We start from the raw sequence: 112,332 nt of genomic DNA on the forward strand, positions 1-112,332 counted from the left end.
CAATGAAAACGCATGTCGTGCGACTGATGCACCCTGCGTCCGCGTAAGGCAGCAATTCGCCTGACGGCACCTTGAAGCCCATGCTTGTTTCGCGAACGGCACCGTCTGCCATCGGCTCGCAATGCTCGTCATGGCAGCACTGTTTTTCGTACCAGCCATCATGTGCCGATGCCGAGGGCACTCCGTAATCGCAGGCTGCGGCGACGATAACGCCCAATCCGATTGCGCTTCGCCCTTTCAATGTCCAGACCTTATCATTTGCGGTGATCCCTTATTAGCGCTTCACCTTCGGCGTGACCTCCTCGACCCGCACCTTGTCGCCGATCTCTCTCGCCCAGGCCAGAGCCTTGGCCTTGTCCTTGGTGGTCAGCACCGTGCGCCAAAACGGCTTCTCGAAGACGCTCACGATGTAGGTCGTCTCAGGCTTTTCAGTCATTGCTAAAATATAGCCGCCTTACCAGAGACGTCTAGCTGCTGCGGTGGCCGGGCTCTACGTCCAGAGACGCGTATCAAGTCCGAGCCGCGCCTGTTCGCCTTGGGCGAAGGTTTTGGCATCTGTCTGGGAACTGAAGCCCTTGACCCTTACCGTGCCGTCCTCGATGACCCGCACGTAATCCCTGTTTCTTTAGATCTCGGTGTCTGGTGACGCGCGGGGTGCTTCTTTTGCACTTGCGGGCGAGGTTGTTCCGCTCATCCATGGCGACCGACCCGGGAACGAAGCCTTCCGTGGCGGGTTAACACTTCATCATGTACACGTTGGAACCCCACGGTCGCGGGATAGCGGCCGACCTTCTGAACTTGGAAATGGCTAGGGCCAGGCAGCGCGTCAACCGAGCCAAACTCGCCCTCGAAAGCGCCGAAGAAATGCTGGACGATGACTGTGGCGTGGCCGTCAATCTCACGCTGTGCGGCAGGATACGGGCCGAGCAACGGCGCGTGATCGAGGCCAGGGAGCGACTGACAAAGATCGATCCCCGGCACTGACGGCGTTCCTGAATTAGCAAATCTAAATGCGAGCGCGGCGCCACCTGTGGTAGAAACGAACTGCTGGAGTAGGTCGCTCGGGAGGGGTCCTTGGGTATAAAATCGAAGCTCGCCCAAATGTCGGCGGCGCTGCTCGCCAAGCGTGTGGTCGCCGCTCAATCCACTGGTGCCGTCAAGCCGATCCGAACGTCGCTCGCCGACGTTCCTCTTAGGCGCCAGCCTCTTCCGTTCAAGCCGAAACCGCCGGTCCGTCCGTGTAGCAATATGTAGGATCAGCCAGACAGCGAAGGTCGGACAACGGAACGAAAGTCGGATTCGCGAATTCTACTGCCAGCTAATTGGAATCGTCGCCCATGAGGCTTGCGACCCTCCACCTTGAAACTGCGAGATACGGGGACGTATATCGCGCCGAAATGCTCGCGAAGCTGAGGCGGCAAGTTGTGCGGCACATCAAGCGCACAGACGCGTCGGCTCAAAAAGTCGAAGAAGCGCTGGCCAGGTTGACCGAAGCAAACGCGCCCACGGACCGGCTGGCTCAGTATGGCCGCCGTCCCCGGGCTGCTTCTTTCTGTAGAAATTTCTGGAAGTAAAACTTTCTGAGCGAATCTCATTCGGCCGCCTCGGCTGTTGCCCTTGTTGCGTATGTTGCGCTCTCTTGGGGAGGCGGAGAGAGGTAGCGTTTCCAGGCATCTATGAAATCTGTCCGATGGTAGCCGCGTTGTGTAGCTGTACCGATCCTGACCACCTTCGGCTTAATACCGTAGGGACGTAGCTTCTGTGCCAAGTGCCTGTCATCAATAGGTTTGCCTCTGATGTCAGACCATGGAGATTCATCAAGGTTACAGAGTCGGAGCAAGATGGATTCGGTAGCCAGTGCATCTACCTGCCACTATTTCACGGGAATAGGGACGTACACGACGCCAAGCTATGCCGTGACCGGCTGCCCGCGATTTATCAGCGTTGATCGGTAAGGGCGGTTAGAGCGGCGCAAACGACGCCACCACCAAGTAGAGGCTGATCGCGCTGCCGCCGCCTGGCTTAGCCGCTGTGATGGATAGCCCCATCTGTGCACTGGCGAAGACCTTAGCTGCAGTGCTGAGACCTTTCTGGTTTGAGTCCCAAATGAGGTCAGTGCCGACTTTGTCAACGTTCGTCCAATCGATGCCGGTATGCCGCTATCCAGGTACCACCCCGCAACAACTGTCTTTGACGACATTTGCCGCTCCGGGCATCTGAAGCCCCGGGTGATTTCTCAAACGGAGGTCGCCAGGCACATTAGCAATCACTTGTATTTCTCTAAAATCAGGATCATGCTGAGCCAAGCGGTGTGGGGCCACTGGATCGAGGTTAGTGGGTTTGAAGGGGTAAGCGCCATGGAATTCGCAAGTTGCTTTGATCAAAGCGGAACCGTTCTCGCGTCGACGATCTTCCTTAGCATCACAGCGGTTTTCATAATCTTGGCCGCATTTGCCGCTGCGCGTTTGATTACAACGTCTGGCGCAGGTTCCATCGAACGGCTTCGGACCGCGTAAAGCCAGCGAGGGACCTCGCCCGCGCGCGTTGCGGCTCACGGGTGGTTGTCGGCCTCGACATATGGCCGCGGGCTAACCCGCAATCTGCTTTGCCTGTGATCGATTAGGTCGCCCAGTCGGGAACACTCGGCAGCCCCAAGCTTGTCGCCACACAGGTCGATGGCTAAACTCAGCCTTCCCAAGGGAGGCTCGAGCATGGCACTTCACCTTTCGGCGGAAACTGTCGCTCCCAGAGCGGCGACACCTCAAAAGTATCTCTTCGGCCCGGTTGCCGACTTCCTCATGCTTGGTGGCAGCGCATTTCTAATCCTGCCATTTCTGTTCTTGGTGCCGCTTGAATACGAAGGCGCTGTAGCCGCAACGATGGTCTTCGTGGCCTATCTGATAAACTATCCCCACTTCGCCCACTCTTACCAACTTTTCTACCGCAACTTTGGGCGCAAGGTGAGCGGGAACGGATACGACAGGGGCCTTCAGCTTCGCTACATTTTCGCCGGCATCATCGTTCCCGTTATCATGGGCGCGTTCTTTGCGTATGGCGCGGCGGCGGCGAACGCCCGTCTCTTGGGATATGCAACCAATGCGATGTTCTTTTTCGTCGGCTGGCACTACGTCAAGCAAGGCTATGGCATGCTGATGGTGGATGCCGTCCTGAAGCGCAAATTCTTCGACGATCGAGACAAGAAGGTGCTGCTGGTCAACAGCTATGCCGTGTGGATCCTGGCATGGCTGCAGACGAACACAGCAGTCACCCAGGGCAAATATTATGGCTTGGAGTATTACACATTTGCGGCGCCGTCGTGGATCACCGGCCTTGCCCTGCTGACAGCCATTGCTTCCACGGCGGTCACAGTTCTGATGCTGATCAATCGCTGGCGAACAAACGGCGGCAAGCTGCCATATAACGGCGTCGTGGCCTACGTCGCATCGCTTTACCTTTGGATTCTGATTGCGCGAATAAACCCGCTCTGGCTGCTTGTGGTGCCTGCGCTCCACTCGCTCCAGTACCTCGCGGTGGTCTGGCGTTATCAGACCAATGTCGAGCGCGACGATCCGGAAGCCGTAAGAGATCCGCCACTGAAGATCCTGTCCTTCCTCGGCCCTCTATACAGGCTGCGGGTCCTGGGATTCATCGTTGGCGGTGCCGCCCTAGGATATCTCGGTTTCTGGCTCATCCCGTTCGCGCTGACGGCTTTGATCCCGTACGACAGGGAGGTGCTTGGGTCATCGCTCTTCTTCTTCATCGTGCTGATATTCATCAATGTGCATCATTACTTCCTGGACAACGTGATGTGGCGCCGCGGCAACCCGGAGGTGTCGAAGTATCTGTTCCGTTAGGCAGTTCAGCGACAGCCACGATGAATCTGCTGCCGTCGTGCCAACGGAAAATTCAAGAACGTCCGAAAACCGGCGAAACATTCTCGCCGGAGTGGCACGTCGCCCCGGAGCAACTGCCTTTTAGTCAATAGGTCATCGCGCTCACCATTCCATCTGCCAACGAGTCTGCTAGATTCCGGCCGCGGTGAGACTGATTCCAGTTTCGCCGCACCCGTAGCGTTTGCGCCATAATACCGGCCGGGCCGACATTCGGCGTGTGGATCAGGCGAAGCCAGCTCAGCCGCTGCCGGTCGCTGAGACGCGGCCCGACGGCAGGCTTGCTCACCCCTTGGCTCCGATCTTGCCCTCGGTGCCGGCAAGCAGCCGCGAAATGTTGGCGCGGTGTTTTATGATGGCGATCAGGCTCATCATCACGAACAGCCCGGCAATCTGAGGCGTGCTCAGGAAATAGAGCGCGATCGGCACAACCACGGCCGCCACCAGTGCCGCCAGCGAGGAGTAGCGGAACAGGAAGGCGACGGCGAGCCACACGACGGCGAAGATCAGTGCCACTTGCCAGGCCAGCCCGATCAGCACGCCGAGATAGGTGGCGATGCCCTTGCCGCCCTTGAAGCCGAGCCAGGCCGGGAAGAGATGGCCGAGAAAGGCGCCAAAGCCGGCCCAGAGCCCGAAGTCCGACCCGAAGCGGGTGGCGATTAGCACCGCTGCCGTGCCCTTCAGCGCGTCGAGCAACAGCGTCGCGGCGGCGAGCCCCTTGTTGCCCGTACGCAGCACATTGGTGGCGCCGATATTGCCGGAGCCGATCTTGCGCACGTCGCCGAGGCCGGCGGCACGGGTGATCAAAAGACCGAAGGGAATCGAGCCGAGCAGGTAGCCGAACACCAATGCCAGGATCGGGCCGTAACTCATTGTTTCCCCCAACGTTTCCTTGGTTGCCGAAATGACGCGTCGCACCCCGGCAGGCCTAAGTCGAAAACACTGTGCGGCCCGCCACCATCGTTTGCAAGACCTTGCCTGCAGCTGCGCGCCCGGCTTCGACATGCCGTCGGAAATGCTGAACAGCCTGGCGGGCGCGGTGGGCTGTATCTGATCAGCCTGGGCAGCGGAACGTAGACATTGTGATAATCGCAGCACCCCGCCAAGTTGGACCCGTGGGTGCACACCCGATCCCCGGGTCTTGAACGGTCCTCTCGATCAAGCCGCAGCGCAGACGAACGAATCGCCGATCAGCGGCCCATCGCCGGGTGCTCTCCGGACGACCCGCCAGCCCGATCCCTCGACCAGACGAGCAAGGAACTCGGGGCTATAGAAGCACCGGCCGCCGTTCCGCTCCGGGCTCCGGTCCTCGAACGCGGCAATCCCCTCGTCCAGGAAGCAAGTGAAGAAGAGACGGCCCTGGTCTGTCGTGTGGTGGCGCAGGACGGTCAGAATGGATGCCGCGTCCTCAGGGTTCTGGTGGGTGATCACAGAAAACGGTGATCACCGAAAACATCGAGACGATGTCAAAGGCATGCGCGCAAAGTGGAACTCTGTCTCGCAGGAGAGCGGGCGCCCGGACGGATTGTAGGCCGGGTGGCGCGCGTCCAGGATAACACAGGAGAAGCGGGGATCCCGCACGGCGGAGCGCAGGAAGTCGATCATCTCTGCGAAACAGTCGATGCCGGTATAGGAGCCGATCGGAATCCTGCGATTGAGGATCGCCTGGCTGAACCGGACAACGCAGCCGAAGTCCAGGAGCCGGCTGGCCGCGAGCGTCTCCAGCCCGATCTGCCGCTGCATCCTCTCCAGCAGCCAGGCACCGCTGTCCTCGGCCGGCATCAGGGAGGTGACGGTGTGGGAGTTTCGATTGAACTTCTGCGGCACGATCAGTTCCGGCGCGGGACGCAGGCGGTGCCAGATCGTCCGCAACCAGGCGGGGACGATGCAATCCCATGGCAAGCGCTCCCTTGGCAGCGAAGATGCGTAAGGCGGTCCGCAACGCCCCTGATGCTCGGTTCGAAATGCTCAGGCAGAAAACACTGTGCGGCCCGCTACCATCGTTTGCAAGACCTTGCCTTGCAGCCGCGCACCTTCGAAACAGGTGTTCTTCGAACGCGAGCGGATGCCGCTTTCGCTGACGATCCAGGGTTCGTCGAGGTCGACGACCGCAAGGTCGGCGACCGCGCCCGGCTTCAGCGTGCCGCCGGGCAGGCCGAACAGCCTTGCTGGCGCGGTGGACAGCGTCTCGATCAGCCGAAGCAGCGGCACGTCGCCATTGTGGTAGAGCCTGAGTGCGGCGCCCAGCAGCGTCTCCAGGCCAATGGCGCCGGCAGCCGCATCGGCAAAGGGCAAGCGCTTGGTGTCGACGTCCTGCGGATCGTGCGAAGAGACGATGATGTCGATCGTGCCGTCCTTGACCGCCTCGATCATCGCCAGCCGGTCCTCCTCGGCGCGCAGCGGCGGTGTCAGCCGGAAGAAAGTTCGGTATTCGCCGACGTCGTTCTCGTTGAGCGACAGGTTGTGGATCGACACGCCCGCCGTGACATTGGCGCCATCGGCCTTCGCTCGTGTCACCGCTTCCGCCGCCATCGCCGTCGAGATCTTGGCCGCGTGGTAGGCGCCGCGCGTCAGCCGCGCCAGCGCCAGGTCGCGCTCCAGCGGGATCGATTCGGCCTCACGCGGAATGCCGGCCAAGCCGAGCCAACTGGCATAGAGGCCTTCATTCATGACGCCTGCCGAGGCGAGGTCTGCATCCTGGGTCTCATGCGCAATGACGCCGCCGAAATCGCGCGCATAGGTCAGCGCCCGGCGCATCACCAGCGCACTGGATATGGTGTGGCGCCCGTCGGTGAAGGCGACCGCGCCGGCTTCGCGCAGCAGGCCGAATTCGGTCATCTCGCGGCCGGCAAGACCCTTGGTGATCGCCGCCGCCGGGAAGATGTTGATCACGGCCGTGTCCTTGGCGGTGCGCAGCACAAACTCGACCAAGGCGACATTGTCGATCACCGGATCGGTATCGGGCATCATCACGATGGAGGTGACGCCGCCTGCCGCCGCAGCGACACTCGCCGAGGCAATCGTCTCGCGATGCTCGCCGCCGGGTTCGCCGATGAAGACGCGTGCGTCGATCAGCCCGGGGATGAGCGCCTTGCCGGCGCAGTCGACGACGATGGCGCCTTCCGGCACGCCCTGGTTCAGGGCAGCTTTGTCAGCTGCGACGATCTTGCGGCCCTCGACGATGACGGTGCCGATCTCGTCAATACCACGCAACGGGTCGACAATGTGCGCCTTGCTGAACACCGTTGTCGTCATGCGCCGCGCCCCTCATCGTTGCGGCGCGGGTCGAGCAAAGCTTCCATCACCGCCATGCGCACGGCGACACCCATTTCGACCTGCTCCTGGATGACGCTTTGCGGGCCGTCGGCGATTTCCGAGGCGATCTCGACGCCGCGGTTCATCGGGCCTGGATGCATGACCAGAGCGTCGTCCTTGGCCGCCTTCAGCTTTTCGGCATCGAGGCCGAAATAGCGGAAATACTCGCGGATCGACGGCACGAAGGCGCCTTCCATCCGCTCGCGCTGCAGGCGCAGCATCATCACCACGTCGGCGCCTTTCAGCCCTTCGGCCATCGAACGCGCGACGATCACGCCCATTCTCTCGATGCCTGACGGCAGCAGCGTTGAAGGGGCGACGACGCGCACCTGCGCGCCGAGCGCGTTCAAGAGCATGATGTTGGAGCGCGCCACACGCGAATGCAGGATGTCGCCGCAGATCGCCACGATCAGCTTCGACAGCGGCCCCTTGGCGCGGCGGATGGTCAGCGCATCGAGCAGCGCTTGCGTCGGGTGTTCATGCGCGCCATCGCCGGCATTGACCACCGAGCAGCCGACCTTCTGCGCTAGCAATGCGGCTGCGCCCGCCGACTGGTGGCGGATGATCAATATGTCGGGGCGCATGGCGTTCAGCGTCATCGCCGTATCGATCAGCGTCTCGCCCTTCTTCACCGAAGAGCTTGCCACCGACATGTTCATGACATCGGCGCCGAGCCGCTTACCGGCCAACTCGAACGACGATTGCGTACGGGTCGAGGCTTCGTAGAAGAGGTTGATCTGGGTACGGCCGCGCAACGTCGAGGTCTTCTTCTCCGGTTGCCGCGAGATGGCGACAGCCCGGTCCGCCCGGTCGAGTAAAAGCTCGATATCGGCGGGGGAAAGATCGCGGATGCCCAGAAGATGGCGGTGCGGGTAGAGCGGCAGGGACGAAGCGTCGGTCATCTCAAGGCGCTGCTATAGGGTGCAGAATTCCCTGCTGCAAGCACCGGCTTTGGATTGCGGCCTTTCTCCCCGGTATTTTCGTCGCGCGCCTTGCGTGGCTTGGGCTATAACCCGCCGATGGCTTCGGATTCGACCGACCTCCGACGACAAGGACAGAGCGTGACCGACGACGTGACCAACCAGCCGCCGCCGCTGACGGGCGGCAACGCCTGGCGGGGCGATCCGTTGCTGATCCAGCTTGCCGAGCGCTTTTCCGATCCGGTGCGCAAGGATCTCGATGGACTTGGCCGTTTCGTGCTGACGCAGGAAGCGCAGGAATTGGCCCGCCTGGCCAATGTCGAGACGCCGAAGCTCAGGACGCACGATCGCCAGGGCCGGCGCATCGACCTGGTCGAGTTCCATCCCGCCTATCACGCGCTGATGCGCCGCTCCGTCGCCAACGGGCTGCATTCCTCGGTCTGGGAGAATGGCGACGCCGAGATCGGTCGCCGCCATCAGGTGCGCGCCGCCCGCTTCTACGTCACCGCAGAACTCGAGACCGGGCATCTCTGCCCGATCACCATGACCAGCGCTTCGCTGGCGGCGCTGATGGCAAGCCCAAAGCTGTTTCGTGAATGGGCGCCACGGGTGACAACGCGCAAATACGACCAGAGCCAGAAGCCGCCGGTCGAAAAGACTGGGCTGACACTCGGCATGGGCATGACCGAGAAGCAGGGCGGCACCGATGTGCGCGCCAACATCACCAGGGCCGAGCGCGTCGGCAGCGGATTCTACCGCCTGACCGGCCACAAATGGTTCATGTCGGCGCCGATGTCGGATGCCTTCCTGGTGCTGGGACAGGCGCCGGAAGGGCTTTCCTGCTTTCTCGTCCCGCGCATCCTTGGCGACGGATCGGGCAACGGCTTTCGCTTCCAGCGGCTGAAGGACAAGCTCGGCAACCGCTCAAACGCCTCGTCGGAAGTGGAGTTCGTCAATGCGATCGGCGAGATGGTCGGCGAACCCGGGGCAGGGGTCAAGACGATCATGGACATGGTGACGCTGACCCGGCTCGACTGCGCCGTCGCCTCCTCGGCGATCATGCGGGCGGGCCTCGCGGAGGCCGTCCATCACACACGCCACCGCCAGGTGTTCGGCGCCACGCTGATCGACCAGCCGTTGATGCAGCGCGTGCTGGCAGACATGGCGCTCGACGTGGCTGCCGCCACCGCGCTGTCGTTCCGGCTGGCGCGCTCTTTCGACGAGGCGGCCAGCGACCGTGGCGAGGCGGCCTTCGCCCGCGCAATGACGCCTGTGGTCAAATACTGGGTCTGCAAGATCGCGCCACCATTGCTCTATGAGGCGATGGAATCCCTCGGCGGCAACGGCTATGTCGAGGAGGCGCCGGTCGCCCGCTACTACCGCGAAGCCCCGGTCAACGCGATCTGGGAAGGCTCCGGCAACGTCATGGCGCTCGACGTGCTGCGCGTGCTCGGCCGCGCGCCAGGCCTGTTCGAGGAGGTGCTGGCCGGCATCGACCGCGATCTCGGCGCCGGCGGTCGCGGCACCATAGGCGTGCTCAAGGCGGCCATGCAGGTGGCGGCGACCGACGAGGGCTCTGCACGACTGCTCACCGAGCAGTTGGCCTTGTCGGCTGCCGCGGCCGAGCTACGCCGGCTGGGGGCAGGGCGGATCGCCGATGCGTTCGTCGAGACCCGGCTCGCCGGCCAATGGCGCAACACGTACGGCATGCTCGATTCCCGCCACGATGCGCGCATGATCATCGACACGCTCTATCCGCCGGTGAACTGACCTCACAACCAGGCTTTTTTCGCCCTTCGCCGTGTCCTGTGGATAGCCGTTAACCTTAACAAATGGTTTCCGTTGCGATGGCGGGCCGCAGAGCCCACAGTCGTGGTGGAGCAAGGATTGGTTAACCATAGGCCGCCTGTGCTCGCGAAGCAGGAACGCCATGCGGCACGTACTGACCTCTTTTCTGGCCTTGCACTGGGCGATCGTTTTCGCCTTGCTGGCCTTCATCTGCATCGACGGCAACCGCGGTGTCGCAGGCGCTCTCGGCGTGCTGGGCGTGGCTGTCGAGAGCACTCACTTGGCCGGTCTAAATGACGCCGTCGTCGTCGCGCCTTTGGCCATCGCACTGCTGGTCGTGGCGGTGCTGTTCTGCTGGGCCTTCGTCGAGACCCTGATCAACATCGCGGCAAATCCCGATGCCACCGACATCGTCGTGCGCATCGCCTTCGTTTCCGCGTCCGGCGTCCTGTCGTTGATCCTGGTCGGCGGCGCCGCGCAAGGCATCGACGGACTGTTCATGGTCATTGCCGTGCAACTGACGGCGCTGCTGGCATCCTATGTTGCCGTGCTGGCGGAGCGGCGGTCGGCGTTAGGCATCACGGTTGCCGTCGAAAGCGAGATCCGTGCCAGAGCCAACGTCATGGCAAGAGGGGCGGCGCACAGTTCCTTGCTCAACCGTATTTCCGGCCGCTCGGACACGAAGCATGGGGATGGCCGCTGATGCGCATTCTGTTCGCACTGTGGGCGGCTCCCATGGCCTTGTTCTGGGGCTGGTTCTATTTGTCGCTCAACGACATCAATTTCGGCTATGTGATGCTGAGCCGTCGGCTGCATGACCTGGTGTTCGAGCTCTACGGTCAAATGCTGGGCATCGATCCGGCGATCATTCCGGGTATGGTGGCCAAGACCTGCGTCTTCGACGGCTTCCTGCTGATGGCGCTGTGGGCGTTTCGCCGCCGCCGCAACATTGCCGCCTGGGTCAGGAACCGCTGGATGAATCCGGTTCCGCCGGAGCGGATGAGCCGAGCGACTGAAGCCGGTCAAGGACTCCCTGCAGAATAAAGGCGGCCGCTGCCGAATCGATCTTGCCGGCGCGCTTCTTGCGCGAGAAATCCATCTCGATCAGCGTCCGCTCGGCAGCCACGGTCGATAGCCTCTCGTCCCAGAGCACGAAAGGCAAGTCGGACAGGGCAGCCATGTTGCGCACGAAGGCACGCGATTTCTGGGCGCGTGGACCTTCCGACCCGTCCATGTTGACCGGCAGGCCGAGCGCGATCGCGCCGACATTTTCCTTCTGCAACTGGGTGAGCAGCAAGGCTGCATCGAGCGAGAACTTTCGTCGCAGGATAACAGGGCGCGGATGGGCGAAGGATAGCCCGCGGTCGGAAACCGCCACGCCTATCGTCTTGTCGCCGAGGTCGAGCCCGGCCAGCGTCCTGCCGCCGGCAAGTCGTGCCGGCAAGTCCTCGATCGGTATGATTCCCAACGGTTCTCCTTCGATAGAGCGTGACACGCTCTTTTGACCGGCAACGATACTATGGCACTTTCATTCTGCAGGAGGCGTTCTATCTTCCGGCGCAGCAAAAATCGAGGAAGGCATCTATGAAACTGACCTGGTACGGACATTCGGCATTCCGCATCGAAACGGCGGGGGCCAATATCCTCATCGACCCCTATCTGGTCGGCAATCCGTCATGGACGGGCGGCTGGGAAGGGCCGGCGGAAGGGGTCACCCATGTGCTGCTAACCCACGGCCACAACGATCACGTCAGCGGTGCGCTGGAAGTGCTCAAGAAAAGCGGCGCCATGTTGGTCGCGAACTACGAGATCTGCATGTACCTCGTCGGCAAGGGCGCCAGCGGCGACAAGATCAACCCCGGCAACATCGGCGGCACCCTCGATTGCGGCGCCTTCACCACCACCTTCGTCCAGGCCCTGCACTCGTCATCGTTTGGCGGCGAGGGCGGTCAAAACACCTATCTCGGCAATCCGGGCGGGCTCGTCCTGCATTTCCCCGAGGAAAAAACGCTCTACCATATGGGCGACACCGACATCTTCTCCGACATGGCGCTGATCAACGAATTGCACGAGCCGAAGATCGGCATCGTGCCGGTCGGCGACCGCTTCACCATGGGTGGCGCGGTGGCCGCACTTGCCTGCCGGCGCTTTTTTCGCTTCGATACGGTCGTTCCCTGCCATTTCGGCACGTTTCCGATCATCGACCAGACGGCGGAAAAGTTCGTTGCGGGAATGGAGGGATCCGGCGTGAACGTGGCGTTGCCGGGAATCGGCCAGACCATCACTCTCTAGAAAAGCCATCCCGCTCTAGAAAAATGGAATGAAACCATGGTGTTGAAACAAACTCTTTGCGTTTCGATGTTGGTCGCCGCATCTCCGGCGCCTGCCGCCGAGGATTTCATTGAGGGTGTCTATCTTCAGTCGGAGGAGCTTTGCGCCAAGGCCAAGAAAGAGACGCTGCAGAGCGTGATCGACGCCGGCAACATCGTGCTGTCGGCCCACGGCCTGCAAAGCGTCGAATACAATTGCGAATTCCTTCAGGTTACCAAGGCGACGCTCTCGCCAAGCTGGGCGGTCACCGCCATCTGCCAGGAGCCGGGCTTTGTCTTTCCGGATGTCCTTTCGGTCACACAAATGAGCCCGACTCAGATCGACCTGGTTTCAGTCCGCCCGGTCGTCGACGAAAGCGAGCAGGCCGGCAACGGTGGCAGTTACGTGCTGTGCGGCGGCGTGGTTTTGCCTTAGAGCAATTCCAGGAAAGGTTCGCAGCGGTTTTCCGTCCGGAATTGCGCAAAACAAATAGTTTGCGTGAATGCCCCTCGAAAATTTGGCGCAATGATGCGTGGAGCCCCGCGTGAGCCCATGACATTCCTGGAACGGTTGGGCCTGAAACGGTTGGCGTCGGTACCGGGCCAGGAGCGACCGGTCTTCCGCAAACTCGAGCTGCATGTAGCCCATGGCTGCAACCTGTCATGCGAGAGCTGTTCGCATTATTCCAACCATGCCCATGCCGGCATCGTGTCGCTGGAAGATGCCGACCGCTGGATGGGCCTGTGGAGCGGTCGGCGTATCGGTCACGCGATTCTCGCTGCTTGGCGGCGAACCCACCATCCATCCGGAGCTGCCGCGTCTCGTTGGCGTGGTGCGAAACACTGGCCGCGCACCAAAATCGAGATCGTCAGCAACGGCTTCTTCCATCCTTGCCGCCGACCCGATGCGCGCCTGGTCATCTCCGTCCATCACATGGCGGAGGAATATCAACCGGTCTTTGCCCTGTTGCGGGAATGGCGGCGCGACCACGGCGTTGTCGCCGCCTGCGCACAAGAACTGGACCCGGCGCTACGACGGCTTCGGCGACACGATGCTGCCATTTGACGACGGCGACCCGCGCGCCAGCTGGGAGGCCTGTCCGGCCCGCCATTGCAAGCAGGTTCTCGACGGATGTATCTGGAAATGTGCGCCGCTGGCCTATCTGCCGATGCAGAAGGCGAAATACCGCCTCTCCGAGAAATGGGATCCCTATCTCGGCTACCAACCGCCCGAACCTGATTGCTCCCCGGCCGAGCTACAGGCGTTCGCCGCACTCGAGGACGAGGCGGAGTGCGGCATGTGCCCGGCGAAGGAGCGTCTTTTCGAGCTACCTATTCCGCTGCGCCCGCCCAAGCCCCTGGCCATCCCGGCCGTTTAGCAGTTCCAGGCCCGCAGATCCCGCCACGATGCATGTTGCGCGTCACGCGCCGCGCCGCTATAGCGCTGGTTTTCCCGAGGCAACAGAAATGTCCGTTGATCTTCAGACAGTGAAGCGCGTCGCGCACCTTGCCCGCATTGCGGTGAGCGAGGAGGACGCCGAGCGCATGACCGGCGAGTTGAACGCCATCCTTGGCTTCGTCGAACAGTTGAACGAGGTCGACGTCTCCGGCGTCGAGCCGATGACGTCGGTCACGCCGATGGAGATGAAGAAGCGGCGGGACGTCGTCACCGACGGCAGCAAGGCCACCGATATCGTCGCCAATGCGCCGGCGGCCGATGAGAATTTCTTCCTCGTTCCCAAGGTGGTGGAGTAGGTGGCGGTGGCAGTCGAGATCGCCATCGAGACGCCGCTGCAGGACGACGTGCGCGGGCTGGTCGAAGAGCTCAACGCCACGCTGCTCGAGCTGACGCCGCCGGAGCATTGCTACCACCTGACTGTCGAGCAGATGGCCGGAGAGGACACGAGCGTCTTCATCGCCCGCGACAACGGCCTGGCCATCGGCTGCGGCGCGCTGAAGCGCCATGATGGTTCGGTCGGCGAGGTCAAGCGCATGTACACGCGGCCCTCGCATCGCGGTCAGAAGATCGGCGCCAAGATCGTCGAGCGGGTCGAAGCGCTGGCACGCAGCGAAGGGCTGAAGCGTCTGGTGCTGGAAACCGGCGATCGCCATGCCGCCGCCTGGACCGTCTACGAACGCGCCGGCTTCTCACGCTGCGGCCCGGTGCTGGATTATCCCGACTCAGAATGGTCGGTGTTTTACGAAAAGAGCCTTGCCTGATGAGCGACCTGACCCACCTGACGATTTCGCAGGCCCGTGCCAAGCTGCGCGGCAAGGAGATTACCGCGGCCGAGATCACCGAGGCTTACCTCGACGCGATCGAGCGCGCCAATCCGCTGCTCAACGCCTATGTCACCGTCACCGGCAACAAGGCGCGCGATATGGCCAAGGCCTCGGACGCGAAACTGGCCAAGGGCGAGGGCGGCGCGCTGGAAGGCATTCCGCTCGGCATCAAGGACCTGTTCGGCACCGAAGGCGTCCACACCCAGGCCTGCAGCCACGTGCTGGACGGCTTCAAGCCACGTTACGAATCGACCGTCACCGCCAATCTGTGGGCCGATGGCGCCGTCATGCTGGGCAAGCTCAACATGGACGAGTTCGCCATGGGCTCGTCCAACGAGACCTCCTATTACGGCCCGGTGATCAACCCGTGGCGGCGCTCGCGCCTCGACACGGTGGTGATGCCGACGACGCATCAGGGCGATGGCGGCTTTGTCTCGTCCGGCGGCACCAAGACTGCGCGAACGCTCGACAATGCCCAGCTTGTGCCGGGCGGCTCGTCGGGCGGCTCGGCCTCGGCCGTGTCGGCCTTCCTCTGCGCCGGCGCCACCGCGACCGATACTGGCGGCTCGATCCGCCAGCCCGCCGCCTTCACCGGCACTGTCGGCATCAAGCCGACCTACGGCCGCTGCTCGCGCTGGGGCATCGTCGCCTTTGCTTCCTCGCTCGACCAGGCCGGACCGATCGCCCGCGACGTGCGCGACGCCGCCATCCTGTTGAAGTCGATGGCCTCGGTCGACCCGAAGGACACCACTTCGGTCGACCGTCCCGTGCCGGACTACGAGGCGGCGATCGGCAAGCCGATCAAGGGCATGAAGGTCGGCATTCCCAAGGAGTACCGCGTCGACGGCATGCCGGAGGATATCGAGGCGCTCTGGCAGAAGGGCATTGCCTGGCTGAAAGATGCCGGCGCCGAGATCGTCGACATCTCGCTGCCGCACACCAAATACGCCTTGCCGGCCTATTACATCGTCGCGCCCGCCGAAGCCTCGTCCAATCTCGCCCGCTATGACGGCGTCCGCTACGGGCTGCGCGTGCCAGGCAAGGACATCATCGACATGTATGAGAAGACCCGCGCCGCCGGTTTCGGCCGCGAGGTCAAGCGCCGCATCATGATCGGCACCTATGTGCTGTCGGCCGGCTACTACGATGCCTATTATCTGCAGGCGCAGAAGGTGCGCACCCTGATCAAGCGCGACTTCGAGAACGTCTTCGCGGCAGGCGTGGATGTGATCCTGACCCCGGCGACGCCGTCGGCCGCCTTCGGTGTCGCCGACGAGGACATGGCCTCCGATCCGGTCAATATGTATCTCAACGACATCTTCACGGTGACCGTCAACATGGCCGGCCTGCCGGGCATCGCTGTGCCCGCCGGCCTCGACGCCAAGGGCCTGCCGCTCGGACTGCAGCTCATCGGCCAGCCCTTCGACGAGGAAACGCTGTTCCAGACAGCTCATGTCATCGAGCAGGCGGCCGGCACATTTCAGCCGGATAAGTGGTGGTAGGGTCGTTTCTCATCTAGCGCATGACCCCGAAGAATGGAATCGATTTTCGAAAGGATCATGCGCAAAATCAAAGTGTTACAGTGTCCTTTGCGCGTCCAGGGACGCGCGGCGCTGTAATGGGGTGAGGGATGTTCTTCTACCTTTCCAAAATCTTCTGGTTCTTCATCCAGCCGCTCAACCTGGCAATCTTCCTGCTGCTGGCCAGCCTGCTCGCTGCCTTGCTCGGGCGCAGAAAACTGTTCGCCACCGGCAGCGTCCTGGCCTTCCTGATCCTGGCGCTGGCAGCCTGGACCTCGCTTGGCGCCGTGCTGCTCAATCCGCTTGAAGAGCGCTTTCCCAAGCCGCTGCTGCCGCAAAATGTCGACGGCATCGTCGTGCTCGGCGGCGGCTTCGAGGGCGCCATCAATCTGGTGCGCGGCGGCTACGAGCTGAATTCCGGCGGCGACCGCATGGTCGAGACGGCAATCCTTGCCCGGCACTTTCCCGATGCGAAAGTTGTCGTTTCGGGCGGCACGGGCGAACTCTTTCTTGACGGCGAGGGCGATGCCGAGACTGCACCCCGCCTGCTTGGCGCGCTCGGCGTCGTGTCCGATCGCCTGATCCTCGAGAACAAATCCCGCAACACCTACGAGAACGCCGTCTTCACTAGAGAATTGGTGACGCCGAAGCCTGGCGAGACCTGGCTGCTGGTGACCTCCGCCTTCCACATGCCGCGCGCCAAGGCGCTGTTCGACAAGGCCGGCTTCGCGACCATTCCCTGGCCGGTCGACTACCGCACCTCGGGCAAGGAGGGCGTCGGCATGTTCCGCGACAACTCGGCGGATTCGATACAGACGACCACCATTGCAATGCGCGAATGGATCGGCCTGTTCGCCTACTGGCTATCGGGTCGGATCGATCAGCCGTTTCCGGCGCCCGGCGGCTGACCGATCACCGCGTGTCTGGCGGCCGAGAAGAACTGGCGGCGCACCAGCACCGCAAGCAAGAGCAGCGTCGACAGCACGAACACGATCGGGTCTACGAACCAGCCGAGATAGGCGATCGAGAAGAAGACCCCGCGCAGGCCGGAATTGAAATGCTTGCCGGCCAGCATGTTCATGCGCGCCGCACGCCAGACCGCTGTTTGCGTAACCGGATTTCGCGCAGCTTCACCATGCGGAATCGGCACGCAGCCGATCAGGATCGAGCAATAGTTGAACAGGCGGTACGCCCAGCCGAACTTGAAGAAGGAAAAAGCCAGGATCAGCACCAGGCAGAGCACCTTCATCTGGAAGGCCGCGCGCGACGAGGTCGTGCCGAAGGGCAGGTCGCTCAGCACCGACAGAACCTGATCCGAGGCGCCAAGCAGCGCAAAGCAGCCGCCGAGCGCTATCAGCGAGCTGGAGGCGAAGAAGGCGGTGCCCTGCTGCAGGCCGCTCATGATGGCGGTATCGACGATGCGGATCTCGCGCTCGGCCATGGTCCGCATCCAGGTCTCGCGCTGAGCGTTCATTGCAGTCGTCAGCGACACGCGGCTGACCAGCCTGCCGTCGGAGGCAAGCGTATGCAGCACCCAGACGACCAGGAAGAAGGCCAGCGCCGAGAGATCGGCCGTCGACAGGTGGAAGGAATCGCCCATGCGCCCTTTTACCACAAGCAAAGCCGCCTCTTCGATGGGCGAGCACGACGATGTCGCTGCAGGAGCATACAAGGTCGGCACGCGCTGCGCCGCGATTGTCAAAACAGCGGAAACATCATGAGAATTCCTATATGTAGGTTTCAAAGGGTCCAGGTTTCAGAGGGCCAGGAGACAGCGCCGCGTGTTCCTTTCGGTTTTCGACCTGTTCAAGATCGGCATCGGCCCGTCGAGCTCGCACACGATGGGGCCGATGACGGCCGCGCGTCGTTTTCTCGACGAGGTCGCCGGAGACGACTGGCCGCGCCCGGCCGGCGCCAGGGTCGACCGCATCGCCGCCAGCCTGCACGGTTCGCTCGCCTATACCGGCATCGGCCACGGTTCGGACCGCGCCGTGGTGCTGGGGCTGGCTGGCGAAACGCCGCAGACAGTGGACCCCGATCAGGCTGACGGCATTGTCGCCCGTATCGCTGCCGAAAAGCGAGTCTCGCCGCCCGGACACCCGTCCTATCGCTTTGACCCGGCGACAGATCTGGTGCTCGACAAGAAGACGCCGTTGACCGGTCACGCCAACGGCATGGCCTTCTACGCTTATGACGCCAGCGATCGCCTGCTGCTCAAGCGCATCTATTATTCGATCGGCGGCGGCTTCGTCGTTTCCGACGAAGAGTTGCAGCGGATGAAGGCCAAGGGCTCGGTGACGACCGAAGGCAAGAAGGTGCCTTACCCCTTCAAGAATGCCGTCGAAATGCTTGCGATGGCCGGCAGGAGCGGGCTTTCCATCGCCGAGATGAAGCGCGTCAACGAGGAGACGCAGATGTCGCGCGAGGAGCTCGACAGCGGCCTCGACGCCATCTGGAGCGCCATGAAGGGCTGCATCGATCGCGGCCTGTCGCAGGACGGCATCATGCCCGGCGGGCTGAAGGTGCGCCGCCGCGCGCGGCAACTCCACGACAAGTTGCAGGAACAATGGCAGCAGAATCGGCCCAACCCGCTGCTCGCCAATGACTGGCTGTCGATCTATGCCATGGCGGTCAACGAGGAGAACGCCGCCGGCGGCCGGGTCGTCACCGCGCCGACCAATGGCGCGGCCGGCACATTGCCGGCGGTGCTGCGCTACTGGCTGCATTTCCATCCCGAGGCCGACCAGGCGAGCATCCGCGACTTCCTGCTGACGGCGGCGGCCGTAGGCGGCATCATCAAGACCAACGCTTCGATTTCGGGCGCCGAGGTTGGCTGCCAGGGCGAGGTGGGTTCGGCCTCGGCGATGGCGGCAGCCGGCTTGTGCGCCGTCATGGGCGGCACGCCGGAGCAGGTCGAGAATGCCGCCGAGATCGCGCTCGAACACCATCTCGGCATGACCTGCGACCCGGTCGGCGGACTGGTGCAGGTACCCTGCATCGAGCGCAACGCGCTAGGTGCGGTCAAAGCGGTGACCGCCGCCTCGCTGGCCATCAAGGGCGACGGCGTTCATTTCGTGCCGCTCGACGCGGCGATCGAGACCATGCGGCAGACCGGTCTCGACATGAACGAGAGGTACAAGGAGACCAGCCTTGGCGGTCTCGCCGTCAACGTGGTGGAGTGCTGAGAGCCCTCTGCCACAGTAGGTATCTGTGGATTGCCACTGTGGAGAAGTCGGGCAGGGCCGTTGACGCATTCGCCTGTGACACTAACCTTAGGCGATGGCTCTCAATCTCCTAAAACTTTGCGTCGGCTGCGACAGCGTCGAAGATCTGGAAGAGTGGATCGCCTTTCGTCTCGATGAGCGCCGCCGCGCCGGGGAGCCGGCGGATCACTGGCATACTACCCGCATGGTGCCGACGCGCGGCGACGAGGTCACCGACGGCGGCTCGCTCTACTGGGTGATAAAGGGCAATGTTCAGTGCCGGCAGCTGATCACCGAGATCCGGCCGTTCACCGACGACGAAGGCATCGGCCGCTGCCATCTCATGCTCGACCTGCAAGTCGTGCGCACCGACTGGCAGCCGCGCCGCGCTTTCCAGGGCTGGCGCTACCTGAAGCCGTCCGATGCGCCCGCCGATCTCGGCAAGGGCAAGGCCGCGATTGCCGAGATGCCGCCGAAACTGCGGCTCGAACTGGCCGAACTCGGCCTGCTTTAGTCAGCCATCCTGGAACTGCTTCTCCTACCCGGCCGTGCTGGCCCTTCATGTCGCCTGTGATGGGACTTGCAAGCGCTGCCATCGCGCCACATCTTGATCTCATGAGCGACAACAAGCAGCCCGTGCCCGCAAAGGCCGATACTGCGCCGGTCAAACCTCAATCAAGCGCCGGCGAGATCGATGCCTTCATCCGTCAGGCGAAGACCCTTGCCGAGTCCGCGACTGGTGCAGGCCGGCTGATCCTCTCCCTCGACGCGACGATGAGCCGGCAGCCGACCTGGGATCTGGCGAATGCGCTGCAGGGCGAGATGTTCGATGCGGTCGGAAAGGTCGGCAGCCTCAGCGTCCAACTGGTCTATTTCCGCGGGCTTGGAGAATGCCGCTCGTCCGCTTTCGTCACCGACACCAATGCCTTAAAGCAGCTGATGATCGGCATCGAATGCCGTAGCGGCAACACCCAGATCGGCAAGGTGCTCGCCCATGCGCTGAAGGAGACCGCGAAGGCCAAGGTCAATGCCCTTGTCTATATCGGCGATGCGATGGAAGAAAACCCCGACGATCTGGCCGACAAGGCCGCCAGCCTCGGTCTGCATGGCGTTCCGGTCTTCGTCTTCCAGGAAGGTCATGATTCCGGCGCAGAAAAGGCGTTCAAGGAAATTGCGCGGCTGTCCAAAGGGGCTTGGTTCCGATTTGATCGGCGGGCCGCCGCGACCCTGGCAGGACTGCTTTCGGCGGTCGCGATGTTCGCGACAGGTGGGCTGAAGGCGCTGGAAGCCAGAGGCAGTCCGGGAGACCGGCTGTTGATCGAGCATTTGCGGGGCAGCGGGAGCTGATGGGCGCAATCATCGCACTTGTTGCACTGGTTCTGGTGCTTTTTGGCGTCGCGTCGATTTTCGTGCGCGCCGATCCAGCAAAGGTTGCGGATGGTTTGAAGACGCTGGGGCCGGTTCTTCTGGCACTGGCCGGCGCGGCCGTCCTTGTCGCGGGCCGCGGCGGCATCGGCGGCATGATGCTGGTTGGGGCGGCCGCCTGGTATGGTTCGATGCGGATGGGGCGGCGGACATCGAAACCGGCGGCGGCAAAGCGTTCGACGGTGCGCACCGCGGCGCTGGAGATGGAGCTCGATCACCACACCGGCGGGCTGGAAGGCCTCGTGCTGGCCGGGCGCCACGAAGGCAAGATGCTTGGCGCGATGGGGCTGGCAGAATTGCAGCAGCTCTACCGCGAACTCCCGGGCGATCCCGAGAGCCGCCAGTTGCTAGAGACGTATCTTGACAGCAGGTTTCCCGTCTGGCGCAAAAACGCTGAGCCGGACGGTGGCGAAGGGCTGGGTGTTGCGCCAGGTGCGGGCGCCATGACTAAGGAGGAGGCCTACAAGATCCTTGGTCTTGAAGCGGGGGCCGCCGCGGCGGATGTCCGCAAGGCGCACCGCCGCCTGATGCAGCGCCTGCACCCCGATATCGGTGGCACGTCGTTCCTTGCGGCGCGCATCAATGAAGCCAAGGACGTCTTGCTCTCCAACCACAATTAGTCTCCTTCGACGCAAAAATTTCCCGGGAGAATCCAGCACCGTCCTACTGTTGGACGGCGTAGCACGCGATTTTCTTCTTCTTCAAAGCACTGCAGGCGTTCCAGGCGGCATTCTTTGAACCGAAGCCGCCGAACCTGGCGCGGTAGTAGGTCACCCCGTCCTTGTCGAAGGCGACAGTGAAGCCGGCCGCATCGGCCAGGACCTTGGGCGCCTGCTTGCTCGTCTTGTCGAGGAAGGCCTGGGCTTCGGACTGCTTTGGCGAGGAGGCGACCTGGATCGCCCAGCCCGACGGCACCGAGGCAGTGTTGACCGGGTCGACCGCTGGCGCGGGCGCCGGCTCGGCATAGGCGGCGACTTGCGGCGCGGGAACCTCGGTCGCGGCTGCGACGGCGACAGTCTTGACCTTCTTGATCTGGACGACAGGCGCGGTCTCTTCAACGACCGGCGCGGTCTCGTCCGCCGAGGCAACCGTAGCATCCTCTTCGACCGCCGGCTTTTCATCCGGAGTCGGCGCATCGTGCTTCGGCAGGAACACCTTGGTCAGCGCGCGGATCGGACTGTCGCCGCCGGCCTTGGCGACCAGGGCGCCGCCGCCACGGGTCGACGCCCTTGGCATATAGGCGTTGATCAGCCCGGCCATCTGGTTATCACGGCTGCGGCCCGAGCTCCCCCCCATGACGACGGCGACGAGGCGGCGGTTGCCATCGGAAACCGACGAGACGAGGTTGAAACCGGAGGCGCGGGTGTAACCGGTCTTGATGCCGTCGACGCCCTTGATGCGGCCGAGCAGTCGATTGTGACCGTTGATACGCTGGCGGCCATAGAGGAAGGAGCGCTGCGAGAAATAGCCGTAATACTGGGGGAAGTGCTCCCTGAGCGCTATGCCAAGCATCGCCATGTCGTGGGCGGTGGTGAACTGGCCGGGATCCGGCAGGCCGTTGGCGTTGCGGAAGACAGTGCCGTTCATGCCGAGCGCGCGCGCCTTGGCCGTCATCATGCGGGCGAAATCGGACTCGCTTCCGCCAAGCAGTTCGCCGAGCGCGGTCGCCGAATCATTGGCCGACTTGGTCACCATCGACAGGATTGCCGTCTCCACCGAAACCGCGCGGCCGGCTTTCACACCCAGCTTGGTCGGCGGCTCGGCCGCGGCACGGGCCGAAAACGGCACAGGCGTGTTCTTGCTGATCCGACCTTTGGCCAGTGCCTCGAAGGTCAGATAGAGCGTCATCATCTTGGTCAGCGAGGCGGGGTAGCGCCGGCCGTTCGCGTCGGACGAATAGAGCACCTTGCCGGTCTTGGCATCGACGACGATGGCTGCCGACTTGGCCGCCATCGACGAGGCGGCGTCACCGACGACGACCGCCATCGCCAAAGCGACGATCATGATCGCCTTGAGAGAGATTGAGGATTTGGAGACGAAGCCCGACCACGCCTGACGCACTGATACTTCCCTTGAATTTCATTGCCTTGGAGGCGGCAAAGGGACCTGCCTCGCTTCCGGCCAAACTACCGCGGTCGGCGTTACCAATCCGTTTATGGTAACCGCCGCGTTCACCATTTTCTTGGCGTTTGAGCCTCCCTTTATTCGAATCTTAGCCATTGCCGGCGCAGCGGCGCCTGCAAAACAGGCAAAAACTTGACTTTTGTGCAGCGCACAATATATTCATCGTGCATTGCACAAGGGCGCCCGGGGCTAAAGGGCGTTTCAACCAAAGGGAAACGTGAAATGACCCAGACCTATGAGGACTTCAGCAAATACGGCAAAGAGTTTGCCGACACCGGATTGAAGAGCTTCGCTTCCCTCTCGAAGGGTGCGCAGGCGATCGCCACCGAGGCTGGCGAGTACACCAAGAAGAGCTTCGAAGCCGGCAGCGCCGCGTTCGAGAAGCTGTTTTCGGCCAAGTCGCTGGACAAGGCGATCGAGATCCAGTCCGACTACGCCAAGCAGAGCTACGAGAGCTTCGTCGCCGAAGCCACCAAGATCGGCGACCTCTATGCGGAGCTCGCCAAGGAAGCCTACAAGCCGTTCGAATCGATCGTCGCCAAGGCGAAGTAATTTCGCCCGACGGCACTGAAAAACGGCCTGCGGCCCTGCAGGACAGACCCGGTCGCGGATGCGCGGCCGGGTTTTTTCATGCCCGGTTCAATTCCGGGGCCTCACGATTTTCAAAATCGCTCAAGTTTGCCCACCTAGCCATATTGTCAGCTAACCAGAAGGGCTTAAAATCGTCCATCGAACACCTACATGTCGAACTCGCATGGGGATTCGAAAGAGGCAGGACTACGTGACGATCGGTTTGACTGCCACGGCAGGCGTGGTGCGGATGCAAAGTGACGGTGACGGCAACGAGGCCGGTCGCGGCACTGCCGTCATCACGCGCACTAAAACCAAGACCAAGAAGCCCAGCCTTTACCGGGTCCTCATCCTCAACGACGACTACACGCCCATGGAGTTTGTGGTTCACGTCCTGGAGCGTTTTTTCCAGAAGGACCGCGAAGCCGCCACACGCATCATGCTTCATGTTCACAATCATGGAGTGGGCGAGTGCGGGGTCTATACATTCGAGGTGGCCGAGACCAAAGTGTCCCAGGTCATGGATTTTGCACGACAGAATCAGCATCCGCTGCAATGCGTGATGGAGAAGAAGTGAGGTAACATGCCGGCTTTCTCCCAAGGCCTGGAAAAGGCGCTTCACCAGGCGCTGACGCTCGCCAATGAGCGGCACCATGAATATGCAACGCTCGAACACCTGCTGCTCGCGCTGATCGACGACACCGAGGCGGCCGCCGTCATGCGCGCCTGCAACGTCGATCTCGACGAGCTGAAGCACACCGTTCTCACCTACATCGACACCGAGCTCGACAACCTCGTCACTGGCTACGACGAAGACTCCAAGCCGACCGCCGGTTTCCAGCGCGTCATCCAGCGCGCCGTCATCCACGTGCAGTCGTCCGGCCGCGAGGAAGTATCCGGCGCCAACGTGCTCGTCGCCATCTTCGCCGAGCGCGAGAGCCACGCAGCCTATTTCCTGCAGGAACAGCAGATGACCCGCTACGACGCGGTCAACTACATCTCGCACGGCATCGCCAAGCGCCCGGGCGCCTCGGAGAGCCGCACCCCACGCGGCGCCGATGACGAGCAGGGCGGCCCGAACGGCGCCGAGCCGCAGGAGGAGAACGGCAAGAAGAAGCAGCAGCAGGACGCACTGACGGCCTATTGCGTCAACCTCAACAACAAGGCCAAGGCCGGCAAGATCGACCCGCTTATCGGCCGCGAGAGCGAGATCAACCGCACCATCCAGGTGCTGTGCCGCCGTTCCAAGAACAATCCGCTCTATGTCGGTGATCCTGGCGTCGGCAAGACGGCGATCGCCGAAGGGCTGGCCAAGCGCATCGTCGAAGGCGATGTGCCGGAAGTGCTGCACAACGCCACCATCTTCGCGCTCGACATGGGCACGCTGCTCGCCGGCACCCGCTATCGCGGCGACTTTGAGGAGCGGCTGAAGCAGGTCGTCAAGGAGCTCGAGGATTATCCTGGCGCCGTGCTGTTCATCGACGAGATCCACACCGTGATCGGGGCAGGGGCGACGTCGGGCGGCGCCATGGATGCATCGAACCTTCTGAAGCCAGCGCTGTCGACCGGCGCCATCCGCTGCATCGGCTCGACCACCTACAAGGAGTTCCGCCAGTTCTTCGAGAAGGACCGCGCGCTGGTGCGGCGCTTCCAAAAGATCGACGTCAACGAGCCGACCATCGAGGACGCCATCGAGATCATGAAGGGCCTCAAACCCTATTTCGAGGAGTTCCACAAGGTCCGCTACACGAGCGAGGCGATCAAGGCCTCGGTCGAGCTGTCGGCGCGCTACATCAACGACCGCAAGCTGCCGGACAAGGCGATCGACGTGATCGACGAAACCGGCGCCTCGCAGATGCTGGTGCCGGAGGCCAAGCGCAAGAAGACCATCGGCATCAAGGAGATCGAAGCGACGATCGCCACCATGGCGCGCATCCCGCCGAAGACGGTTTCGGCCGACGACGAGAAGGTGCTGCAAGGCCTCGACATCGAGCTGAAGCGCGTCGTCTACGGCCAGGACACAGCGATCACCGCACTGACCTCGGCGATTAAGCTGGCGCGTGCCGGCCTGCGTGAACCGGAAAAGCCGATCGGCTCTTACCTGTTCTCAGGCCCGACCGGCGTCGGCAAGACCGAAGTCGCCAAGCAGCTTGCCGCCTCGCTCGGCGTCGAGCTGATCCGCTTCGACATGTCGGAATATATGGAGCGCCACACTGTCTCGCGGCTGATCGGCGCGCCTCCCGGCTATGTCGGCTTCGACCAGGGCGGCCTGCTGACCGACGGCGTCGACCAGCATCCGCACTGCGTGCTGCTGCTCGACGAGGTCGAGAAGGCGCATCCGGACCTGTTCAACATCCTGTTGCAGGTCATGGACCACGGCAAGCTGACAGACCATAACGGCAAGCAGATCGACTTCCGCAATGTCATCCTGATCATGACCACCAATGCGGGCGCATCCGATGCGCAGCGCGCGGCGATCGGTTTCGGTTCGACCAAGCGCGAAGGCGACGATGTCGAGGCAATCAACCGGCTGTTCACGCCGGAGTTCCGCAACCGTCTCGATGCGATCATCCCGTTCGGCTCGCTGCCGATACCGGTCATCCATCAGGTGGTGCAGAAGTTCGTCATGCAGCTGGAAGCCCAGCTGTCCGAGCGTGGCGTCACCTTCGACCTGTCGCCGGACGCGATCGCCTGGCTGGCCGACAAGGGCTATGACGAGCGCATGGGCGCACGTCCGCTCGGCCGCGTCATCCAGGAGCACATCAAGAAGCCGCTGGCCGACGAGGTGCTGTTTGGCAAGCTGAAGAAGGGCGGCACGGTGCGCGTCACCGTCGAGAAGAAGGAAACCGGCGAGACCGGCCTGAAGCTCGAATCGCTGGCCGACGAAGCGCCGGTGAAGCCCAAGAAGGAGGAGCCGGACGAGGCGCCGAAGGTACGCAAGACCGTGGCGAAGAAGCCGGCCGCGAAAAAGGTGGTGGCGCAGAAGCCGGAGCCGAAGGGCAAGGACGGCGGCAAGCGCAGCCTGGTGCCGCAACTGCCGCGCAAGGGCTGACAAGCCTCCGAGTCTAATGGTCAAAAAGCCCCGGAAACGGGGCTTTTTTCGTTGGTAGGAGGATACCACGTGGAACTCGGGCAAATCATCGTTCTGAACGGCGCGCCGCGATCGGGAAAATCGAGCATTGTCCAGGTGATCCAGGAGACGTTCGACGGCGCCTGGATGAATCTGGGCGTCGACGTTTACGCACGGATCACGTCGCCAAGCTATCGTCCCGGCATCGGCCTGCGTCCCGGCGGAGAGCGTCCCGATCTCGAAAAGTGCCTACCCCAATTCTACGCCGCGCTCTACGAATCGATTGCCGCCCACAGTCGGTCGGGGCTAAATGTCGTCGCCGATGTCGGTCATCACGACGCCTATTCGAAGCCACTCAACATCCTTGCCGATTGCGCCCGGCGGCTCGCCGGCCTGCCGGCGCTTTTCGTCGGTGTTCGCTGCCCGATCGAGGTGATCCTCGAAAGGCGCGCGCGGACGTCCGCGGAGGGCTATGTGGCGGCATCGCGTGACGATCCGGCACCGCTGCCGGTCCGGCTCTGGCAGGAGGCGGTCCACAAGCCAGGCCTCTACGATCTGGAGGTCGATACGTCGCAGCTCAGCCCGGCGCAGTGCGCACAGGCAATCCTGCAACAGCTGGGCACGCAGCTGACTGCCTTTCAGAGACTGGCGCAATCGCCAGCTGGCTGAACTTCGGTCGCGGCCGGCTCAGATTCCCAGCGCCGCCCGGATCTTGCCGGCGTTCTCCACCAGCACCTCCGGCTTCTCCATCTGTCCGGAGTGCGGCTTCAACGGGATGCCTTCGAAGCGCGGAATGACATGGACATGCAGGTGGTAGACGCTCTGTCCCGATGCCGGTTCGTTGAACTGCAGGATTGTGACGCCATCGGCGGCGAAGGCTTTTTTGACCGCCAGCGCAACCTTCTGCACAACCGCAAGGAGCGGACCGAATGTAGCCGCATCGGCGTCGAGCAGATTGCGCGACGGCGCCTTGGGCACCACCAGCGTATGACCCGTCCCTTGCGGCATCACATCCATGAAGGCGACGACGGCGGCATCTTCATAGACGCGGTGCGAAGGAATTTCGCCGCGCAGGATCTTGGCGAAGATGTTGTTGGGATCGTAGGTGGCTTCAGCCATGGCGAGCGCTCCAGATCATGCTGTACCGCCTCGTGTACCGAAGCCTGTTTGACAGGGCAAGGCAGTCGGACGAGGTCGATCATGCCGCCTCATCTAGCAAGCATTGCTATTCCTGGAGGTCCTTGCGGAACGGCGTGTGGTCTTCGAGATATTCGCCCATGCGCTCGACTTCGCGGCGTTCCCGCCTGAGATAGTCGGCCACCGCGTTGCGCAGGCCCGGGTGCGCGATGTAGTGCGCCGAATGCATGGTCACCGGGCGGTAGCCGCGCGCCAGCTTGTGCTCGCCTTGCGCGCCGGCCTCGACCACCTTCAGCTTGCGCGCGATGGCGAAGTCGATCGCCTGGTGGTAGCAGACCTCGAAATGCAGGAACGGGTGGTCCTCGATGCAGCCCCAGTTGCGCCCGTAGAGCGCATCGGAGCCGATGAAGTTGATGGCGCCGGCAATGTAGCGTCCATTGCGTTTGGCCATGACCAGCAGGATGTCGTCGGCCATCCGCTCGCCGATCATCGAGAAGAATGCGCGGTTGAGGTACGGCCGGCCCCATTTCCTGCTGCCGGTATCCATGTAGAAGGCAAAGAAGTCGTCCCAGGCCTTTTCGGTCAGGTCCTTGCCGGTCAGCCAGTCGATCGAGATGCCGTCGGCAAGCGCCTCGCGCCTTTCCTTCTTCATCGCCTTGCGCTTGCGCGAGGCAAGCGTGGCGAGAAAGTCGTCATAGGTCGAAAAGCCTTCATTGAAGAAATGGAACTGCTGGTCGGTGCGATGCAGGAAGCCTGCGGCCTCCAGCGTCACGACGTCGCTCTCCGTGGCGAAAGTGACATGGGCGGAGGACACGCCGAGCTTGTCGGTCACCATCTTGAGACCCGCGGCAAGACCGGCCTTCACCGTGTCTTCGTCTTCACCCTTGCCGACCAGCAGACGAGGGCCGGTCACCGGCGTGAACGGCACAGCACTTTGCAGCTTGGGGTAGTAGCGACCGCCGGCGCGCTCGAAAGCATCCGACCAGCCATGGTCGAAGACATACTCGCCCTGGCTGTGCGACTTCAGATAGCAGGGCACGGCGCCAAGCAGCCTGCCTTGCGCGGTCTCCAGTCTGAGATGATGGCCTTGCCAACCGGTGCGCCGCGCGGCGCAGCCGGACTCCTCAAGTGCGCTCAGAAAAGCGTATGAAACGAGCGGGTTGTAGCCATTGCCTGCATCGCCGCGCGTGGTGCCCGCAAAGCCATCCCACTCATCGCAGGTGAAGGCGCCGATGCCGGCGGCGACACGGATCGAAAACTCCGCATTCGCCGTTTGCCCATCGCCTTCGTCACCCTGATCCATGAGGCTTATTTAAGCTCCCTATGGGGCCGCGCAAGCCTGGATCACGCCACCTTTACGAGATCGGGTTCAAAACCCTCGAATGTCATCTGGTCGGCGTATCTGAAGGTAAGGTCCACCGCCGGCTGGTCATGCACGGTCCAGGTGATGACAGGCATTTTCAGCCGCTCGCGCACGAAACTGACGAACGGGTTCGGCAGGTCGCCTGCGGCATAAGAGGTGAAGGCGATGTCATGCGCCAGCATCGAGAAATGCGCTTCGATCAGCTGGTTGTCCTTGCCATAGGCTGTCAGTCCGCCGGGGATGCCGGCCGCGTGTTTCGGAAAGTCGCGGATCAGCCAGTGGTCGAACGACATGATCGCGGCTTTGCCCCTGTAGCGCCTGAGCATCTTGCCGACGCTCTCCACCAGGCCTTGGTCGTGACCGGGAACGCCCTTCAGTTCGACGACCAGCGGCACGCGGCCGTCGACCAGATCGAGCGCCTGCTGCAGCGTCGGCACGTGGTCCGATGTGCCGCCGACCTTGAGCGTCGTCAGCTCGGCGGCCGTGCGCTGCCAGACGATACCGTCCTGGCCGGTCAGCCGCTTGAGGTCGCCGTCATGGATGACGACGGGGGTACGGTCCGACGACAGGTGGACGTCGCATTCGATCGCATAGCCGCGCTCGGCGGCGGCGGCGAAGGCCGACAGCGTGTTTTCCCAACGCGCCTTGTTCATGTCATGGAAGCCGCGGTGCGCGACAGGGCGGGCCGTCAGCCAGGAAAGATCGGTCATGTTGCGCCTGCTCTATTCGACTTCGAAGATCGCTTCGATTTCCACTGCGGCATTAAGCGGCAGCGAGGCCGTGCCGACGGCCGAGCGCGCATGCTTGCCGCGCTCGCCGAGCACCGCGACCAAAAAGTCGGAAGCGCCGTTGGCGACCAGATGCTGCTCGACGAAATCCGGCGCCGATGCGACGAAGACGGTGATCTTCACCACGCGGCGGATTTTCTCGAGATCGCCGAGTGCCGCCTTGGCCTGCGCCAAAATGTTGATCGCGCAGTATTTTGCACCCTCCTTGCCGGCCGCCGTATCGACGTCGCGGCCAAGCAGGCCGCTCGCCTGCAGCTTGCCGTCCTTGAGCGGCAATTGCCCGGCGGTGAACAGCATGTTGCCGGTTCGGCAATAGGGTACGTAGTTGGCGGCGGGCGCTGCAGCGACGGGAATCGTCACGCCGAGATCGCTTAGCCGCTTTTCGATTGTTTCACTCATCGTATTTCCCTATTGCTTGACGACGCCGCGCGGGCCGGGCCGAAATTGCTATTTTTGCCTCGCTTCCGCCATGACTTTTTTTAAGCTGGACCATCTTTCCCTGCGGCACTGCCATCAGCCGCGACGATTGGAGCACCATATGCGCGCAACGCGCCTTGCCTTCCACGCCGTCCTGCTGCCAACGCTCTTCTCGATGGCTCCAGCCTTTGCCGTGCCGGCCCTGCAGGCGCATCGCGCCGTCTACGATCTCACCTTGAGCAAAGCCTCCGATCGCTCGGGAATCACCGGCATATCGGGCCGCATGGTCTATGAGTTCAACGGTTCGCCCTGTGAGGGCTATACGGTCAAGTTCCGCTTCGTCACCCAGATCGTCACCAACGACAACACCAGGCTGACTGACCAGCAGACGACCACCTTCGAGGATGCCGAGGGCAAGACCTTCTCCTTCGTCACCAAATCCTTTGTCGACCAGAATCTCGACAAGGAGGTCAAGGGCACCGCGACGAAGGAGGCCAAGGGCCTAAAGGTCGATATCGACAAGCCCGAAAAGAACAGCCTGGAGCTCGCCGCCACGCAGTTCCCAACCCAGCATCTGGTCGAACTGATCGGCAAGGCCGAAAAGGGTGAAAATTTCTACGAAACCAATCTTTTCGACGGCTCGGAAGACGCCAACAAGGTGATGACCACCACCGTCATCGTCGGCAAGAAGGCCGACGGCGACAAGGCCGACCCGGAAGCGCCGGCGCTGGCCAAGCTTGCCGGCGACAAATACTGGCCGGTCGACATCGCCTATTTCGACGACACCGACAAGACCGGCGAAGAGGTGCCGGAATACCGGATCAGCTTCAAGCTGCACGAGAACGGCATCACCCGCGACCTCACCATGGACTATGGCGAGTTCTCGATGACCGGCAAACTGGTCAACCTCTCCCTGTTCGACCAGTCGAAGCCCTGTCCGGTGAAATAGCCCCACCCCGCTTGAGTTAACCACGACCTGGCGATCGACTTGAACGCGCCGCAATCGGGCCCCAGCTTTCCCTTCAAGCATATTCGGGGGGAGTGCAGCTTGAGTAGGATAGACGTGTTCGTGGCGCCGAGGCCCAATCCGGCGCTGATCAGGGTCATGACGGTCTTCAACCGGATCGTCATGCTGCGCGGCGTGCCGGGGTTTCGCGATCTCTTGCCCTTCAACCGGCTGGCCGGACTGCGCGGTGTCGCCAATGTTCGCCATATCGATTTTCCAGACGTTGACCGGGATCGGCTGAAAGCCTGCTGCGGCGCCGGCAAGGCAACGTTCATCACGCCCAACCATCCCGAGTTCTTCACAGACTGGATGATCGACAAAGAGATCGTCTCGCAGGTCAGCCCGCTCGCCGCGTCCTGGGCCACGCACGGTGTCGTCAACGGGCTCGGCCGGCTGATGCAGAAATTCTGGTTGGCTAACAATCTAATCGCCCAGATCCCCGGCAACAGCCAGGCTGCCAAGGAACACTCGGTCGCGTGGGCGCTGCAAGGACACGGCGTGCTCCTGCATCCGGAAGGCAGCGTCGGCTGGCACGGCAATATCGTCGCGCCGCTGCTTCCGGGCGCCATCGAGATGGGGCTCGAGGCGCTGAAGCGCGGCCGCGCCACGGCTGCCGATTTCAAGGTCTGGGTCGCGCCGGTGGTCTGGAAGCTCGCTTTCACCGGGAATGTCGAGCCTGCGCTGGCAAAGGAATGCACCTATGTCGAGCGCAGGCTGGGGATCGACCGCCGCTCTGCCGATACGCTGCCGGAGCGTGTCCACCATATCTATTCGACACTGTTGACTCGCGATGTGGCCGCCTCGGGGATGGTGTCCGACCGGCGGCTCCCGTACGACGTGCTGCAAAAGGCATTGCTGGTCGATCTGCGCCACCGGCTCGGCGCGGTCATTTCGGCCGACACCACCATCAGCGACATCGCCGAGCTGCTGCGCCTGTCACGCCGTTGGCTGCGCGAAAACGCCAGCGACGCCGAGAGATCGAAAAAGGTCCGCGCGCTTACCGAGACGATCCAGCGCTTGCAGCGGGTCGGGCCTTGGGCGGCAATCAGTCCGACAAGTCACGCAGGAGGAGATCGCCGAGCATCTGAAGCGCATCCGCAACGACTATTGCAAGGGCAGGCTGCGCGATACGCTCAACCGCTTCATTCCGCAGCCGGCCGGACCGCGCTGTGCCCACATCCGCGTGCCGGAACCACTGGGCTTGCACGCCTATGAAAGCTCGGCCGACGAGGCGCTCGACGAATTGCGCTCGCGTATGCAAGAAGCCATCAGCGGCGTCGTGGCCGGTATCCAGGCAAGCGGCGGCTTCATTTCCTATCCGAATCCCTTCTATCATCGCTGAGGCTGGAAGTCGGGTTGATGCCATGGCTGCCTTAGCGAAATCGGGAGTGCGGCGAGTCTTGGCGGTCTATGTCGATGCGGCAATCTGGAAATGGGCCGGCCACCGCTGGTGCCACCTGATGGCCGACGACACCGATGAATTGCATCGCTTTGCGGCCTCGCTCGGCGTCAAGCGTTCATCCTATCAAGGACCACCCAGGACATCGGCGCCGCACTATGACATAACGGGCTTCGAGCGCGACCGCGCGGTGCGGCTCGGCGCCATCGAATGCAGCCGCGAGGAGATCGTCGCGATCTTCCGGCGGGTACGAGTGCCGAACGGGAAGAGACGGCCATGACATTAACGGCATTTCTGGCTTACTGCGCCGCCATCACGCTTGCGGCTGCCACGCCCGGTCCGGCGATGTTTGCGGTCATTACCAGCGGTGTCTCGCGCGGCTTCGTTCGCGCCTTCATGGCCGGTGTCGGCATCGCCGCCGGCGACGCGGTGCTGGTGATCCTGGCGCTGCTCGGCCTTGTGGCGCTAGCGCAGACCTTCGAATGGGTGTTTCTCGCCTTGAAATATGCAGGTGCCGCCTATCTGGTGTTTCTTGGCATCAGGATGTGGCGGTCGGCAGCAGTGCAAACCGATGGGCCGACTGCGGCGCAGCCAAGGCTGTCCCGATCGTTTTTCCTCGGCGCGTCCATCGCCCTGGGTAATCCGAAAGCAATCCTGTTCCACGCCTCCATCATGCCGCTGATCCTCGACCTCGACACGATGACTTTCGCCGACGGAGTGCTGGTGATTGCCGTCGTGATCAGCGTCAACATCGTCACCATGGGTGTCTATGCAGCATTGGCCGGCAGGGCATCCGGCTGGTTCAGGACGCCGAACCGCATGCGCCTTATGAACAGGTTTGCCGGCAGCGCCATGATCGGCACCGGTGCGCTGATCGCCGCACGCTGAGCCACAAGACGGTGTAGCGCTTGCGTTTGTCGCGCATCCCCTCTATATGCGCGCTCATTCCACACACGGACTTTGGTGTCTGCCCGGGAGAAATCCGGCTGAAACCTCCGGTGGCGTTCAAGGACATAAGTCCAAAAATGCCTGTGTCCGTGGAGGCTAACCGGAAAGGAACTAAGAATGGCTCTGCCTGATTTCAGCATGCGCCAGCTTTTGGAAGCTGGCATTCACTTCGGCCACCAGACCCACCGCTGGAACCCGAAGATGGCGCCTTACATCTACGGCGCCCGCAACAACATCCACATCATCGACCTGTCGCAGACGGTGCCTTTGCTGCACCAGGCGCTGAAGCAGGTGTCCGACACCGTCGCCAAGGGCGGCCGTGTGCTGTTCGTCGGCACCAAGCGCCAGGCGTCCGACATCGTTGCCGATGCCGCGCAGCGTTCGGCGCAGTACTACGTCAATTCTCGTTGGCTCGGCGGCATGCTGACCAACTGGAAGACGATCTCGAATTCGATCCAGCGCCTGCGTAAGCTCGACGAACTGCTGGCCGGCGAGGCCCAGGGCCTCACCAAGAAGGAGCGCCTCAACCTCGACCGCGAGCGCGAGAAGCTCGACAAGGCGCTGGGCGGCATCAAGGACATGGGCTCGACCCCGGACCTGATGTTCGTCATCGACACCAACAAGGAAGCGATCGCTATCCTCGAGGCCAAGCGCCTCGGCATTCCGGTCGTCGCCATCATCGATTCGAACTGCGATCCGGACAAGATCGACTTCCCGATCCCCGGCAACGACGACGCGGCCCGCGCCATCCAGCTCTATTGCGACCTGATCGCCAAGGCTGCGATCGACGGCATCGCTCGCCAGCAGGGCGCGCTCGGTGTCGACATCGGCGCCTCGGTCGAGGCTCCGGTCGAGCCGGTGCTTGACCCGACCCCGGCCGCCGAGAGCCCGGAAGCCTAATAGCGAAGGCCGGTTCCGGCCTTCATCTTTCCAATATGTTGGCGCGCTAAGCGCTGGTGTCGGGCGCATCATCGGGAATCGATGGTGCGTCGGCGCATTTGAAACAAAGAGGCGACAATGAGCATTTCGGCTGCACAGGTCAAAGAACTCCGCGACTTGACCGGCGCGGGCATGATGGACTGCAAGGCGGCGTTGACCGAGACCAACGGCAACATGGAAGAGGCCGTTGACTGGCTGCGCAAGAAAGGCATTTCCAAGGCTGACAAGAAGGCCGGCCGCACCGCAGCCGAGGGCCTGATTGGTGTCGATTCCGGCGTCCGCGAGGCCGCGATCGTCGAGGTTAATTCCGAGACCGACTTTGTTGCCCGCAACGAGCAGTTCCAGGAACTCGTCCGCAACATCGCCAAGGTTGCGCTTGCTTACGGCACGACAGAGGCTGTCGCCGCCGCAAAGTATCCGGGTTCGGACAAGTCGGTTACCGACACCATCAAGGACGCGGTCGGCACCATCGGTGAGAACATCAGCTTCCGCCGCTCGGCCAAGCTTGCTGTCGAGCATGGTGCTGTCGCGACCTACGTCCACAACGCGGTCGCCGAAAATCTCGGCAAGCTCGGCGTGCTGGTTGCCATCGAAACCACGGGCAATGAGCATGCCGCCAATGCGTTCGCTCGCCAGGTCGCCATGCATGTCGCCGCCACCAACCCGATGGCTCTGACCGCCGAGCAGATCGATCCGGCCGCGGTCGAGCGCGAAAAGGCGATCTTCTCCGACCAGGCGCGCCAGTCCGGCAAGCCGGAAGCGATCATCGAGAAGATGGTCGAGGGCCGCTTGCGCAAGTTCTACGAGGAGGTCGTTCTCTTGAAGCAGGCCTTCGTGCTCAATCCCGACATCACCGTCGAGAAAGCACTGAAGGATGCCGAGAAGGAGATCGGCGCGCCGGCCAAGATCACGGCCTATCTGCGCTTCGCGCTCGGCGAAGGCATCGAGAAGGAAGAGACCGATTTCGCGGCGGAAGTCGCCGCGGCGGTCAAGAAATAACCCGAAGACGGGTTTCTCTGCTCAGGCAGCACGGCCGGGCGTCCGCGAGGATGCCCGGCCGATTTCTTGCGCGGTGTCGATGAACGCCCTGAGCTTCGGCGCCATCGACGCCCGGCGCGGGAAATAGAGGAACAGGCCGGGCTCCTCTATCGCCGATTGCGGCAGGATTTGTACGAGGCGGCCGGCGGCGATGTGGTCTCGCACCAGCGGCTCGAAGACATAGGCGATCCCCACTCCGGCAAGCGCGAGATCGATCGCGGCAAGCGAATCCGTAACGATTGCGGTGCCGCGCGTTTCCACGGACACGTCCTTGCCGTCCTCCGCCAGATCCCAGCGATAGAGCGCACCGCTGCGGACAAGCCGGTAGCCGATGCAATTGTGGTTCGCCAGATCGGCCACATCGCGCGCACGACCATGCCGCCCGATATAGGCGGGAGTGACAACCATGACGGCGCTGAACGGCTGCGTAAGCCGGACTGTGACCATGTCCTGCGCGATCATCTCGCCGAGCCTGATGCCGGCGTCGAAACCTTCTCCGACGATATCGACGAGCCCCTGGTCGGCGATTATTTCGACCGTCACGTCCGGATAGCGTTCCGCCATCACTGTCACCACAGGCGTCACCGCCAGGGGGATCGCGATGTTGGAGGCGTTGATCCTGAGTTGGCCTGCCGGGCGCCCCTTGATGCCGCGGATACGATCCATCCTCTCGGCGATGTCCTGTAACGCAGGGGCGGCCGTCTCGACCAGCGCCTTGCCGGCCTCGGTCAGCGAGACACTGCGCGTCGTGCGCGCAAACAGCGGTTGACCGATCCGCTCCTCGACGAGCCGCACGGCATGGCTGACCGCCGACGGGCTCATGCCGAGTTCGGCCGCGGCAAGCGCGAAGCCGCCGCGCCGGGCGACGGCGACGACGACAGGCAGGTGGCTGAGCAAATCCCGATCCATTCATGAACAATATCGCATAGTCCTTGCGAACAATGCAATCTTCTCGATGCCAACGCACCGACCCATATTGTCCACACATCGGCGGCGGGCTGATGCACAAGGGAGAAATGGCATGAACGCGTTGAAGCACGTCACCTTCGCAGCAGGCATTGCGCTGGCGCCAATCGATGCCGGCGGGGCCGAGACATCGGAATGGCGGGCACTCGCCGACGAGCGCGCCGTTGTTCGAATCGCTGACGCCATCGACCGCGCCGTCGATGCGCAGGACTGGCGGGTCGCCCGCAGCTATTTCGCGGAGCGCGTCACGGTCGACTTCAGCAGCTTGAGCGGACAGCCTCCGGCCACCATTGCCTCCGACGACCTGATCGGGACCTGGGCGGCGAACCTGAAGGGCAGCAAGACAAGCCTGCACCTGCGCACCAACCACCAGGTCGCCATCGACGGCAACGGCGCCACGGTGTCGTCAAACGGCTACGCCTGGAACCGGATGGAAGGCAATGGCGACCCGCTCTGGGAAGTCTGGGGCACTTACGAACACCACCTGACCCGTTCGGATGACGGCTGGAAAGTGGATGGCTTCACATTCCGGATGACGCATGAGCGTGGCAACCCGTGGGTCAAAGCCACCCCTGGCCACTGAACGGCGTCATCAACCTTGATCTGGATCGGAACGACATCATGACGATGACTTACTACAACCTCGGCAACAGCGGTCTGCGGGTGAGCCGGCTGGCTTTGGGCACCATGACCTTCGGAACCGAATGGGGATGGGGGGCGGACAGGGAGACCGCCCGTGCCATGTTCGACGCCTATGTCGATGCCGGCGGCAATTTCTTCGATACCGCCGACCTTTACACCGGCGGCACCAGCGAGACCTGGCTCGGCGAATTCGTGGCCGAGCGCGCACTGCGCGACAAGGCAGTGATCGCCACCAAGTTCACGATGAACACGGAGCCCGGCAATCCGAACGCCGGCGGCAACGGGCGCAAGAACATCATGCGCGCGGTAGAAGCGTCGCTCAAACGGCTAGGCACCGACTATATCGACCTCTATCTTCTGCATGTCTGGGACAGGCTGACGCCGGCCGAAGAGGTCATGCGCACGCTGGACGATCTCGTGCGCGCCGGCAAGGTGCGCCATGTCGGTTTGTCCGACGTGCCGGCATGGTATGCGGGCCGGGCGCAAGCGATCGCCGAATTGCGCAGCTACGAGCCGGTTTCGGCCCTGCAGCTCGAATATTCGCTCGCCGAGCGCACGATCGAGCACGAATTCGTACCCTTTGGCACGCGTCACGGCGCCGGCATCATGGTCTGGAGCCCGTTGGCCAGCGGCCTGCTCAGCGGTAAATACGGTCTCGCGCAGGCCGGACATGCCGGCCGGCTCGATGGTTTCCGCAACACTACCCATCCGGGGTTCCAGAAATTCACGGAGCGCAACTGGAAGATCGTCACCGAGCTCGAAAAGGTGGCCGCGGAAATCAGCCGCAGCATGCCTCAGGTCGCGCTCAACTGGGTGGCCACGCAGCCGGGCATCGCCTCCGTCATTCTCGGGGCTACGAAGCTCGGCCAGCTGCAGGACAATCTCGGGGCGTTGGACTTCTCGATCCCCGCCGACCTTCGCCAGAGGCTGGATTCGGTCAGCAGTTCTCCGACGCCATTTCCCCACTCGTATTTCGGTTCCGAGATACAGGCCCGGGTTACCGGTGGCGCGGTCACCGGTGACAAGCCTGCCGGCTATGCCCCGCCAGTGCTCGTCGAAGGCGAGGCTGTCGGCATCACAAGCAGCTGATCGGCTGCGGCGAGACGGCCGGTGAATTGCCAAAGGGCGCCGCGTGACATCGCGGCGCCCTTCGTGTATCGGAACTCGGCATCGCGCCGGTGTTAGGAGCGCGGCGCTTGCGCGGCCAGCCCCCAGGCGCATCACACGCAAAATGACGAGGACCAGATGACGGTGAAGCCCCTCTACCGACGTGTCTTGCTGAAAGCGTCGGGCGAAGCGTTGATGGGCGAACAGCATTTCGGCATCGACGTCTCGGTTGTCGACCGCATCGCGGCAGACATCGCAGAGGCCCGTGCGTTGGGCATCGAAGTGGGCGTGGTCATCGGCGGCGGCAACATCTTTCGCGGCGTCGCGGTCGCCTCCAAGGGCGGCGACCGCGTTACCGGCGACCACATGGGCATGCTCGCCACCGTCATCAACTCGCTGGCGCTGCGCACCTCGCTGAACAAGATCGGCGTCGACGCGGTGGTGCTGTCGGCCATCGCCATGCCCGAGCTCTGCGAGAGCTTCTCGCAACGCCAGGCGACCGCCTACATGAACCAGGGCAAGGTCGTGATCTTTGCCGGCGGCACCGGCAACCCGTTCTTCACCACCGATTCGGCCGCTGCCCTTCGTGCCGCCGAAATCGGCGCCGATGCGCTGTTCAAGGGCACCCAGGTCGACGGCGTCTACTCGGCCGATCCCAAGAAAGACCCGAACGCGACGCGCTTCGAGCGCATCAGCCATGCCGAAGTCATCAACAAGGGCCTTTCCATCATGGATACGGCCGCGATTGCACTTGCGCGCGAAAACAACATTCCGATAATCGTCTATTCGATCCACGAAAAAGGTGGTTTTGGCGATATTCTGAGGGGCAGCGGCCGTTGTACGGTCGTTGCGGACGATTGATCCAGAGCTGATTTCGGAACCAGGACACCTAGTCTTTTTCGAAACAAGGCTCGAACACAAGCAGTGAACCCGGCTAACGGGTCGAGGAGATAAAGATGAGTGGTGAGTTCGACGACCTCAAACGGCGCATGGATGGGGCGATTGCCGCATTCCGGCATGATCTCGCTTCGTTGCGCACCGGCCGCGCCTCCAGCAACCTGCTCGACGCCATCCAGGTCCAGGCCTATGGCACCAGCATGCCGATCAACCAGGTGGCGAACGTTTCGGTGCCGGAGCCGCGCATGATTTCGGTTTCTGTCTGGGACAAGGCAATGGTCGGCGCGGTCGATCGCGCCATCCGCGAATCCAATCTCGGCTTCAACCCGATCGTCGACGGAACCAATCTGAGGATACCGCTGCCTGAGCTCAACGAGCAGCGCCGCAAGGAACTGGTCAAGATCTCGCATGGCTATGCCGAGAACGCCCGTGTCGCTGTGCGTCATGTCCGCCGCGACGGCATGGATTTCTTGAAGAAGGCCGAAAAGGATGGCGACATCAGCGAGGACGATCATCGCAAGCGCTCCGATCAAGTCCAGAAGCTGACCGACGAGATGATCAGCACCATCGACCACCTGCTTTCCGATAAGGAAGCTGAAATCATGCAGGTTTAGGGTCGGTCCTCCACCGGCTCGAAAGCGAGACAATGGCAACCCCCGCGCATGTCGCGATCATCATGGACGGAAACGGACGCTGGGCCAAGGCGCGCGGCATGCCACGGCTTGCCGGCCATCGCGCCGGTGTCGAGGCGCTGCGCAAGACGGTACGCGCCGCTCCCGGCCTCGGCATCTCCTTCCTGACCGTCTACGCCTTCTCGTCGGAAAACTGGTCGCGGCCGAAATCTGAGGTCAGCGACCTGATGGGTCTTTTGAAGCTGTTCATCCGTCGCGACCTCGCCGAACTGCACCAGAATGGCGTGCGGGTGCGAATCGTCGGCGACAGGGCAGGGCTGCAGCCCGATATCAGGGGGTTGCTCCAGGAAGCCGAATCGCTAACCGCTGGCAATGAAGCGCTGACGCTGATCATCGCCTTCAACTACGGCGGACGCGACGAGATCGTGCGCGCGGCGCGCAAGCTCGCCGCCGCCGCCGCGCGAGGCGAAATCGACAGCGAGGCGATCACCGCCGACATGTTTGCCGGTTCTCTCGATACCGAAGGCATCCCTGATCCGGAACTGGTCATCCGTACCAGCGGCGAACTCAGGCTGTCGAACTTCCTTCTATGGCAGGCTGCCTATAGCGAACTGGTCTTCCTGCCTTGCTACTGGCCAGATTTCAGCCGCGAGCATCTGGCCGACGCGCTGCGCGATTTCGCCAGCCGCGAACGCCGTTTTGGCGGCCTTGCCGCCCAAGACGTGGCTTCGTGACGGGCGGGCAAATGAGCAACCTCCAGCTGCGGGTCGTCTCGGCCTTGGTGCTGGCAGTCATCACCCTTGGCCTGACCTGGTTCGGCGGATTGCCGTTTCGCCTGCTCTGCGCCGCCATCGCAGCCGCCATCTTTTATGAATGGTCACGCATGTCGCGGCCGTCCGCCGGCGCGGGCCTCGGCTTTCTGCCCGAAGCGCTGCTTCTGGTTTTCGTCGGCGCCCTGATTGCCGGCTTGCCGGCGTCCTGGCTGCTTGCCCTTGTCGCCGCACTGGTGGTGGTCACGGCGCTCAGCGCACAAGTGCGCGGAGCCACGCAATGGGATGCGGCCGGCATTGCCTATGCGGCGCTGTCCGGCCTGTCGCTGGCACTGCTGCGCGATGGCGACCGTTCCGGCCTGGTCGCGATCCTGTTCTTGTTTGCGGTGGTCTGGGCAACTGACATCTTTGCCTACTTCGTTGGCCGCGCCGTCGGTGGGCCGAAACTGGCGCCGTCGATTTCGCCGGGCAAGACGCAGAGCGGAGCGTTGGGCGGTGCCGTCGGCGGCGTGATCGCGGGCCTGCTTCTGGCGGCCACTGCAGGCGCCGGCAATCTCGGTGTGCTGGCCGGTGTTGCACTGGCCCTGTCGGTCATCTCCCAGGCCGGCGATCTTTTCGAATCCTGGGTCAAGCGCCGCCACGGCGCCAAGGATTCCGGTACGTTGATCCCAGGCCATGGCGGTGTCATGGACAGGGTGGACGGGCTTGTCGCGGCGGCTTTCGCCCTGTACGTCATCGGCTGGATTTCGGCGAGCGCCGACCATCCGGCACAGGGGCTGTTTCCGGCTTGAATGACACGACTGCATGGCGAAGAACGGGCTGCGCCACGGATTCGCCTGGATTGATGTCACAGTCACGGCGCGATCTGCGCCGCGGGCGAATTTGAGGGCATGACTTGAACGAGATATTTCACGCGGTCTTCAGCACGGAAGGCTTTGTCCTCGGCACGCTGGTGCCTTTTCTGTTCGTGCTGACCGTGGTCGTCTTCGTCCATGAAATGGGCCATTACCTGATCGGTCGCTGGTGCGGCATCGGCGTGAAGGCCTTTTCGATCGGCTTCGGGCCCGAACTCTTCGGCTTCAACGACAGCCATGGCACGCGCTGGAAACTCAGCGCCATACCGCTGGGCGGCTATGTCAAATTCGTCGGCGACATGAATGCCACATCGAGCCAACCCAGCGCCGAGGACATGGAAACACTGAGTGATGCCGAACGCGAGGTCGCTTTCCACACCCAGCCGATCTGGAAGCGCGCGGCGACGGTAGTGGCCGGGCCGCTGTTCAATTTCCTGCTGACGATTGCCGTCTTTGCAGTGCTGTTTTCGGTCTATGGCCGGCCCGTGCTCGAGCCGACAGTGGCCGAAGTCAGGGCCGACAGTCCGGCGGCCAGGGCCGGCATCAAGCCCGGCGACCGATTCGTCAGCGTCGACGGCAGCAAGATCGAGACCTTCGCCGACGTCCAGCGCCTAGTCTCCGGGCGTTCCGGCGACGCCATCACCTTCACCATGCTGCGCGACGGAAAGGAGGTGACCGTCACCGCGACACCGGAGCTGATGGAGCAGGAGGATGCGCTGGGCAACAAGGTCAAGGTGGCCGTGATCGGCGTCGCCAACAACACCGAACTCGGCCAGCCACGGCTGATCACATACAGCCCCGTCGGCGCGGTAGGAGCGGCTGTCGAGGAGACCGGCCACGTCATTCAGCGCACCGGCCAGTTCCTGCAACGCTTCGTTGCCGGCCGCGAGGACAAATGCCAGTTGGGCGGCCCGATCAAGATCGCCAAAATGTCCGGCCAAGCGGCAAAACTTGGCTTCGAGTGGCTGGTGCAGCTTGTGGCATTCCTGTCAGTCGGGATAGGAATTCTGAACCTTCTGCCGATTCCCCCTCTCGACGGCGGCCATCTCTTGTTCTACGGCGTGGAGGCTGTCATCCGGCGGCCGGTCTCGGAACGGATGATGGAGATGGCCTACCGGGTCGGGCTGATTCTGGTCCTGGGCTTTATGGGTTTCGTGTTCTGGAATGATCTGTTTGGGTGCTGAAATCATGAAGGAATTTGACTTCGGCACCGCCAATGTTGAGACGCCGTTTACCATGCACGGGGATATGCGTGACGCGAAAGCCACGCATCAGGGTTAAGTAAATACAAATTAACCAGAAGCCTTGCGTGTAGGGAAAATCCGGTTATTACGGTATGGGAAATTTACCGCACGTCCGGTTTTCTCGCCGTGGGGACTTCGAGAAAAGGTACAAAAGCCCGATGAAGGCAGCATCCAAGTTTCTGAGCGCCGCGTCCGCGGTGGCCTTGTCCGCCGCTCTGGTTGTGCCAGGCGCGCTCGCAGTGCAGTTCGTTGCCACATCGGCTGCCGAGGCGGCCGTTGTCTCGAGAATCGAGGTTTCGGGCAATCAGCGCGTCGACGCCGACACCATCCGCAATTATATCCAGATCAAGCCCGGCAAGGCCTTTTCCAGCTCCGATATCGACGATGCGGTCAAGGCGCTGTTCGGCACCGGACTGTTCTCGGACGTCCAGATCAATCAGGTCGGCTCCTCCCTGGTCGTCAAGGTTTCCGAATATCAGGTCGTGAACCAGGTTCTGTTCCAGGGCAACAAGAAGCTCAAGGACAACGCCCTTGCGATCGCGGTCCAGTTGAAGCCGCGCGGAACGTTCTCGCAGGCCACGCTTGATTCCGATGTCGAGGCGGTGAAGGCTGCTTATCGCCGGATCGGCCGCGATGATGCCGCTGTGACGACGCAGATCATGAATCTCGGCGACAACCGCGTGAACGTGGTCTTCAACATCAATGAAGGCGGCCGCACGCAGATCGCGTCGATCAATTTCGTCGGCAACAGCGCCTATTCGAGCCGCCGGCTTTCGGATGTCATCGCCACGAAGCGTTCGTCCTGGCTCTCGTTCGTGTTGCGTGACGACGTCTATGACGAAGACAAGCTGCGCGCCGATCAGGAGCTGCTGCGCCGCTTCTACTACAATCACGGCTATGCCGACTTCCAGGTCGTCTCCGCGGTCGGCGAGCTCGACAACACCACCAACAAGTACACGGTCACCATCACCGTGCAGGAAGGCGATCGCTACACATTCGGCGATGTCAGCGTCGAGAGCACGATCCCCGAGGTCGACAGCAAGTCGCTGGAATCAGTGGTCCAGACCCACAAGGGCGACGTCTACAACGCCAAGGACGTGGAAGACACGATCATCGCGCTGACCGAGAAGGTCGCCGGTTCCGGCTATGCCTTCGCCCAGGTGACGCCGCGTGGCGACCGTAATTTCGAGAACCACACCATTTCGGTCGTCTACACGATCGATCAAGGCACCAAGGCCTATATCGAGCGCATCGAGATCCGCGGCAACGACCGCACGCGCGACTATGTCATTCGTCGCGAATTCGACGTCAGTGAAGGTGACGCCTTCAACCAGGTGCTGATCCAGCGCGCGAAGAAGCGCCTGGAAGCGTTGGATTATTTTGAGAAAGTCGACATCTCGACCGTACCCGGCTCGCAGCCTGACCAGGTTGTGCTGGTGGTCGACGTGGTCGAGAAGTCGACCGGCGAATTCTCGGTCGGCGCCGGCTATTCGACCGGCGGCGAAACGGCGGGCCCGTCCGTCGAGGGCTCGATCACCGAGCGCAACTTCCTCGGCCGCGGCCAGTTCATCAAGGTTTCGGCAGGTGGCGGCAAGAATTCGCGCGACTACAGCCTCTCCTTCACCGAACCCTATTTCCTCGGACGCCGCATCGCCGCCGGCTTCGATATCTACCAGCAGACGCGAAACTACGACAATTATGACAGCGAGACGCTGGGGGCGACCGTTCGTTTCGGCCTGCCGATCACCGACGACATCTCGACGCAACTGGCGTACAACATCGCGCAGGAAAAATATAAGTTTGACGACGACTGCGATGACAATGACGACGGCGTGCTGGGCGATTGCGACGTCTCGCAAGCCATCAAGAACGGCATTGCGGAAAGCCCCTGGATCAAGTCGTCGGTCAGTGTCGGTCTGGTCTACAACACCATCGATGACATGAAGAACCCGCATGAGGGCATCTACGCCAACGTCACCACGGAACTGGCTGGCCTCGGCGGTGACGCCAAATTCGTCAAGGTGACGGGCCGTGGCAGTGTCTATCAGACCCTGTCGGAGCAGCTTGATCTAGTCGGGCTTGTTTCCGCGGGCGCTGGCCACGTTGAGAGCTACGGCTCTGACGGACTGCGCATTTTCGACCATTTCCAGAGCAGCGACCGCATGGTCCGCGGCTTTGCCTATGGCGGCATCGGCCCGGTTGCCTCTGACAACAATGATGACCATCTCGGCGGCACGACCTATTTCAACGCCTCGGCGGAAGCCCAGTTCCCGCTGCCGGTCATCCCGGAAAGCTTCGGCCTGCGCGGCGCGGTCTTTGCCGATGCGGCGACGCTTTACGGCAACAAGATTGCTGACCAATCTCTGGTAGATCAGTCAACCACCGGCATGCAGTTGCGCGCTTCGGTCGGTGTTGGCCTGATGTGGGCATCGCCCTTCGGTCCGATCCGCATCGACTATGCGGTCCCGGTCAAGAAGGAAGCGACCGACGACGTGCAGGAATTCAACTTCGGCATAGCGACCCGTTTCTGATCCGCGGGTGACGTTGCTTCCGGGCTGGTTGCGGTCCGGAAGAGAGTGATCCGACCTAGCTGGATATTGCTTCTGGAATGACCGATCCGGTGTTCTTCGCGCCCTCACGCCGGTATACGGCCGGCGAAGTCGCGAATCTGACCGGCGCGCAGCTTGTCGATTCCGGCCAATCCCTTATTTCGATCGAGGCATTGGCGCCGGCCAATGAAGGCGGTCAGGACGCGCTTGTCTTTGTCGACGGCAAGCGCAATTTTGCCCTGATGCAGTCATTGAAGGCCGCGGCTGTTCTTTGTCCGGCTGAATTCGCCGGCAAGGCTCCGGCAGGCATCGCGGTTCTCGTTCATCCACGCCCACAGCAGGCTTTTGCGCTGGTCGGGCGTCTTCTGTTTCCGCAGGCTGCGACCCCGGGACCGATGACCGGCGAAACCGGCATATCGCCACATGCCCACATCGATCCATCGGCGCATGTCGAGTCCGGCGCCATCATTGAGGCCGGCGCGGTCATTGGCCCCCGCGTGTCGGTCGGCGGTGGCACGGTCATTGCCCCGCATGCGGTCATCGGCCACTCCTGCCAGATCGGCCGCGACGGCTATATCGGCCCGGGCACCAGCGTTCAGTATGCGCTGATCGGCAACCGTGTCATCATCCATGGCGGCGCCAGGATCGGTCAGGATGGCTTCGGTTTCGTGGGCGGCGCCAAGGGTCCGGAGCGCGTGCCGCAGATCGGCCGCGTCATCATCCAGGACGATGTCGAGATCGGCTCGAACACCACGGTCGATCGCGGCGCCATGTCCGACACCATCATCGGCCAGGGCACCAAGATCGACAATCTGGTTCAGATCGCCCATAACGTCCGCATCGGCCGCAATTGCATTATTGCCGGTCTTTCGGGTATTTCCGGTTCCGTCGTGGTGGGCGACAACGTCACCATGGGCGGCGGCGTTGGGCTTGCCGATCATTTGACCATAGGGACAGGGGCCAAGCTTGCGGCGAGAAGTGGATTCATGAGCAACGTCCCGGCAGGCGAGATCTGGGGAGGCTACCCGGCGCAGCCGATGGCGGAGGCCATGCGCGAGATCGCCATGCTGCGCAAGCTCGCCAGGACACGCAAACAGGGCGACGGGAATGGCTGACATGGTGGCGACGCTCGAGGCGGTCGACATATTGGGGCTGATGAAGCTCCTGCCGCATCGCTATCCGTTCCTGATGATCGACCGCATCGTCGATATCGACGGCGACGAGTCCGCCGTCGGCATCAAGAACGTGACCATAAACGAGCCGCATTTCCAGGGTCATTTCCCGGACCAACCGGTGATGCCGGGGGTGCTGATCGTCGAGGCGATGGCGCAGACCGCCGGCGCCATCTGCATACGCAGCCTCGCCACCGAGAAACCGTCGCTGGTCTATTTCCTGACCATAGACAACGCCAAATTCCGCAAGCCGGTCGTCCCGGGCGACCAGTTGCGGATCCACGTCAAGAAAATCAAGAAACGCGGCAACCTGCTCAAATTCGCCTGTGAAGCTCTGGTGGACGGCGCAAAGGCCGCTGAAGCCGAGATCTCGGCGATGATGGTAACCAGCGTCTGACAATCGAATGCTCATGAAAATCCAGATTTCAATCCATCCGTCCTCGGTCGTCGAAGAGGGCGCTCACATCGGCGAAGGCGTCCGTATAGGGCCTTTCTGCCATATCGGCGCCGATGCGGTGATCGGCGACCGCGTCGAGCTTGTCAGCCATGTCTCGGTGATGGGCGCGACCACCATCGGTGCCGCGACCAAGGTCTACCCGATGGCGATACTGGGCGCGCCGCCGCAGAACACCAAGCACAAGGGTGGCCGCACCACGCTGGTCATCGGCGAGAATTGCACCATCCGCGAAGGTGTCACCATGCATGTCGGCACCGATTCCAGCCGCGGCGAGACGACGGTCGGCGACAATGGCAATTTCCTTGCCTATGCCCACATCGCCCATGACTGCGTCGTCGGCAAGAATGCCACCTTCGCCAACGGGGCGACGCTGGGCGGCCATTGCGAGATCGGCGACAACGTCTATATCGGCGGCCTCAGCGCCGTTCATCAATTCGTGCGCGTCGGCGACAATGCCTTCCTCGGCGGATGCTCGGCTTTTGTTGGTGATGTCATCCCCTATGCCCTTGCCGTCGGCAATCGCGCCAGCCTGCGTGGCCTGAACATCATCGGCCTTAAGCGCTCAGGCGTGCCGCGCGCCGAAATCTACCTGCTTCGCAAGGCCTACAGGATGATTTTCGACCGCTCCCGCACCGTCGCCGAGAACGTGGAACTCGCTAAGGCCGAATTCGCGTCGTCGCCGACGGCCATGAAGATCATCGATTTCATCGCCAGTCGCGGCAAGCGGCACTATGCCGTTCCGTCGCTCAAAGGCGGCGACGGCGATGACGTCGATGACGAAGGCTGAGACCGCCGGAACCCAGCTTGATCTTCCGCCGGGCGCCAGGGTCGGCATCATTGCCGGCGGCGGCAGCCTGCCGGTCGAAGTTGCCGCCGGCCTGGCCGAGCGAGGCTATCCGCCATTCATCATACTGATGGAAGGCGAAGTCGACCGTAGGCCAGATCTCGCCGGCTACGAGCAAGAGACACTTGCCCTGGAAGATATCGGTTCGCTTGTACCGCTGCTGAAACGGCGCCGGATTACCCATCTGGTGCTTGCAGGTGAGATCAGGCGCCGGCCAAGGCTGACCGGTCTGCGTCCAAGCCTCAGCTTGATCGCCGTGCTTCCCGTGGTCGTCATGGCTCTGGCCCGCGGCGACGACGGCCTGTTGAAGGTCGTGGCACGCGCTCTGGAAGCCCGGGGGATCAAAATCGTAGGCGCCCATGAGATCGTGCCTGAATTGGCGGCAGCCGAAGGATCGCTGACCAGGGCGGAGCCGCGAAAATCCGACTGGCGCGACATCGATGCTGCCCATGCAGCGGCAAAGGCCATCGGTGCGCTCGACATTGGCCAGGCCGCAGTCGCGATCGGCGGCCGGGTGATTGCGCTGGAAGGCATCGAGGGCACCAACGGGCTGCTCGAGCGCACAAGGCAGCTGCGCGACCATGGCCGGCTTGCCGGCAAGACGCGCGGCGTGCTGGTCAAATGCGCCAAGCCCGGTCAGGAGTTGCGCGCCGATCTGCCTTCCATCGGACCACTGACGGTCGAGGCGGCGCATGAGGCGGGACTTGCCGGCATCGCCGTCGAAGCCGGCCGTTCGCTCATTCTGGAAGGCCCAGCCACCATCGCGCGCGCCAACGCTCTTGGTCTGTTTGTCGTCGGCCTGGCAGCGGCGGAGCCGGCTAATGGTCACTGAGAAGCCGCTCAAGATCGCCATCGTCGCCGGCGAAGAATCCGGCGATCTGCTTGGCGCAGACATCATTGCCGCACTCAAGCGGACGACCGGCCGCGAGATCAGGCTTGTCGGCATTGGCGGCCGCCATTTGCAGGCGCTTGGGCTGAAATCGCTGTTCGACGGCAGCGAGATCGCGCTGATGGGGTTCAGTGCCATCCTGCGCGACCTGCCGCGCCTGATCAGGCGCATCGGCCAGACGGCAAGCGCCATCGCCGCTGAGAAACCCGACTGCCTCATCACCATCGACAGCCCGGATTTTTCGCTGCGCGTAGCCAGGAAGGTGCGCGCCGCCGACCCGTCGATCCCGATCGTCCACTATGTCTGTCCGAGCGTCTGGGCGTGGCGGCCGGGCAGGGCTGTGGCGATGAAGCCCTATGTCGACCACATCCTGTGCATCCTGCCGTTCGAGGTGAAGGCGCTGGCTCGTCTCGGCGGCCCGCCCGGCACCTATGTCGGCCACCGCCTGACGCAGGATCCGGGCGTGCTTGCTGCCGCCAGGGCGCAAGGCCAGGCGCGCGACCTCTCGCAAGATCGCGTGAAGACCTTGCTCGTGCTGCCCGGCTCCCGCCGTGGCGAGGTTCGGCGCCTGATCGACGCGTTCGGCAAGACAGTGTCAGTACTGCACCAGCGCGGTCATCGCTTGCGCCTTCTGTTGCCTACCGTGCCGCATGTTGCCGATCTGGTCAGGACTTCGGTTGCAAGCTGGGACGAGAAGCCGGAAATTATCCTCGAGCCTGATCGCAAATGGCAGGCCTTCGGCAAGGCCGACGCGGCGCTGATCGCCTCGGGAACAGTGTCGCTCGAACTTGCGCTGTCAGGTGTACCGATGGTGTCCTGCTACAAGCTAGATCCCGTGGCGCGCCTCGTCATGCCGCATCTGATTTCCGTCTGGTCGGCGTTGCTGCCCAATCTGATTTCCGACCGGGCGCTCGTGCCGGAGTTCTACGACCAGTATGTCCTGCCGGAGAACCTCGCCCGGCAACTGCAGGCACTGTTTGCCGATACCGGCATGCGCGCCTGGCAGAAAGACGGTTTCGCCGAGATCGCGAGGCGTATGGCGACGAACCGGCCCTCCGGCGATATCGCGGCAGAGGTCGTTCTCCGGCACATCAAATAAAAAGCGCCCTTGCGGGCGCTTTTTTCACGAGTCAGTTTCTGGCGCGATCAGCGCTTCGCAATCGGCACGTAGTCGCGTTCCGGCGCGCCAGTGTAGAGCTGGCGCGGACGGCCGATCTTCTGGTGCGGATCCTCGATCATCTCTTTCCACTGCGCGATCCAGCCGACGGTGCGGGCGACCGCGAACAGCACGGTGAACATGGTAGTGGGGAAGCCAAGCGCCTTCAGCGTGATGCCGGAATAGAAGTCGACGTTCGGATAAAGCTTCTTCTCGATGAAATAGGCGTCCGTCAGCGCGATCTTTTCCAGCTCCATGGCGATGTCGAGCAGCGGATCGTCCTTGATGCCGAGTTCGCCAAGCACCTCATGCGCAGTCTTCTGCATGATCTTGGCGCGCGGATCGTAGTTCTTGTAGACGCGGTGGCCAAAACCCATCAGCCGGAACGGATCGTTCTTGTCCTTGGCGCGGGCGATGAATTCCGGGATGTGGTCGACATGGCCGATCTCGCCCAGCATGTTGAGTGCGGCCTCGTTGGCGCCGCCATGCGCCGGACCCCACAGGCAGGCGATGCCGGCGGCGATGCAGGCAAACGGGTTGGCGCCCGACGAGCCGGCAAGCCGCACGGTCGAGGTCGAGGCGTTCTGCTCATGATCGGCATGCAGAATGAAGATGCGCTCCATGGCGCGCGCCAGCACCGGGTTGATCTTGTATTCCTCGCACGGCACCGCAAAGCACATATGCAGGAAGTTCGCGGCGAAGTTCAGCTCGTTCTTCGGGTAAATGAAGGGCTGGCCGATATGGTATTTGTAGGCCATCGCCGCGATCGTCGGCATCTTGGCGATCAACCGCATCGAAGCGACCATGCGCTGATACGGATCCGAGATGTCGGTGGAGTCGTGGTAGAAGGCAGACAGCGCGCCGACCACGCCACACATCACCGCCATCGGGTGCGCGTCGCGGCGGAAGCCGGTGAAGAAGCGCGACATCTGCTCATGCACCATCGTGTGGCGTGTCACCCGGTAGTCGAAGTCGTCCTTCTGCGCCTTGGTCGGCAGTTCGCCGTAGAGCAGGAGATAGCAGACCTCCAAGAAGTCGCCATGCTCGGCCAGCTGGTCGATAGGATAGCCGCGATGCAGGAGGATGCCAGCGTCACCGTCGATGAACGTGATCCCCGACTCGCAGCTAGCCGTCGAGGTGAAGCCGGGATCGTAGGTGAAAGCCCCGGTCGTGTTGTAGAGCGAACCGATATCGATGACATCCGGCCCGACTGAACCGCCTCGCACCTTGAATTCGTGCGTCTTGCCGGCGAGCTCGAGCTTTGCGGTCGACTCGTGCGGTTTGCCGCCAAATTCCAGTTTTGTCGCAGCTTCGGTCATTGCAAACTCCTTTTCGTTCCTCATGCCGGCAAGGGCAAATCCTGCAAATCACCGGAATGCGCGTACTCGCCACCGCATTTTAGGAGGTGCGTGCCAGATTGGGCCAAGGCCTAATGTTGCACTGCGAAACGCGGCTTTCAATGCCAATCTTCTTGGGCCAATTTTCCTAATCGATTTGATCCGCGATGCGTGCCAGGCTTTCGTCCCGGCCGAGCACTGCAAGCACGTCGAACACGCCTGGCGAGGTGCTTTTGCCGGTGAGCGCGGCCCTGACCGGTTGGGCCACGGCGCCGAGTTTGTGGCCTTCCGCCAGCGCGAACTCGCGGATCGCCGCCTCCGCCGCAGCGGCAGTCCACTCGCCGGAAACCGCCTTCAAAACAGTGTGAGCACCGGTCAGGACCGCGCGTGCGTCACCGCCGAGCAATGAAGCCGCCTTGTCGTCGAGCGGCAGCGGGCGCTCGGCGAACAGGAAACCTGCCCCATCGACGAGCTCGACCAAAGTCTTCGCCCGCTCCTTCAAGCCGGGCAGGGCGGCGAGCAGCTGCGCCTTCTTGTTGTCATCGAGGCGCGCCGCGATTGCTGGGCCGCCTTCGAGATAGGGCAGCGTGGCGACGAAGATGTCGAACAGCTCGGCATCGTCCATGCGCCGCATATGCACGCCGTTCAGCGCCTCGAGCTTGGCGAAGTCGAAGCGGGCGGCACCCTTGTTGACGTCGCCGATGTCAAACCAGGCGATCATGTCCTTGATCGACATTACCTCATCGTCGCCATGGCTCCAGCCGAGCCGTGCCAGATAGTTGAGCAACGCCTCGGGCAGATAGCCCATGGCGCGATAGGCTTCGACGCCGAGCGCACCGTGCCGCTTCGACAGCTTGGCGCCGTCGGCGCCATGGATCAGCGGAATGTGCGACATCGACGGCACATCCCAGCCCATGGCGTTGTAGATCACTGTCTGGCGCGCGGCATTGGTCAAATGGTCGTCGCCGCGGATGATATGGGTGACGCCCATGTCGTGATCGTCGACGACGACCGCATGCATGTAGGTTGGATTGCCATCCGAACGCAGGATGATGAAATCATCGAGATCCTTGTTGGGGAAGCGCACCTCACCCTGCACCCGGTCGTGAACCACGGTCTCGCCCTCGGTCGGCGCTTTGATGCGGATCGCGCCCTTGGCGCCTGCAGGCGCCTCCGACGGGTCACGGTCACGCCAGCGGCCGTCATAGCGGGGCGGCAGGCCCCTGGCTCTGGCTGCCTCGCGCATCGCCTCCAGCTCCGCCGGCGTGGCATAGCAGTAATAGGCCTTGCCCATGCGCACCAGCTCGTCAGCCACCTCGCGGTGGCGCGGCGCGCGCTCGAACTGCGATACCGGCTCACCGTCCCAGCTGAGGCCAAGCCAGGACAGCCCATCGAGGATGGCCGCGGTGGCGGCGTCGGTGGAGCGTTCGCGGTCCGTATCCTCGATGCGCAGCAGCATCGTGCCGGCGGTGTGCTTTGCATAGAGCCAGTTGAACAGCGCCGTGCGCGCGCCGCCAATGTGCAGGTAGCCTGTCGGCGAGGGGGCGAAGCGGGTGACGACCTTGTCGGACATGGAACTCTCGGAAAGCGCAGAAAGCGGGTGTGGTTGCGCAGACTTTCGCGCGTTGCGCGTTCATGTAGCATAGGAGGTCTGGGGCGCAAGGGGCAGACCCGACGGCTGGACGAGGCCGGGGTGCGGAGGAAGGCGAGGGCGCGACGAGCAGCGTCAGCGAGCGGGCCCTGTTTGCCGATGTTCCTTACGCCGAGCCGGCGCCGGTTCTGTCGCCAGTGCCGCAATCCGGCATTGAGCTTTTGGAGCCCGGCAATCGCGTACCGGCGCCTATCCCCCACGAAAGCAGCGGTCAGGCGGATCCACGCATCACTCCGCCGCCTTTCTGGTCTCACAATCCGCCGAAGCATCGCAACGGCTGCTGGCACGGAGCTTGACCGCGGCATCGGCTTCCTGCTGGTGCCGGTGTTTCTGGCATGCGGGGTGATCTTCTATTTCTCGCTGGCGACGGAGCCGGATTTCTACAGACCCGTCGCCGTGGTCGCCTTGACGGCGGTCTGCGCGGTGGCCTCGCGGTCATGGCAAAAGACGCATTTGTGCTTCATGGCAGCACTGCTCTGCGCGCTTGGTGTGCTCGCCGCCAAGGTCGAGAGCTGGCGCACCGGAACCCAGATGCTCGGCTCCGAGATCCAGACGCGGCTGACCGGGCGGCTCGCCAGCCTGGAGGAGATGAAAAACGGCCGCGTCAAGCTGACCATCGACGTCATCTCGACCGCTCATCCGAAGCTGCGCTACGCGCCGGAGCGCGTCACGCTTTCGGCGCGGAAAGTTCCTCCGGATATGACCGCCTTGATTGGCCCTCCCTCTATCTGATGGGCAAAGGGCTGGCTGCGATGATCGCGATCTCGGAATGGATTTCCGAACGCTCACCGGTCGATGCCGTCGGGCTGATCTCCATCCAGTCGGTGCTGCTGGTGACGATCGCGCTGGTCATCGCCACCATGGCGACGACATGGCTCAGGCTGGCAGCCGTTCCGTTCGCACTCGCCGGCCTGCTGACGGTCTCCGACACTCGCACGCCTGACGTGCTCATCTCGGAGGATGCGCATCTGGTGGCAATGCCGATCGGTGCCGGCGAACTCGCCATCAACCGGGTACGATCGAACGAGCTACCACCGACAACTGGAAGCGCGCTGTGAAGTCCGAAACCATTGTCGAACCCGAGAGCTTCGAGAAGGGTGACGCACGGTTCGACATGGATCCGGCCGATCTGCCGCCGGGCTCGCCCTTCTACGCGCCGGTCTGTGCCTCGCACGGCATCCGTCTGGCGCGATCATCGCGTATGCGGAAGACCGCAAGGACGCGTGGCGAGCGTGTGCTTTCGCTACCCTGATCATCGTCAACGACGCCACCGCCTACGACCTTGCCGCAATCCGCTTGTTCTTGTCGTCAGGAAACGGCAGCTTGCCCGCGCCGGCAGTGCAGCCGTCTTCTTCGATCAACAATCGGCAGTCGCGCCGGCAGAGATAAACTTCGCGGTCGAGCAGCCGTATCGGCCCTGGCGCGAGCAGCGGAGATTTTCACGCGAGGCAAGGGGCCTGCCGCCTCACAAGAGGTCCGAAAGGCAGGCCAGCAAACCCCCGCCAAAACAATCGCCGGCGCCTCAGTAGCGCCGGATCAGCCCGACGAGCTTGCCCTGCACCTTGACCCGGTCGGGCCCGAAGATGCGGGTTTCATAGGCCGGATTGGCAGCCTCCAGCGCGATCGAGGCGCCCTTGCGGCGGAAGCGCTTGAGCGTCGCCTCCTCCTCGTCGACCAGCGCCACGACGATCTCTCCCGGGCTCGCTGTATTGGCGTTGCGGATGATAACCGTATCGCCGTCGAAGATGCCGGCCTCGATCATCGAATCGCCCTTGACCTCCAGCGCGTAGTGCTCGCCGCCAATGATCATGTCCGGCGGCACCGAGATCGAGTGCGTCTGATGCTGGATGGCGTCGATCGGCACACCGGCCGCGATACGCCCCATCACCGGGATGGACACCGCCGCCACCACATCGTCGTCATTGCCCGCCTGGGGCGTACGCGACGATGCCATCGGCTTGATCTGCCGTCCGAGGCCGCCCTGCCCAAGACTGCCCTGAATGACGCTCGGCGAGAACTTCTTCGCCGCGTTGAGGCCAGGAGCAATCGAGTCGGGCAGGCGCAGCACTTCAAGCGCGCGCGCGCGGTTGGGCAACCGGCGAATGAAACCGCGCTCCTCCAGCGCCGTGATCAGCCGGTGGATGCCCGACTTCGAGGCAAGGTCGAGCGCCTCCTTCATCTCGTCGAAGGAAGGCGGAATGCCGCTTTCCTTCAGTCGCTCATGAATGAACATCAGCAGTTCATGTTGTTTGCGTGTCAGCATCGCGGCCCCCAACGGAATCAGAAAAACAAACCCAGAACAAACACTATCTGTTCCATTTGTGTTCCGCAACTGTTTAAAGTTTAATGAATGGGTTAAGGCTCCCGAAACGATGTTCCGATCGACAGGGAGTACCCGGTTCCTTTAGACGCCGGCTTCATCGCATTGATTTTGTTGTCAGTTATTGCCTGTCGCCGTTTTCAAGAGGGCTCGGCGTCGGCAATCATTCGGCAAAGACAATGCCGGGTCGGGCCGTGTTTGACCATCCAGCTCGCTCCATGCACCGTGAACGAAACGAACTCAAAATGCCAACTTTGAGCAGGGTCGAGGGATGTCGTTGGGCCGATAAGTCATCGCTGCAGGTTCTTGCAGCGCGATGGCTAGTGATGAGAGAAAGTACCGATCGTCGGCCTGTGTCATCGTTGCGTGCCGGCGTCGTGCGGATCTGGGGAGCAGACATATCATGACGGGAATTCCTGATTTTGCGGCCGTCGAAGCGATGGACGCCGCGGATCCGCTGCGCTCCTTGCGCGACCGCTTCATCCTGCCCGAAGGGGTGATCTATCTCGACGGCAATTCGCTGGGCGCTGCCTCGCATGCCGCCTTCGACGAACTGCGCAAGGCGGCGACCGAAGAATGGGCACACGACCTATTCCGCGCCTGGAACACTGCCAGCTGGTTCGACATGCCGCTCGAACTCGGCGACCAGCTGGGGCGCCTGACCGGCGCCGCTCCCGGCCAGACGGTGGTCTGCGACACGACGTCGATCAACATCTACAAGCTGCTGCACGCGGCAATGGCCATGCGGCCGGATCGGCCCGTCATCGTCGCCGAGGGCGACAGTTTCCCGACCGACCTTTACATGGCCGAAGGCGTCGCCTCGACCCGAAAGAACACTGTGCTGCGCCTCGCTGGCGTCGACGCGCCGACGATCGAAGAACTGATCGACGAGTGTGTAGCGGTGGTGCTGGTCAACCACGTCAATTACAAATCAGGCGAACTGCGTGACATGACGGCGCTGACGCGCATCGCCCATGACGCTGGCGCGCTGATCGTCTGGGATCTCTGCCACACCGCAGGTGCCATGCCGGTCGAACTGGACAAGGCGAACGCCGATTTCGCGGTCGGCTGCACCTACAAATATCTGAACGGCGGCCCCGGTTCTCCCGCCTTCATCTATGCCGCCGAGCGCCATCATGCCGATGTGCAGCAGCCGCTCAGCGGATGGTGGAGCCACGCGCGGCCCTTCGCCTTCGAGCAGGCCTACGCAGCCGGCACCGGCATCCGCCGGTTTCTGTGCGGCACGCAGCCGGTCCTGTCAATGCGCACGCTGAAGGGCGCGCTCGACATCTGGAACGATGTCGACCTGGCGGCCGTGAGGAAGAAGAGCGTCACCCTGGCCAACCTGTTCATCGAACTCGTCGAGGCGAAATGCGGTGCCTATGGTCTGACGCTCGAAAGCACCCGCGACAGCGCCAGGCGCGGTAGCCAGATTTCATTCCTGCATGAACATGGCTACCAGATCATGCGGGCGCTTATCGAACGTGGCGTGATCGGCGATTTCCGGGCTCCGTCGACCATACGCTTTGGCTTTACCCCGCTCTATGTCGGCTACGCCGATGTGTGGCACGCTGTCGAAGTGCTGGAGGACATCCTGCGCAGCGGTGCCTGGAAGGAAGCACGTTTCGCCGTCAAGTCAGCCGTCACCTGAGCGGCAGAGAACCTGGGAGTAGGACACAGGTGCTGGAACATCGTATTTCCGATTGGGACAACGCCTATACAAACGGCGCCAACATCGCTGGCGGCGATCGTTGGCCTGCCGCCTGGGTCGAGCCCGCGCGGGCCTTTCGTGACGCTCTTTCGGCCGAGGGCAGGGCGCGGCTCGACATCGTCTACGGCGACAGACCACGCAACCGGCTCGATCTTTTCCTGCCGAACACCTCGCCCAAGGGGTTGGTTGTGTTCGTGCATGGCGGCTACTGGAAAGCGTTCGACAAGAGTTTCTGGTCGCATCTTGCCGCCGGGCCGATCGGGCATGGTTATGCGGTGGCGATGCCTTCCTACACACTTTGTCCCGAGATACGTATCGCCGGCATCGTCAGGGAGGTCGGTGCGGCGATCGGCAAGGCGGCGGCGCTGGTCGACGGGCAGCTGATGCTGGCCGGACATTCGGCCGGCGGCCATCTCGCCAGCCGGATGGCGAGTGCAACCACGGCTCTGTCGCCCGAAGTGACTGGGCGCATACGTCACGTCATGTCGATCTCGGGTGTGCACGACCTGCGCCCGCTCATGCGTACCGCCATGAACGAGACGCTTGCGATCGACGAGGCCGAAGCGCTGACCGAAAGCCCGGCCCTTCTGCGCCCGATGGACAATGCACGCCTGACCTGCTGGGTCGGCGGCGGCGAGCGCGCCGAGTTCCTGCGCCAGAGCGCGCTGCTGGCCAATGTCTGGATCGGCCTCGGTGCCGCGACCAGCTCGGTGGTTGAGCCGGACCGGCACCATTTCAGCATCATCGACGGTCTTGCCGACCCGGAGCATCCGCTGACCCGGACACTGGTTGCCCAATAAGGGAACGGGCTCAGCGCAACATCAGCACGCTGCAGGAGGCGCCCGCTGCAGCAGCCGGCGCAAACGGCTCTCGCACGATCAGCCCGTCGGCATCGGCCAGCATTCTCAGCATCGAGGAATCCTGGATACCGAACGGCGTCGCCACTAGCACGCCAGCCTCTTCCCGAAGCACGGCGCGGACATAATCCTGCCTGAGATCGTTGGCCGGCATCGCGGTTCCGAGGCGCGCCTCTCGCATGTCCTGCTGGAAGCCGCGGCTGCCAAGCCGCGCCAGCAGCGGCTTCAGGAACAATTGCGAACAGACCAAACTCGCCACCGGATTACCGGGCAAGCCGATGCAGCTTATCTCCCCGAGCCGACCGAACATCAGCGGCTTGCCCGGGCGCATGGCGATCTTCCAGAAGTCGAGCGTCATGCCTTCGCCGGTCAGCACGTCATGGATCAGGTCGTGGTCGCCGACCGAGGCGCCGCCGAGCGTGACAATGACATCGGCGCCTTGCTCGACCGCCTGCCTCACCAGCGCGGCAATTGCCTCCTTGCGATCGGCGGCAATGCCGAGGTCGAGCGCCCGCGCACCAACCGACTGCGCAGCGGCGGCGACGCCATAGGCATTGGACGAGATGATCTGGTCTGGGCCGAGTTCGCTGCCCGGCGGCAGGAGTTCGTCACCGGTGGCGATGATGGCGACAAGCGGCCTTCTGACCACGCTCACGCTTGGATGGTTGGCCGAGGCCGCCAGGGAGAGTGCCGCCGGATCGAGCAGGCGGCCTTTTTCGAGCAGCACATCGCCCTTGGTGAAATCGAGACCGACGCGGCGGATGTTGCGTCCTTCGGCTGTCGGTTCCGTCACCTCGATGACGCCGCCGCCGAGATCCCTGACATTTTCCTGGATGACGATGGTGTCGGCACCTTCGGGCAGCGGCGCACCGGTGAAGATACGCACCGCCTGACCATTGCGGACGGCGCCGTCAAAGCCACGCCCTGCCGGCGCCATGCCGATCACCGAAAGTTGCGCCGGCACCGAGGCGATATCGGCGGCCCGAACGGCGTAGCCGTCCATGGCGGAGGCGTTGAACGGCGGCTGGGTGCGCAGCGCCACGACGGGTTCGGCGAGCACCCGGCCAGCGGCATCGATAAGCGCGACGCTTTCGCTGCCTGTCGGCCGCGCGCCTTCAAGCAGGCGCTCGAGCGCTTCGGCGACCGGAACCAGCGCCATCTAGGCGCCTGCCTTGTGGTCGGGGGATCGGTAATCGCCTGATTTGCCGCCGGTCTTTTCGACCAGCCTGATGCCGGAGATTACCATGGCGCGGTCGACAGCCTTGGCCATGTCGTAGATTGTCAGGCACGCGACCGAGGCCGCTGTCAGCGCCTCCATCTCGACGCCTGTCTTGCCGGTGACGCGGGCGAGCGCCGTGACCTTCAGGCCCGGCAGCGAATGGTCCGGCTCGATGTCGACCGAGACCTTGGTCAAGAGCAGCGGATGGCAGAGCGGGATCAGCTCATGCGTCTTCTTGGCGGCCATGATGCCGGCGATACGCGCGGTGCCGAGCACGTCACCCTTCTTGGCATCCCCGGCGAGGATCATCGCCAGCGTTTCGGGAAGCATCGTGACAAAGCCTTCGGCGATCGCCGTGCGTGTCGTCTCGGCCTTGTCGCCGACATCGACCATATTGGCTTCGCCTTGCGCACCGAGATGGGTGAGGGCGGGCGCCATCGTCAGATAGCCTCGGCAGGCGCCTTGCCCGTCAGAAGCAGGTGCGTGGCAGCCGCCACGTCCTGCTGGCGCATCAGGCTTTCGCCGACGAGGAAGGTGCCGATGCCGCTCCTTTGCATCCTGAGGCAATCGTCATGCGTGAAGATACCGCTCTCGCTGACCAGCAGCCGGCCGCCCGGCACCATGGGCGCCAGTCGCTCGGATGTTTCAAGGCTGGTTTCGAACGTTCTCAGATTGCGGTTGTTGATACCGATCAGCTGCGACGAGAGTTTTACAGCGCGCTGCGTCTCTGCCTCATCATGCACCTCTATCAGCGCATCCATGCCGAGTTCGAATGCCGTCGCTTCAAGCTCGCTCGCCAGGGCATCATCGACGCTGGCCATGATGATCAGGATGGCATCAGCGCCCCAGGCGCGAGCCTCATAGACCTGATAGGGATCGAACAGGAAATCCTTGCGCAGTGCGGGCAGGGCGACGGCTGCTCTTGCCCTGGTGAGAAATTCCGGCGCGCCCTGGAAGGACGGCGCATCGGTCAATACCGAAAGGCAGGCAGCACCGCCTTTCGCATAGGCTTTGGCCAGTGCTGGTGGGTCGAAATCGGCACGGATCAGCCCTTTGGAGGGGCTCGCCTTCTTAATCTCGGCAATCAGGGCGAAGCTGCCCGATCTGCGCTTGGCCTCGAGCGCTGCGAGAAAGCCGCGTGGCGCATCGGCGTCCTTCGCCCGCGCTTTGATCTCCGCAAGCGGCACGCTGAGCTTCGCTGCGGCGATCTCGTCGCGCTTGTAGGCCTCGATCTTGCGCAGGATGTCGGACAAGGCCTTTACCCGTTCGAAATTGCGACCAGCCTGTCGAGCACCTGGAGCGCCCGGCCGCTGTCGATGGCTTGCGCAGCACTCGCCATGCCGTCGGCAAGCGTCGTCGCCTTGCCCGCCACCACCAGTCCGGCGCCGGCATTCATCAGCACCGTATCGCGATAGGCACCGGCGGCACCGCCCAGCATGTCGCGCATGGCTTTGGCGTTGTAGGCGGCGTCGCCGCCGCGCAACTCGTCCTTGCTGTGGCGCTTCAGCCCGACCGCTTCCGGGGTCAGCGTGAAGCTGCGGATCTCGCCGCCGACGAGCTCCGCCACCTGCGTCTCCCCGGTGGTGGTGATTTCGTCATAGCCGTCGCCATGCACGACCCAGGCATGGTCGGTGCCCAGCGCCTTCAACGTTTCGGCGACAGGCATGATCCATTCCGGCAGGAACACGCCGACCATCTGCCTGAGGACACCGGCCGGATTGGACAGCGGGCCAAGCAGATTGAAGATGGTGCGGGTGCCGAGTTCGCCGCGGATCGGGCCGACATGCTTCATCGCCGGATGATGGGCCGGCGCGAACATGAAGCCGACGCCGGTCTCGTGGATGCAGTGGCCGATGGTTTCCGGCGGGATGTCGATCTTGACGCCGAGCGCGGTCAGCACATCGGCGGCACCAGTCAGCGAAGACAGGCCGCGATTGCCGTGCTTGGCGACCGGGACGCCGCTACCGGCGATGACGAAGGCCGACCCGGTCGAGATGTTGACCGAGTGCGAATTGTCGCCGCCGGTGCCAACGATATCGATGGCACCGTGCGGAGCATCGACGCGCAGCATCTTGGCGCGCATGGTGGCGACGGCGCCGGAGATCTCGCTCACCGCCTCGCCGCGCACGCGCAACGCCATCAGGAAACCGCCGATCTGGCCGGGCGTCGCATCGCCCGACATGATGATATCGAAGGCTTCGCGCGCCTCGTCGAAAGAAAGCGGCGTGCCGCCCGCGACCTTGGCGATATGAGTTTTCAGCGCGCTCATCTGGCCTGCGCCTGGGCAACGGCGGTCTGGTCGATGCGGACGTCGTATTGCGTCTGCAACTGCGCCACCAACTGGTCTAGCAGATCGTCCGACATGCCGGCGGTGAAGGATTTCTGCGCGTCGTCCGGCACCGAGCTGGCATCGGCGCCAGCCGGTTCGAACACTTCGGCGACCTTGAACAGTATCTGTCCTTCGCCGGTGGGCGAGGGGATCAGCCCAGTTCCGCCTTCACCGACGCCGAACATCGCCGCCGCACCTTCCTTGCCGAAATCGACGTCGTCCGCTTCGCGCTTGACGCCACGCTTGGTCTGCTTCTCGAGCTTGAGTTCGCCGGCGATAACATCAAGCGTGGTGCCGGCCTTGAGCCGCTTCTCCAACTCGTTGGCCTTAGCGGTCAGGCGCTTGGTTGACTCCGCCGCCGTCCAGTCGGCCACCACCTTCTGGCGGACCTCGTCCAGCGTGCGATCGCGCGCCGGCGTGATCGATCCGACCTCGTAGAACACGAAACCGTTGTCGGCGGTGGTCAGGCCCTCATTCTCGGCGCCGGGCTCGGCGGCGAATACCGATTTGATGAGCTCCGCCGATTCCGGCAGGTCGTTGACGATCGTATCGTCAGGCCGCTGGCCGGTGCGGTCGATCGCATCGATGGTGACGACCTTGAGCTTCAGCTTGGCGGCCGCATCGGCGAGCGAACTGCCCGAGGCGCGCGTGTCTTCGTAATTGTCGTGCACATCCAGCAGGATGCGGCTTGCCTCGCCCGGCGCCAGGTCCTTGCGAATCTGCTCGGACACTTCGGCAAGCGGCTTCACCACTTCCGGCTTGATATCGGTGACGCGCAAAAGCACCGGGCCGAAGGCGCCCTGGACGACAGAACTGACTTCATTGGCGGCAAGCTTGAAAGCCGCGTCGGCCACAGCCTTGTCGGCGATCTTGTCCTTGGCCAGCGTACCGAGCAGCGTATCGGCTTGCGTCTTGCCCTCGGCGGTGACGATCTTATCGAAGGTCGCCCCCGTTTTCAGCGAGTCCAGCGCTGCCTTGGCCGCATCGGGCGACTGGAACACCAGCTGTTCGATGGTGCGCATTTCAGGCGTGGTGTAGCGCGACTTGTTCTTGTTGTAATCGTCGCTGATCTGCTGGTCGGTTACGGCGCTGAGATCCATGATGTCTTGCGGCTCGAGCCTGACATAGGAGAATTTGCGGTATTCCGGCGCCGCATAGGATTTCTTATTGGCATCGAAATAGGCCGACAGCACGCTATCGGACGGCGCCTCGATCGGCTCGACCAGCGTCTTCGGCAAGGTGAGGTAGTCGACCGTGCGGTCCTCGCCGCGATAGAGCGCCACCGCCTTGAGGAAGGTTTGCGGCGCCTTGAGGCCGTCCGAAACCGCCTCAACGATCTGCTGGCGCACCGCCACCTGGGCGCGGTTCTTCAGATAGTCCTCGGGTCGCATGCCGACCTCGCGCAGCAGGTATTCGAACGTCCTGCGGTCGAACTGGCCGCCAGGCCCCTTGAAGGCCGGGTCTTCGCGCGTGAGTTCGGCAAGCCGGTCCTTAGAGAGGCCAAGCCCGAGCTTGCGGGCCTGCTCATCGAGGACGGCGCCCGAAACGAGCTGCGCCAGCACCTGGTTGTCAATGCCGAGCGCTTTCGCTTGTTCGTGAGTGATACGCTGACCGAATTGCTGCGACATGACGCTGACCTGGCGATCATAGGCGAGCCGGTATTCGTTGATCGAAACAGTCGTGCCACCGGCGGTGATCACCGAATGATGGCCACCCAAAGTGCCCGACAAGCGCCCGGAAATTCCCCAGACCGCAAAGCTCAGCACCAGCAATGACAGCAGCGCTTTCGCGACCCAGGTGCCCGCCGCGTTTCTCAAGATACCAAGCATGCATACTTCCGATTTTTGCGCATTTTGCGTGCGCCCGAGTTTGAAACAAGCGCAATAGCGCCCTTCCGGTCCACTGTCGATTGCTTTGTGGCCTGATTTTGATAGTGAGGGCGGCAGCCCAATGTCGCCCGGAGAAACAAAGCCCATGACGCCTGGAATCCGCCCGCTCGTCGCCGGCAACTGGAAAATGAATGGCACCAGCGCCTCGCTGAACGAGCTGAGGACGATCGGCAATGGCTTCATGAGCGGGCTCGACACCGAGACGGAAGCCGTGGTCTGCGTGCCCGCGACCTTGCTTGCGCATGCCGTCGAGATCCTGTCGCGCACCCCGGTGCGAACCGGCGGCGAGGATTGCCATCCCAAGGAGAGCGGCGCCTATACGGGGCGGATTTCGGCGGAGATGTTGAAGGACGCCGGCGCCAGCCACGTCATCGTCGGCCATTCGGAATGCCGCTCCGATCTCGGCGAGGACGATGCCCTGGTCCAAGCCAAGGCTTCCGCAGCCTGGCGCGCCGGCCTGGTGGCGATCATCTGCATCGGTGAGACAAGCGCCGAACGTGAGGCCGGCACGACGCTCGAAGTCCTGTCGCGCCAGGTCGCCGGCTCGGTGCCGCCGAGCGCTACCGCCGCCAACACCATCATCGCCTACGAGCCGGTCTGGGCGATCGGTACCGGCCTGACACCGACCGCCGCCGATGTCGCCGAGGCCCATGCGCATATCCGTGCAAAGCTGGTGGATCTGCTCGGCGACGCCGCAGCAAGGATGCGCATTCTCTATGGCGGCTCGGTCAAGCCCTCCAACGCCGCTGAGCTGCTCGGCATCGACAATGTCGACGGCGCGCTGGTCGGCGGCGCCAGCCTGAAGGCGGCGGACTTTCTTGGCATCGCTGAGGCCTATTTGAACATCGTGTAGACAGGCAGCTCATTGCCGGCTTGGGCGCTGGCGAAATCGTTGCAAAGACTGCAATGCTTCCCATATTCCGGCCACGGGCTTGGAAATGCCGTTAAAGCATTGTAAGGAGCCGCCTCCAAATCACCGGTCGTCTTCGCGGCCGCGCAAGGCCTTGCCAGGATAAATTATGGAAACCGTACTGATCGTCATTCACCTTATGGTCGTGCTCGCGCTTGTCGGCGTGGTGCTGCTGCAGCGCTCCGAAGGCGGCGGTCTTGGCATCGGCGGCGGTTCTGGTTTCATGACCGCGCGCGGCGCCGCCAATGCGCTGACGAGGGCGACGGCGATCCTGGCGGCTGCCTTCTTCGTCACTTCGCTGACATTGTCCATTCTCGCCCGCTATGGCGAAAAGCCGATCGACATCCTCGACCGTGCTCCGGCGACCTCCGACAATGCGGGCAAGGGCGTGCTCAACCAGTTGCCGGGCACCACGGCGCCCGCAGGCACTCCCGCGCCGCCGGCTCCCGCCGGCAGCACCGCGCCAACGCCGCCCTCCCGCAACGATGCCGCGACGACGCCTCCGGCGACGCCGGCGCCCGCGACTCCGGCCACCCCACCGGCTGCCAATGGCGTCACCTTGCCGGTCACCCCGCAGGTCCCGAACCAGTAGCCGGCAGAGCATGATCCCGAAAAGCGGAATCATGCTCAAAACAAAAAGATAAAAAATAGAGCCCCATCCCGATCCTATCGGCATGGAACAGGCCTTTGTTGCCGCGATCTGTTGTCGTTTGAACACAGTCGCGGCAAATGCCGCATGATCACGAAGATTCAACCGAGCGTAGCTCCATGGCGCGCTTGAGGCGTCCGTGGCTAATCGATTATAGATTGCGCGCGGCACTTTCGGCGTCCTTGGGGGGCGCCGGGCGACGCCGTAGGCAACAAGCATTGAACGATCGGATCTTCGCCATGCAGCTTCGCAGCTTCATTCTCCTGGGGTTTTGCGCCGTACTCGGCATGAGTTCGGCCGCCGTCGCCGGCACGCCGGCAATGGTTTTACAGCAGTCGGTTGGAAAGACCGATGTCATCAATGTCGCCGCCGCCAAAAGCGATACGGCGCAGTTGAAGCTTCTCAAGAAGAAGAAAAATCCGAGCGCCGACGATCTGGCTCAGATCAGCAAGCTCGAAGCCAAGATCGCAGCCGACAAGGAAGCCGCTCGCGCCAAGGCGCTCGAAGCCAGGAAACTGGCGATGCGCGAGGCGGCCAAGGCCAAGGCTGGCGCGGAACGTCAGGCATTCCTGGCCAAGAAGGGCCAGGCGGCGGAAACCAAGGTGGCGGACGCCAAGCTGGGCAAGATGACCGTCAAGATCATCGAGCCGGTTCAGCCGATCGCGCCGATCCAGTCCGCCGAAACGCTCCCGGCCGAGGCCATGAACGTGGCGCTGACTGGCAACAATGGCGAATTGCGCAGCGAAGCGCCCGGCCAGAAGCCGCGCAACATCGGGCTCTTCGCCGGCCTGTTCGGCGGCACCTCATCCTCGTCGATGTCGCTGCTGCCGGAGACGCGCGCGCTCGATCAGGTGCTTGCCAAGAAGGAAGCCAAGAAGCAGTTCAAGGTGAAGCCGGAATTCGTGCCGCAGGAAGTGGAATTCACCGGCTACGATGCGGGTACTATCGTCATCGACACCAGTGCCCGCCGTCTCTATTTGGTCGATTCGGCTTTCACCGCGCGCCGCTATGCGATTGCGGTCGGCCGCGAAGGCCTGCAGTTCAAGGGCACGGTTGCGGTCGGCGACAAGCAGGAATGGCCGCGCTGGATCCCGACGCTCGACATGCAGAAGCGTGAACCGAAGCACTATGGCCAGTACAAGGACGGCATGCCCGGCGGCGGCGAGAACCCGCTCGGTGCACGCGCCATCTACCTCTATGACGGCAAGAAGGACACGCACCTGCGTATCCACGGCACCATCGCGCCGCAGTCGATCGGAACCAGCGCCTCCAATGGCTGCTTCCGCATGATCAACGAGCATGTCATGGACCTCTACAGCCGGGTCAGGGTCGGCACCAAGGTCGTTATTATCTAACGACAAAGGTCGTCATCATCTGATGCCTTCAACCATCATGCCGAAAGGGCCGGCTCAGCCGGCCCTTTTGTTTTGATCGGAACACTATTTGGCCCCTCAGGGCTTCGCGCCTTCTTGGGAAAAAGCCTTCGCGGCGGTTTTTTCTCTGGCGGAATCAATCCGGCCGCGTTAAGCGATGAATCCCATGGCGCGATATGTATTCATCACTGGCGGCGTGGTTTCCTCACTCGGAAAAGGCATCGCCGCAGCGGCCCTTGGGGCTCTCTTGCAGGCGCGAGGCTACCGCGCGCGCATCAAAAAGCTCGATCCTTACCTCAACGTCGATCCCGGAACGATGTCGCCGTATCAGCATGGCGAGGTCTTCGTCACCGACGACGGCGCCGAGACCGATCTCGACCTCGGCCACTATGAGCGCTTCACCGGCCGCTCGGCCAACCAGCAGGACAACATCACCACCGGCCGCATCTACAAGAACATCATCGAGCGCGAGCGGCGCGGCGACTATCTGGGCGCCACCGTGCAGGTCATTCCGCACGTCACCGACGAGATCAAGCATTTCGTCCTCGACGGCAATGACGACTACGACTTCGTGCTGTGCGAGATCGGCGGCACCGTCGGCGACATCGAGGCGATGCCGTTCCTGGAGGCGATCCGCCAGCTCGGCAACGACTTGCCGCGCAACAACGCCGTCTACGTGCACCTGACGCTGATGCCCTACATCCCGACGGCCGGCGAACTGAAGACCAAGCCGACCCAGCATTCGGTCAAGGAACTGCGCGGCATCGGCATCGCTCCCGACATCCTTTTGGTCCGCGCCGACCGACCGATCCCCAAGGAAGAACGCCGAAAGTTGTCGCTGTTCTGCAATGTGCGCGAGAGCGCGGTCATCCAGGCGCTCGACGTGCCGCATATCTACGATGTGCCGATGGCCTATCACAAGGAAGGGCTGGACTCCGAAGTGCTCGCCGCTTTCGGCATCGACCCGGCGCCGAAGCCGCGCATGGAGCCCTGGCAGAAGGTCTCCGACCGCATCCACAATCCGGAAGGCGAGGTGACCATCGCCATCGTCGGCAAATACACCGGCCTCAAGGACGCCTACAAATCGCTGATCGAGGCGCTCTCGCATGGCGGCCTCGCCAACCGCGTCAAGGTCAAGCTCGACTGGATCGAGAGCGAAATCTTCGAAAAGGAAGACCCGACGCCGTGGCTGGAAAAGGTGCATGGCATCCTTGTTCCCGGCGGCTTCGGCGAGCGCGGCTCGGAAGGCAAGATCCTGGCGGCGAAATTCGCGCGAGAGCGAAAGGTGCCGTATTTCGGCATCTGCTTCGGCATGCAGATGGCCTGCATCGAGGCGGCAAGGTCGTTGGCCGGCGTCGAGCATGCTTCCTCGACCGAGTTCGGCCCGAGCAAGGAGCCGGTCGTCGGCCTGATGACCGAATGGCTGAAGGGCAACATGCTGGAGAAGCGCAAGGAAACCGGCGACCTCGGCGGCACCATGCGGCTTGGCGCCTATCAGGCCGAACTCACCAAGGGCTCAAAGATCGCCGAGATCTATGGCGACACCCAGATTTCCGAGCGCCACCGCCACCGCTACGAGGTCAATGTCGACTACAAGGAGCGGCTCGAGGATTGCGGCCTGGTGTTTGCCGGCATGTCGCCCGACGGTGTGTTGCCCGAGACCGTCGAATACCCCGACCATCCCTGGTTCATCGGCGTGCAGTACCATCCTGAGCTGAAAAGCCGGCCGCTCGACCCGCACCCGCTGTTTGCCAGCTTCATCGAGGCGGCGATGGAGCAGAGCCGCCTCGTCTAGCGATATGCAGACCTATGTCGCACTTCTCTACAGCATCATCCTGGGCGAAGGACGGCGCGTCATCATGACCGACCTCAAGGCGATGGCGGAAAGCCTTGGCCTGAAGAACCCGCGCACGCTGGTGGCGACCGGCAATCTGGTCTTCGAGGCGAAAGCCACGGACGTTTCCGTGCTGGAGCAGCGACTGGAGTCGGCGTTCGAAAAGACCTTCGGCCGCCACGTCGACATCATCGTGCGACGCGCGGATGACTGGCTGACGCTTGCCGCCGGCAATCCGTTTCCGACCGAATCGGCTGTAACCGCGGACCAGGTGGCGGTGCGGGTGATGCGCAAGCCTGTTCCAGCGGATGCTGTCGCAGCGCTGCGGCCCTATGTCGGCCACGACGAAAAAATGCAGGCAGTCGGCGGCGACATCTGGATCGTCTTTTCGCGCGCGACACCAAGTTCGCGGCTAATTGCAGCGACAAGCCACAAGCGCTTGGGCATCGGCACCTCGCGCAACTGGAACACGGTGCGCAGACTGGCCGAGATGGTCGGTCGATAGAGGAGGGGCGGCTTGCGCCGCCCCTGACGATATTACTCTTCAAGCCTTCGCCGTCTTCGCTCCGGCTCCCAGCGCCATCGTGCGCAGCACGTAGTAGATGGCCCCGGCGATGGCGACGCCGAAGAACCAGCCATAGACACCCCACCAGGCCGGCAGCCAGTTGGTGAAGTTGGGCAGGATCGAGGAGAAGATGGCGCCGATGCCGGCGGCAATGAAGGCATTGACGTGCCAGCCGCCTTGGAAACGGAACTCGCCGTCTTCCCGGTACAGCGCCTCGACATCGACCTCACCCTTCCGGATAAGATAGTAGTCGACCATCATCACGCCGAAGATCGGCCCCATCGTCGCGCCAATGATGTTGACGAAATGTGCCGCCCCGCCTTCCCATGGCGCGAACGGATAGAGCAACAGCGCGATCACCGCCGCGATATAGCCGCCCTTCTTGAAGTCGATCTGGCGGGGGAAGACATTGGAGAAGTCGAAGGCCGGCGAGACGAAGTTGGCGACGACATTGATGCCGAGCGTCGCCACCGCGAAGGTGAGCGCTGCGAGTGCCGCCAGGAACCAGCTGTCGAATTTCGCCGAGATCTGGTCGGGGTGCAGCAACACTTCGTGATAGACGTCGTAGGCGGCGATGGTGGTGACGCCGGCCACCAGCGAGAACAGGATGAGGTTGACCGGCAGGCCCCAGATATTGCCCTTGCGCAGGGCGGCGTTGTCGGGAGCGTAGCGTGCGAAATCGCAGAAGTTGAGATAGAGCGCCGAGAAGTAGGTCACCCAGATCGCCGCCACCGCAAACAGCGCCGTCCACGAGCCAGGCGTGCCGGGAACGCCCGCATCCTTGGTCTTCTCAAGCAGCACATCCATCGGGATGTCGCTGGTGAAGGCGAAACTCCCAGATTTGACGCAGAGATAGATCGCCAGGATCAGCATCATCACCCAGACCGCCGGGCCGGCCCAGTCCTGGAAGCGGCGCACCGTTTCCATGCCCTTCTGGATGATCAGAAGCTGCAACGCCCAGATCACCACGAAGCAGATCACTTCGAGGCCGCTATGGCCAAGGAAGTGGGTGTTCTGGTTGAAGTCGGCAAACCATTGTGAGCGGATCAGCAGCGCCACGATTGCGCCGGAGGCCGCCGCGGTCTGCGCGCCGTACCAGAAGCAGGCGACGATGGCCCGCACAAGTGCTGGAATGTTGGCGCCCCAGATGCCGAAGGAGGCGCGGGCCAGCACGGGATAGGGCACGCCGGTCTTCACGCCGGCATAGCCGACCATGTTCATCAGCACATAGATGATCAGCGAGCCGATACCGATGGCGATGATGAAATTGACGAAGCCGCCGCAGAACAGGAACAGGCTTGCCGCCAGGTAGTAGCCCCAGAGGCTGTGGACATCGGACGTCCAGACGTTGAAGATCGAGAACGGTCCCCAGTTTCGGACCTTCGCTGGAGCGAGATCCTCGTTATACAGGTCAGGCGATGCACCTTGTATGGTCATGCTTGTGTCCCCTGTTTGCAAAACGCGCCCTCACGCGTTGGCCGTGGAGGTTAAGCCTGACGCAGGGGAACCAGCAAGCAATCCATTTGCCGGCTTTGGCCTTAAAGATATTCAATGAGAATCGCGCTTATCAACACAAGCTAAACGCTGACCACTGATGCGCTTGGTCCGTTGGTGATTCGCGCGCCGCCGATTTCGCGAAAGGATCGGAGCCGAATGCCCAGTTGTTTTGCCGCCAGACTATTTTAGCGGTCGGCTCAATTTTTTCTGGAACCAAATGCCCTTCTGGGAGTTTAATGGGGTTCGATCGAGCGGAGGCGATCGGCCGGGAGGATAAAGATGGATCGCTTGCATTTCTTCACGCCTGTGCGCATTGCGCCCGGGCAGGGATACCCAGTGCAGGAAGTCGATAGCGTTGCCGAAGCCATGGTGTTCTTGCGTAAGTGGCCGACAGGACGGCGTGGACCGGTTTACCAGTGCGCCTTGAATTGCTGTTCCGCCGCGCTGTCCGGCAACATGTCAGCCGAAGAGGCGAGGAAGGCTTTCACCGGATTTGCCCGCATCACCCGTTTGCTGGACGACGACATGGCGCTGCCGATCGGTGGCGAAAGCATGGAAAACGTCTACGCGTTGAGGCGGTAGGCCGGCTCCAATCGTTGGGTAATTTGAGATCTGCGCGCCAGCTGGCGCGCAGCGATTTTCTTTTGTTCCACGGCCCTTTGGCAGATACAGCAATCACTTCGCATCAAGAAGGCGCTTGCCCGAAACCGCGACGCGACGTACTCGCTGCCAGCGCTGACGCCGAGACGACGCATGACATCGCCGGGCCGCGCTCCCGCCACCCGCCGATTGAAAAAAACCGAGAATAGACTAAATGGTGCGGCTCGCCGGGCCGAACCGATGTTGCCGCCGGGCGAATGCACCGCGCGGACACGAACACGATGAGCATGTTGATCAACCGGCTGGCCATAGCACCGATGATGGATTGGACGGACCGGCATTGCCGGTTCTTTCACCGTCAATTGACGCACCGTGCGCTGCTCTATACCGAGATGGTGGTGGCCGATGCGATCATCCAGGGTGCGCGCGAGCGGCTGCTTGGCTTCGATGAGGCGGAGCACCCGGTGGCGCTGCAGCTCGGCGGCTCCGATCCCCAGAAGCTGGCCGAAGCGGCTCGCATCGGCGAAGCCTTCGGCTATGACGAGATCAACCTCAATGTCGGCTGTCCGTCGGACCGCGTCCAGTCGGGCACCTTCGGCGCCTGCCTGATGAAGACGCCGGTTCTGGTCGCCGACTGCGTTGCCGCAATGAAGGCAGCAGTCAAGATTCCTGTCACCGTCAAATGTCGCATCGGCGTCGACGAGCAGGATCCGGAGCCGGCGCTCGATGCGCTGGCCGACGGCGTTTTGGCGGCCGGCGCCGACGCACTGTGGGTGCATGCCCGTAAGGCGTGGCTGGAGGGACTGAGCCCGAAGGAAAACCGAGACATCCCGCCGCTCGACTATGAGAGGGTCTATCGCCTGAAGGCCGGAAAATCGAACGAATTCATCGGCATCAATGGCGGCATTCAATCACTGGAAGCGGCACGCCTGCACCTCGATCATGTCGACGGCGTCATGCTCGGCCGCGCCGCTTATCACACCCCGGGCATCCTGGCCGGAGTCGATACGGCCTTCTACGGCGAGAAACCCGGCGCCTTCGATTTTGCCGCGCTGATCGACGCGATGGCGGCCTACGCTGCCCGCCATATCGAGAAGGGCGGGCGGCTCGGCCATGTCACCCGCCACATGGTCGGACTGTTCCACGGCCTGCCCGGCGCGCGCCGCTACCGGCAGATCCTGTCGACCGACGCGACGAGGCCGGGCGCCGGACCGAACGTGCTGAAGACGGCCTTTGCCGCGGTCGATTTCAGCGGTGTTGCCGCGGAAGCGGCCTGACGGATTTCAGTCCCTGAGGATCATCCGGTCGCCGCGCACGTCGAAACCCGACAGCGAGCCGATGAAGTTCATGCCGAGCAGGCTCTGGCCGAGCATGCCGGGCGCCGCGATCATCACCGGCATGTCCTTGCGCACGATGCCGCCGATCGCAACTTCGTCGGTCTTCACGGCGGCGGCGCGTGCCATGCCATTGGCGGTCGAGACCGGTATGGTGAAGTTGAGGGCGGCAGGGTTGAAGCCCGCGGTCTGAGCGTCTTCCGCCGTCAGCACGATGCTGGTCGCGCCGGTGTCGACGACGGCCCGGATCGGCGCGCCATTGATCATGACGCGGGCTTCGAAATGGCCAGTGTCGGCCTTGTCCAGCGTCACCGTCACGTGGCCGTCTTCCACGCCCAGCGCCAGGGGGCTGCCGGGAACGAAGCCGGCGGTCACCCGGCTGGCGATATCCTGCAATTCGTAGCGGTACTGATAGCCGGCGATCAGCGCCAGCGCGATGACGGCCCAGGTGCCGAGATTGCGGGCCATGTCGCCCAGTGGCCGGCCTGAGCGAATGAGGCTGGCGCCGATCAGCGCACCGATCGCGCCAAGCCAGATCAGCCGGCTGAAATCGTAGTTCTCGACACCGAAAGTGCTGCCGGCCGAATCGTTGATCATCAGCAGGATCAGTCCCGCGCCGATCACGATCATCACGATCCAGAACAGTCGGCTCATTGGCTTTGCCGTTTCACGAAAGCACGTCGCGTTCGCGCGCCATGCGGGTGCGGCGCGTTTCGCGGCGCGGCCGCCGCTCGACTGTTTCCAGCCTTGCTGGCAATTCGGCGATGACGCTGCGGCGTGTTTCCGCGGTCATGCCGATCCAAGCGCCGATTTCCTCGCGCGTGCGGCCGCAGCCGAAACAGAAGCCGGTTTTCATGTCGATCGAACAAACCAGGATGCACGGGGATTCGATGGCCGTCATGACATTCTCTTGCCTAGCTTCCACATGGTGCAACGCCACGGCCAATGCAAGCCCTCGGGAATGCGTCGCCAGCAGCCACGTTCGCGTCAACGCTGGCGGTTGTGCCGGCCAGGGAAGGCGGCTATGCCGCTGACCAACTCCAGCAACGATCGCCACCGACATGACCAGCGCACTGCCTTTCGACGATTTTCGCAACCTGCTGGCAAACCTGCCGCCGGCCGATTCGCAGGCCGAGGCGCGTGTCCGCACACTGTTTGCCAAGGCCGACAAGTCCAGGGGATCGCTTGGCCGTGTCGAGGACATTGCCGCCTGGCTCGCAGCCTGGAGTGGGCGCGCCCCGCCGGCGGTGAACCGGCCTTTGGTCGCGATTTTTGCCGGCAACCATGGCGTCACCCGTCACGGCATTTCGCCGCGGCCGGTGGCGGCCACAGCCAATGCCGTCGAGCTTTGCGCGGCCGGGGGTGCTGCGATCAACCAGATCTGCATCGCCAATGACCTAGGCCTGAAGGTTTTCGACCTCGCGCTCCATATCCCGGCCGAGGACATCACCGAGTACGCCGCACTCGACGAGCGCGGCTGCGCCGCCACAATGGCCTTCGGCATGGAGGCGATTGCCGGCGGTGCCGACCTGCTTTGCCTCGGCGATCTTGGCGTCGGCAATTCCACCGTCGCCGCCGCCTTGTGCGCTGCGCTGTTCGGCGGCAGCGGTGCCGAGTGGGTCGGACCGGGATCGGGCGCCGATCCCGCAATGCTGGCGCGCAAGGCCGAGGTGGTCGACGTGGCACTTGCTTTCCACGGCGACGGCTTGCGCGATCCTCTCGAGGCCTTGCGCCGGGTCGGCGGCCGCGAGTTCGCCGCGATCGCCGGCGCCATCCTGGCTGCCCGCATGCAGAAGATTCCGGTGCTGCTCGATGGCTTCGCCGCGACCGCCGCGGCAGCAGTGCTGCATGCCGCCGACAGGGCTGCGCTCGACCATTGTCTTCTGGCCAGCCTGTCACCGGAGACGGGGCACGCAAAGGCCGCCGAACTGCTTGGCCTTCGGCCGCTGCTCGACCTTGGCATGAGCCACGGCGAAGGGGCAGGGGCCGCACTCGCCGCCGGACTTGTCAAGGCAGCAGCACTCACCAGCTCGGGCATGGCGGCGGCTGTTCGAAACTGATTCAGCGCCTGCGCGCGGCAACCGCCTTGGTGGGCAGCGCCGGCAGTTCCTCCATCACGCGGCTGAGCGGGAAGATGGCGATCGCCTCGGTGCCTTCGCGCAGCTTGGAATGAAGCTCGAACTCGCCGCCGTGCATGGCCAGCAGGCCCTGCACGATCGGCAGGCCGAGCCCGGTTCCCTGTTCTGCGCTCTTGATGGCGATCGAACCCTGGCCGAATGCGGACAGCACCACCGGAATCTCTTCTTCCGGTATGCCCGGGCCGTTGTCCTTGACCGAGATGTATTGCCCGCCGCCGGCCGTCCAGCCGACGCGCACGCGGACCTCGCCGCCGGATGCGGTGAACTTGATGGCGTTGGACAAAAGGTTGAGCGTGATCTGCCTCACCGCGCGCTCGTCGGCAAACAGCCGCGGCAAGGTGGTTTCGAAATCCTGGACGACGCGGATGTCCTTGTTGCGCGCCTTCAACTCCATCATGTGGCAGCAATCCTCGGCAATGCTAAGCAGCATCACCGGCTCCTCGTTGAGCTGGTAGCGGCCCGCCTCGATGCGGGAGAGGTCGAGGATCTCGTTGATCAGGTCGAGCAGGTGCTGGCCGGACTCGTGTACGTCATGGGCATAGTCGCGGTAGGTCGGGTTGCTCATCGGCCCGAGCACTTCGTTGGCCATCACCTCGGAAAAGCCGAGGATGGCGTTGAGCGGCGTCCTGAGCTCATGGCTCATCGAAGCGAGAAAGCGGGACTTGGCCAGATTGGCATCCTCGGCCCGCCGCCGCGCTTCGTCCGACATCGATTTCGCCGTCTCGACCTCGGCGATCAGAGCGTCCTTTTCGGACCGGAACGACAAGAGCATCACTGACGAACGGTTGAGATTACGCGCGACATAAATGAAGAAAGGCAAGGCTGCGACCAGCAGCGCGGCCATGATCACCTCGATCGGCATCCAGAACCGTGCGCCGGCATAGGCATAGACCGCCGCCGGAACGGCAAAGGTCGCCAGCAGGGCGCCGCTCAGCGACGAGGCCATGATAGCGGTCGCCGCCATGGCAACCAGCAGCACCATCGCCTTGACCACCTGCAACTGGTCGATCTGGCAGGTTGCGCAACCGAGCCAGGCGAACCAGGCCCAGCCAAGGCCGCACAGCGAGTGGCCGATCAGGAAATCCCTTTGCGTTCGCGACGGGTCGAGTTCGGAAGCTTCCGCGCGTTCGACGCGACGCGCCATGAGCGAAACGATGGTGTAGCAGATGAGCATGAACAGCGCCCAGACGGCGATCTGCTTGTCCATTCCAGCAAGCAGGCCTGCTGCCGCGATCGCCAGCACAAGCAGCGGAATGGCGATTGCTCCACCCATCATCGATCGAGCATGCAGCTTCAGGAGCTCGCGGTCGAAGTCGAGGTTGCCGGCCTGCTGCGAGAGACGGTCACGCGTCCTGCGCACCGCGCGCGCCACATCGCTGTTGCGATGCGGTTTCCTGCGGTCCACAATGAATTTGTCCGCTGTGTTCGAGCGTAGCAAAGGCATGGTAACTTCGATTTATGCGCGCAGCGATTTCAATTCGTTAAGCTACGTTCGAATGATTAAGAGACTGTTTGCCATATGAGCCGTTCGTGGTCGCCGAGGCCGCGCCGGCGCTACGCCCCGCCACCGCCGCGCAGCCTATGGCGCAGACTGCTGGACTACGGACTGACGGTCATCCTCCTTGGCCTGCTGATCCTGCTGGCGGCGCGCCTCGACCGGTTCGAGACCCGCAAGGCCGAAGGTGCTGCCATCGTTAACGATGGTGATTCGATCACGCTCGGCAGCGAGCGCATCCGCATGCGCGCCATCGACGCGCCGGAATACCAGCAGGTCTGCCGGAAGGACGGCGCCGACTATCCCTGCGGCAACCTTGCGCGCCAGTCGCTGGTGCGGCTGATCGCCGGCAGGCCCGTCTCCTGCAGCGGCTGGCAGCGCGATCGCTACGGCCGGCTGCTTGGCGACTGCAAGGCCGGCGGTACGGATCTCAACCGCGCCCAGGTCGAGGCCGGCTGGGCAGTCGCCTATGGCGATTTCGAGACCGAGGAGGCCGGCGCCCGCGCCGGCAAGGCCGGCATCTGGGCCGGGACCTTCGACGAACCGCATGACTGGCGCGACACCCATGGCCACGACCTGGTCGAAAGGAAGCACGGCACCCTGGCCTCGATCGGCGACGCCATGCGCGAGTTTTTCCGCTTCCGGTGATGGCGAATAGGCGCATGAACCCTATGTTTGTCAGGACAAATCGGGAGGGATTGGATGAAACTGTTCGACGGCGGCCGCGCGCCCAATCCGCGGCGGGTCCGCGTTTTCCTCGCCGAGAAAGCGATCGAGGTTCCTTTGGTGCCCGTCGATATGGGCGCGCTTGGGCACCAACAAGAGCCGATCAGCTCACGCAACCCGCTGCGGCGCCTGCCTGTGCTCGAACTCGACGACGGCACCATCATCACCGAATCCGTCGCCATCTGCCGCTACTTCGAGGAACTGTATCCGGAGCCGGCTCTGTTCGGGCGCAGCGCGCTCGGCAAGGCCAGGGTCGAGATGTGGCAACGGCGCATGGAGTTCAATCTGCTCAGTTGCGTCGCGCAGGCTTTTCGCCACATCCATCCGGCGATGAAGGAATGGGAAATTCCGCAGATCCCCGAATGGGGCGAGGCCAACAAACCGAAAGCGATCGAATTCCTGAAGCTGCTCGACGGCGAATTGGCGCAACGGGAATTCGCTGCCGGCGATAGCTATTCGATCGCCGACATCACCGGCCTGATCGCCATCGACTTCATGAAGCCGGCGCGCATCAAGGTGCCGGAAGAGTGCATCAACGTGCTGCGCTGGCACGCGGCAATTTCGAGCCGGCCAAGCGCCGCCGCCTGAGGATGAGCGCGGAACTGGATAGCTTCACGGCCAAGGTCCGCGCCTGCCGCATCTGCGTCGAGCACCCGCTCGGCCGGCCGCTGCCGCACGAGCCGCGTCCGGTGCTGCGGCCGTCGTCGAGCGCCCGCATCCTGCTTGCCAGCCAGGCGCCGGGCACCAAGGTTCACATCACAGGCATGCCCTTTACCGACGCCTCCGGCGACCGGCTGCGCAACTGGCTCGGCGTCAGCAGCGAGGAGTTCTACGACACGGAAAAGTTCGCCATCGTGCCGATGGGGTTTTGTTTTCCCGGCCAGGACGCCAAGGGCGCGGACCTGCCGCCGCGCCGCGAATGCGCGCCGGCATGGCGTGCACCGCTGATGGCGCTGATGCCGCGCATCGAACTGGTGCTGACGATCGGCATCTACGCGCAATCCTGGCACATGGGCACCACGCGCCGTTCCTCGCTGACCGAAACGGTGAAGGACTGGCGCGCCATATGGGGCGCGCCGGCAAACCCAAAAGTGCTGCCACTGCCGCATCCATCCTGGCGAAACACGGGATGGCTGAAGCAGAACCCATGGTTCGAAATGGATTTGCTGCCGTTCCTGAGGTCGGAAATCCGCTATCGCCTTGTTTAGCCATCTTGCAAGAAATCACTCGCTTTTGTGGCGGTTGGGAGAATTTCGTTCTTGTGAAAGCCCCGGATAAAAGGGAATATAGCCAAACTATTCCCCAAAGCGCGTCGCGCCTGAAGGGAAGCCTTGACGCGCTTTGATTTCTTGTTTTCTGCATGTCGTTATCCCAAAACCGCTGCGCACTTTTGGGCGACATGCATCAGGAGCATCCAATGGACCGCCTTGACAGAAAAATCCTTCGCCTCCTGCAGGAGGATGCGACCCTCGCGGTCGCCGATGTCGCCAAGAAAGTCGGCCTGTCGACCACGCCGTGCTGGCGGCGCATCCAGAAGCTCGAGGAAGAGGGCGTCATCAGGCGGCGCGTCGCCATCCTCGACCACGAGAAGGTCAATGTGCGCGTCACCGTCTTCGTGTCGATCCGCACCAATTCGCACAGCCATGAATGGCTGCGGCGTTTTTCCGAGGTCATCCAGGAGTTTCCGGAGGTGGTCGAGTTCTACCGCATGAGCGGCGATGTCGACTACCTGCTGCGCGTCGTGGTGCCCGACATCGCCGCCTACGACGCATTCTACAAGCGTCTGATCGCCAAGATCGAGATCCGCGACGTGTCGTCTTCTTTCGCCATGGAGCAGATCAAGTACACGACCGAAATCCCGCTTGACTACATGGTGCTGGACAAGGAATCGGGCGCCAACGCCGCCTGAGGCTCAATGAGTTAGTTCTTCTTTTTGTTGAGGAAACTCCAGGGCGAATTCACCGGCAGCGTCATCGTGTCCGGCACGGTGTCGACGCTTGCCACCTCTGCCTTGCGCACAGTGTAACCCGACTGGATGACCGAGACGCCGTCGAGGATGAAAAGCTGGCTCTTCTCCATGCTCGGCTGCAGCGTGCCGGTGACGGAGACCGGCTGGTAGGCTTCCGACATTTTGTATGGATGTGCCGGCGTGACCAGCACGATCTGGTTCGGCGGCGGCGTCGGCATATGGCTGCAGGCGCCCGTCCACGGCACCAGCAGGAACTGGTAGACAAGGTCGCCGTCGCGATCGACCGGAAGCGCATAGCCGGCTATCTGAATGGTCTTGTCCTGCAGATTGATGGACAATGTCTCGCCGTGGTCGGGCAATTTTGCCGCGATCATTGGCAGGCCGGCATCTTCGGCGACCGCCTGAGTTGCCGGGCGCAGATCCTTCCAGAATACATGCGCGGTCTCGGCCGAGGCATCGGCGGCAGTGGACACAAACAACAGAGCTGCGAGCGCTGTGCCTGATGTGAGACGGTTGCTCATCGGCCGCTTCCTTTGGCTCCAAGTAAAGACGCCGCCAGCAATGTCGTCAACGCTCGAGCCGCATCACATGTCTGCGAGATCCGGCCATGCCGGTCTCGCGGAAGCCGCGGGCCAAAAACATGTCGCGAAAACCCATGAAACTGTAGCTCGGCGATGCCTTGTCGACCGGATAGGCCTCGATCGTCCCGGCGCCCTTGGCGAACGCATGATCGATCGCCGCATCGAGCAATGCGCCGGCGAGGCCGCCGCCGCGCAATGCCCTCGGCACGTAGAGGCAGACGATCGACCAGATGCCGGTCTCGCTGTCGTCCTGGTGGCGCGACAGCTTGCGATAGGTCTGGCGTGGCGCGACCGAGCACCAGCCGACGGTCTTGCCATCGGCCTGGGCAAGAATGCCGACCGGCGTGCCGGCCTCGACGAGCGCCATCATTGCGCGTTTCTTTTCGTCGTTGTCGACATGCTCGCGGCTGGAGAGATTGCGCCAAGCCATGCACCAGCAATATTTCGGCGCGCCCGGTTGTTCGAAAAACCCTTCGAAATCCACGCGCGTCGCTCGCGTCACCTCGACAAAGCGGATGTTGATCAGATCAGGCTTTTCTGGCGGCGAGCCGCTCGACCGTCTTGGCATCGGAAAGTTCCTTCACCGCGTCCTTGCCGATCCAGCGCTCTGTCTTGTCGGCCGAGGCCGCGAGTTTTTGTGCAAGCGCGAGGGCAGGGCCGTGCAAGCGGGCCGATCGCTTGCCGATTTGCCGGAGCGCCCAGTTCACCGCCTTCCTGACGAAGTTGCGTGGATCACCGGCATGGCGCTCGATCAGTGGCAGATAGGACGAAAACGTCGCATCCGGCTCCTTCTTCAGGTGCACCGCTCCCCAGGCCAGCATGGCGAAGGCCGTGCGGCGGACGAACTCGCGCTCGTCCTTGGCGAATTCCTCAACGAGCTCGCACCAGAACGGCGTGTCAATGAACAGATCAGAGACCGTGTCGACGATCTCCCAGCTATCGAAATCGCCGGCCCAGCGCCGGCATTGTCCGACGGTGATCTTTTTCGGCTCGCCGGTAAAGGCCGCCATCAGCCGCGCTTCGCGGATGCCGCTATCCCACAGCACCAGCGCGCGTTCATGGTTCTTCCTCAGTTTGCGCGCCAGTGGCCGCAAATCGGAATTGCCGACGCCCATCGCGGTCGCGGTATTGATGCCGAACCGCGCCATGCCGGCGCGATTGGCCTCGGTACCGATCAAGCGCAGATGGGTGATGATGTCCCGCGCGCTCCAACTCGGGCCGGGCAGGGACATCGCGGGTCTACTTCTCCAGGCGCGCCAGCAGCGAGGACGTATCCCAGCGCCTGCCGCCCATCGCCTGCACATCCTTGTAGAACTGGTCGACAAGCGCCGTCACCGGCAGCTTGGCGCCATTTCGGTCGGCTTCGGTGAGGCAGATACCGAGATCCTTGCGCATCCAGTCCACGGCGAAGCCGAAATCATATTTGCCGGCAATCATGGTCTTGTGGCGGTTTTCCATCTGCCACGAGCCGGCGGCACCCTTGGAGATCACCTCGATGACCTTCTCGATATCGAGCCCGGCCTTCTTGCCGAAATGGATGCCCTCGGCCAATCCCTGCACCAGCCCGGCGATGGTGATCTGGTTGATCATCTTGGTGAGCTGGCCGGCACCTGCCGGCCCCATCAGCCCGACCATTCGGGCGAAGGCCTCGATCACCGGCTTCGCCTTGTCGAAGGCTTCCTGACCGCCGCCGACCATGACGGTCAACACGCCATTTTCGGCACCGGCCTGACCGCCTGAGACCGGCGCATCGAGGAAGCAAAAGCCAAGTGCGTCCGCCTTCTCGGCCAGTTCGCGCGCGACCTCGGCCGACGCAGTGGTGTTGTCGATATAGACCGCGCCTTTCTTCATCGCCTTGAAGGCGCCGTCGGCGCCCGTCGTTATCGAGCGCAAATCGTCGTCATTGCCGACGCAGGAGAAGACGAAATCCTTGCCCTCGGCCGCTTCTGCGGGCGTCGCCGCAAACCGGCCACCATGCTGGCCGACCCATTGCTCGCCCTTTGCCGTGGTGCGGTTGTAGACGGTGACGTCGTGGCCGCCCTTGTTCCTGAGGTGCCCGGCCATCGGGTAACCCATGACGCCAAGACCGAGAAATGCCACCGATGCCATAGGCCTACCTTCCAGAGGAAACGAGAATTTGCCGTGGAACGTCTAGGCCTTGCGGCGGATTCGTCAAGATGCTGATGCCGGTCGTGTCTTGGGCCTAAATCCGGAAACTTGTCAGCGCTTGAGGTGGATGGTGATCCGGCGTTCGATCCATTCGATGCCATGACGCAAGATCTCGACAATCACCAGATACACGACGGCGACCCAGATATAGGCCTGGATATCGAAGGTGCGGGAGTAGGTAAGCTTTGCCATGCCCATCAGATCGTACACGGTGATGATGGCGACGATCGCGGACGCCTTGATCATCAGGATAAGCTCGTTGCCATAGGGCCGCAGCGCGACGACCAAAGCTTGCGGCAGGATGATCTTCCACAACGTCTGCAATTTATGCAGGCCGAGTGAAGCAGCACCCTCCCACTGGCCCTTCGGCACGCTTTCGATGGCGCCACGCAGGATCTCAGCCTGATAGGCAGCCGTGTTCAGGGCAAAGGCAAAGATGCCGCAGTTGAACGCCTCACGGAAAAAGCCCCACAGCCCAACCATCTCGAGTTGCGGCTTGAACGAGCCGACCCCGTAGTAAACCAGAAAGGCCTGCACGAGCAGCGGCGTTCCGCGGAAAAAATAAACATAGCAATAGGCAAGACCGGACAGGATGCGGTTCTTCGACATGCGCGCATAGGCGACGGGAAGCGACAGGATGGCGCCCAGCACAATCGAAATGCCGACCAGCGAAAGCGTGACGCCGAGGCCTTCTATGTAGCTCGGACCATATTTGGCAAAGAGTTCGCCGTTCCAGGCCCAAGCCATATAGGCGACGATGCCGCCGCCGGCAGCAATCCAGATGCCTATCAGCACATAACCGATGATGCGTGAACGCGGCCAGCCACGTGCACGCGGGGGAGGCCGTTCTACAGCCGTCTTGGCGTCGGCCACAACGCTCATCGCCGTGCCTCCCGCCGGCTAAGCGAGCGCTGTATGGCGCCGGTAGCCAAGGATGAAACGACCGCCAGGATAAGAAACACCACCGCGGCCACGCTGAAGAACAGGAAGGTGTGTTTGGTGACGCGTGCTGCCACGCCGGCTTGACGCAGAGTCTCAGCCAGGCCGACCACCGACACCAGCGACGTGTCCTTCAGCAGGCTCAGCCAGCAATTCTCCAAGCCTGGAAACGCGATGCGGACCAACTGCGGCAAGATCACTTTGCGCATCGTTTGCGCATATGAAAGGCCGACAGCATAGCCGCCTTCATATTGGCCCTTGGGGATGGCCCGGAAAGCCGAAAGGAATACCTCGCTGGCATAGGCCGAAAAGATAATGGCAAGCACGATCATGCCGGCGACGAAGGCGTTAACGTCGATGGTCGCCTCGGGTCTTACCAATCTGATGAGATATTGCAGGATCAGCGGGCCGCCGAAAAAAAACAGAAACAGCGTCACCAGCTCGGGCAATCCACGGAAGATCGTCGTGTAGATGTTGGCCGCGATGCGCAGCGAGGGCTCCTCGGACTGTTTGCCCAGCGCTATGAAAAAGCCGATCGTCAAACCGATTGGTAGGGTTGCCAGCGCCAGAAGAACGGTGACGGCGGCACCAGAGACGATGTCGTCAAGCCAGCCATCGGGTCCCCAACTGAGAAGCGTCCAAACGCTCAGCATCCGCTCGCCTGTTCTCCCAAATGCCTTTGGAGAGTCACGCCGCAGCACCCCTCGTGCCCGGCCTGTTCTTGCAAGAACGGCGGGACTATCCCGCCGTTCTCTGGATCAGAAGGCCGCGATCAGGAATCGCCGCCGTAGACGTCGAACTTGAAGTACTTGTCGTTGATTTCCTTGTATTTTCCGTTGGCGCGAATGGCGTCGATCGCGGCATTGAACTGGTTGACCAGGTCGGTCTCGCCCTTGCGCACCGCAATGCCGGCGCCCGGACCGTGGATTTCGACGACCGGCTTGATCGCACCGATCAGCTTGCAGCAGGCGCCGTCAGGCGAATCCAGCCACTGCTGCAACACAACGATGTCGTCATTGGCGGCATCGAGGCGGCCATTGGCGAGGTCGAGCTGGTATTCCTGCGCGGTCGGATAGGGCTTGACCGTGCTGTCGGTGTAGGTCTTGGTCGAATAGTTGAAATGCGTGGTCGAACCCTGTACGCCGATCGTCTTGCCGGCCAGGTCTTCCTTGCTCACGCCCTTGATGTCGCTGTCCTTGGGCGCGACGATCGCCGGCGGCGTGTTGTAGTATTTATGCGTGAAGTCGACCTTTTCGGCGCGCTCTGGCGTGATCGACATCGACGCGACGATGGCGTCGAACTTGCCTGCCTGCAGCGCCGGAATGATGCCGTCCCAATCCTGGGCGACAAAGGTGCACTTCACCTTCATTTCGTCGCAGAGAGCCTTGGCGATGTCGATGTCGAAGCCGACGAGCTGCCCGTCGGAAGTCAAGTTGTTGAATGGCGGATAGGCGCCCTCCGTGCCGATCTTCAGGGTTTTTTCCTGAGCCTGGGCGACGCCCAAGGTCAGCAGCGCGGCCGATGCGGCGAGCGCGATACGCAATGCAATATGCATGATGATCCTCTCATATTGTCCCGGCCGCTGTTCCATGCGGCTCTGAGGGCGGTGCTTTTTAACCGCCCGCTGGCGGCGATACTCCCACTCTTTCTCCGAAAAAAGCAACTGCAAAACAGTGGCCTCGGGGATTTGCATCCCCGGCCAAAGATGACGTAAGGTTAGAGTCTGGAAACAAGTTCGGCGGCGGCTGAACGATGTTTTGCCGGCCCGTTCAGCGCTTCAGGCCTGAGACGCCTTCGACGAAGTCGGCTATCGATTTCACGTCGTCGAGATCGAACACAGGCAGACCTTGTCCATCCGCCGCGAAGTCGGCGGCGATGGCCACGATGTTGGGATCGCCGGCTGCAAGCGGCGTGCGGTCCTTGGCCTCCAGACGCCGCGTTTCGATCTTCTTGTGCGCCTCGCGCTTGTAGCCCTCGACCAGCACGATATCGGAGGACCCCAGCCGCGACAGGATAGTGTCCAGCGTCGGCTCGTCTTCGCCGCGCAATTCGTGCATCAACGCCCAGCGGCGACCGGACACCACCGCGACCTCGGTCGCGCCGGCCTGGCGGTGGCGGAAGCTATCCGCACCCGGCTTGTCGATGTCGAAATCATGATGGGCATGTTTGACCGTCGACACTTTCCAGCCGCGCCGCACCAGTTCGGCGACCAGCTTTTCGGTCAGTGTGGTCTTGCCGGAATTCTTCCAGCCGGTGATGCCGAAGACGCGTCTCATGGTTTGATGCTCTGCAACAGACGCTCGGCCGCCGCAAGGTCATCGGGCGTGTTGATGTTGAAGAACGGATCGATCGCGTGTTCGCCGGAACTCCACATCGGAAACTCGACCTCGACAAAGCCATGCCGTTCGATGAAGGCGGAGACCCGCCGGTTGTCCTCATCGACCAGGAACCGGCGTAAGGCGTCGTGCAGACCGAGCGGCCAGAGCGCGAATGTCGGATGCCGCTTGCCGTCCGAACTGGCAACGGCGATGGCCCCGGGCCGTTCGGCTGCTGCCGCAACAAGCCGTTCGACCAGGTCCTCGGGAAGGAACGGCGTATCGCCGGCGGCGGTGACCACCCCGTTGCAAGCCATGGACGCCCATTCCAGGCCGGTCAGTATTCCGGCAAGCGGTCCCGCGTAGCCTTCCACCGTATCGGCAAGCACCGGCAGCCCGAACCTGGCAAAGCGCAGCGGATCGCCATTGGCGCTCAGCGCCATCGGTCCCACCTGCGGAGCAAGACGGGCGACGACATGGTCGAGCAGCCTGCGGCCATCCAGCGCAAGCAGCGTCTTGTCGCCACCGCCCATGCGCCGTGACTGGCCGCCGGCCAGAATGATCCCTGCAATGTCCCTGTCCATGATCCGCCGTCTTCTCTTCAGCCCGAAATCGCGGGGTCTCGGGGCGATCTATATGCCGTCCGGCGCCATGTCAGGTCCAGCGCTTTCGGCGGCGGTTTGTCGCTTGCCGACGACCCGTTCGCGGTAGAGCGCATAGAGGCCGGAACCGACGATGATCGACGCGCCGACGATCATCGGCAGGTCGGGGATGTCGCCGAAGACGACCAGGCCGAGCAGGATCGCCCAGAGCAGGGCGGTGTAGCGGAACGGCGCGATGAAGGCGATGTCGCCCGACCGCATCGCCATGATGATGAACTGGTAGCCGATCAGCACGAGCACCGCCGCCAGCGCCAGCAGCGCCGTGGCTTCGCCGCTCATCGGCGTCCAGCCGCCCATCGGCGAAAGCAGTGCCGCGCCCAGCACCGTCATGGCCAGCGCCGTGGCGGTCGACACCAGCAAGGTCGGGATCGCCTGCGGGACGCGCTTGGTAGCAAGGTCGCGCACTGCGCAGCAGGCAACGCTGGCCAGCGCCAGCAGCGAATAGACGCTGAACCCTTCGAAGCCCGGCCGCACGATGATCAGCACGCCGGCAAAACCGATCGCGATGGCCAGCCAGCGCCGCCAGCCGACGCCCTCGTTGAACACAAGTGCAGCCCCCATCGTCACCGCCAACGGCAGCGCCTGCAGCACGGCAGAGACATTGGCGATCGGCAGGTGGGCAAGCGCAAGGAGGAACGACACCGTGGCGCCAGCCTCGCCGGCGACGCGCAGAGCCACCATCGGCTGCAGCATCGAGGCCGGCCGGGCCAGCGCGCCGCGCTGCCAGGCAAGCAGGCCGACGAACAGCGAGGCGAAGGCGCCCCGGATCAGCATGACCTGCGCCATGTTCATCGATTCCGAGGAGAATTTGGTGATCGCGTCGTTGAGGGTGAAGCCGACCATGGCCACCACCATGAACAGCGCGCCGCGAAGATTTGGCGAAAGAGGCAAGGGCGGTCACCGGTTGTGCTTTGCGTCAGCCTGTATCAGCCGGCCGCAAAACAGCAACGTCAAAGGAATGGGCCACGGCTTTCCATTGTGGCCCATTCCGCAGAAGATCGGTCGAGCTTACTTCTTGGGCGTGAGCACCTCGGTGCCGTTGCCGTCCTTGCCGGCGATCGTCCACAGGCCGTGGAGAGAGCCATCCTTCTCCACCTTGTAGACGACTAGGCCGATTTCCTTGCCCATCGCGTAGCCGGCAGAAAAGGCATTGTCGTTGCGCATGCAGATGCCGTCCGAGGACGAACCGCCGGTTTCCCAATGGATCGTGCAGGTCGTCTCGCTGGTCAGTGTGATGGTTGCCTCGCCGCCATAGGACGAGCCGTCGAAATTGGTGCCAGCAACCGTGTAGGTGCCACCGATCGACTGCGCCGTTGCCGGCACCGCTGCGAGGCCGAGCAATGCAAGAGAAAGAATGAGTTTACGCATGTTGTTTTCCCCCTGCGAGTGAAGAACCACTCCAGGCGAAGGCTTAGGCCGGAACATCGAGTCGGTAAATCCAATGCCACTTGGCGGATATGGATTATTTCGTGGTGTGGCGCAAAATGCTCACGGCCCCTTGAGGCTGCCCGCAATAGCGCCCACCAGCGGATCGTATTTGGACTGCTGGGCTGGCGGATAATCGATCCAGACCGTGCGGATGACGCCGTCTTTTCCAAACAGACGGCGCTCGTAGAAGATGGCCTCGCCCTTGATGCCCGACAGCACCGCCCAGTCCTTGCCGGTCTTGCTGTAGGTGATCTTGTAGCCCGGCTCCTTGCTGGCTTTCTCGGCGGCGACAAAGCCCTTCGGCGTATCGTCATCGATATTGAGGATGCCCGAACAAATCAGGCTGGCGCCATCGGCGCTGAGCCATTGCTGCCCGTCGCCATTGTCCGGCTCGGGCTGGGGCAAGGTGAATATCTCGTCGGGAAAGGTGCAGACGGTGCCGAAGCGCGCGTTGACGTAGGTGAATGGCGCCGCGATCGCAGCGGTTGCAGCGATCGTCACGAACGACGCAAGGGCGATGAGATGAAAGCGCTTCACGGTGCCTCCCGCGGCCGATGGCCCGGCCGATCTTGCACCAATCGCAAGAAAAAATCAGCCGCCGGTGACACTCATATGCCGCGATACCGAGGGGCGGCTGGTACGGCGGTCGATGATGAAATCATGGCCCTTCGGCTTGCGGCCGATGGCATCGTCGATTGCCGCGGCGACCAGTTCGTTGCCTTCGGACGCACGCAGCGGCGCGCGCAGGTCGGCGGCATCTTCCTGCCCGAGGCACATATAGAGCGTACCGGTGCAGGTCAGCCGGACGCGGTTGCAGCTCTCGCAGAAATTATGCGTCATCGGCGTGATGAAGCCGAGCCTGCCACCGGTCTCGGCGACATGGACATAGCGCGCCGGGCCGCCGGTCTTGTAAGGAATGTCGCTCAGCGTGAACTGGCGCTCGAGCGAGGCGCGCAGCAGCGACAACGGCAGATACTGGTCGGTGCGGTCGGCGTCGATCTCGCCCATCGGCATGGTTTCGATGACGGTGAGGTCCATGCCGCGGCCATGCGCCCAGCGCATCATGTCAGGCAGTTCGGCCTCGTTGAAATCCTTCAATGCCACCGCGTTGAGCTTGATTTTCAGCCCAGCAGCCTGTGCCGCATCGATGCCTTCCATGACCTTGCCAAGATGGCCCCAGCGGGTGATCTGGTGGAACTTGTCGGCGTCGAGCGTGTCCAGCGAGACGTTGATGCGCTTGACCCCGCAATCGGCAAGCTCCTGGGCGAAGCGCGACAGCTGCGAGCCGTTGGTGGTCAGCGTCAATTCTTCCAACGCGCCGCTGTCGAGGTGGCGCGAAAGCTGGCGAACCAGATGCATGATGTTCTTGCGCACCAGAGGCTCGCCGCCGGTAAGGCGCAGCTTGCGCACACCCTTTTCGATGAACACGGTGCAGAGCCGGTCGAGCTCTTCAAGCGACAACAGATCCTTCTTGGGCAGGAAGGTCATGTCCTCGGCCATGCAATAGGTGCAACGGAAATCGCAGCGGTCGGTGACCGACACGCGAAGGTAGCTGATCGTGCGACCGAATGGGTCGATCATGTCCATGTTCAGCGTTTCCGTGGCCGTGAGTGGCGTCGTTATATACCGCTATGTGATACGATCCGGCCTTTCATTCAAGATAGCCGGTCTTGATCTTTGGTAACATTCCCCGACCGACATTGCGTGTCGGCTGGCTTGCAACGGCCTTTTCGCGTGTGGCGAAGCAGCGTAGGGAGGGGCGGACGTAACGCAGGAACGATCAGCATGACGGCGCCGAAGGAACTCAGGGTCTCGAAAGACCGCAAGCTGCTCACCGTCACCTTTCCGGATCACCGGCCGTTCGAACTGCCGGCAGAATTGCTGCGCGTTGCCTCGCCCTCGGCCGAAGTGCAGGGCCACTCGCCGGACCAGCGGGTGACCGTTCCCGGCAAGCGCAATGTCGCAATCCTCAAGATCGAGCCGGTCGGCAATTATGCCGTGCGCATCACCTTCGACGATTTCCACGACACCGGCATCTTCACCTGGAACTATTTGCATGCGCTCGGTCATGAAAAGGAAGAGCGCTGGAACGCTTATCTCGCCGAGCTGGCGGAAAAGGGACTCAGCCGCGACCGCTAACTTCATGCCGCTGTCGTCATAGCGTCATCGATCTGGAGTAGCGCCGGCAAAGGTTCGGAGACGAAAAACATGTCCGTCATCACCACGGTCGAACAGCTCGAAGCCCTCTATGGACTGCCCGGCGAGGCATCGGTGGTCAAGGAACTCGACCATGCCATCCCCGAATACGCGGCCTTCATCGAGGCCTCGCCTTTCGTATCGCTCGCGACCAGCGGACCAGAGGGGCTGGACTGCTCGCCGCGCGGCGATCTCGCCGGTTTCGTGCGCATCCATGATCCGAAGACGCTGATGATGCCGGACCGGCGCGGCAACAACCGTGCCGATTCGCTGAAGAACATCATCCGCGATCCGCGCGTCGGCCTGCTGTTCCTGGTGCCGGGTTCCGGCACGACGTTGCGCGTCAACGGCAGCGCCCACATCACCACCGATCCCGCGCTGTGCGCCTCGTTCAGCGTCGACGGCAAGCCGGCGCGTTCGGTCACCGTCATCGATATCGATTCGGTCTATTTCCAGTGCGCCCGGGCCATCGTCCGCTCGGACCTGTGGAACCCGGCACGGCATGTCGACCCGAAGTCGCTGCCGACGCCCGGCCAGATCCTCGAAATCACCAGCCGCAAGAACATCGACGGCGAGACCTACGACAAGGAATGGCCGGAGCGGGCGAAGAAGACGATGTGGTGAGCGGGGCGTCCCGGCTCACGCGTCCTTCAGCACTTCATAGATCTTGCGCATCTGCTCGCCGATCATGTCGCACTGATCCGGCGTCGACTGGCTCATCGCTTTCTCGATCAGCGCCATATGGATCTTCAGCGCCTGCATCAGCAGGGCCTCGCCGTCATTGGTCAGCGTCAGCCGCAGCACCCGCTTGTCCTTCTCGTCGCCTTCGCGGCGCAGCAGGCCGCGCGTTTCCAGCTGCGGCAACAGCATGGTGACGTTGGAACGGCCGACCAAGAGCTTGCGGGCAAGATCGTGCTGCGACATGCCGGGATGGCGATAGAGGTTCATCAGCACGTCGAGCTGCGCCGGCTTGAGATCCAGCGGCGCCAGCTTCACCGCCAGCGTGCGCTCCAGCACATGGCAAGCGCGCGCCACCGCGACCCAGTTGCGAAAACGCGGGTTGTCCCAGGGCAGCTCTTGCTTAATGTTCATGTTTGAACTATTATGTTCATGCTTGAACGAATGGATGGATCGCCACTATGGCATCATTTGGTTTGAAGGTCATCCGGGGTGTGTTCGGCGCCGCCGAGCATGTGGCACCGCGTCTGAGCGGCCGCGCCGCGTTCGAATTGTTTTGCCGTACGCCCAATGTGAAAGCCCTCAGCGACGGCGAGCGCCGCGCCGTCGACCGCGCCGCCGCTTTCATGACCGAGGCGCGCCACCACCGGCTGAGGACCAGAACCGGCTGCGTCATGCTGCATGAATTCCGGCCCGAGCCGGGCAGGGGCGCTCAAGGCACCGTGCTGGTCATCCATGGCTGGCGTTCGCGCACCGAATATATGCGCGCGCTAATCGAAGGCTATCGCAATGCCGGCTACAGGGTTGTCTCGCTCGACCTGCCGGGTCACGGCCAGTCGCAAGGCCGCCGCCTGAACATGGTCAACGCGGTCGACGCGGCAAGGGTGGCCGGCGAATGGTTCGGCCCATTCGCGGTAATCGTCGGCCATTCCTTCGGCGGTGCCGTCGCCGCCAACGCCGTCGCCGGTTCCGTCAGAGGTGTCCAGCCGGTGGCGGCCGAGCGGCTGGTGCTGATCGCGGCGCCGAGTTCTTTGCCGGCGATCTTCGACGACTTTAGCCGCATGCTCAATGTCGGTCCGCGTTCGCAGGTCGCCATGGCCGACCGCGTCGAAAAACTATCCGGCCGGCCGTTGCGCGAATTCACCGGCGATCGTCAGCTTGCCCAGGCGTCGGTGCCGACGCTGGTCATCCACGCGCCCGACGACCGCGAGGTCTCCGCCGACCATGCAACGCGCTATGCCGGCGCCGGCGACCATGTCAGGCTTCATTGGGCCGAGGGGCTCGGCCACCGTCGCATCCTCGCCGACAAGGGCGTGGTCGAATGCGCAGTCGGTTTCGTCGCCGGCGAGCGCGAGCCGGTATCTCTGCACTAAATTCTATTTCTTCCTTTGCCCGGACTCGACCGGCAGCCCGGCCGCCTTCCAGGCGGTGTAGCCGCCGAGGATGTGCTTGACCGGCGCAAGCCCCATGTCCTGCGCCGTCTTAGTGGCCAGCGCCGAGCGCCAGCCGCCGGCGCAGAAGAAGACAAAGTTTCTGCCCGACGCAAAGAACGGCTTGTGGTAAGGGCTTTCGGGATCGATCCAGAATTCCAGCATGCCGCGCGTGACATGTTTGGCGCCCGGGATCCTGCCGTCGCGCTCCACCTCGCGCGGATCGCGCAGATCGACGAATACCGTGCCTCGTCGTCGAGCAGCCCGGCCGCTTCCTCCGGCGACATCACCTCGATCGCGGCATTGGCCTCGTCGAGCAGTTCGCGATATCCTTTTTTCACCCACACGTCCTTCCCGACCGCTCGTTTTGGCCGACGGGATTTCCAGCACAACATCGAGCATTTGTCACGCCGTGCCGGCCATTGCCTTCCATGCCGCCATTGCCCCGGCCACCGTCGCCATGAGCGCCGCGCGCGATGCGCCGTCGCGTGCCTGGATCGACATCCCGTGCTGCAGGGTTGCATAGAAGGTCGCGGCGGTGCGGCTGTCGAAACCAGCCGGCAATTCGCCCTCCGCCACGCCTCGCTCGATCCGCCTCAGCAGAGCCGCGCGGTTTTCGGCGCGGCGGCGGCGCAAATCATTGCAAATTGCGCCGCTGCTTGAATCCTGATGCAGCGCGCCGAGCGCGATCAGGCAGCCCTGCGGGCGGTCGCTCTGCGAGTAGGCCTTGGCCGTCTGGCGCAGAAAGTTCTCGATCGCCTTGCATGCTGTCGGCGCCTTGTCGAGCGCGGCCCAGATCTCGGTTCCTTCGGCCTGCGTGTAGAATTCGGTCGCTTCGAGGAAAAGCGCTTGCTTGCTGCCGAAGGCGGCATAGAGGCTGGGCGAGTTGATGCCCATCGCCGCCGTCAGGTCGCTGATTGAGGCGCCTTCATAGCCCTTGACCCAAAACACCTCCATCGCCCGCCGCAGGGCGGCGGTTCGATCGAAAGTGCGCGGGCGGCCTCGTTCCGGCATGCATTCTTTTCTGTGTTGACCGATACATAAATAAGTTGACGCACGCGGGCAAGGCTGACAGATATTTATGTATCGATCGTTACATAAAAGGAGAAAACAAATGTCATCCAACAGCTTGAACGGCAAGGCGGCGCTGGTCACCGGCGGCAGCCGTGGTATCGGCGCGGCGATTGCACGGCGACTGGCCGCCGACGGCGCCAGCGTCGCCATCACCTATGTCAGCGGCGAGGCGCCGGCACATGCGATCGTCACGGAAATCGCGGAAAGCGGCGGCCGCGCCATTGCGATCAGGGCCGACAACCGCGATGCCGTCGCGATCGAGCAGGCGGTCGCCGAGGCGGTCAACGCCTTCGGGCGGCTCGACATCCTCGTCAACAGTGCCGGCATCTGGCGCGCCGCGCCAATCGACACCTTGTCACTTGCCGACTTCGACGAGACCATGGAGGTCAATCTGAGGGCGCCGTTCGTCGCCTCGAAAGCGGCGGCCATGCATATGGGCGAGGGGGGCCGCATCATCTCCATCGGCAGCAATCTGGCCGACCGCGTCACCGACACCAGCCTCAGCGCCTATTCGACGAGCAAGGCGGCCCTTGTCGGCTTGACCAAGGCACTGGCACGCGACCTCGGTTCGCGCGGCATCACCGCCAACGTCGTTCATCCGGGATCGACGGATACCGACATGAACCCGGCAAATGGTCCGCATGCCGAGCACCAGCGGCGCAAGATGGCGACTCCCCGATTCGGCAAGGCCGAGGAGATCGCCGGCATGGTCGCATGGCTGGCCGGGCCCGAGGGCCGATTCGTCACCGGCGCCGCGCTGACCATCGATGGCGGCGCCAACGCCTGACGCACCCCAGGTTTCAACCGGCCGGAGCAGAAACGAATTCCCTCCGGCCGTCACAAACTTGTGAAACCGTTCTGCAACAGACCCCTCGAAATTTATGGAAGCTTAACGAAATCGGTATGAATCGGTATAGTCGCGGCTTACATCCGCCATGCGGTTGGCAAGATCGTCTAGCGGCGCGGAACGGGAGCCGGTCGCAACCGGAGCGGGTGATCCATGAATATCTTCGGAAACAGAGCCTCCATATTGCCGATTGCGGTCGCGGCCACGCTGGCGATCGCCGTGCCGCAGGCCAGCGCGCAGGGCCTGTTCGACATGCTTTTCGGCGGCGGTGTTCGACATGACCCGCAAGGCGAATTCCCGCCGCCACCCAAATACAAGCTGAAGCCAAAACCCGATGGCGGTGGCGGCACCAGGATCAGCAGCCCATCCTATTACACCTACAAGACCGACCGGCTGGTGCGTGTCGACTTCGCCGCGCTGATGCCGCAGCCCGCGGTACCGCAGGACGCCGCTTTCGTGCCGTCCGTCACCCGCAATGCTTTCACTGAGGCGATTGCCGGTCTCAGCGACTATGAGCTTTATGCCGAACCGGACATCGCCAAGGCGCTGATCGCCTATTACTCGGCCAATCCGGATTTCATCTGGGTCAGCGGAACTGCTCCCAACAGCCGTGCGCAGGATGCGCTGCGGGTGCTTGGCGAGGCCGCGAGCTACGGCCTGACGCCGACCGACTATACGGTCGACGTTCCGACCGCCGCGGCGTCGTCGGCCACTCCCGACGAGCGCCTGAAGGAACTCGTCCGCTTCGAGATGGCGCTGTCGGCGCGCGTGCTGCGCTACACCCATGACGCCCAGAGCGGTCGCGTCGACCCCAACCGCATGACCGGCTACTATGATTTTCCGCCGAAGCCGCTCGACATGGAAGGCGTGCTGAAGACGCTGGCGCATACGCAGGAAGTTCGCACCTATCTCGAATCGCGGCATCCGCAAAACCCTGAATACCAGGCGCTGCGCGTCGAGCTGGAAGCGCTCCAGGCTAGCGAGGAGAACGAGATCGTCGTCGATCCCAAGCTCTTGCTGAAACCCGGCGAGACCAGTCCCGAACTGCCCAAGCTGCTGACGCTGATCGCGCGCAATCTCGACGACGAGATGGGCGGCGACTTTGGCGAGGTGCTGGCGAGACTCGGCAAGAGCGAGATCTACGACCCCGAGCTGGTGCCGGTCATCAAGGCCGTACAGAAGCGGGCCGGCATGAAAGGCGACGGCGTCATCGGCCCGCGCACGGTCGCGTCGCTCGCCGGCACGTCCAAGGCCGACAAGATCGGGAAGGTGGAGGTGGCGCTGGAGGAACTGCGCTGGCTGCCTTCCGATCTCGGCAGTCCGCGCGTCTTCATCAACCAGCCGGCCTTCACCGCAAGCTATATCGACAGTGGCGAGGTGAAGCTGAAGACCCGCGTGGTCATCGGTCGGACGACCAACCAGACCGCCTTCTTCTACAAGGAGATCAAGCAGGTCGATTTCCATCCCTATTGGGGCGTGCCTCAGTCGATCATCGTCAACGAGATGCTGCCGAGGCTGCGCAATGATCCGGGCTATCTCGACCGCGCCGGCTACGAAGTCACGGATTCGCGTGGTAAGCGCGTCCCGTCATCGGCGGTCAATTGGGGTGGCTATGGCGCCAACATCCCCTACAGCGTGCGCCAGCTGCCAAGCGAGGCCAATGCGCTGGGCGAGCTGAAGATCCTGTTCCCCAACAAGCACGCCATCTACATGCATGACACGCCGCAGAAGTCGTTCTTCGAGCGCGACATGCGCGCGCTCAGCCACGGCTGCGTCCGATTGCAGGATCCGCGCGGCATGGCGGCAGCGGTGCTCGGCACATCGGTCGACTATGTCGTCGAGAAGCTGAAGCACGGACATTCGACCGAGAATGTGACGCGGACCATTCCGGTCTATGTCGCCTATTTCACCGCTTGGCCCGACATGTCCGGCAATGTCGAATATTTCGGCGACGTCTACGACCGCGACACAAGGCTGATGCAGGCGCTCGACGCGACCGAGGCGGTTCGCTCGCCGGCGAGCTGAGGCGTGTCGCCTAAAGCCTGCCCTCGGGCCTGACTCAGGCTCGCTCGAAGAGCGGCCGCTGGAAACCGGCGTCGCGGCCGGCAATCAGCCAATAGACCAGGCCGGCCACGACACCCGCCGTGCCGATGATACCCATATCGGCCCAGCGCTCCGGACTTTCCGACGCGCCCGACCAGATCAGGGCGAATCCCGCGACCGCCGCGATGGCGCCGAACACCATGTGCAGCAGGGCATTGCGCAACGAAAAGAACTCGGCGATCAGGGCGAAGACAAGCGTCTGCATCCCGGTCAGAATGATCGTCAGGAAATAGATGAACATGCCGAGCGGCGGCACCAACACTGCCGCGATCGGGCTAACGCCCACAACGCTGAAATATTCGGGCGCGTTGGGCAGCGAACTCAGTATGGCGTATATCGCCACCACCGCGAACAGCCCCACCAGCACCGCCCCCAGATAACCGGCGAGCATCATCAGGACGCGCTTCGATACGTGCTTTACCACTGCCATGCACCCCGTGCCCGCAATTATAGAGCCGCAGTCAGCCATCAAAGATGTGCCGGCGCAAGAGCATATGGCGCCGTGCCATAGGTCTGCGGCGCGTTGGCTACCCTATTTCGTCTCGCCAGTCACGGGATCGTAGGAGATTTCGACTTTCGCCTTGTCGCTCGTATAGTAGGTGACGGTATAGACGCCGCTATCCCAGTCGACCTCCTTCACATAGTGGAAGTCGTTGCGCTGTTCGACCTTGGCGATGATCTCCGACAGCTTCTTGGCATTGGGCGGGGGCAGTGGTTTTTCGTCGGCCGCGAAAGCCGATCCACTCAGGAGAAGAAACGCCAGGCTGGTCGCCAGAACAACGATGCGCATGAGTGCCCTCATTTCATGTTGGCGTGATATGCGTTGGAAACTCGCTTCCAGGCCGGTTTGTTCCGGTGCGCCAAAGGCAGGGTCGGACCGTTGCACCACAATTGTTTGCAATTGCGATCCGGGATCATCAAAACCCGCACCCCGATCGCTGCAGCTGCAACCTGTGGATGCCATTGAATTTCAATGCGTAACGACAAATGCCCTATCCGAGATCTCAGATAACCAACAGCTAGCGATAGCGGAGCCGCGCTCTGCGATACATTAGCTGATCGTGGTGGAGCTTTTGCTGTGACCCTGCTAGACTTCCTGCCAGGACAGGGCGGTATCTGCGCGCCGGCCTGTCTGAATCTTCATTCAGCAACGCGGCGAAGCGCCCAAGAGCGGGCAATCGCCTGTGTTGGACAGGACCAGAAGGGACCGGGGGGCTCCATTATGGCTGAACGGAACTACACCCGTCAGCTGGCGACAATCATTTCCATCGATGCCGTTGGCTTTTCACGGCTGATGGGTATCGACGACGAGTTGGCCGTCGCCGCCTTCGAGGAACGGCGCGACATCATCGCCGATAGCTGTGGGGCGTTTGGTGGCCGCACCTTCGGCGATGCCGGCGACAGCGTTATGGCCGAATTCGGCAGTCCGATCGAAGCCTTGCGTGCGGCCTTCGATTTCCAGGGCCGGATCGTGACGCTCAATGCATCGGCAGCGCAAGACATGCGCATGCCCTTTCGTGCCGGCATCAACACCGGCGACGTCATCGTGCGCGAAGGCCGCCTCTATGGCGACGACGTCAACATCGCCGCCAGGCTGCAGGAACTCGCTCCACATGACGGTCTCGCCATCTCCGAGACCACCTGGCACCATGTGAAGGACAAGACGACGGCTGAATTCACCGACCTTGGCGAATTCATGCTGAAGAACATCGCGCTGCCGGTTCGCGTTCTGATCGCCGGCCGAGGCGGCAATGGCTCCGCGCCGATGGCCCCGCTGGCCGCCATGTCCTCGCCCCTTGGCCAGCAGAAACTCGCCCCCAAGGGCCCGCCGGCGATTGCCGTGCTGCCGTTTGCCGGCGATGGCGGCGATCACGACGTCGGCTACATGGCGGACGGCATTGCCGAGGACATCATCTACGGCCTCTCCAACACCAGATGGCTTTCGGTGATCGCCAAGAGCTCCAGCTTCCAGTTCCGCGACGATAGCCTGGGAACGCGGGTGATCGGCAATGCGCTTGGCGCGCGCTACATCGTCAGCGGCACGCTGATACGCAATGGCGGGCAAATCCGCCTCAACACGTCGCTTGCCGACAGCTCGAACGGACGTCTGGTGTGGTCGCAGCGCTTCGATCGCGACCTCGTCGACATCTTCAACCTGCGCGACCAGATCGGCAGCGAGATCGTCTCCATTCTCGACAAGGAAGTCGACCGGGCCGAGCAGGCGCGCACCTTCCAGGTGCCCTGGGAAAGCCTGGAGACCTGGCAACTGGTGCGGCGCGGCCGCTGGCACATGAACCGGCGCACCCGCGGCGATACCGAAATCGCCCTGGACTTTTTTGAAAAGGCTTATCGCGAAGACCCGAATTCGAGCGCCGTGCTGAATGAGCTCGCATGGTGGTATTTCTGGCGGGCGTGGCTGCGTTTCGGCGATAGTGGCGATCTGGACAAGGTCGAGCAATATGCGCGCAAGGCCTTGCTCATGGACAGCCTGGACGCCCGCCCGCATGCCCATCTCGGCGCGATCGACATCATGAGAGGAGAGCCGCGGGCCGCGGTCGAGCATCTGGAGGAGGCGATACATATCAATCCGAGCTTTGCCTTCGCAAGCTCGGCGATGGGCAGCGCCCGCCTGCTGCTCGGCGATGCCGCCGGTGCGATACCGTTCTTTCTCGACGCCGAGCGATTGAGCCCCTTCGATCTCTACAGGTTCCACAATCTGGGGGAATTGGCGGTCGCCTACAGTTTCGTCGAGGACTGGCCGGCCGCCATCTCCATCGCCGACCGCTCGCTCAACCTGTCACCTGGTTACTTCTACGCCAGGTTCCTCAAGATCGGCGCCTTGATGCGCAGCGGCCGCACGGATGAAGCCCGACGTGAGCTGGCCATTTTCACGACAAGGCACCCGGATTTCTCCGACCAAAGGGTGCGCTGGATACCTTTCGTCGACAAGGCAGCGAACGAATTCCTTATCGGCAATTTCGATGCGGCCAGGTCGGGCAAATGATTTGGCTGCTGACAAGTGGTGAACAAGCGTGACTGTGAAGAACTTAACATACGCGGAGCCGAAGCAAACCTAGGCCATGGGGTTAGCCGGTATCGCAATGACGTGGACAGCCGGGGGGCTTGAACGCGCATGATCAAGATCAAGTATTTCGCCGCCATTCTCGCCGCCCAGAAAAGCCAGCGTCCGGTGTCGGACATGCCGCCCTTCGATCTCGGGCGGCTCCGTTCCAAGGGCGGCCTGGCATCTCGCATCGCCGGCTATCTGTTCAGCGATCCACGCTGGATGCTGGCGCTGCTGCGCCGCTTCTGGCCAAACCTTGCTTTCGGCAATTTCCTGCTGGTCACCAGGAATGCCGACGTTCGCGACATCCTTGAGCGCGGCGACGAATTCGAGACGCCCTATGGCCCGGAGATGGCCGAACTGGCGCGCGGGTCGAACTTCATTCTCGGCATGCAGGACGGCGCTGCCTACCGGCAGATGAAATCGTCGGTGCTCAGCGCCTTCCCACCGGCGGAGGTCGAGGCCATGGTCCGGCCGATCGCCGCACGTCATTCCAAGGACATCATGACCCGGGCCAACCCCGGCTTTGACGCCATCTCCGGGCTGATGAAGATCGTTCCGGTGCGCATATGCCGCGACTATTTCAGTCTTGAGATCGACGACGAATCCGAATTCGCCGACTGGGCGATCGCATTGAGCGCGCTGTTCTTTTCCGATCCGACGGCAAGCCCCACCACGCGCCAGCTTGCGGTGGTCGCGGGCGATCGGCTGATCAAGCTCATCGACCGCTCCATCGACGCGATCAGGCAGAGGGGGGCGAAGGACGAGCGGCCACTGCCGAGGCTCGTCGCCCTTCTCGACCAGGGCCGCCTGTCGAAGCCCGACCTCCATTCGATCATGCTCGGCATGATCGCCGGCTTTGTCCCGACCAATGTGCTGGCCGGCAGCAACTGCCTCGATGTCATCCTGTCCAGGTCGGACGCACGGCGGGCGGTCGATGCGGCGCTAGCCGACGACGATACCGGTAAGCTTGACCGGGCGATCATGGAGGCCATGCGCTTCAAGCCGATCTGGGTCGGTCCCTGGCGCTATACCTCACGTGACGCGACCATCGCCAGGGGCACGCCGCGCGAGCGCCTGGTGAAGGCGGGCACGGTGGTGATGCCGGCAACGCTGTCGGCGATGTTCGACCCCGAAGCGGTACAAAACCCGAACGACTTCGACACTTCGCGCCCGCTTCGCGATTACATGGTGTTCGGCCACGGCATCCATCTGTGCATCGGCGCCGAGATCGCCAGGATCCAGATCGGCGAAAGCATTCGCGCCCTGTTCCAAAAGGACAGGCTGCGCCGGGCGCCTGGCAAGGCAGGGCGGATGACGCAAGTCGGCGCCTATCCGGAAAGCCTCAAGGTCGATTTCGACCGGCCAGCGCTATGCCGCACAGTCGACCATTCGATGGTGACGGTGGTCTGCCCGATCACGCGGGCCGCATCGCTGGATGCCATACGCGCCAAGGTCGCGACGTTGGGTAATCCGGCCACGAAGGCGGTCGGCGAGGCACTCGACATTGCCGGCGCCATCCATTTCACCAGCCTGGCCGTTGCCGGCACCGGCGAGACGGATGAGGCGTCAGGCCTCGAGAAAGGCGCCCTCGTTCTCGAAATCTCCGGCGACGGCAGCGCCGATGAGGTCATCGATGCCCTGGCGCAGGCCATCGGCCACGAGTTGCGGCCGATTTTCAAGGATTTCTGCGGCCTGCCCGAAGGCAGCGCGCTGAACGATTTCCTGCGCAAGCACAACGTCGCGATATCGCCATCATTCGGCAGCGCTGCCGGTCTGGTGTTTTCGGGAACGCCTGGACATTCGGTCCAACGCATCTTGGCCGAAGCCGAGCTCGCCGACGCCGTGCGCGACATCGTCGAGCAGCCGCGTGCCGGCAATGGTAACGCCGCCGCAGTGCTTGCCGAGGCCCGCCAGCATGTCCGGTCGCTCGGAAAGTTCAGCTGGGCATTCGAGCCTGCCGAAAGCCTGCTTGAGAGACCGCCCGGCAAGTGGCGGTACGCCTTCACCTCGACGCTGTTCGCGCCAGCTGTGCTTGTGAGCGTCGTCGCGGTCTGGCTAGTCTGCGCGTGGCTGACCTATGTGACGGTGTTCGACCATTCGGCCGGGATCACCTTCCGCAACATTTTGATCGCAGGCATTTCGCTGCTGTTGAGCGCGCTCGGGATTCTTTCATCGGCCGTGCTGCTGCTGGGGCTCTGCTTCCTGGCGTTGCGGCGCATCGAGGACAAGGATCGGCCGGAAAGCACATCGATCGGAATATCTGCCTTGAACGAGATCCTCGCCAAGGAGGACCACGCGGCGCAGAACCACCTGACCGCGATCTCGACGATGAAGGCCGGTATCTTGCGCAGGCTAGCGCTCAGGTTTTCCTTCTACCTGATCTCGATAGCTGCGCAGAAGGTGTTCAAGCCAGGCTTTCTCAACTCCATCAACACCATCCATTTCGCCCGCTGGGTGCTGCTGCCGGGCTCCAACAGACTGATGTTCTTCTCCAACTACGGCGGCAGTTGGGAAAGCTATCTCGAGGACTTCATTGCCAAGGCATCAGCCGGCCTGACCGGCGTGTGGAGCAACACCGAGGGCTATCCTCGCACACGCTGGCTATTCCTCGACGGCGCGCGCGACGGCGATCGCTTCAAGCGCTGGGCGCGGCGCCAGCAGGTGCCGACCCTGTTCTGGTACTCCGCCTATCCGCATCTCAACACCACGCGCATCCGCATGAATTCCCGAATCAGGCGCGGCATTGCTTCCGCCGTCGGCAACGAGGCGCGCGACTGGCTGAGCCTGTTCGGTTCGCTACCGCGTCCGGTGAGCGAAAGAACCACCGTTCAAAAGACCACCTCGCTGCTGGCCAACATCAGCTCAGCCTTTCCGGCGCCTCTCGAGCAGCAACTGGAAACCGGCGAGATCCAGTCCATCTTCTTCGGCCCGTTCGGCCCGCTTGGCTATGCGCATATGATTGCGATCCAAGTGCCGGACAAATTGCCGGCGTCCAAACGCCGGGCCTGGCTCGATTTCGTCGTCGAACAGACGAGTTTCGGCGAAGGCAAGCCCGCCGGGCGAGCCATGACGGTGGCCTTTGGTCCCGGCGGTCTGCGGCAGCTCGGGCTCGACGCGGGCGTCGACGGCGATCCGCTAGACACATTCCCGATTGCCTTCCGCCATGGCATGGGCAATCCCGAGCGTGGGCGCATCCTGGACGACCGGGGCCGCGAAGCCCCCGACGAATGGGAGTGGGGGTCATTGAAGAAGCCTGTGGACGTGGTCATCGTCTGCTATGCGGAAAAACCGGAAAAGTTGGCGACCGAGATCGCCGTCGTGAAACGAAAGACGACCGGCGCGGGGATGAAGGTCGTCGCCGAACTACCGCTCGCCGTAAAGCGAGACCCGACCAACACGAACACGAAATCGTCGAATACGGCAAAACATGACGACAAGTCGGAACGCAGGCCCGCTTATGAGCATTTCGGCTTCGCTGATGGGATTTCGCAGCCGATCGTGCGGGGCACGACGCGCGCCAGCAGGGGCGCCGCGCCCATGCATCTGGTCGCGCCCGGCGAGTTCCTGTTCGGCTACCGCGACGAGCACGGCTTCTATCCGGCCTCGCCCTCTGTAAGCGCCTCGCGCGATCGGAGCGGAATCCTGTCGCAGGTGCGTCGTAGTCGGCAGATTCCGGGCCTGCCTCCACCCCCGCGGGATTTCGGCCGCAACGGCTCATTCCTGATCGTTCGCCAATTCGAGCAGCATGTCGACATTTTCAACGACTATTGCAAAAAGGCAGCGGCGCGGGCTGCGCACGAATCCGGCAATCAGTCCATGACGTCGGAGTGGGTTGCCGCCAAGATGCTCGGCCGCTGGCAGAATGGCAGTTCGCTGGTGCGCAATCCCGATCATCCGGGACGCGTAGTCGACAACAATTTCGTCGTCGGTGCCGAGGATCCGCAAGGGCATCGCTGCCCGCTCGGTGCCCACATTCGCCGTTCCAACCCGCGCGACTCGCTTGGTGAGGACCGCGAGACGCAGATCAATATCGGCAAGCGCCACCGCATCCTGCGCGTCGGGCGCACCTATGAGAAGCCGGACAGTAAGAGTGGAAAGGTCGAAAAGGGGCTGCTCTTCATGTGCCTAAACGCCGACATCGAGCGCCAGTACGAATTCATCCAGCAGACCTGGGTTTCGTCGACTTCCTTTCAGGGCCTGGTTGGCGAGAAGGATCCGACGATTGGTGCGCGCGACCAGGGCGACGGCCACTTCACGATCCCGTCCTGGGAGAAGGTCACGATCCTCCGGGAAATCCCGCAATTCGTCACCACGAAGGGCGGGGGCTACTTCTTCATGCCGAGCCGATCGTCGCTGCGCTACCTGATATCGCGGCTCTGATTCGGCCCGGAATCGTTCAGTCGTCGTCCTGCGATTCGGCGATATAGGTGAGCGCCTTGGTATCGGTTATGCGCAGGCCGCCTCGCTTGATGGCGATGATCTGCCGATTGCGCCAGTCGTTCAGCGTCTTGTTGACCGACTCGCGCGTGGCGCCGAGGAAATCGCCAAGCTCCGATTGCGAGATCGGAATCCAGCCCGCGCCATCGGCCATGACGCCGGCGAGAAACACCAGGCGCTTCGCCAGCCTGGCCTGGATGCCGAAGAAGGCCTGGTCCCCGAGTTCGCCGCTGACCCAGCGCAGCCGCGCGCACAACAACTCAATCATGGCGCGCGCCAGAGATGGGTTTTTCTCAATTCGGTCAAAGAGTTGCGCCCTGCTGAGCGAGACCAGCTCGCAAGCAGTGAGACAGATGGCGGTTGCCGTGCGTGGGCGCCCGTCAAGCGCGCCGATCTCTCCGACCAGGCTGCGCTGGAGCTCGATGTTGGCCACCAGCTTCTGGCCGCCGGGCGAGTAGATCGAGATCTCCACCGTGCCGCTCATCACGCCGTAGATGCGGTCGGCGGCATCTTCCTGGACGAACAGGTGCTGGCCGGCGGCGTAGCGTTCCAGCTTGCAGCCGCTGAACAGCACGTCGAACTGGCGCGGGTCGATCCGCGCCAGGCGCGGCAGATCGTTCCTGTCGTTCGCGCTGGCGAAAGCCATATCGATTTCCCAATTACCCCAACAGCTAAAGTTTACGGCAAGTGAGCACATCATCAAAGCCCGGCGTTCATGTAAGGCGGCAGCTGAAGCGCGGAAGGCCGTCTGCACGCGCGGCGGGAGGTGGCCGGGAGCGCGCAGACGGCAGCCGTGCAAATGACTAGGTGCTCAAAAGAACCCGCCTTGGAGCGGCTGCCTTTTCGAAGTCTGGGAAACTCGGTTCGAAGCAGCCGGCCGAAGTGGAACCCCTGGCCACATTCGTGCGGAAGCCGCCGAGCATCTGTGAAGTCCGTCACAGAGGCACCCGTCGAATGGCGCGATTGTCATGCTGCCGGCAATCGGCAATATTTGAAAGACAAGCGATCCTGGAACATAAGCCGGCGCAGCATCAGTTGTTTTGCGGTTTTTCTACCCACACTTGCCAGGACCCGACAGTCGAGACTACGATTTCTACTTTAACCGATTGGGAAAGCGGAGCATGCCATGGCGACGGCGGCGGGACTCCTGATCAAGGTACGCGGCGACGGTACCGGTTTTGCCGCGGGCAGCCGGTCATTGCGCCTCGGGGCGGTCGACGTTGAGCCAATCCTGCGCGTGCCGCCTAGTCCGTCGGGTGGCAATCTCGGCGCCGCTGCCGATCCGGGCGCGACCTGGCTGAGGCTGAGCGCCAAGGCCAGTTCGGGAAATCCCTGGGACGATGCCCATGCCCTTGCCGGCCAAGGCCAGGCTTTCGCGGCGGCAGGCGGACCTGAAGTATTGGCCATTGAGCCCGACATCCTCCAGCAATGGGATTACAGGGACGCCAATGGCGACCGTGGCATGGCGGCGAGCGCCGCCCCGGCCTGCACCTTCGATGATCAGGATCCGGCAGGCGGGCAGGCCACGATGCCGGGCGTCGTCGCCTGGAATGCCGGAGCGGCGTTCAGCCAGTTCGCCGCCGCCCGCACCAAGGTCGGCACCAAGCAGGCCAAAATAACCATCGCCCATCTCGATACTGGCTTCGATCCGGGGCATCGCACCTTGCCCGCTGGACTGCTCACCGCGCAGCAGCGCAATTTCGTCAATGACGGCGCCGGCCCGAACGACGCTACCGATCATGCCCCGGCAGGGGGCCTCGCCAGCAATCGCGGTCACGGCACCGGCACGCTCAGCCTGCTCGCCGGCAACAAGCTCGACGGCACCTCGCCGAATTGGCCGGGCTTCAAGGATTTCGTCGGCGGCGCCCCGCTGGCAAACATCATCCCGGTGCGCATCGCCGATTGGGTGGTGCGGCTCACCACCGGCACGATGGTGCAAGGCATCGACTATGCCCGCGCGAAAGGCGCGCAGGTGCTGTCGATGAGCATGGGCGGCCTGACCTCGCAAGCCTTGGTCGATGCGGTCAACCTTGCCTATGACAACGGCGTCGTGATGGTCACCGCCGCCGGCAACAACTTTACGATCACGCCGCGAAGCATCGTCTTTCCGGCCCGCTACAATCGCGTGCTGGCGGCCTGCGGCGTGATGGCCGATGGCCGCGCCTATTCCGGCCTGAGCTTCGGCACGATGCAGGGCAATTACGGGCCGCACTCGAAGATGAAGACGGCGCTTGGCGCCTATACGCCGAACGTGCCGTGGGCGGAGATCGACTGCGCCAAGATCGTCGGCATGGATGGCAGCGGCACATCGGCGGCGACGCCGCAGATCGCCGCCACGGCGGCACTCTGGCTGGCCGAGCACTGGAACGTCGTGAAGAATTACTCGCAACCCTGGATGCGCATCGAAGCAGTCCGCTTCGCGCTGTTTTCAGTGGCGTCGAAGACCACGGCCAAGATGGGAGCGGCGGAGACGTTGGAAAAGATCGGCCAGGGCGTGGTCCGGGCGGATGCCGCACTCTCGCTCATGCCGCCAGCCGAGAACAAACTCCGCAAATTGCCGCCGGCCGAATATTCCTGGGCCTGGCTGGATTTCATCACCGGGGGCGGCAATTCGCTAGCGGTCATGTCGCCCACCGACATCATGCGTCGAAAAATGCTGGTGCTGGAACTCACGCAGATGGCGCAGAGCGTCGCGTCGGTCGACCAGGCCATCGCCGACCCGGATATCCACCCAAGCAAGATATCGGCCGCCGCGCGCAACCGCTACCTGGAAGCCGCGCTCGACGACGGCAATCCCTCGAAGCCGCTGCGAACCTTTCTCGAAGGCGTGCTGGGACGGTCCGGCGCCAAGCCCGCCGCGCAGGCGGTGGCGAAACCGGCACCGCCGATCAAGCGCAAGCCGCGCCCGATGCCGCCGCCGAAGCGCCGCCTGCGCATCTACGCGCTCGATCCTTCGATCGCCAAGCAGCTGGATTCCGTGTCCGTCTTTCAGGCGACCCTTTCCGTTCCCTGGGACGACGAGCCGTCGACGGCCAAGGCGTTGCTGCGCGGTCCGGTCGGCGAATATCTCGAGGTCATCGACATCGATCCGGCATCCAACCGCGTCTACGACCCGGTCGACCTCAACGACAAGATTCTGCTCGCCCAGGACGGTCTGCCGCCCTCGGAAGGCAATCCGCAATTTCACCAGCAGATGGTCTATGCCGTCGCGATGACCACGATCGGCCATTTCGAGCGCGCCCTGGGCCGCCGCGCGCTGTGGGCCCCGCACTATACCGGCAAAGCCGGCAGCCGCGGCAGCATGGCCATGAAGGCGCATGAAGTGCCGCGCCTGCGCATCTTTCCGCACGCGCTGCGCGCAGCGAACGCCTACTACAGCCCTGACAAGAAGGCGTTGCTGTTCGGCTATTTTCCGGCCGAGAGCAAGGAAGGCGACGTCACCACGCCGGGCACGACGGTGTTTTCCTGCCTGTCGAGCGATATTGTCGCGCATGAGATGTCGCATGCGCTGCTCGATGGATTGCACCGTCTTTTCGAAGAAGCATCCAACCCGGACGTGCCGGCCTTCCATGAGGCCTTTGCCGATATCGTGGCGCTGTTCCAGCATTTCACCCTCAAGGAGCTGGTCAGCTTTGCGATCGCCAAGGCGAAGGGCGACGTCTCCGTGGCCACGCTGCTGTCCGGCATCGCCGCGCAGTTCGGCGAGGGCAGTGGCCGCGTCGGACCGCTGCGCGACTATGGTGGCCCTGGCATGGCCACGCTCGACTACACCAAGACCTTCGAGCCGCATGACCGGGGCTCGATCCTGGTCTTTGCCGTCTATCAGGCGTTCCTGGCGATCGCCGACCGCCGCACCGACGATCTGGTCCAGTTGGCGACGGGCGGCACCGGCGTGCTGCCGGCCGGCACCTTGCATCCCAGGCTCGTCGAGCGCCTGACCGACGAGACCGCCAAGATCGCTCAGCAGATGCTGACCATGTGCATTCGCGCACTCGATTACTGCCCCGCTGTCGACATCACCTTCGGCGAATATCTGCGCGCCCTGATCACGGCCGACATCGATGCCTTTCCCGACGATCCGCTCCACTATCGCCTGGCTTTCATCGAATCCTTCCGCCGATGGAAGCTTCTGCCGCGCGACGTGCGCACCATCTCGGAAGAGACGCTTGCCTGGAGCGAGCCCGACGATCCGTCACCTCCCTGGCTGACGGGGCTGTTGGACGAAATCGACCTCGGCTGGAACCAGCAACTCGATCGCTCCGAGATCTTCGCACTCAACGAGAAAAACCGCTATGCGATGTGGCAGGCGATGCACCGAACCTTTGCCGCCCATCCAGCCCTTCACAAGGAGTTCGGACTTCTGCCCAACCTGCCGCGATATCGCGACGACGGCACCCTTTTGGCCAAGGCAAAAAAGGGCCAGACCACCTTCAGCATCCTCGGCGTGCGTCCGACCCGACGTGTCGAACCCAACGGCTCGTTCCGCACCGAGGTCATCGCGGTCATCCAGCAGCGCATTCCGATCGATTTCGAAGGCAAGCCCATACCGAACGGCGTGAAGGCGGGCGACGGCTTCATCTGGTTCCGCGGCGGAGCGACGCTGATCATCGACCCGCGTAAGGGCAAGGAAAGCATCCGCTACTCGATCATCAAGAACACCGGCAGTCCCGAACGGCGCAAGCGCCAGGCCGAGACCGCGACCGCGAACTACATGTCGCCGCTGCGAGCGCTGTATTTCGGCAACGAGGTTTCCGAGCCTTTCGCCCTCCTGCATGCCAGCGATGGAGATGACGATCATGTCTAGAAATCCGGCAACGGGAACTAGGCGGCAAGAAGCGGCGGGTACGGCACTGGCAGAGGCGGTAAAGCCCGCCGTGACGGTCCGGCACTATTGCCAGGGCATCGGCGACTGCCACCTGCTGAGCTTTCCAACGCCCGACGGCTCACTCTTCCGCATGCTTATCGACTGCGGCGTTCATGTGTCGATCAAGGGTGGCCCGGCGCTGGTGGCCGACATCGTCGCCGACATCAAAAAAGCGACGGACGGCGGCAAGATCGACGTCCTCGTCGTCACCCACGAGCATTGGGACCATGTTTCGGGCTTCCTGACCTCGAAGGACCTGTTCGCGGGTTTTGAAGTCAAAGACGTGTGGATGGCGTGGACGGAAAACCCGGCGGACCAGCAGGCCGTCGAACTCGACAAGTTCAAGGCCTCGGCGCTGACGGCGCTGCAAGGCGTGAGCCAGAGGCTCGACGCCGCCCAGGAGCCGACAGCTCATCTGGCAGGCATTCGTGACGGGCTGCAGTCGGTGCTCGGCTTCCAGTTCGGCGCCGCCGGCGAAAGAGTGCGCTCGGCGCGAGACGCCGCGGCCAGCCTTTCGAAGACCAAACCAACCTATCTCGAACCAGGCAAGCCGCCGCTCTCGATCAAGGAACTGCCCAATCTGCGCATCTACGTGCTTGGTCCGCCTCGCGACAAGGCTGCCCTTCGGCTCGAGGAGAAGGCGGGCGAAATGTTTCCGCTTGCCAGCGGCGGTCCGTTCACGCGGGCGCTTGCCGAGGGGCTGAAGATGAACGACGGAACCGGCGATGCAACCTATGTCGACGAACTCTGCCCCTTCGAGCGCCACGTCGGCACGGAGCTGTCGGCAGCGCTGAATGGCGACAAGGGCAGTGATCCCAAGATCGATATCGGCGCCTTTGTCCGCGAACACTATGCGGGGCCGGTCTCCCATCCGGCGCCAACGGAGGACCCCGACCAGTCGTGGCGCCGCATCGACGCCGACTGGATGGGGATTGCCGCCGACCTTGCCTTGCAGCTCGACCGCGGCGTCAACAACACCAGCCTGGTCCTGGCGTTCGAGTTCACCGACAGCAACAACGTGTTCCTGTTCCCGGGCGACGCGCAGATCGGCAACTGGCTGAGCTGGAAGGATTTGAAGTGGCAACTGGAGCAGACAACGGTGACGACCGCCGATCTTATGGCGCGTACGGTCTATCTGAAGGTCGCCCATCACGGCAGCCAGAACGCCATGCCGCAAAAACAGGGCATCGACCTTTTGACCAGCGCCGATCTTTCGGCCTTCATCCCGACCAACAAGGATGACGCCAAGAATGTCCGCTGGCACGAAATGCCCTACGACGCCATCCTGACCGCACTCGCCGCCAAGACCAACGGCCGCGTCATCCGCGCGGACGACAAGTGGCTGGCCGACAAGAACGGCAAACCGACCTTTGCGGCGCCGTCCGGTTCGATGCGTGCGGTGCGACATGCGCCGCGCGATGCGGCTCGGGGCGAGGGTGGGCTGTGGGTGGAGGTTGATTTGGTCTAGGTGCTGGAGCAAAGCAGATGGTGGGCGATGCAGGGATTGAACCTGCGACCCCACCCGTGTGAAGGTCGTCTCTGCGCATTGCTGCGGTTTGTTGCAATTTGTTGAGGCCTGATAACTTGCTGTATTTCATTGATTTTTGTCCGTCGTCTCCCTATCGTGTTTGTCACATTAAGTTTTGTGGTGGCGACCCGGTGGCGACCCGAAGCCATTGACGACAGACAAAGGCAACTCCCAATGAAAGCCCGCAAGCTCACCAAAACCGTCGTCGACGACCTCGAACCGGCCGACAGGCTCTACCGGGTCTTCGATGTCGAACTGAAGGGCTTTTGCGTTCGGGTCGCCCCCGGCGGCGGCAAATTGTGGCAGGTCGAGTACCGGCCCTATCCCGGCGGCCGCAATGTCCCGAAGAAGCGGATGACGCTGGGTGCGACCAATGTGCTCACCGCTGACGACGCACGGAAGATGGCAAAGGATACCCTTGCTCAGGTCACCAAAGGGGCAGACCCGGCACGCGACCGTAAGCAAAAGCGCGAAGAGCACACGGTGGCATCACTGATCCATCTTTACGAGGAGGAGGGCGGCAAAATCCTGCGCGGCCGTCGTCTCGGCCAGCCGATGAAGCCGAGATACAAGGCATGGCTGCTTAACCGGCTCCGCCACCACGTCTTACCGCTTCTCGGCAACAAGCGCATTTCCGAAGTCACGCCGGCCGATGTCGAGCAAATGGTGAAGGACGTTACGGCCGGCAAGACGGCGAAGGACGAAAAGATCGAGCCGCGACGCCGCATAATCGTCAGGGGCGGGGAGGGTGCTGCGCGCAAGGTGGCGCGGGATGTGTCAAGCCTCTTTGGTTTCGCGATCCATAAGGGACTTGCCTCGAAAAATCCTGTCGAAACCGCCGCAATCAACAAAGTTGACGGCAGACGGGAACGCTATCTTTCGCTCGAAGAAGTCCAACGGCTTGGCAAGGCGCTTGACGAGCTTGAAGCCGAGGCCGTCAACCCGAAGGCGCTCGACATCGTGCGGCTTTTGGCTCTGACCGGCTGTCGCCGCGACGAGATTGCCGGCCTCAAATGGTCGGAAGTCAGGCTCGATCTGGGCTGCCTCGTTCTCGATGCCACCAAGACCGGTCGATCGGTCCGGCCATTGGCAGCGCCAGCTGTGGCGCTGCTAACATCGATGCCGCGTTATGGTGACAGTCCGTACGTGTTCCCGGCATCTCGCGGGGATGGGCATTTTCAGGGCACCAAGCGTATCTGGCCGAAGGTCACGAAAAAGGCCGGGTTGCCCGGCGTGACGCCGCACACGTTGAGACACTCAGTCGGTTCGGCAGCCGTGTCAGGGGGGATGGCATTGCCCATGGTCGCCGCGATCCTTGGCCATGCCGATACCCGCTCCACGCAGCTTTACGCGCATGTCCAGCGGCATCCGGCGGCGAAGGCGGCCACTCGAGCCATTGGCGGCATTGCCGCCGCATTGGCGGGCAGGAAGCCCGCGCCGGTCGCCTCGCTGGAAGCGAAGCGGGCGAGGAAGTCCGGGTTGGCTTGATGAAGCGCTTTGGTCCGCTACTCGTCCCGACGCGCAGGGCCGTCCGCGAGGCCCAGAAGGCTGCCGATGTCGAAGGGTACATTGCGGCGGTCGCGGCGAGAGTGCCACTCCCGAAACGGTTCGGCACGAGCCGTCGACGGCTTCGGATAGAAATCAACGGAGCGTTACGCGACTACCCTATTATTGACGAGTTGGTCGCGTCGCAACCGTGGGATGCCCGCAAGAGGCTTCTCGAAAGGCATATCGCTTGGGCGCGCGACTTCGCGAAGCTGTCAGCGGAGAATAGCGATGCCGGCAAATGGCTGGCGGAGCAATTAGGGTCGTCTTATCCGGACGATCCCGCCAAGGCTGTGCAGGGTCATGAGGAACGCCTTAAGCAGGTTCTCGAAACCTTCTGGCCTTTGGACCGGCAGGAAGGCGATTTTGGCCTGCAGTCGGTCTCCAACTTCTTGGAGCCAGAGCAAACGCCGCCGCTTGAGTGGCTGATCCGCGAGCGGTTGCGGAAAATTTTCGAGCGCTTTTTCCAGATGCCGGCCACGCAGGGGATGGAGCCTTCACGCTGGGAGGGGGGCGGCGCGATCCATTACGGCAAACCGAAGGACGGCCCCTACCTCGCCTTCGTGCTGGCGGTGCTCAAGGAACCTCAGGCCAAGGAACTTGGCATCGAGGCCAGCGCGGCAACCGTGCGGCGGTATCTCAAAGGCCCAGTCAGGCGCAAAACGGGAACGAAAACCGCAAAAAAATAAACTTCGTTCCCGTACTGCCAAACCTGACAGCATCAAACGCAAATTGCTCCCATCAAGAAGGAGCAAGTCATGACCACGTATTGCAAGACGCGCAGGGCGTCGCAGTATCTCAGGGAGCGGCACGGCATCGAGCGGGCTCCCGCGACGCTCGAAACGATGCGGACCAAGGGCGGCGGACCCGCCTTCGTGAAGCTCGGCGGCGAGGTCTATTACGCTACTGAGGCGCTCGACCGCTGGGTCGAAGAAAAGCTGACGAAGCCGGTTTATTCGACCTCGGAACTGCCCGGTCGCAGCAACGCTGCCTAAGACCCGCCGGCAGCTACCCCTGCGCGGCGGGTCAAGGTTGTTTTCGGCCTAGTGAGACGACCCCAAACTACCCCCCGTTTGAAGCGCAGGTCAACTGCTCGGCTCCTAACCAAGGAGGCGTCCGATGCCTGCACCCTTGCCCCTGCCGCCGTTTTGCCGCCGCGTCGCCCTCACCCACGGCTACGAGGTCGAATTCACTGCCGGCGCTTCTGGCCTGAGCCGCGTGTGGTATCCGGCCCCTCCTGTTTTCCGCTCGCGTCGCGCCGGCCGCCGCTTTCTGGAGGCTTACCGGGCCGCGCGCAACGATTTCGTCCGCGACATGGCAACGATGCTCGGCGGCACCATTGTCGTGTGCGACACGGAGGGCGCGGTCAATGTCATCGAGCCGGGGGTGCGGCAATGATCGCCTTCAGGCCGGACAATATCGACGTGATGGTAGCTGTCCGGCTGGTGCGGTTTGCGCGCAATGCTCTGCTCGCGGCAACACTGAAGCTCGATGACGCCGGGTACGCCTGCGCGGCGCTCGACGACCTCTACGCTGACTGTGCCGGCCTTGTCGCCGATTGGGCTGGCCGCAAACCAAAATCCGTTCCCGATCACATCGTCCGCGCGGCTGTCGAATATCGCCGCCAGCACGGCAGGAGCTATTGATGGACGCTTTGCCCTACAAGCGCCGCCGCAGGCCCGCCGATGATACTACGACTGTCACGGAAGACGGCGCGGCGCTCACCTTCGCGGCCTACTTTTCGGATCGGCTTCGCTACGACCATGACACCGCCACATGGTACGAATGGACAGGTTCGCACTGGCGGCCGAACAAGACGAAAATAGCCTTCCACTGGGCACGCGAACTGGCGAGGGAACTGGCCGCGAGTACCGCTGGCAAGGCGGCGGCCGCCGTGCGAAAGACCAGCTTCGCGGCTGGCGTCGAACGCTTCGTGCAAGCCGATCCGGAAATCGCTGTCACGTCCGAAATCTGGGACGCGGACCCGTTCCTGCTTGGAACGCCGGGGGGCACTGTAGACCTTCGCAACGGCTCGCTGATCGAGGCCCATCCCGCCGACCACATCACAAAGCTCACGGCGGTTGCGCCTTCGTTGACCGCCGACTGCCCGCTGTGGCTGCGCTTCCTCGACGAGACGACCGGTGCGGATGCTGGAATGGTTCGTTTCCTGCAGCAGTGGTGCGGCTACTGCCTCAGCGGCGACATTAGGGAACATGCGCTTGTGTTCGTCCATGGCAGCGGCGGCAACGGCAAAAGCGTGTTTATGAACACCGTCGCCGGCATCATGGCCGACTACGCGACGACCGCGCCCATGGACACGTTCACCGCTTCGGTAGGCGACCGGCACCCGACTGAGCTCGCGATGCTCAGGGGCGCACGCTTGGTAACGGCTTCCGAAACGGAGGAAGGCAGGCCATGGGCCGAAAGCCGCATCA

General features: G+C 62.9%; 118 protein-coding genes and 1 pseudogene (1 of these 119 only partly in view). 73 read left to right on the forward strand and 46 right to left on the reverse strand.

What is annotated here, in order from left to right:
• Window positions 1-274: 274 nt before the first annotated feature.
• A complete protein-coding gene (locus D3227_RS41710; protein ID WP_167480782.1) occupies window positions 275-436 on the reverse strand; it encodes a hypothetical protein in 162 nt (53 codons plus the stop codon).
• A 311-nt stretch (window positions 437-747) separates the two neighbouring features.
• On the opposite strand from D3227_RS41710, the gene D3227_RS20640 reads away from it, so the two are divergent.
• Window positions 748-984, forward strand: coding sequence for a hypothetical protein (locus tag D3227_RS20640; RefSeq protein WP_167480783.1), 237 nt, complete (start codon window positions 748-750; stop codon window positions 982-984).
• Window positions 985-1,591: 607 nt separating this feature from the next.
• Here the strand turns inward: D3227_RS20640 and D3227_RS44345 are convergent.
• Window positions 1,592-1,858: a DUF3631 domain-containing protein gene (locus D3227_RS44345; protein ID WP_120016159.1), complete on the reverse strand. Its 267-nt coding sequence runs from the start codon at window positions 1,856-1,858 to the stop codon at window positions 1,592-1,594.
• Between the two features lie 853 nt (window positions 1,859-2,711).
• Between D3227_RS44345 and D3227_RS20660 the strand changes: the two genes are divergently transcribed.
• On the forward strand, window positions 2,712-3,854 hold the full coding sequence (locus tag D3227_RS20660) for a hypothetical protein (RefSeq protein WP_120016161.1): 1,143 nt from the start codon (window positions 2,712-2,714) through the stop codon (window positions 3,852-3,854).
• A gap of 321 nt (window positions 3,855-4,175) precedes the next feature.
• Here D3227_RS20660 and plsY read toward each other — a convergent pair whose 3' ends face one another.
• The 5 genes from plsY to D3227_RS20690 all read right to left on the reverse strand — a co-directional run bounded on the left by plsY (window position 4,176) and on the right by D3227_RS20690 (window position 8,107).
• On the reverse strand, window positions 4,176-4,763 hold the full coding sequence (plsY, locus tag D3227_RS20670; protein WP_120016163.1) for a glycerol-3-phosphate 1-O-acyltransferase PlsY: 588 nt from the start codon (window positions 4,761-4,763) through the stop codon (window positions 4,176-4,178).
• Window positions 4,764-5,048: 285 nt separating this feature from the next.
• Window positions 5,049-5,321 carry a hypothetical protein gene (locus tag D3227_RS20675; protein ID WP_120016164.1) on the reverse strand — a complete coding sequence of 91 codons (273 nt, stop codon included), beginning with the start codon at window positions 5,319-5,321 and terminating at the stop codon, window positions 5,049-5,051.
• Between the two features lie 12 nt (window positions 5,322-5,333).
• Entirely contained in the window at window positions 5,334-5,717 is a 384-nt protein-coding gene (locus D3227_RS20680) for a class I SAM-dependent methyltransferase (RefSeq protein ID WP_147377647.1), read from the reverse strand.
• 141 nt (window positions 5,718-5,858) lie between these two features.
• Complete coding sequence (locus D3227_RS20685; RefSeq protein ID WP_120016166.1) at window positions 5,859-7,145, reverse strand: dihydroorotase; 1,287 nt, start codon at window positions 7,143-7,145, stop codon at window positions 5,859-5,861.
• Window positions 7,142-8,107: an aspartate carbamoyltransferase catalytic subunit gene (locus D3227_RS20690; RefSeq protein WP_120016167.1), complete on the reverse strand. Its 966-nt coding sequence runs from the start codon at window positions 8,105-8,107 to the stop codon at window positions 7,142-7,144. The genes D3227_RS20685 and D3227_RS20690 overlap by 4 nt, the downstream gene beginning before the upstream one ends.
• A gap of 117 nt (window positions 8,108-8,224) precedes the next feature.
• On the opposite strand from D3227_RS20690, the gene D3227_RS20695 reads away from it, so the two are divergent.
• The 3 genes from D3227_RS20695 to D3227_RS20705 all read left to right on the forward strand — a co-directional run bounded on the left by D3227_RS20695 (window position 8,225) and on the right by D3227_RS20705 (window position 10,957).
• Window positions 8,225-9,895 (forward strand): DNA alkylation response protein, encoded by a 1,671-nt coding sequence (locus D3227_RS20695; protein WP_483466631.1) that lies wholly within the window; start codon window positions 8,225-8,227, stop codon window positions 9,893-9,895.
• A 160-nt stretch (window positions 9,896-10,055) separates the two neighbouring features.
• Window positions 10,056-10,616, forward strand: coding sequence for a hypothetical protein (locus D3227_RS20700; protein WP_120016168.1), 561 nt, complete (start codon window positions 10,056-10,058; stop codon window positions 10,614-10,616).
• Window positions 10,616-10,957: a DUF6105 family protein gene (locus D3227_RS20705; RefSeq protein WP_120016169.1), complete on the forward strand. Its 342-nt coding sequence runs from the start codon at window positions 10,616-10,618 to the stop codon at window positions 10,955-10,957. The genes D3227_RS20700 and D3227_RS20705 overlap by 1 nt, the downstream gene beginning before the upstream one ends.
• Here D3227_RS20705 and ruvX read toward each other — a convergent pair.
• Complete coding sequence (ruvX, locus tag D3227_RS20710; RefSeq protein ID WP_120016170.1) at window positions 10,875-11,381, reverse strand: Holliday junction resolvase RuvX; 507 nt, start codon at window positions 11,379-11,381, stop codon at window positions 10,875-10,877. The two genes, D3227_RS20705 and ruvX, sit on opposite strands and share 83 nt — an antisense overlap.
• A 116-nt stretch (window positions 11,382-11,497) precedes the next feature.
• Here ruvX and D3227_RS20715 point away from each other — a divergent pair, with 116 nt between their 5' ends.
• From D3227_RS20715 to D3227_RS20745, 8 genes are all read left to right on the forward strand, one after another.
• Complete coding sequence (locus D3227_RS20715) at window positions 11,498-12,205, forward strand: metal-dependent hydrolase (protein ID WP_120016262.1); 708 nt, start codon at window positions 11,498-11,500, stop codon at window positions 12,203-12,205.
• A gap of 36 nt (window positions 12,206-12,241) precedes the next feature.
• Window positions 12,242-12,658, forward strand: coding sequence for a hypothetical protein (locus D3227_RS20720; protein WP_120016171.1), 417 nt, complete (start codon window positions 12,242-12,244; stop codon window positions 12,656-12,658).
• A gap of 63 nt (window positions 12,659-12,721) precedes the next feature.
• On the forward strand, window positions 12,722-13,288 hold the full coding sequence (locus tag D3227_RS42230; protein WP_208646407.1) for a death domain-containing protein: 567 nt from the start codon (window positions 12,722-12,724) through the stop codon (window positions 13,286-13,288).
• Entirely contained in the window at window positions 13,275-13,601 is a 327-nt protein-coding gene (locus D3227_RS42235) for a hypothetical protein (protein WP_208646408.1), read from the forward strand. The genes D3227_RS42230 and D3227_RS42235 overlap by 14 nt, the downstream gene beginning before the upstream one ends.
• An 88-nt stretch (window positions 13,602-13,689) precedes the next feature.
• The gene (gene gatC / locus D3227_RS20730; RefSeq protein ID WP_120016172.1) at window positions 13,690-13,977 is read left to right on the forward strand and encodes an Asp-tRNA(Asn)/Glu-tRNA(Gln) amidotransferase subunit GatC; all 288 of its coding nucleotides are present in this window, start codon (window positions 13,690-13,692) and stop codon (window positions 13,975-13,977) included.
• Window positions 13,978-13,983: 6 nt separating this feature from the next.
• Window positions 13,984-14,442 carry a GNAT family N-acetyltransferase gene (locus D3227_RS20735; RefSeq protein ID WP_120016263.1) on the forward strand — a complete coding sequence of 153 codons (459 nt, stop codon included), beginning with the start codon at window positions 13,984-13,986 and terminating at the stop codon, window positions 14,440-14,442.
• Window positions 14,442-16,007 (forward strand): amidase, encoded by a 1,566-nt coding sequence (locus tag D3227_RS20740; protein ID WP_120016173.1) that lies wholly within the window; start codon window positions 14,442-14,444, stop codon window positions 16,005-16,007. The genes D3227_RS20735 and D3227_RS20740 overlap by 1 nt, the downstream gene beginning before the upstream one ends.
• A 128-nt stretch (window positions 16,008-16,135) precedes the next feature.
• Entirely contained in the window at window positions 16,136-16,933 is a 798-nt protein-coding gene (locus D3227_RS20745; protein WP_120016174.1) for a YdcF family protein, read from the forward strand.
• Here the strand turns inward: D3227_RS20745 and D3227_RS20750 are convergent.
• A complete protein-coding gene (locus tag D3227_RS20750) occupies window positions 16,906-17,625 on the reverse strand; it encodes a DUF599 domain-containing protein (protein WP_120016175.1) in 720 nt (239 codons plus the stop codon). The two genes, D3227_RS20745 and D3227_RS20750, sit on opposite strands and share 28 nt — an antisense overlap.
• A gap of 181 nt (window positions 17,626-17,806) precedes the next feature.
• Between D3227_RS20750 and D3227_RS20755 the strand changes: the two genes are divergently transcribed.
• The 4 genes from D3227_RS20755 to D3227_RS20770 all read left to right on the forward strand — a co-directional run bounded on the left by D3227_RS20755 (window position 17,807) and on the right by D3227_RS20770 (window position 21,273).
• Window positions 17,807-19,210 (forward strand): L-serine ammonia-lyase, encoded by a 1,404-nt coding sequence (locus D3227_RS20755; protein WP_120016176.1) that lies wholly within the window; start codon window positions 17,807-17,809, stop codon window positions 19,208-19,210.
• A gap of 94 nt (window positions 19,211-19,304) precedes the next feature.
• Complete coding sequence (locus tag D3227_RS20760) at window positions 19,305-19,742, forward strand: DUF1489 family protein (protein ID WP_120016177.1); 438 nt, start codon at window positions 19,305-19,307, stop codon at window positions 19,740-19,742.
• 101 nt (window positions 19,743-19,843) lie between these two features.
• A complete protein-coding gene (locus D3227_RS20765; protein WP_120016264.1) occupies window positions 19,844-20,575 on the forward strand; it encodes a vWA domain-containing protein in 732 nt (243 codons plus the stop codon).
• Window positions 20,575-21,273 carry a DnaJ domain-containing protein gene (locus D3227_RS20770; RefSeq protein WP_120016178.1) on the forward strand — a complete coding sequence of 233 codons (699 nt, stop codon included), beginning with the start codon at window positions 20,575-20,577 and terminating at the stop codon, window positions 21,271-21,273. Before D3227_RS20765 ends, D3227_RS20770 begins: the two co-directional genes overlap by 1 nt.
• A 43-nt stretch (window positions 21,274-21,316) precedes the next feature.
• On the opposite strand, the gene D3227_RS20775 is transcribed toward D3227_RS20770, so the two are convergent.
• The gene (locus D3227_RS20775) at window positions 21,317-22,714 is read right to left on the reverse strand and encodes a D-alanyl-D-alanine carboxypeptidase (protein ID WP_120016179.1); all 1,398 of its coding nucleotides are present in this window, start codon (window positions 22,712-22,714) and stop codon (window positions 21,317-21,319) included.
• Window positions 22,715-22,999: 285 nt separating this feature from the next.
• Here D3227_RS20775 and D3227_RS20780 point away from each other — a divergent pair, with 285 nt between their 5' ends.
• From D3227_RS20780 to D3227_RS20795, 4 genes are all read left to right on the forward strand, one after another.
• A complete protein-coding gene (locus D3227_RS20780; protein WP_006205150.1) occupies window positions 23,000-23,329 on the forward strand; it encodes a phasin family protein in 330 nt (109 codons plus the stop codon).
• A gap of 268 nt (window positions 23,330-23,597) precedes the next feature.
• The gene (gene clpS / locus D3227_RS20785; RefSeq protein WP_023671012.1) at window positions 23,598-23,924 is read left to right on the forward strand and encodes an ATP-dependent Clp protease adapter ClpS; all 327 of its coding nucleotides are present in this window, start codon (window positions 23,598-23,600) and stop codon (window positions 23,922-23,924) included.
• A gap of 6 nt (window positions 23,925-23,930) precedes the next feature.
• The gene (clpA, locus tag D3227_RS20790; protein ID WP_120016180.1) at window positions 23,931-26,399 is read left to right on the forward strand and encodes an ATP-dependent Clp protease ATP-binding subunit ClpA; all 2,469 of its coding nucleotides are present in this window, start codon (window positions 23,931-23,933) and stop codon (window positions 26,397-26,399) included.
• 69 nt (window positions 26,400-26,468) lie between these two features.
• The gene (locus D3227_RS20795; protein WP_120016181.1) at window positions 26,469-27,086 is read left to right on the forward strand and encodes a chloramphenicol phosphotransferase CPT family protein; all 618 of its coding nucleotides are present in this window, start codon (window positions 26,469-26,471) and stop codon (window positions 27,084-27,086) included.
• 18 nt (window positions 27,087-27,104) lie between these two features.
• Here D3227_RS20795 and D3227_RS20800 read toward each other — a convergent pair whose 3' ends face one another.
• The 4 genes from D3227_RS20800 to D3227_RS20815 form a co-directional block, all read right to left on the reverse strand.
• On the reverse strand, window positions 27,105-27,536 hold the full coding sequence (locus D3227_RS20800; protein WP_120016182.1) for an HIT family protein: 432 nt from the start codon (window positions 27,534-27,536) through the stop codon (window positions 27,105-27,107).
• Window positions 27,537-27,642: 106 nt separating this feature from the next.
• Window positions 27,643-28,857: a GNAT family N-acetyltransferase gene (locus D3227_RS20805; RefSeq protein ID WP_120016183.1), complete on the reverse strand. Its 1,215-nt coding sequence runs from the start codon at window positions 28,855-28,857 to the stop codon at window positions 27,643-27,645.
• Window positions 28,858-28,898: 41 nt separating this feature from the next.
• A complete protein-coding gene (locus D3227_RS20810) occupies window positions 28,899-29,627 on the reverse strand; it encodes a glycerophosphodiester phosphodiesterase (protein WP_120016184.1) in 729 nt (242 codons plus the stop codon).
• A 12-nt stretch (window positions 29,628-29,639) separates the two neighbouring features.
• Window positions 29,640-30,104: a RidA family protein gene (locus D3227_RS20815; protein ID WP_120016185.1), complete on the reverse strand. Its 465-nt coding sequence runs from the start codon at window positions 30,102-30,104 to the stop codon at window positions 29,640-29,642.
• Window positions 30,105-30,243: 139 nt separating this feature from the next.
• Between D3227_RS20815 and D3227_RS20820 the strand changes: the two genes are divergently transcribed.
• From D3227_RS20820 to tsf, 7 genes are all read left to right on the forward strand, one after another.
• Window positions 30,244-31,071 (forward strand): cell envelope integrity EipB family protein, encoded by an 828-nt coding sequence (locus tag D3227_RS20820; RefSeq protein WP_120016186.1) that lies wholly within the window; start codon window positions 30,244-30,246, stop codon window positions 31,069-31,071.
• A gap of 99 nt (window positions 31,072-31,170) precedes the next feature.
• Window positions 31,171-32,343, forward strand: a complete 1,173-nt coding sequence (locus tag D3227_RS20825; RefSeq protein ID WP_245451817.1) for a lysophospholipid acyltransferase family protein — start codon at window positions 31,171-31,173, stop codon at window positions 32,341-32,343.
• On the forward strand, window positions 32,330-32,470 hold the full coding sequence (locus D3227_RS42775; RefSeq protein WP_245451818.1) for a hypothetical protein: 141 nt from the start codon (window positions 32,330-32,332) through the stop codon (window positions 32,468-32,470). The genes D3227_RS20825 and D3227_RS42775 overlap by 14 nt, the downstream gene beginning before the upstream one ends.
• A gap of 58 nt (window positions 32,471-32,528) precedes the next feature.
• Window positions 32,529-32,807 carry a DUF4031 domain-containing protein gene (locus D3227_RS20830; protein ID WP_120016187.1) on the forward strand — a complete coding sequence of 93 codons (279 nt, stop codon included), beginning with the start codon at window positions 32,529-32,531 and terminating at the stop codon, window positions 32,805-32,807.
• A complete protein-coding gene (locus D3227_RS20835; protein ID WP_120016188.1) occupies window positions 32,804-33,415 on the forward strand; it encodes a LysE family translocator in 612 nt (203 codons plus the stop codon). Before D3227_RS20830 ends, D3227_RS20835 begins: the two co-directional genes overlap by 4 nt.
• A 177-nt stretch (window positions 33,416-33,592) precedes the next feature.
• Entirely contained in the window at window positions 33,593-34,375 is a 783-nt protein-coding gene (gene rpsB / locus D3227_RS20840) for a 30S ribosomal protein S2 (RefSeq protein WP_120016189.1), read from the forward strand.
• Between the two features lie 117 nt (window positions 34,376-34,492).
• The gene (tsf, locus tag D3227_RS20845; RefSeq protein WP_120016190.1) at window positions 34,493-35,413 is read left to right on the forward strand and encodes a translation elongation factor Ts; all 921 of its coding nucleotides are present in this window, start codon (window positions 34,493-34,495) and stop codon (window positions 35,411-35,413) included.
• A 21-nt stretch (window positions 35,414-35,434) separates the two neighbouring features.
• On the opposite strand, the gene D3227_RS20850 is transcribed toward tsf, so the two are convergent.
• Window positions 35,435-36,361, reverse strand: coding sequence for a LysR family transcriptional regulator (locus D3227_RS20850; RefSeq protein WP_120016191.1), 927 nt, complete (start codon window positions 36,359-36,361; stop codon window positions 35,435-35,437).
• A 112-nt stretch (window positions 36,362-36,473) separates the two neighbouring features.
• Between D3227_RS20850 and D3227_RS20855 the strand changes: the two genes are divergently transcribed.
• The 13 genes from D3227_RS20855 (at window position 36,474) to lpxB (ending at window position 49,574) form a co-directional block, all read left to right on the forward strand.
• The gene (locus tag D3227_RS20855) at window positions 36,474-37,001 is read left to right on the forward strand and encodes a nuclear transport factor 2 family protein (RefSeq protein WP_120016192.1); all 528 of its coding nucleotides are present in this window, start codon (window positions 36,474-36,476) and stop codon (window positions 36,999-37,001) included.
• Between the two features lie 38 nt (window positions 37,002-37,039).
• Window positions 37,040-38,149, forward strand: coding sequence for an aldo/keto reductase (locus D3227_RS20860; RefSeq protein ID WP_120016265.1), 1,110 nt, complete (start codon window positions 37,040-37,042; stop codon window positions 38,147-38,149).
• Window positions 38,150-38,305: 156 nt separating this feature from the next.
• Window positions 38,306-39,028, forward strand: a complete 723-nt coding sequence (gene pyrH / locus D3227_RS20865; protein WP_120016193.1) for a UMP kinase — start codon at window positions 38,306-38,308, stop codon at window positions 39,026-39,028.
• Between the two features lie 95 nt (window positions 39,029-39,123).
• Entirely contained in the window at window positions 39,124-39,678 is a 555-nt protein-coding gene (gene frr, locus D3227_RS20870) for a ribosome recycling factor (RefSeq protein ID WP_120016194.1), read from the forward strand.
• Between the two features lie 32 nt (window positions 39,679-39,710).
• Window positions 39,711-40,430, forward strand: a complete 720-nt coding sequence (locus D3227_RS20875) for an isoprenyl transferase (RefSeq protein ID WP_120016195.1) — start codon at window positions 39,711-39,713, stop codon at window positions 40,428-40,430.
• Between the two features lie 11 nt (window positions 40,431-40,441).
• Window positions 40,442-41,257, forward strand: coding sequence for a phosphatidate cytidylyltransferase (locus D3227_RS20880; RefSeq protein ID WP_120016196.1), 816 nt, complete (start codon window positions 40,442-40,444; stop codon window positions 41,255-41,257).
• 104 nt (window positions 41,258-41,361) lie between these two features.
• Window positions 41,362-42,504: an RIP metalloprotease RseP gene (gene rseP / locus D3227_RS20885; protein WP_120016197.1), complete on the forward strand. Its 1,143-nt coding sequence runs from the start codon at window positions 41,362-41,364 to the stop codon at window positions 42,502-42,504.
• Window positions 42,505-42,722: 218 nt separating this feature from the next.
• Window positions 42,723-45,095 carry an outer membrane protein assembly factor BamA gene (bamA, locus tag D3227_RS20890; RefSeq protein WP_120016198.1) on the forward strand — a complete coding sequence of 791 codons (2,373 nt, stop codon included), beginning with the start codon at window positions 42,723-42,725 and terminating at the stop codon, window positions 45,093-45,095.
• 77 nt (window positions 45,096-45,172) lie between these two features.
• Entirely contained in the window at window positions 45,173-46,228 is a 1,056-nt protein-coding gene (lpxD, locus tag D3227_RS20895) for a UDP-3-O-(3-hydroxymyristoyl)glucosamine N-acyltransferase (RefSeq protein ID WP_120016199.1), read from the forward strand.
• Window positions 46,221-46,682, forward strand: coding sequence for a 3-hydroxyacyl-ACP dehydratase FabZ (gene fabZ, locus D3227_RS20900; protein ID WP_120016200.1), 462 nt, complete (start codon window positions 46,221-46,223; stop codon window positions 46,680-46,682). The genes lpxD and fabZ overlap by 8 nt, the downstream gene beginning before the upstream one ends.
• A 13-nt stretch (window positions 46,683-46,695) precedes the next feature.
• Complete coding sequence (lpxA, locus tag D3227_RS20905; RefSeq protein ID WP_120016266.1) at window positions 46,696-47,529, forward strand: acyl-ACP--UDP-N-acetylglucosamine O-acyltransferase; 834 nt, start codon at window positions 46,696-46,698, stop codon at window positions 47,527-47,529.
• On the forward strand, window positions 47,516-48,418 hold the full coding sequence (locus tag D3227_RS20910) for an LpxI family protein (RefSeq protein WP_167480790.1): 903 nt from the start codon (window positions 47,516-47,518) through the stop codon (window positions 48,416-48,418). The genes lpxA and D3227_RS20910 overlap by 14 nt, the downstream gene beginning before the upstream one ends.
• The gene (lpxB, locus tag D3227_RS20915; protein ID WP_120016201.1) at window positions 48,408-49,574 is read left to right on the forward strand and encodes a lipid-A-disaccharide synthase; all 1,167 of its coding nucleotides are present in this window, start codon (window positions 48,408-48,410) and stop codon (window positions 49,572-49,574) included. Before D3227_RS20910 ends, lpxB begins: the two co-directional genes overlap by 11 nt.
• A gap of 47 nt (window positions 49,575-49,621) precedes the next feature.
• On the opposite strand, the gene gltA is transcribed toward lpxB, so the two are convergent.
• Together gltA and gltX are read right to left on the reverse strand one after the other, a co-directional pair.
• Window positions 49,622-50,950, reverse strand: coding sequence for a citrate synthase (gltA, locus tag D3227_RS20920; RefSeq protein WP_120016268.1), 1,329 nt, complete (start codon window positions 50,948-50,950; stop codon window positions 49,622-49,624).
• Between the two features lie 166 nt (window positions 50,951-51,116).
• Window positions 51,117-52,541, reverse strand: a complete 1,425-nt coding sequence (gene gltX / locus D3227_RS20925) for a glutamate--tRNA ligase (protein WP_120016202.1) — start codon at window positions 52,539-52,541, stop codon at window positions 51,117-51,119.
• Window positions 52,542-52,937: 396 nt separating this feature from the next.
• On the opposite strand from gltX, the gene D3227_RS42780 reads away from it, so the two are divergent.
• The 3 genes from D3227_RS42780 to D3227_RS42790 are packed head-to-tail and all read left to right on the forward strand — an operon-like array spanning window position 52,938 to window position 53,871.
• Window positions 52,938-53,351, forward strand: coding sequence for a hypothetical protein (locus D3227_RS42780; RefSeq protein WP_245451819.1), 414 nt, complete (start codon window positions 52,938-52,940; stop codon window positions 53,349-53,351).
• A 20-nt stretch (window positions 53,352-53,371) separates the two neighbouring features.
• Window positions 53,372-53,677: a hypothetical protein gene (locus D3227_RS42785; RefSeq protein ID WP_245451820.1), complete on the forward strand. Its 306-nt coding sequence runs from the start codon at window positions 53,372-53,374 to the stop codon at window positions 53,675-53,677.
• Window positions 53,674-53,871, forward strand: coding sequence for a hypothetical protein (locus D3227_RS42790; protein ID WP_245451821.1), 198 nt, complete (start codon window positions 53,674-53,676; stop codon window positions 53,869-53,871). Before D3227_RS42785 ends, D3227_RS42790 begins: the two co-directional genes overlap by 4 nt.
• A 270-nt stretch (window positions 53,872-54,141) precedes the next feature.
• Here D3227_RS42790 and lexA read toward each other — a convergent pair whose 3' ends face one another.
• Entirely contained in the window at window positions 54,142-54,882 is a 741-nt protein-coding gene (gene lexA / locus D3227_RS20935) for a transcriptional repressor LexA (protein ID WP_120016203.1), read from the reverse strand.
• A 460-nt stretch (window positions 54,883-55,342) separates the two neighbouring features.
• On the opposite strand from lexA, the gene kynU reads away from it, so the two are divergent.
• Both kynU and D3227_RS20945 read left to right on the forward strand, forming a co-directional pair.
• A complete protein-coding gene (gene kynU / locus D3227_RS20940; RefSeq protein ID WP_120016204.1) occupies window positions 55,343-56,590 on the forward strand; it encodes a kynureninase in 1,248 nt (415 codons plus the stop codon).
• Between the two features lie 29 nt (window positions 56,591-56,619).
• On the forward strand, window positions 56,620-57,450 hold the full coding sequence (locus tag D3227_RS20945) for an alpha/beta hydrolase (protein ID WP_120016205.1): 831 nt from the start codon (window positions 56,620-56,622) through the stop codon (window positions 57,448-57,450).
• 10 nt (window positions 57,451-57,460) lie between these two features.
• Here D3227_RS20945 and D3227_RS20950 read toward each other — a convergent pair whose 3' ends face one another.
• From D3227_RS20950 to D3227_RS20970, 5 genes are read right to left on the reverse strand one after another with little or no spacing between them, the layout of a single operon-like run.
• The gene (locus D3227_RS20950) at window positions 57,461-58,666 is read right to left on the reverse strand and encodes a molybdopterin molybdotransferase MoeA (RefSeq protein WP_120016206.1); all 1,206 of its coding nucleotides are present in this window, start codon (window positions 58,664-58,666) and stop codon (window positions 57,461-57,463) included.
• Window positions 58,667-59,164, reverse strand: a complete 498-nt coding sequence (moaC, locus tag D3227_RS20955) for a cyclic pyranopterin monophosphate synthase MoaC (protein ID WP_120016207.1) — start codon at window positions 59,162-59,164, stop codon at window positions 58,667-58,669.
• 2 nt (window positions 59,165-59,166) lie between these two features.
• Window positions 59,167-59,979: an indole-3-glycerol phosphate synthase TrpC gene (gene trpC / locus D3227_RS20960; RefSeq protein ID WP_120016208.1), complete on the reverse strand. Its 813-nt coding sequence runs from the start codon at window positions 59,977-59,979 to the stop codon at window positions 59,167-59,169.
• 5 nt (window positions 59,980-59,984) lie between these two features.
• Complete coding sequence (gene trpD, locus D3227_RS20965; protein WP_120016209.1) at window positions 59,985-60,995, reverse strand: anthranilate phosphoribosyltransferase; 1,011 nt, start codon at window positions 60,993-60,995, stop codon at window positions 59,985-59,987.
• Window positions 60,992-62,884, reverse strand: a complete 1,893-nt coding sequence (locus D3227_RS20970) for a SurA N-terminal domain-containing protein (protein WP_120016210.1) — start codon at window positions 62,882-62,884, stop codon at window positions 60,992-60,994. The genes trpD and D3227_RS20970 overlap by 4 nt, the downstream gene beginning before the upstream one ends.
• A gap of 145 nt (window positions 62,885-63,029) precedes the next feature.
• Between D3227_RS20970 and tpiA the strand changes: the two genes are divergently transcribed.
• From tpiA to D3227_RS20995, 5 genes are all read left to right on the forward strand, one after another.
• Complete coding sequence (tpiA, locus tag D3227_RS20975; protein WP_120016269.1) at window positions 63,030-63,797, forward strand: triose-phosphate isomerase; 768 nt, start codon at window positions 63,030-63,032, stop codon at window positions 63,795-63,797.
• 166 nt (window positions 63,798-63,963) lie between these two features.
• Complete coding sequence (secG, locus tag D3227_RS20980; RefSeq protein ID WP_120016211.1) at window positions 63,964-64,446, forward strand: preprotein translocase subunit SecG; 483 nt, start codon at window positions 63,964-63,966, stop codon at window positions 64,444-64,446.
• A gap of 296 nt (window positions 64,447-64,742) precedes the next feature.
• A complete protein-coding gene (locus D3227_RS20985; protein WP_120016270.1) occupies window positions 64,743-65,858 on the forward strand; it encodes a L,D-transpeptidase in 1,116 nt (371 codons plus the stop codon).
• Between the two features lie 175 nt (window positions 65,859-66,033).
• A complete protein-coding gene (locus tag D3227_RS20990) occupies window positions 66,034-67,671 on the forward strand; it encodes a CTP synthase (RefSeq protein WP_120016212.1) in 1,638 nt (545 codons plus the stop codon).
• 4 nt (window positions 67,672-67,675) lie between these two features.
• Complete coding sequence (locus D3227_RS20995) at window positions 67,676-68,215, forward strand: DUF1697 domain-containing protein (RefSeq protein ID WP_120016213.1); 540 nt, start codon at window positions 67,676-67,678, stop codon at window positions 68,213-68,215.
• A gap of 39 nt (window positions 68,216-68,254) precedes the next feature.
• Here the strand turns inward: D3227_RS20995 and D3227_RS21000 are convergent, their stop codons facing one another.
• Entirely contained in the window at window positions 68,255-69,712 is a 1,458-nt protein-coding gene (locus D3227_RS21000; protein ID WP_120016214.1) for an NCS1 family nucleobase:cation symporter-1, read from the reverse strand.
• Window positions 69,713-70,051: 339 nt separating this feature from the next.
• Between D3227_RS21000 and D3227_RS21005 the strand changes: the two genes are divergently transcribed.
• Complete coding sequence (locus D3227_RS21005) at window positions 70,052-70,354, forward strand: DUF982 domain-containing protein (RefSeq protein WP_120016215.1); 303 nt, start codon at window positions 70,052-70,054, stop codon at window positions 70,352-70,354.
• A 305-nt stretch (window positions 70,355-70,659) separates the two neighbouring features.
• Entirely contained in the window at window positions 70,660-71,649 is a 990-nt protein-coding gene (gene dusA / locus D3227_RS21010; RefSeq protein WP_167480791.1) for a tRNA dihydrouridine(20/20a) synthase DusA, read from the forward strand.
• A 6-nt stretch (window positions 71,650-71,655) separates the two neighbouring features.
• Here the strand turns inward: dusA and D3227_RS21015 are convergent, their stop codons facing one another.
• Together D3227_RS21015 and D3227_RS21020 are read right to left on the reverse strand one after the other, a co-directional pair.
• Window positions 71,656-72,360, reverse strand: a complete 705-nt coding sequence (locus tag D3227_RS21015) for a TIGR02281 family clan AA aspartic protease (RefSeq protein ID WP_120016216.1) — start codon at window positions 72,358-72,360, stop codon at window positions 71,656-71,658.
• A gap of 13 nt (window positions 72,361-72,373) precedes the next feature.
• Window positions 72,374-72,607, reverse strand: coding sequence for a DUF1289 domain-containing protein (locus D3227_RS21020; protein WP_167480786.1), 234 nt, complete (start codon window positions 72,605-72,607; stop codon window positions 72,374-72,376).
• A gap of 160 nt (window positions 72,608-72,767) precedes the next feature.
• Here D3227_RS21020 and D3227_RS21025 point away from each other — a divergent pair, with 160 nt between their 5' ends.
• Window positions 72,768-73,766: a nicotinate-nucleotide--dimethylbenzimidazole phosphoribosyltransferase gene (locus D3227_RS21025; protein WP_120016217.1), complete on the forward strand. Its 999-nt coding sequence runs from the start codon at window positions 72,768-72,770 to the stop codon at window positions 73,764-73,766.
• Window position 73,767: 1 nt separating this feature from the next.
• On the opposite strand, the gene D3227_RS21030 is transcribed toward D3227_RS21025, so the two are convergent.
• Window positions 73,768-75,288 (reverse strand): sensor histidine kinase, encoded by a 1,521-nt coding sequence (locus D3227_RS21030; RefSeq protein WP_120016218.1) that lies wholly within the window; start codon window positions 75,286-75,288, stop codon window positions 73,768-73,770.
• A gap of 75 nt (window positions 75,289-75,363) precedes the next feature.
• On the opposite strand from D3227_RS21030, the gene D3227_RS21035 reads away from it, so the two are divergent.
• From D3227_RS21035 to D3227_RS21050, 4 genes are all read left to right on the forward strand, one after another.
• Window positions 75,364-75,987 (forward strand): thermonuclease family protein, encoded by a 624-nt coding sequence (locus tag D3227_RS21035; protein WP_120016219.1) that lies wholly within the window; start codon window positions 75,364-75,366, stop codon window positions 75,985-75,987.
• Between the two features lie 54 nt (window positions 75,988-76,041).
• Entirely contained in the window at window positions 76,042-76,653 is a 612-nt protein-coding gene (locus tag D3227_RS21040; protein WP_120016220.1) for a glutathione S-transferase, read from the forward strand.
• Window positions 76,593-77,273, forward strand: a complete 681-nt coding sequence (locus D3227_RS21045; protein ID WP_120016221.1) for a uracil-DNA glycosylase family protein — start codon at window positions 76,593-76,595, stop codon at window positions 77,271-77,273. The genes D3227_RS21040 and D3227_RS21045 overlap by 61 nt, the downstream gene beginning before the upstream one ends.
• A gap of 209 nt (window positions 77,274-77,482) precedes the next feature.
• Window positions 77,483-77,974, forward strand: a complete 492-nt coding sequence (locus D3227_RS21050) for an Lrp/AsnC family transcriptional regulator (RefSeq protein ID WP_040982768.1) — start codon at window positions 77,483-77,485, stop codon at window positions 77,972-77,974.
• 11 nt (window positions 77,975-77,985) lie between these two features.
• Here D3227_RS21050 and D3227_RS21055 read toward each other — a convergent pair whose 3' ends face one another.
• The 13 genes from D3227_RS21055 to moaA form a co-directional block, all read right to left on the reverse strand.
• Complete coding sequence (locus D3227_RS21055) at window positions 77,986-78,555, reverse strand: DUF3299 domain-containing protein (RefSeq protein ID WP_120016222.1); 570 nt, start codon at window positions 78,553-78,555, stop codon at window positions 77,986-77,988.
• 46 nt (window positions 78,556-78,601) lie between these two features.
• Window positions 78,602-79,183, reverse strand: coding sequence for a GNAT family N-acetyltransferase (locus D3227_RS21060; RefSeq protein WP_120016223.1), 582 nt, complete (start codon window positions 79,181-79,183; stop codon window positions 78,602-78,604).
• Window positions 79,143-79,847, reverse strand: coding sequence for a DNA alkylation repair protein (locus tag D3227_RS21065; RefSeq protein WP_120016224.1), 705 nt, complete (start codon window positions 79,845-79,847; stop codon window positions 79,143-79,145). Before D3227_RS21065 ends, D3227_RS21060 begins: the two co-directional genes overlap by 41 nt.
• Window positions 79,848-79,854: 7 nt before the next feature.
• Entirely contained in the window at window positions 79,855-80,724 is an 870-nt protein-coding gene (locus D3227_RS21070; protein ID WP_120016225.1) for an NAD(P)-dependent oxidoreductase, read from the reverse strand.
• Between the two features lie 111 nt (window positions 80,725-80,835).
• Window positions 80,836-81,666, reverse strand: a complete 831-nt coding sequence (locus D3227_RS21075; protein ID WP_120016226.1) for an ABC transporter permease — start codon at window positions 81,664-81,666, stop codon at window positions 80,836-80,838.
• Window positions 81,663-82,376, reverse strand: a complete 714-nt coding sequence (locus D3227_RS21080) for an ABC transporter permease (protein WP_120016227.1) — start codon at window positions 82,374-82,376, stop codon at window positions 81,663-81,665. Before D3227_RS21080 ends, D3227_RS21075 begins: the two co-directional genes overlap by 4 nt.
• Before the next feature lie 119 nt (window positions 82,377-82,495).
• Window positions 82,496-83,278, reverse strand: a complete 783-nt coding sequence (locus tag D3227_RS21085) for an ABC transporter substrate-binding protein (RefSeq protein ID WP_120016228.1) — start codon at window positions 83,276-83,278, stop codon at window positions 82,496-82,498.
• Window positions 83,279-83,492: 214 nt separating this feature from the next.
• Entirely contained in the window at window positions 83,493-83,999 is a 507-nt protein-coding gene (gene mobB / locus D3227_RS21090) for a molybdopterin-guanine dinucleotide biosynthesis protein B (RefSeq protein WP_120016229.1), read from the reverse strand.
• Window positions 83,996-84,622, reverse strand: coding sequence for a molybdenum cofactor guanylyltransferase MobA (gene mobA / locus D3227_RS21095; protein WP_120016230.1), 627 nt, complete (start codon window positions 84,620-84,622; stop codon window positions 83,996-83,998). Before mobA ends, mobB begins: the two co-directional genes overlap by 4 nt.
• Before the next feature lie 48 nt (window positions 84,623-84,670).
• Window positions 84,671-85,591 (reverse strand): DMT family transporter, encoded by a 921-nt coding sequence (locus D3227_RS21100; protein ID WP_120016231.1) that lies wholly within the window; start codon window positions 85,589-85,591, stop codon window positions 84,671-84,673.
• A 117-nt stretch (window positions 85,592-85,708) separates the two neighbouring features.
• Window positions 85,709-86,068, reverse strand: a complete 360-nt coding sequence (locus D3227_RS21105) for a hypothetical protein (protein WP_120016232.1) — start codon at window positions 86,066-86,068, stop codon at window positions 85,709-85,711.
• A gap of 120 nt (window positions 86,069-86,188) precedes the next feature.
• Window positions 86,189-86,665: a hypothetical protein gene (locus tag D3227_RS21110; protein WP_167480787.1), complete on the reverse strand. Its 477-nt coding sequence runs from the start codon at window positions 86,663-86,665 to the stop codon at window positions 86,189-86,191.
• A 54-nt stretch (window positions 86,666-86,719) separates the two neighbouring features.
• Window positions 86,720-87,715: a GTP 3',8-cyclase MoaA gene (gene moaA, locus D3227_RS21115; RefSeq protein WP_120016233.1), complete on the reverse strand. Its 996-nt coding sequence runs from the start codon at window positions 87,713-87,715 to the stop codon at window positions 86,720-86,722.
• Window positions 87,716-87,913: 198 nt separating this feature from the next.
• Between moaA and D3227_RS21120 the strand changes: the two genes are divergently transcribed.
• Window positions 87,914-88,267: a gamma-butyrobetaine hydroxylase family protein gene (locus D3227_RS21120; RefSeq protein ID WP_120016234.1), complete on the forward strand. Its 354-nt coding sequence runs from the start codon at window positions 87,914-87,916 to the stop codon at window positions 88,265-88,267.
• Between the two features lie 69 nt (window positions 88,268-88,336).
• Window positions 88,337-88,948 (forward strand): pyridoxamine 5'-phosphate oxidase family protein, encoded by a 612-nt coding sequence (locus tag D3227_RS21125; protein WP_120016235.1) that lies wholly within the window; start codon window positions 88,337-88,339, stop codon window positions 88,946-88,948.
• Window positions 88,949-88,963: 15 nt separating this feature from the next.
• On the opposite strand, the gene D3227_RS21130 is transcribed toward D3227_RS21125, so the two are convergent.
• The gene (locus tag D3227_RS21130) at window positions 88,964-89,416 is read right to left on the reverse strand and encodes a MarR family winged helix-turn-helix transcriptional regulator (protein ID WP_120016236.1); all 453 of its coding nucleotides are present in this window, start codon (window positions 89,414-89,416) and stop codon (window positions 88,964-88,966) included.
• A 47-nt stretch (window positions 89,417-89,463) separates the two neighbouring features.
• On the opposite strand from D3227_RS21130, the gene D3227_RS21135 reads away from it, so the two are divergent.
• Window positions 89,464-90,375 (forward strand): alpha/beta hydrolase, encoded by a 912-nt coding sequence (locus D3227_RS21135; protein WP_120016237.1) that lies wholly within the window; start codon window positions 89,464-89,466, stop codon window positions 90,373-90,375.
• A gap of 3 nt (window positions 90,376-90,378) precedes the next feature.
• Here D3227_RS21135 and D3227_RS21140 read toward each other — a convergent pair.
• Both D3227_RS21140 and D3227_RS21145 read right to left on the reverse strand, forming a co-directional pair.
• Window positions 90,379-90,773: pseudogene (locus D3227_RS21140) on the reverse strand (rhodanese-like domain-containing protein).
• Window positions 90,774-90,837: 64 nt separating this feature from the next.
• Window positions 90,838-91,446 carry a TetR/AcrR family transcriptional regulator gene (locus D3227_RS21145; protein WP_120016238.1) on the reverse strand — a complete coding sequence of 203 codons (609 nt, stop codon included), beginning with the start codon at window positions 91,444-91,446 and terminating at the stop codon, window positions 90,838-90,840.
• 100 nt (window positions 91,447-91,546) lie between these two features.
• Here D3227_RS21145 and D3227_RS21150 point away from each other — a divergent pair, with 100 nt between their 5' ends.
• Both D3227_RS21150 and D3227_RS21155 read left to right on the forward strand, forming a co-directional pair.
• Window positions 91,547-92,293, forward strand: a complete 747-nt coding sequence (locus D3227_RS21150; protein WP_120016239.1) for a 3-oxoacyl-ACP reductase family protein — start codon at window positions 91,547-91,549, stop codon at window positions 92,291-92,293.
• A gap of 213 nt (window positions 92,294-92,506) precedes the next feature.
• Complete coding sequence (locus D3227_RS21155) at window positions 92,507-94,378, forward strand: L,D-transpeptidase family protein (protein ID WP_120016240.1); 1,872 nt, start codon at window positions 92,507-92,509, stop codon at window positions 94,376-94,378.
• Between the two features lie 34 nt (window positions 94,379-94,412).
• Here D3227_RS21155 and D3227_RS21160 read toward each other — a convergent pair whose 3' ends face one another.
• Together D3227_RS21160 and D3227_RS21165 are read right to left on the reverse strand one after the other, a co-directional pair.
• Entirely contained in the window at window positions 94,413-94,886 is a 474-nt protein-coding gene (locus D3227_RS21160; RefSeq protein WP_120016241.1) for a hypothetical protein, read from the reverse strand.
• Window positions 94,887-94,988: 102 nt separating this feature from the next.
• Window positions 94,989-95,246 (reverse strand): PepSY domain-containing protein, encoded by a 258-nt coding sequence (locus D3227_RS21165; protein WP_120016274.1) that lies wholly within the window; start codon window positions 95,244-95,246, stop codon window positions 94,989-94,991.
• 432 nt (window positions 95,247-95,678) lie between these two features.
• Here D3227_RS21165 and D3227_RS21170 point away from each other — a divergent pair, with 432 nt between their 5' ends.
• Window positions 95,679-97,460, forward strand: coding sequence for an adenylate/guanylate cyclase domain-containing protein (locus D3227_RS21170; protein WP_120016242.1), 1,782 nt, complete (start codon window positions 95,679-95,681; stop codon window positions 97,458-97,460).
• Between the two features lie 129 nt (window positions 97,461-97,589).
• A complete protein-coding gene (locus tag D3227_RS21175; RefSeq protein ID WP_120016243.1) occupies window positions 97,590-101,903 on the forward strand; it encodes a cytochrome P450 in 4,314 nt (1,437 codons plus the stop codon).
• Window positions 101,904-101,919: 16 nt separating this feature from the next.
• Here the strand turns inward: D3227_RS21175 and D3227_RS21180 are convergent, their stop codons facing one another.
• Window positions 101,920-102,606, reverse strand: a complete 687-nt coding sequence (locus D3227_RS21180) for a Crp/Fnr family transcriptional regulator (protein WP_120016244.1) — start codon at window positions 102,604-102,606, stop codon at window positions 101,920-101,922.
• Between the two features lie 480 nt (window positions 102,607-103,086).
• Between D3227_RS21180 and D3227_RS21185 the strand changes: the two genes are divergently transcribed.
• The 8 genes from D3227_RS21185 to D3227_RS21220 all read left to right on the forward strand — a co-directional run.
• Window positions 103,087-106,764, forward strand: a complete 3,678-nt coding sequence (locus tag D3227_RS21185) for a S8 family serine peptidase (protein ID WP_120016245.1) — start codon at window positions 103,087-103,089, stop codon at window positions 106,762-106,764.
• Window positions 106,757-108,292, forward strand: a complete 1,536-nt coding sequence (locus tag D3227_RS21190; RefSeq protein WP_147377648.1) for an MBL fold metallo-hydrolase — start codon at window positions 106,757-106,759, stop codon at window positions 108,290-108,292. The genes D3227_RS21185 and D3227_RS21190 overlap by 8 nt, the downstream gene beginning before the upstream one ends.
• 234 nt (window positions 108,293-108,526) lie before the next feature.
• Complete coding sequence (locus D3227_RS21195) at window positions 108,527-109,840, forward strand: tyrosine-type recombinase/integrase (protein ID WP_120016247.1); 1,314 nt, start codon at window positions 108,527-108,529, stop codon at window positions 109,838-109,840.
• Window positions 109,837-110,586, forward strand: a complete 750-nt coding sequence (locus tag D3227_RS21200; RefSeq protein ID WP_147377649.1) for a hypothetical protein — start codon at window positions 109,837-109,839, stop codon at window positions 110,584-110,586. Before D3227_RS21195 ends, D3227_RS21200 begins: the two co-directional genes overlap by 4 nt.
• A gap of 69 nt (window positions 110,587-110,655) precedes the next feature.
• A complete protein-coding gene (locus D3227_RS21205; protein WP_120016249.1) occupies window positions 110,656-110,892 on the forward strand; it encodes a hypothetical protein in 237 nt (78 codons plus the stop codon).
• Between the two features lie 124 nt (window positions 110,893-111,016).
• Window positions 111,017-111,295 carry a hypothetical protein gene (locus tag D3227_RS21210; RefSeq protein ID WP_120016250.1) on the forward strand — a complete coding sequence of 93 codons (279 nt, stop codon included), beginning with the start codon at window positions 111,017-111,019 and terminating at the stop codon, window positions 111,293-111,295.
• On the forward strand, window positions 111,292-111,543 hold the full coding sequence (locus D3227_RS21215; protein WP_120016251.1) for a hypothetical protein: 252 nt from the start codon (window positions 111,292-111,294) through the stop codon (window positions 111,541-111,543). Before D3227_RS21210 ends, D3227_RS21215 begins: the two co-directional genes overlap by 4 nt.
• Window positions 111,543-112,332, forward strand: the 5' portion of a protein-coding gene (locus D3227_RS21220; RefSeq protein ID WP_120016252.1) for a phage/plasmid primase, P4 family. 581 nt of this gene lie beyond the right edge of the window; the window shows 790 of its 1,371 coding nt (coding positions 1-790); its start codon is at window positions 111,543-111,545; its stop codon lies off the right edge, out of view. Before D3227_RS21215 ends, D3227_RS21220 begins: the two co-directional genes overlap by 1 nt.

It is taken from the genome of Mesorhizobium waimense, from assembly GCF_003601975.1.
Lineage (GTDB): Bacteria > Pseudomonadota > Alphaproteobacteria > Rhizobiales > Rhizobiaceae > Mesorhizobium > Mesorhizobium waimense.

Bases quoted from the DNA above. Each gene is read 5' to 3' on its own strand.
- tsf (WP_120016190.1), top strand. From the start codon at position 34,493: ATGAGCATTTCGGCTGCACAGGTCAAAGAACTCCGCGACTTGACCGGC.
- D3227_RS21185 (WP_120016245.1), top strand. From the start codon at position 103,087: ATGGCGACGGCGGCGGGACTCCTGATCAAGGTACGCGGCGACGGTACC.
- gltA (WP_120016268.1), bottom strand. From the start codon at position 50,950: ATGACCGAAGCTGCGACAAAACTGGAATTTGGCGGCAAACCGCACGAG.
- gatC (WP_120016172.1), top strand. From the start codon at position 13,690: ATGTCCGTTGATCTTCAGACAGTGAAGCGCGTCGCGCACCTTGCCCGC.
- D3227_RS21070 (WP_120016225.1), bottom strand. From the start codon at position 80,724: ATGGCATCGGTGGCATTTCTCGGTCTTGGCGTCATGGGTTACCCGATG.
- dusA (WP_167480791.1), top strand. From the start codon at position 70,660: ATGTTGATCAACCGGCTGGCCATAGCACCGATGATGGATTGGACGGAC.
- D3227_RS21130 (WP_120016236.1), bottom strand. From the start codon at position 89,416: ATGAACATTAAGCAAGAGCTGCCCTGGGACAACCCGCGTTTTCGCAAC.
- D3227_RS20690 (WP_120016167.1), bottom strand. From the start codon at position 8,107: ATGACCGACGCTTCGTCCCTGCCGCTCTACCCGCACCGCCATCTTCTG.
- D3227_RS42235 (WP_208646408.1), top strand. From the start codon at position 13,275: ATGCTGCCATTTGACGACGGCGACCCGCGCGCCAGCTGGGAGGCCTGT.
- D3227_RS21155 (WP_120016240.1), top strand. From the start codon at position 92,507: ATGAATATCTTCGGAAACAGAGCCTCCATATTGCCGATTGCGGTCGCG.
- D3227_RS20835 (WP_120016188.1), top strand. From the start codon at position 32,804: ATGACATTAACGGCATTTCTGGCTTACTGCGCCGCCATCACGCTTGCG.
- D3227_RS20820 (WP_120016186.1), top strand. From the start codon at position 30,244: ATGCGCGCAACGCGCCTTGCCTTCCACGCCGTCCTGCTGCCAACGCTC.
- D3227_RS21085 (WP_120016228.1), bottom strand. From the start codon at position 83,278: ATGCATATTGCATTGCGTATCGCGCTCGCCGCATCGGCCGCGCTGCTG.
- D3227_RS21080 (WP_120016227.1), bottom strand. From the start codon at position 82,376: ATGCTGAGCGTTTGGACGCTTCTCAGTTGGGGACCCGATGGCTGGCTT.
- D3227_RS20715 (WP_120016262.1), top strand. From the start codon at position 11,498: ATGAAACTGACCTGGTACGGACATTCGGCATTCCGCATCGAAACGGCG.
- D3227_RS20765 (WP_120016264.1), top strand. From the start codon at position 19,844: ATGAGCGACAACAAGCAGCCCGTGCCCGCAAAGGCCGATACTGCGCCG.
- D3227_RS21035 (WP_120016219.1), top strand. From the start codon at position 75,364: ATGAGCCGTTCGTGGTCGCCGAGGCCGCGCCGGCGCTACGCCCCGCCA.
- lpxD (WP_120016199.1), top strand. From the start codon at position 45,173: ATGACCGATCCGGTGTTCTTCGCGCCCTCACGCCGGTATACGGCCGGC.
- D3227_RS20750 (WP_120016175.1), bottom strand. From the start codon at position 17,625: ATGGGCGATTCCTTCCACCTGTCGACGGCCGATCTCTCGGCGCTGGCC.
- D3227_RS21180 (WP_120016244.1), bottom strand. From the start codon at position 102,606: ATGGCTTTCGCCAGCGCGAACGACAGGAACGATCTGCCGCGCCTGGCG.
- plsY (WP_120016163.1), bottom strand. From the start codon at position 4,763: ATGAGTTACGGCCCGATCCTGGCATTGGTGTTCGGCTACCTGCTCGGC.
- D3227_RS20705 (WP_120016169.1), top strand. From the start codon at position 10,616: ATGCGCATTCTGTTCGCACTGTGGGCGGCTCCCATGGCCTTGTTCTGG.
- D3227_RS20770 (WP_120016178.1), top strand. From the start codon at position 20,575: ATGGGCGCAATCATCGCACTTGTTGCACTGGTTCTGGTGCTTTTTGGC.
- D3227_RS20815 (WP_120016185.1), bottom strand. From the start codon at position 30,104: ATGAGTGAAACAATCGAAAAGCGGCTAAGCGATCTCGGCGTGACGATT.
- D3227_RS20950 (WP_120016206.1), bottom strand. From the start codon at position 58,666: ATGGCGCTGGTTCCGGTCGCCGAAGCGCTCGAGCGCCTGCTTGAAGGC.
- D3227_RS20695 (WP_483466631.1), top strand. From the start codon at position 8,225: ATGGCTTCGGATTCGACCGACCTCCGACGACAAGGACAGAGCGTGACC.
- D3227_RS20855 (WP_120016192.1), top strand. From the start codon at position 36,474: ATGAACGCGTTGAAGCACGTCACCTTCGCAGCAGGCATTGCGCTGGCG.
- D3227_RS20985 (WP_120016270.1), top strand. From the start codon at position 64,743: ATGCAGCTTCGCAGCTTCATTCTCCTGGGGTTTTGCGCCGTACTCGGC.
- D3227_RS21120 (WP_120016234.1), top strand. From the start codon at position 87,914: ATGACGGCGCCGAAGGAACTCAGGGTCTCGAAAGACCGCAAGCTGCTC.
- D3227_RS21075 (WP_120016226.1), bottom strand. From the start codon at position 81,666: ATGAGCGTTGTGGCCGACGCCAAGACGGCTGTAGAACGGCCTCCCCCG.
- gltX (WP_120016202.1), bottom strand. From the start codon at position 52,541: ATGTCCGACAAGGTCGTCACCCGCTTCGCCCCCTCGCCGACAGGCTAC.
- D3227_RS20685 (WP_120016166.1), bottom strand. From the start codon at position 7,145: ATGACGACAACGGTGTTCAGCAAGGCGCACATTGTCGACCCGTTGCGT.
- D3227_RS21205 (WP_120016249.1), top strand. From the start codon at position 110,656: ATGACCACGTATTGCAAGACGCGCAGGGCGTCGCAGTATCTCAGGGAG.
- lpxB (WP_120016201.1), top strand. From the start codon at position 48,408: ATGGTCACTGAGAAGCCGCTCAAGATCGCCATCGTCGCCGGCGAAGAA.
- D3227_RS21030 (WP_120016218.1), bottom strand. From the start codon at position 75,288: ATGCCTTTGCTACGCTCGAACACAGCGGACAAATTCATTGTGGACCGC.
- D3227_RS21125 (WP_120016235.1), top strand. From the start codon at position 88,337: ATGTCCGTCATCACCACGGTCGAACAGCTCGAAGCCCTCTATGGACTG.
- D3227_RS21015 (WP_120016216.1), bottom strand. From the start codon at position 72,360: ATGAGCCGACTGTTCTGGATCGTGATGATCGTGATCGGCGCGGGACTG.
- D3227_RS21175 (WP_120016243.1), top strand. From the start codon at position 97,590: ATGATCAAGATCAAGTATTTCGCCGCCATTCTCGCCGCCCAGAAAAGC.
- D3227_RS21210 (WP_120016250.1), top strand. From the start codon at position 111,017: ATGCCTGCACCCTTGCCCCTGCCGCCGTTTTGCCGCCGCGTCGCCCTC.
- D3227_RS21160 (WP_120016241.1), bottom strand. From the start codon at position 94,886: ATGGCAGTGGTAAAGCACGTATCGAAGCGCGTCCTGATGATGCTCGCC.
- rpsB (WP_120016189.1), top strand. From the start codon at position 33,593: ATGGCTCTGCCTGATTTCAGCATGCGCCAGCTTTTGGAAGCTGGCATT.
- D3227_RS21135 (WP_120016237.1), top strand. From the start codon at position 89,464: ATGGCATCATTTGGTTTGAAGGTCATCCGGGGTGTGTTCGGCGCCGCC.
- D3227_RS21065 (WP_120016224.1), bottom strand. From the start codon at position 79,847: ATGTCCCTGCCCGGCCCGAGTTGGAGCGCGCGGGACATCATCACCCAT.
- D3227_RS21025 (WP_120016217.1), top strand. From the start codon at position 72,768: ATGACCAGCGCACTGCCTTTCGACGATTTTCGCAACCTGCTGGCAAAC.
- D3227_RS21105 (WP_120016232.1), bottom strand. From the start codon at position 86,068: ATGCGTAAACTCATTCTTTCTCTTGCATTGCTCGGCCTCGCAGCGGTG.
- D3227_RS20970 (WP_120016210.1), bottom strand. From the start codon at position 62,884: ATGCTTGGTATCTTGAGAAACGCGGCGGGCACCTGGGTCGCGAAAGCG.
- D3227_RS20780 (WP_006205150.1), top strand. From the start codon at position 23,000: ATGACCCAGACCTATGAGGACTTCAGCAAATACGGCAAAGAGTTTGCC.
- D3227_RS20805 (WP_120016183.1), bottom strand. From the start codon at position 28,857: ATGGATCAGGGTGACGAAGGCGATGGGCAAACGGCGAATGCGGAGTTT.
- D3227_RS21215 (WP_120016251.1), top strand. From the start codon at position 111,292: ATGATCGCCTTCAGGCCGGACAATATCGACGTGATGGTAGCTGTCCGG.
- pyrH (WP_120016193.1), top strand. From the start codon at position 38,306: ATGACGGTGAAGCCCCTCTACCGACGTGTCTTGCTGAAAGCGTCGGGC.
- D3227_RS42785 (WP_245451820.1), top strand. From the start codon at position 53,372: ATGATCGCGATCTCGGAATGGATTTCCGAACGCTCACCGGTCGATGCC.
- mobB (WP_120016229.1), bottom strand. From the start codon at position 83,999: ATGAGACGCGTCTTCGGCATCACCGGCTGGAAGAATTCCGGCAAGACC.
- D3227_RS21165 (WP_120016274.1), bottom strand. From the start codon at position 95,246: ATGCGCATCGTTGTTCTGGCGACCAGCCTGGCGTTTCTTCTCCTGAGT.
- D3227_RS21190 (WP_147377648.1), top strand. From the start codon at position 106,757: ATGTCTAGAAATCCGGCAACGGGAACTAGGCGGCAAGAAGCGGCGGGT.
- moaA (WP_120016233.1), bottom strand. From the start codon at position 87,715: ATGGACATGATCGACCCATTCGGTCGCACGATCAGCTACCTTCGCGTG.
- D3227_RS21145 (WP_120016238.1), bottom strand. From the start codon at position 91,446: ATGCCGGAACGAGGCCGCCCGCGCACTTTCGATCGAACCGCCGCCCTG.
- secG (WP_120016211.1), top strand. From the start codon at position 63,964: ATGGAAACCGTACTGATCGTCATTCACCTTATGGTCGTGCTCGCGCTT.
- D3227_RS41710 (WP_167480782.1), bottom strand. From the start codon at position 436: ATGACTGAAAAGCCTGAGACGACCTACATCGTGAGCGTCTTCGAGAAG.
- clpS (WP_023671012.1), top strand. From the start codon at position 23,598: ATGCAAAGTGACGGTGACGGCAACGAGGCCGGTCGCGGCACTGCCGTC.
- D3227_RS20875 (WP_120016195.1), top strand. From the start codon at position 39,711: ATGGCAACCCCCGCGCATGTCGCGATCATCATGGACGGAAACGGACGC.
- D3227_RS20990 (WP_120016212.1), top strand. From the start codon at position 66,034: ATGAATCCCATGGCGCGATATGTATTCATCACTGGCGGCGTGGTTTCC.
- D3227_RS20860 (WP_120016265.1), top strand. From the start codon at position 37,040: ATGACGATGACTTACTACAACCTCGGCAACAGCGGTCTGCGGGTGAGC.
- D3227_RS21060 (WP_120016223.1), bottom strand. From the start codon at position 79,183: ATGCCAAGACGGTCGAGCGGCTCGCCGCCAGAAAAGCCTGATCTGATC.
- clpA (WP_120016180.1), top strand. From the start codon at position 23,931: ATGCCGGCTTTCTCCCAAGGCCTGGAAAAGGCGCTTCACCAGGCGCTG.
- lpxA (WP_120016266.1), top strand. From the start codon at position 46,696: ATGAAAATCCAGATTTCAATCCATCCGTCCTCGGTCGTCGAAGAGGGC.
- D3227_RS20720 (WP_120016171.1), top strand. From the start codon at position 12,242: ATGGTGTTGAAACAAACTCTTTGCGTTTCGATGTTGGTCGCCGCATCT.
- D3227_RS20910 (WP_167480790.1), top strand. From the start codon at position 47,516: ATGACGAAGGCTGAGACCGCCGGAACCCAGCTTGATCTTCCGCCGGGC.
- D3227_RS20810 (WP_120016184.1), bottom strand. From the start codon at position 29,627: ATGACCGATCTTTCCTGGCTGACGGCCCGCCCTGTCGCGCACCGCGGC.
- D3227_RS20880 (WP_120016196.1), top strand. From the start codon at position 40,442: ATGAGCAACCTCCAGCTGCGGGTCGTCTCGGCCTTGGTGCTGGCAGTC.
- D3227_RS21195 (WP_120016247.1), top strand. From the start codon at position 108,527: ATGAAAGCCCGCAAGCTCACCAAAACCGTCGTCGACGACCTCGAACCG.
- D3227_RS21050 (WP_040982768.1), top strand. From the start codon at position 77,483: ATGGACCGCCTTGACAGAAAAATCCTTCGCCTCCTGCAGGAGGATGCG.
- D3227_RS20800 (WP_120016182.1), bottom strand. From the start codon at position 27,536: ATGGCTGAAGCCACCTACGATCCCAACAACATCTTCGCCAAGATCCTG.
- frr (WP_120016194.1), top strand. From the start codon at position 39,124: ATGAGTGGTGAGTTCGACGACCTCAAACGGCGCATGGATGGGGCGATT.
- bamA (WP_120016198.1), top strand. From the start codon at position 42,723: ATGAAGGCAGCATCCAAGTTTCTGAGCGCCGCGTCCGCGGTGGCCTTG.
- D3227_RS20660 (WP_120016161.1), top strand. From the start codon at position 2,712: ATGGCACTTCACCTTTCGGCGGAAACTGTCGCTCCCAGAGCGGCGACA.
- D3227_RS20740 (WP_120016173.1), top strand. From the start codon at position 14,442: ATGAGCGACCTGACCCACCTGACGATTTCGCAGGCCCGTGCCAAGCTG.
- D3227_RS21150 (WP_120016239.1), top strand. From the start codon at position 91,547: ATGTCATCCAACAGCTTGAACGGCAAGGCGGCGCTGGTCACCGGCGGC.
- kynU (WP_120016204.1), top strand. From the start codon at position 55,343: ATGACGGGAATTCCTGATTTTGCGGCCGTCGAAGCGATGGACGCCGCG.
- tpiA (WP_120016269.1), top strand. From the start codon at position 63,030: ATGACGCCTGGAATCCGCCCGCTCGTCGCCGGCAACTGGAAAATGAAT.
- moaC (WP_120016207.1), bottom strand. From the start codon at position 59,164: ATGGCGCCCGCCCTCACCCATCTCGGTGCGCAAGGCGAAGCCAATATG.
- D3227_RS20850 (WP_120016191.1), bottom strand. From the start codon at position 36,361: ATGGATCGGGATTTGCTCAGCCACCTGCCTGTCGTCGTCGCCGTCGCC.
- D3227_RS21000 (WP_120016214.1), bottom strand. From the start codon at position 69,712: ATGACCATACAAGGTGCATCGCCTGACCTGTATAACGAGGATCTCGCT.
- D3227_RS21020 (WP_167480786.1), bottom strand. From the start codon at position 72,607: ATGACGGCCATCGAATCCCCGTGCATCCTGGTTTGTTCGATCGACATG.
- mobA (WP_120016230.1), bottom strand. From the start codon at position 84,622: ATGGACAGGGACATTGCAGGGATCATTCTGGCCGGCGGCCAGTCACGG.
- D3227_RS21005 (WP_120016215.1), top strand. From the start codon at position 70,052: ATGGATCGCTTGCATTTCTTCACGCCTGTGCGCATTGCGCCCGGGCAG.
- lexA (WP_120016203.1), bottom strand. From the start codon at position 54,882: ATGCTGACACGCAAACAACATGAACTGCTGATGTTCATTCATGAGCGA.
- fabZ (WP_120016200.1), top strand. From the start codon at position 46,221: ATGGCTGACATGGTGGCGACGCTCGAGGCGGTCGACATATTGGGGCTG.
- trpD (WP_120016209.1), bottom strand. From the start codon at position 60,995: ATGAGCGCGCTGAAAACTCATATCGCCAAGGTCGCGGGCGGCACGCCG.
- D3227_RS20700 (WP_120016168.1), top strand. From the start codon at position 10,056: ATGCGGCACGTACTGACCTCTTTTCTGGCCTTGCACTGGGCGATCGTT.
- D3227_RS21170 (WP_120016242.1), top strand. From the start codon at position 95,679: ATGGCTGAACGGAACTACACCCGTCAGCTGGCGACAATCATTTCCATC.
- D3227_RS20640 (WP_167480783.1), top strand. From the start codon at position 748: ATGTACACGTTGGAACCCCACGGTCGCGGGATAGCGGCCGACCTTCTG.
- D3227_RS21040 (WP_120016220.1), top strand. From the start codon at position 76,042: ATGAAACTGTTCGACGGCGGCCGCGCGCCCAATCCGCGGCGGGTCCGC.
- D3227_RS20745 (WP_120016174.1), top strand. From the start codon at position 16,136: ATGTTCTTCTACCTTTCCAAAATCTTCTGGTTCTTCATCCAGCCGCTC.
- D3227_RS20760 (WP_120016177.1), top strand. From the start codon at position 19,305: ATGGCTCTCAATCTCCTAAAACTTTGCGTCGGCTGCGACAGCGTCGAA.
- D3227_RS21055 (WP_120016222.1), bottom strand. From the start codon at position 78,555: ATGAGCAACCGTCTCACATCAGGCACAGCGCTCGCAGCTCTGTTGTTT.
- D3227_RS20995 (WP_120016213.1), top strand. From the start codon at position 67,676: ATGCAGACCTATGTCGCACTTCTCTACAGCATCATCCTGGGCGAAGGA.